We start from the raw sequence: 115343 nt of genomic DNA, 5'->3' as shown, positions 1-115343 counted from the left end.
TGAAAAACACCGCCGTCCTCGTCAACGCCTCACGCGGAGGGATCGTGGATGAAGATGCCCTATATGAAGCGCTGAAAAATGGAGGGATCTGGGCTGCAGGACTGGACGTTTTCGAAGGCGAGCCGATTGGTTCCGACCACAAGCTCCTCACCCTGCCGAACGTGACGGCACTCCCGCATATCGGTAGCGCAAGCGTCAAGACAAGGCTCGCCATGATGAGGATGAACGCAGAAGACATCGGAGCGGTTTTGTCAGGACGCGACCCGGAAAACAGGGTGGTGTAAAAAATGAAAAAGCTCATCGTGGCAGGTCTGATCACATTGGCCGGCGTTCTTCTCAAACCGAAGAAAGTGGAGTCGGGAAAGAATATCCGCTGAAACCTATCCTGTCCCCGGACCGTAAAAGGAAAGAAGAGGAGGGACCCCAAATGATCCAAACAAGACATATGATCGGCCTTATCGCAGCCACGCTGCTTCTGGTGGTCGCGCTTCTCCTGGCCGCCCAGCATTACTTCACCAAGAAAGAAATTAGCGTCCTGACCGATGGCTGCCTGGAAAATGACGGCACGGTGGAGCTGACGATCCATAACACGCTAACCAATTCATATGAATTCGCCTGTACACGCTGAAGATATGCATGTGAAGAACCGCCCGCTTTCCCAGATGGAGAAGCGGGCGGTTTCAATTATCGGTTGGCCGGCTGGCTGCCTTCTGCAAACCAGGCTCACTTCCACAAAAATCGGGTATGATAAATGAGGACAAATCAGAAAGCGGGGCGGTTTCCAGATGAAAGAATGTATCACACCTTATCTTACGTTCTACGGCCGGGCCAAGGAAGCGGCCGTATTTTATGCGGATCTGTTCGGTATGAAGAATCTCGGCATCCAGACATATGGAGATTCAGACTTTCCTACGCCAGAGGGTGCAGAAGACTATGTGATCCACTGTCACCTGAAGCGCGGTAATTTCCAGCTGATGCTGGCCGATTCGACCGAGCCGGCACCGGAAGTCCCGCGGCGTGGTATTTCTCTCCTGATTGACTGCGAATCAGAAGAAGAGATCCGCAGGCTTTATGATGCACTCCTCGATGAGGGCCGCCGCATCATGGAGCTCCAGGACACATTCTGGGGCGCCAGATACGCCAAGGTGGAGGACCGGTACGGATTCACATGGGACCTGAACTATTCAAAAGACCCCGATCAGGCATTCGATTGATGTTTACGGTGTCTGATGCGGCAAAGGCGGAGCTGGAAAAACGGTTTGAGGCCGCGGGTTTCCAATATGTCCGTCTCGGGATGCGGAAAAGCTGTTTGCTGAGCCTTAAATTGCCCCTGGTTGAGTCGGCGCAGCCCGGTGATCAGAAGTTTCCGGTGGCGGGCTTCCGCTTTCTCCTGAATGAAGGAGAACGTCATTACTTTAAGGGGAAGACACTTGATTATGTCCCGGACCGGACGGGCTTCAGACAGTTTGAATTGATTTAATACATGCAAGTGCCTGCTTTCGATCATCGAAGGCAGGTCTTTTTGTTGTTAGAAAAGTTTTCTTAATATTCATTGACATTGAACCTGCTTAGGGATTACGATAAACACATCATCAATAATCACGAACGGTGTTCGACAATGTCGAACAACAGAAGGGAAGGTTGATAGTGACCGGGAAAATCATTCAGTCGGTGGACCGTGCGATCGATATCCTGGAGCTGTTCATGGCTACGGGACCAGAACTCAGTATCAAGGAAATCAGCGGAAAGCTGGACTTATCGAAAAGCACCGTCCATGGCATCATCAAAACACTGGAACACCGAGGATACCTCCAGCAGGACCCGGAAAGCCTGAAATACCGGCTGGGCATCAAGCTGTTTGAACTGGGAAATGTCGTCGGCAGCAGCATGGACATCCGGAAAATCGCTTCACCGCTGATTCGGAGCTTGGTGGAGGAGCTCCACGAAACCGTCCACCTGGCCGTCATGGAAAGGGAAGAAGTCGTCTACGTGGAAAAGCTGGAAGGTCCGAGGACACTGACAATTTACTCGCATGTCGGAAAGCGCGCACCCGTCCACTGTACGGGAGTGGGCAAGGCGATCCTCGCTTATCAGAGTGAGGAGCAGATCGACAAAATGCTGACTACCGAAGACCTGGTCGCCCACACGCAGCACACCATGACGGACGAAGCCGCAGTCAAGGAACACTTGAAAATCATCCGGAATAGGGGATATGCCGTCGATGATGAAGAAATTGAGCTCGGCCTCAAGTGCGTCGCCGCACCGATCTTTGACCATCAGGGGAATGTAACCGCTTCAATCAGCTGCTCCGCCCCGAAAGTGAGAGCGGATGAAGAAAGCTTTGCAGAAATGGTCGGGAAAATCACGGCGGCGGCATCCGAAATATCAGCCGCACTGGGCTACCGCAGTCCGCAGACAGTCTAATCTTTGAAAACACGAATGGGTAGGGGGAGATTCATGTGTCAAAAGTAAAAGTGGCAATTCTCGGTTCCGGGAACATCGGGACCGACCTGATGATCAAGCTGGGGCGCTCTGACGTATTGGAACTAACTGCAGTAATCGGGATTGATCCGAATTCCGACGGCCTGCGCCGCGCGCGGGAACTCGGATATACGGCGATCGACAGTGGCGTCGACGGATTCCTTGAGCAATCGGAACTCGCGGACATCGTGTTCGATGCGACTTCCGCAAAAGCACATCTGTACAACGCAAAGGTATTGCAAGAAGCGGGCAAGAAAGTGATCGATATGACGCCGGCCGCCATTGGTCCGTATGTGTGCGCAGCCGTCAACATGGACGAGCACCTGGACAAGGACAACATCAACCTCATCACTTGCGGCGGCCAGGCGACCATTCCGATGGTCCACGCGGTCAACAGGGTCGCGCCAGTTGAATATGCAGAGATCGTCGCGACAATTTCGAGCCTGAGCGCAGGTCCTGGAACGCGCGCCAATATCGATGAATTTACGGAAACCACTTCACGGGCGATCGAAAAAGTCGGCGGCGCCAAAAAAGGCAAGGCAATCATCATCCTGAATCCGGCGGAACCGCCGATCCTCATGCGGGACACGATCTACACGCTCGTCGAGGAAGGCAAGATGGACGAACAGGCCATCCGAAAGTCGATCGGGGACATGACGGATGTCGTCCAGTCGTATGTTCCGGGCTACCGTCTCCGCACGGAACCGATTTTCGACGGGAACCAGGTCACGATCTTCGTCGAAGTGGAAGGCGCCGGGGACTACTTGCCTAAATACGCAGGCAACCTGGACATCATGACGGCTGCCGGTGTCAAAGTCGCTGAAGAATTCGCCAAGAACGTCCTGGCGAAACAAACGGTTTGAGGGGGAACGGACCATGACAAAACAAAGAGATATTCTTTTAACCGAAGTCGCCCTGCGGGACGGGAGCCACGCCATTTCCCACCAGTTCACGGTCGACCAGGTTCTTGACGTGACAAAAGCGCTGAATGACGCGAACGTGCCATACATCGAAGTGTCTCACGGGGACGGCCTTGCCGGCTCATCCCTCCAGTACGGCCTGTCCAGGACGAATGAAATGGAACTGATCGAGGCAGCGGCATCGGTCGCCGACAAATCCAAGATTGCGGTACTCCTCATTCCGGGCATCGGCACACTTCACGAACTCAAGGAAGCGGCGGGTCTCGGTGCGAAAATGGCACGGGTTGCCACGCATGTCACAGAAGCGGATGTGTCCCCGCAGCATATCGCCTATGCCAAAGAACTCGGCATGGAAACGGTCGGCTTCCTCATGATGGCGCATATGGCACCGGTTGAAAAACTCGTCGAGCAGGCCAAGCTCATGGAAAGTTACGGAGCGGACACCGTCTACGTCGTCGACTCCGCCGGCTACCTGCTTCCGGAGCAGGTCCGCGAACGCATCCGCGCACTGAAGCAGTCGATCGGCGTCAACGTCGGCTTCCACGCTCATAACAACCTGTCGCTTGCCATGGCCAACACGCTTGCGGCAATAGAAGAAGGCGCGACACGCATCGACGGAAGTGTCCGCTGCCTCGGCGCCGGAGCGGGCAACACCCAGACGGAAGTCCTCGTCGCCGTTCTGGAGCGGATGGGCATCGAAACAGGCGTCGACCTGTACAAAATGATGGACCTGGCTGAAGACATCGTAGCGCCGATTCTCCAGAGCCCTCAGGAAATCACGAAAGACAGCCTGACACTCGGCTACGCCGGCGTCTACTCCAGCTTCGCCTTGCATGCCAAGCGGGCCGCCAAAAAGTTCAACATCGACTCCCGCGACATCCTGATCGAACTCGGAAAGCGCAAAGTCGTCGGTGGCCAGGAAGACATGATCGTAGATGTGGCCGCGGAGATCGCTGCGAAGAAAGAGAAAGTGCTTAGCTAAATAGATAATGGAACCCGCTGACTTCCCCAATGGGAAGCGGCGGGTTTTTAAATGTGGGGAGGGAATGACGAGACTGGGGCGGTGAATGACGAGATTAAGGACCCGAATGACGAGATTTTAACAGTGAATGACGAAACCGTTCTGTGAATAGGGGCCAAATGTGGCTTCCTTAACTCGAGGAAATTCAATTTTAGGCCTCAGGGCTAATACAAATTTCAATAATGTCATCGGAATCTGCTTCAATTCGCAATCTCAACAGATTGTGTATCACGCTTTCTCAAGGCATGATATGGTCTCCTAAAGGAGGGAACGCTTTGGAGGAGCGGCCATATCCATTGGAATTATTGCAGTTGGAAAGCATGCTTCGCAGGCTGCACCGGAACCACCCGGAACGGGATTGGATTGCCGATCGGATTAAAAGAGTGGAAGCGGGATATAGCGGGGAACAGAAAGTCGATCAATACATGAAAAGCATGAGGCTGCCAGGCAACTGGTGGGTCCTTCGGGATATCCGGCTCAGGATCAATGAAGCCTATGCGGCACAGTTTGATACCTTGCTGGTGACAGACAACGGGATTGTCATCATCGAGGCAAAGATGATCAAGGGGACGCTTCACTATCTTGAGAACCCCCGTAGGCTGGAACGCACCGAAGAAGACGGTTCAGTTCTCACGTTCGACTGCCCGATGATTCAACTTGAGATCAGAAGGAAGGTCTCACCGATTGGCTTCGCCAAAGAGGCTTCACGAAAAAGATTAGCGGAGTGGTGGCATTCGCCGCGCGCAATACATGGATCGGACTGCCGGAGAACGCACCTTTCGTATCGGTAAAGGAATTGCCCTATATACTGAGGCGTGAAATTGCGTCAGCAGCCGATCCCGGCGGTACACCGGCAAACATGATTGTCAGCCGGATTCTTGCAGAAGAGCTTGGGCCCGAACGGATACAGATTGATCAACACTATGACGTCAATCCGCACGAGTTCAAAAGAGGTCTCCTGTGTGAAAAATGTGATGGTCAATTGAGATGGATGACAAGAAGAAAGCTGGAATGTCCCACCTGTGGCGTTCCAGCGGGTAATCCATACCAACAAGCCCTGCTCGATTACTTTTTGCTGATCAACCCGGTCATTTCCACACGGACATTCTGCGAGTTCACCGGAATACCTTCCATATCTACCGGACACCGCCACTTGAATAGTGTTGAACTGGACGTACTCGGCAGCACCAATAAACGGGCATTCAGATTCGATCCAATGAGGCACTTGAACAGAAACACATTGATTCAGAAACGATAGTCGGCGATGATTTCGTCATTCGCACGTCCAATCTCGTCATTCAGCTGAAAAGTTTCGTCATTCGCGTCCCGGGAGAGGTTGAATGACGAAGCTGCGGCCTCGAATGACGAGATTAAAGCTCCGAATGACGAAACCGCCGCCCCGAATGACGAAACCACCCCAAATCGAAAATCCCCCGCCACGGCCAAAGCCATAGCGGGGGATCTCATCAACCTAATTATTCACCTTTAGCCGCAAGTGCCCTTGCAAACTCATCCTGAATCTTCTTGAGCAGCAGCTCTTCCGTAAGCAGCCGGTATCCCGCCGCAGCCATCGCTTTGGCGCCGCGGATGAGGGCTTCGTCGCCGACCGGGGAGGCGGCGGCTTCGCGGAATTCATTGGTGTGCCCGATCAGGTCTTCCGGCCCGATCTTGATATGCGGGTGGGCGGTCGGAACAGCATAGCTGATGTTGCCGGCGTCGGTGGAGCCTTTGCCGGAACGCTTTTCATCGATGACGTGCTCGCCGACGGCCGACAGTTCCTGGCCGATCGTTTCATCGAGAACGCGGTTCAGGACAAAGTCACGGACTTCATTTTGGAACCGTTCGATCTTGACCGTGGCGCCGGTCGCGAGGGCTGCGCCTTCAGCGACGGCACGCACTTTTGCCGCGACTTCCTCGGTCCGGGACCAGGTTTCCGCACGGATATAGAAGCGGGCGGAGGCATAGTCCGGAATAATATTCGGTGCATCGCCGCCGTGCGTAATGATGCCGTGGATCCGGACATCTTTCGGCAGTTGCTGGCGGAGTGCGTTAATGCCGTTGAACAGGCCGATGACAGCATCCAGCGCATTGATGCCTTTTTCCGGAGAACCGGAGGCGTGCGCGGAGCGACCGTAGAAGTGGAAATCAAGCGGATCGACAGCAAGCGTCTCGCCGGTAGGAGCCGTCTTACCGCCCGGGTGGATCATCATGGCGACATCGACATCCTCCAGGAACCCGTGGCGGACAAAGCTTCCTTTCGCGCTGCCGTTCGGGCCGCCTTCTTCGGCCGGAGTGCCCAATACGACCACCCGTCCGCCGGTTTCATCTAATCGTTCCCCGAGGGCTATTCCTGCTGCGACACTCATCGTTCCGATGATGTTGTGTCCGCAGGCGTGTCCGAGTCCCGGAAGCGCATCGTATTCCGCCAGGTAAGCGACAGTCGGACCTTCTTTCCCGCTATCCTTCACGGCATGGAATGCCGTTTCGTGTCCGGCGACATTCCGCTTAACCGTGAATCCGGCTTCCTCAAGCAGCGCGGACAGCAGGCCGCTCGCGTACACTTCCTCATTTCCGATTTCCGGGCGGGCATGGATGTCATGGCTTACTCCGATATAGCGCTCTCGATTCTCTTCGATTGATCCCCAAATCTTCCCTCTCGCATCCTGTGCAACGGTCATTCCGGATCCCTCCACTCAAGATTACTTTTTCAGTTCTTCAAATGCCTTGTCCAGCTCTTCCTGGCTGAGTTCGACGAGGATGGATCCGTCATTCGTGTCTTCTTTAACAGCCTCGGCAATGTCTTCTTCCTGGTAAAGCTCTGCGATGCGCTTGTACGTTTCATTATCCTTGTCCTCACCGCGTGCCGCGATGATGTTGACGTAAGGGTGGACGTTTTCGTCGGTTTCATCTTCCACGAAGATGGCATCTTCCTTAGGGGAGAAGCCGGCCTGTCCGGCCACGCCGTTGTTGATGACCGAAGCGGCGACGTCAGGCAGGACGCGCGGCGTCTGCTGGGCAGTCATCGGCAAGATATCGAGGTTCAGTTTGTTATCCGCAATCTTGGACGGGTCACCGAACATGCCAAAGTCGTCAGCAAGTGTAATAAGTCCGGCGCTTTCAAGTAGAAGAAGTGCGCGTGCCTGGTTGGACGGGTCATCTGGGATGGCAATTTTGTCGCCTTCCTTCAGCTCGGAGACGTCAGAGATTTTCTCGGAATACAGACCCATCGGTGCGAACATCGTGGAGCCGATCGGAATGATGTCGTTGCCGCTTTCAGTGACATACTGGCCGAGGAACGCGATGTGCTGGAAGGCGTTCAGTTGGATGTCCCCTTGGGCAAGGGCGTTGTTCGGAAGCGTGTAGTCGGCGAACTCGATCAGTTTGATTTCGATGCCTTCTTTTGCTGCCTTTTCCTGCAGGATCGGCCATTGTGCGCCGTCCGCGCCGTTTACGCCGATCTTCACTTTGACGGTTTCGCCGTCCGCATTTTCTCCGCTTGCCCCGCCGCATGCCGCAAGGGTGAGGGAGGCAATCAGGGCGATTGCCAGAATCCAGATTTTTTTCATAATAGAGACTCCTTTTTGTTTTATACGTGCGGGGCGGCTTTTATCAGCGCCGCATGATTTTCCTGGAGAGCGTGTTCCCGAGCCACTGTGCCAGCTGCACGAGGACGATCAAAATCAGTACGGTGACGATCATGACGCTGGCGTCAAAGCGCTGGTAGCCGTAGGTCATCGCGATATGGCCGAGGCCTCCGCCGCCGACCGTTCCGGCAACGGCCGAGAAGTCGATCAGCGTGACCGTGACGAACGTCAGGCCGAGAACGAGTGGTCCGAGCGCTTCCGGGATCAGGACCGTGAAAATGATCCGGAGCGGGCTTGCGCCCATAGCCTGCGCGGCTTCGATGACGCCTGGGTCGATGCTGACGAGGTTGTTCTCGACGACCCTTGCGATTGTAAAGCTTGCGACGATCGTCATCGGGAAGATCGCGGCCGCCGTTCCAATCGTCGTGCCGACCACGAGGCGTGTCACCTGCGAGATGGCAACGAGGAAGATGATGAACGGCACCGGCCGGATGATATTGATTACGATATTCAATAGGTTAAAGAGGAATTTATTCTCCAGAATATTGTTCTGGCGGGTTACAAACAGGAGGAGCCCCATGATGATGCCGAGGATCGATCCGAAAATGAGTGTGGCGATGACCATAGTGATCGTCTGGCCGGTCGCTTCGACGATCCGCGGCCAGAAGGATGTCCAATCAACGTTCAATTTCCTGCACCTCCTCGATGTCTGTCAGGGTTGCAATTTCCTTGATGGCGGCTTCGACGTCCGCCGGATCGCCGAGGAACGAGACGATCAGATTTCCGAACAGCCGCTCCTCAAGCTCCCGGACGGATCCGTACACGATGTTGAACGTAATCCCGTGTTTTGCCGTAACCGTCGAAAGTACCGGCTCGTTCGCGACAGGCCCTTTGAACTGCAGGCGGTACAGCCTGCCGCCGCCGGCTTCCCGCCACTCGGCGAGGACATTCGGGGAAGGGAGGTCCTGCTGGACGGAATGAATGAACCGCTTGGTCGTCGTGTGTTGCGGATCCGTGAACACTTCGAACACGCCGCCCGACTCGATCACTTCACCATTCTCCATGACGGCAACTTTCGTGCAGACCGACTGGATCACTTCCATTTCGTGAGTGATCAGGAGGATCGTGATCCCGAACTCCCGGTTGACCTGTTTCAGGAGGCGCAGCACATCTGCCGTCGTATCCGGGTCAAGCGCGGATGTCGCCTCATCACAGATCAGGATGTCCGGGTTGGTTGCGAGCGCCCGCGCGATTCCGACGCGCTGCTTTTGCCCGCCCGACAGCTGATCCGGATAATCCTTCGCTTTGTCCGCAAGGCCGACGAAGCGGAGAAGCTCTTCCACACGGGTGTTGATCTCGTGCTTCGGGGTGCCGGCAAGCTTCAGCGGATACGCGATATTCCCGGCAACCGTCCGCGAATTGAACAGGTTGAAGTTCTGGAAGATCATCCCGATGTTCCTGCGTTGCTTTCTCAGCTCTTTGGCGGAGAGGGACGTGACATTCACGCCCTGGATTTCGATCGAGCCCTCACTCGGCCGCTCCAGCAGGTTCACCAGCCGCAGCAACGTACTTTTTCCGGCTCCGCTAAAGCCGATGATTCCGTAGATGTCGCCCTGCTCGACTTTCAGCGACACATCCTTTACCGCGTGTACTTCACGCTTTCCAAGCCGGAATGTCTTGGAGACTTGTTTAAATTCAATCATCCGGCGTACCTCCTGTTGTTGTCAGAAATGAAAAAATCCTCTTAATCTCATAAAGAGAAAAAGAGGACCGGGTAGGCCATCTTTTTCTCATCTTCCAGATGCACCAGGCATCTGCAGGAATTAGCACGGTGCCTCCACTGAGTGGGGTCCGCTGCCGAGACGTCCTAGGGCCTGTCCCTCGGTCTCTCTTGATAAGAAAAGATGTGCATATTCGATTAGTGCAAGAATTGAAACTAACTTTACTGGGATAAAGTAAGGAAGTCAATGACTTGCAAAAAGTATTTTTATTCTGATTAATTGTGAATATAATGGAAGCGTTTGCGACTCGTTGTGGCGTACGGGGAGTGGAGTTTGCAGGACCATTACGTGAAAAATAGAGGACGGCATATTTAGTGGGTGAAAAGCTTCCGGCATGGCGGAAGCTTTCAACTGGAAGTATAGAGCGGGAGGTTTCGTCATTCCCCGCTTAATTTCGTCATTCAGCATCTAAATCTCGTCATTTGCATCCTGGAAATTTGCGAATGACGAAATCGGAGGCGTGAATGACGAGATTGCCGTCCCGAATGACGAAACTTTCATCCCGAATGACGATATTGAGCCCCATAATAAAACCCCGGCACTCACATGCCGGGGCTTACACTCTATCAGTCCATCCGTCGTTTACGGTACACAATCACAGTCGCTGCGACTGACACTACAGCCCATACAGTGAGGATCAGGAACGATTCACTGGCGGCAGCACCGTTTTCCAATCCAACCCAGATGTTCATCAGCAATTCATTCGGGAGGTAATCCATCACGGTCAAAATCGCTTCATTCGTAATCATCGACTTGAACATCGAGGACATTCCGAAGATCAGCATGACGGGCATACCAATGATGCTTGTTTCCATGACTGTTCGGGACAGCAGTCCGAGCAGCGTGCCGATCGCGAGGAAGATGACGAGTGCGATGACAATGCTAAGCGCAAACAGGGGGAGGGAAGGGACACTGAATTCAGCAAGCCAGATGCATCCGGCCACGACAACCAGTGTCATGACCCCGCTCAGCAGGCTTTTCCCGATAAACACTTCTGCCACGCTTGCCGGAGACAGCAGCAACCCGCGCAATGTATTCTTTTCCTTTTCTTCCGCAACCATCGCGGCCTGGACAAAGGCACCGGCGATGACCAGGGCGAAGACAATCGGGAAGGAAATCATTTCTGCGCTGTCCGCGCCGATACGCCCGAGCCAGGCAGCGAAGAAGAGGGGCAGGGCCAGCGTGAACAGCACGTACGAGTTGCGCTGAAGGTCTTTCCAGTCTTTCACGAAAATTGCGTTGACACGCTTCATCGAAAATGTGGTCATCATAGGTTCCTCCCGGTCAGTTGTACGAACAGGTCGCCGAGTGTCGGCTCATTCGAGTGGATCGTCAGCAGGTTTCCGCTTGCCATGTAGCCGGCGATTGCAGCGGCTCCGGATTCATTTGGCTCTACGGTGACAGTTGTCTTGTCTTTTAGTAAAAGAGAAATTGTCGGGCTGCCGGACATCGTCCGCAGGTTCTGCGGGGTATCGAACAGCTTAATCTCCCCATCATGGAGGAAGGCGACCCGGTCGCACAGTGCTTCCGCTTCATCCATATCGTGTGTGGTCAAAAAGATCGTCGTGCCTTCCCGGTTCAGCTCGCGGAGCCCTTCATGGATATGCTTGGTCGTCGTCGGGTCAAGCGCTGACGTCGGCTCATCAAGGAACAGGAGGGCCGGCTTATGAAGGATGGCCCGGGCGAGTGTGACGCGCTGCTTCATCCCTTTGGAAAGCTTTTTGACAGGTGTCTTTTCTTCGCCGAGAAGGTTCACCATCTCCAGCACTTCGCGGATCCGCTCTTTTCCGACGTCGTACAGATCCGCATAAAGCGCCAGATTGTCCTGGACGGTCAGCCGGTCGTACAGGCCGCTGTTATCGGTCAGGATGCCGATCTTCTTCATGCGTGACGGGTCTTTCAATAAGTGGACAGGCTCTCCGAACACCCGAACATCGCCAGCCGTCGCCGCGAGCTGCGCGGTCAGGATTTTAATCGTCGTCGTCTTGCCTGATCCGCTCGGTCCGAGGAATCCGATTGTCTCTCCCTTGCGGACCCTGAAGTCCACATCTTTCAGTGCGAGTTTGTCTCCGAATGATTTGACGAGGCTGTTGACCTCAATGATGTGCTCCATCATGATCGCTCCTTTTCTGCCGTTCGTTTTCTTGACTCCACCTTACCGCGCCACTTTAAAGAACGCAGTAATATCAAGGTGAAAGGAGCTTCCGGCACGGTGAATGGAGCAAATAGCAGGTGAATGGAGCGCTAATATTAGTGCTGACAGAACGGTCAGATGCCGAGGAACGTCTTCAGTTCTGCGTACTTGCCCTTGGATAAGGGGACGGTGCTTTTATTGGGGTCCTCCAGAATCAGGCTGTAGCTGTTGCGTGTCCACGTGATGACTTCGCGCACACGCTGGAGGTTCACGATATAAGACCGGTGGCAGCGGAAAAACCCGAATGGCTGAAGCCGCGTTTCGAGGTCCGCCATCTTGATCGCGCATGGGAACGTCTCGCCCTGGACATGCAGCTGCGAGACGCCTTCCACGCTTTCCACGAATACGATCTCCGTCGGATCGAATAAAATCAGCTTTTCGTTTACCTTCGCGGGGATTTTGTTGAACTGGAGCTGCGGTGATGGAATGTCACCTTCAGTCTCCGGTACCGTTTCTTCGACAGGAACAGAATCCTCTAAAATCTCTTCCTCCTCCGCAACCTCAAACAATTTCAGTCCGCCTGCATTAAGCCGGTAGACGGTATCTCCCATCGTGACCGCATTTTCCAGATTGCTCGTCGTCAGCAGTACCGCGCCGCCGTCCGCCGTAAACTCCGCCAGCACCCGCTGCAGAATGATCCGGCTCTCGACGTCCAGGTTCTGTTCCGGCTCCTGCAAAATCAGAAGATCCGGTTTATGTACGAGCGCCCGTGCCAGTTGCACGCGGCGTTTTTCGGAATACGACAGCTTCGAAATCCGGGTCCGTCCGCGCTCTTCCAGACCGACCTGACGGAGCAAGTCTTCAACTGTCGCCCCGGTATTATGCAGGTTGCGGAACAGCCGCAGCTGCTCCGATGGGGTCAGTCTTTCATAAAGGGCATCATCCAGCAGCACCACCCCGATGCGCGAGGCCAGATTCCGGAACTGCCGGCCGACCAACTCTCCGGCAAACCGCACCTCCCCGTGGGAAGCGGGGGCCATCCCCGTCACCATCCCGATCAGCTGCAGCCCGGCCTCGTGCTCGCACTGCACAGCCGTCACGGCGCCCGACTCCACACTCAAATCAAAGCGGGGAAACACCACCTGATTCCCCGCCATTTTCTCCACCTGATGAAATTCCAAAATCCCCAAGATGCCTGCCTCCCGCTGTCTGACTGTTGTTAATCTTAGTGTAAAGAACACAAAGGCATCGGGCAATAGAGGTTCTGGATGTGAAGAGGTTAATATTAGCCCTCACCCCCCAGTCAGGGGATGAGTCACCGCATCCGGGGACTGTTTTTCTGGGACCTTTCTCCCTTATCATCAAGACACGAAGGCTAAGCGGCTATTCGGAATACGGTTCAAAAGGGGGCTTCAACATACCTGAACACGGTTTGATGCTGAATAAAGCAGAATTTTGTAAGCGCATACAACTTAAGCTTAATGATCAGGCTGCGAAACTCACTGGAAGGAAAGGGAGATGCCGATGAATCAGCAAGTCGATTTTGATGCGGTTGTGGTTGGTGCCGGGTTTTCAGGTTTGTACATGCTCCATTTGCTGAGGGAGGCGGGTTATTCGGCCCAGCTTTATGAGGCTGCGGGCGACGTGGGCGGAACGTGGTACTGGAACCAGTATCCGGGAGCCCGCTGCGATGTTCCTGCCGAGTTTTATAGCTATACATTTTCCGAGGAGATCCACCGGGACTGGAAATGGTCCGCCGTCTATCCGGAACAGGACGAGATCCTCTCGTATATCAAGTATGTCACCGACAAGTTGGATCTTCGGAAAGACATCCAGTTCAATACGCGCATCACGGATGCAAAATACGATACGGAGGCGCACACGTGGACGGTCAATGTCGGAGGCGGCCAGAATGTGACGTCCAAGTACTTTATCCCGGCGATCGGGAACGTCTCGGTTCCGCATGCGCCGGCCATTCCGGGGCTCGACAAGTTCCGGGGCCAGACGTACCACACGAGCCAATGGCCTCATGAGCCTGTGGACTTCAAGGGCAAGCGGGTCGCGGTGATCGGGACGGGCTCCAGCGGCGTTCAGGCGATCACCGCCATCTCCAAAGAAGCGGAACATCTGACCGTCTTCCAGCGGACACCGCAATACGTCATGCCGGTGGAGAATCCGAAAGTGGGCGAGGATGACCTCGAGAGGAGAAGGGCTGAATTCCCGACGCTCCGAAAGCGGGTCCGCGAACACATCGTCGGAATGCCGTGCTTTGACGTGAGGAAGCCGTATTCGGCGCTTGAGGACACCGAGGATGAACGGAACAGGCATTACGAAGCACTCTGGCAGGAAGCAAAGGGCTTCCAGATGCTCTATGCGTATACCGACCTTACGATCAATGACGAGGCGAATGCGACGATCGCCGAGTTCGTCCGCGGAAAAATCCGTGAAATCGTGAAGGATCCGGTAAAGACGGAGAACCTTATGCCGACTTACCTTCTCGGAGGCAAGCGGCCGGTTGTCGCGACCAACTACTATGAATCGTATAACCGAGAAAACGTCGACCTGGTGAACCTGAAAAAGACGCCGATTGCGGAATGCACCGAGAACGGCCTTGTCACTGCGGACGGGACGGAGCATGAACTGGATATCATCGTCTTCGCGAGCGGATTCGATGCGATGATCGGACCGCTTGCCGGAACGAAGATCCGGGGCAGGGAAGGCATCACGCTAAAAGAAAAATGGGATGACGGCCGAAATCTGAAAACTTATCTCGGGGTCTGCCATGTCGGGTTCCCGAATATGTTTACCATTACGGGTCCGCACTTCCCGCTTACCGCCAATGCACTCGCGGTAAACGAAGTCATCGCAGAGTGGGTGATCGACTGCATCGAGCACGCCGAAAAGCAGGGGCTGGCCGAAGTGGAAGCGACGCCTGAAGGGGAAGAAGATTGGACCGCTCATGTCAATGAAGTCGGCGAGCAGTCGATCTATGCGAGGACCGACAGCTGGTATACCGGTGCGAACATTGAAGGCAAACCGCGCGCCTTCTATGGCTACACGGGAGATTTCCAGACCTACCAGGACCGCTTCGAGAAGTCCAAGGACTACAAGACACTTGCCGTAAAGCCGCTCCAACAAGTTGAAACCACCTGACCAAAATAGGGAGGAATATTGAATGATAAACTACGATCCGCAGATTGTCGCAATGATTGAAATGATGAAGCAGGCAGGCGGCCCGCCGGTCCATACACTGCCGCCGGAACAGGCGAGAGAAGTCATGGCAGCCATGAACGCTGTGGAGCAGGTGGAGGAAGTCGGCAGCGTGGAAGACAGGAAAATACCTGGACCGGAATGCGAGATTCCGATCCGGATTTATAAGCCGAAAAACGCTGCGGCATCCGGTGTGCCGGTGCTCGTCTACTACCACGGGGGCGGCTGGGTGGTCGGCAGCGTCGAATCCTATGATCCGGTCTGCCGCAAGATCGTGAACCGCGCGGAGTGCATCGTCGTATCCGTCGATTACCGGCTTGCACCGGAGCACAAATTCCCTGCGGCCGTCATCGATTGTCAGGCTGCCTTCGAATGGGTCAAGAAAAATGCCGGTAAAATCGGCGGTGACCCGGATCGGGTGGCAGTCGGCGGCGACAGTGCGGGTGGAAACCTGGCGGCAGTCGTGTCGGCAAACCTGAAGGATTCCGAGGAACTGAAAGTCGCCTATCAGCTGCTCGTCTATCCGACCACCGGCACCGGCGGCAAATCCGAGTCGTACCAGAAATACGGCTCAACATGCCCGATCATCCCGACCGAAGTCATCTCCTACTTCTGGAACCACTACTGGAGAGACGCGAGCGACGGAAAGCACCCGGACTTCAGCGTCTACTCGCGTGAAGACGTGAGCGGCGTGGCACCGGCGACGATCATTGCGGCACAGTATGACCCGTCCCTCGACGACAGCAAGCTCTATGCACAAAAGCTTATTGCGGCCGGCGTCGATGTGGACTACAAGGAGTATCCGGGCATGATTCACGGATTCTTCACGATCGACGCGATTGACAAAGGCCTGGAAGCCATCGAGGACGCGTGCAGCACATTGAAGGCACAGTTCGAAAAACTCCAGCCAGCAGAAGCCGGAGTGGCGAAATAACAATCATTGGAAGGCGCTTTGCTCAGGCAAAGCGTCTTCTTTTTTATATCGGTGAAAGTAGATTCTAAGCTGTTGAAACTACACAATCGGGGCGGGGAATTACAAGTAACGCAGAAATTGTCGCAATCCATAAACTTTCATCGGAACATTCAAAATCATTTGACGAATCGTTATGGTCTCTTATAATGATATTCATAGCATAGCAATAGACAGCGGAAGAGGGGGAAAATCGGTGGCCACATTGGAAATGGACCAAATGATTTCAAGACTGCAGCATGTCCCGGGTCATGAGGATCAGATTATCGAGATGCTTGAAGGGTTTCTCGAGGTGTTTCCCATTTTGGATGTGGGGCTGTTCCGGTACTCCCCGATCGGTTATCTCACGGAAGGTGTCATGGCGATCGTTCCGGAAAATAACGGACTGACAGAACTGAGCCATATCCGCGATATCCGGGATGATATCCGTACCGTGCCTCCCGTAAAGGAAGCGGTCCGCGAAAGAAAAGCCGTACTGGTGAAGGGCGAGGAATTTATCAAGTACAACTTCAGGTACCGATTTTCCCAAAACACGAAGTTTTTGCTGTTCGTCCCGATCTGCTTCCGCAACACGGTGATCGGCGTGCTTTCCAGCACCCAATTTTCCGCAGGGGAAAAGGAGATTGAAGCTCTGCTTCCCGCCATTACCCGGTACGGGGTGGAAGTCGGCAGGATTTTCGAGCGTCCATATCTGAAAAGCGGCGACTCCGAGCTGCTGAATGCAAGGGAAATGGAAATCATGTATTTGCTGTCGCTCGGTGAAAGCACCAAGTCGATTGCGGAGAAAATCCACCTCAGTGAATTCACCGTCCAGGACTACATCAAGGCGTCCCTGAAAAAGCTGGGCGTCCGCAACCGCACACAAGCGGTTGCGGAGCTGCTGAGAAAAGGGATCCTGTGATAGGAGTGATTTCGTCATTCGATCGGGCAATCTCGTCGTTGAATCAGTTAATCTCGTAATTCGACGCGTTAATTTCGCCATTCACATCCAGGAAGAGGATGAATGACGAAACCGAGCGTTTGAATGACGAAACTGTAGCCCTGAATGACGAGATTGACCACTTAAACAAGAACAAGTGATGGAGTGACCAGGAAACTGAAATTGTAGATGGATATAGCTCTGTTTCTTCTGAGAACAGCAGGAAACCATTCTCCGTCATTCTGTTTAACCAACAATAATCTGTCTTTCGAGCTGAATATCACTATTTGAACCATGTTCAAATAATTCTTGGCCCTTGTTCTTGAGCAAGGGCCTTTTCCATATAAATAATTTGAACAATGTTCAAAAAAGTTCTTTACAACACATCCATGAGGCGTATAATAGGGATCAACTCCTAATAGTCTGATAATTTAATTGAGTTCAAAAACTCCTTGTTCCAAAGAGGGAGATTCCCAGATACCGGCTCATTTATGTAAGCCCTTACAAAATGACTGCCGGCGCTAACCGAGGTGATGGCCATGAGAAATGCGAGTCGCAAGCAACAGGAGAAGAGAGAGAAGATCATCATGTCCGCGATCGCGATTATGAACCGTGAGGGATTCAAGTACACAACGATGGAGCAGGTGGCCTCCGAGATGCAGATGACGAAGGGGTCCTTGTATTACTATTTCCGGAACAAGCAGGACCTGATGTTCCAGTGCCACGAGCTCGTGTTGGATCAGGCCATCGAGGACCAGCGCGAGGCATTCGAAGCGGAAGGGACTTATGAGGAGAAGCTCTGCAGAATGATTCATTGTCATATCGATTACGCAGTCAACCGCAAAGAGACGTTCAACATGATCATCCAGCCGGAGCAGGCGTTTGAGAAGGGGCAGCTGCCCTCGATCGTCGAGAAACGCGACGACTACGCCCGCCTGTTTGACCGGGCAGTGTCGGAAGGGATCGGCGCGGGCGAATTTCGGAACTCCGACGTGAAGATCATCCGAATGATCCTTCTCGGAGCGATGAACTGGGTCCAGACCTGGTACCGGAAGGACGGGCTGATCGGCCTGGATGAACTGAAAAATCTTTACGCGGAATACCTGATGAAGCTCCTGAAGTAAGGAACTTCACAAGGCCAACACATATAGAAACCTGGAGGAGATGGAGAAATGACTGAAGTTTATCTGATTGACGGCGCACGGACGGCATTTGGGGCATTCGGAGGATCATTCGCCAACACGCCTGCCGATGAGCTCGGGAAGACGACGGCAATCGAGGCGATGAAGCGCTCGAATGTCATCCCTGAAGACATCGACCATGTCATCTACGGGAATGTCATCCACACGTCGACGAACGCATCCTACCTGTCTCGGCACATCGGACTCAAGGCGGGTATCCCGCAGGAAGTGCCGGCGTTGAACGTGAACCGGCTTTGCGGTTCCGGAACGCAGTCGATCGTGTCCGGCACACAGATGATCAAGCTTGGTGACGCGGGAATCGTGCTTGCCGGCGGAGCGGAGAACATGTCGATGTCGCCGTACGCCAGCTTTAAGGCCCGGTTCAGCCAGCCGAAGATGGGCGGCATGCAGTTCGACGACATGCTGCTGTCGACGCTGACCGACGAATACACCGGAAACGGCATGGGGATGACGGCGGAAAAGCTGTCCGAAATCCACGGCATCAGACGGGAGGAGCAGGACGAGTTCGCCGTACTCAGCAACCAACGCGCGGCAGCCGCCCGAGAGTCCGGCCGATTCGCTGAAGAGATCATCGGCGTGGAAGTGAAGACGAGAAAAGGTTCGAACACAATCACCGAAGACGAACACATCAAGCCGGAAGCGAGCACCGAAACTCTCGCCAGGCTCCGCCCTTCTTTCAAAAAAGACGGGACGGTCACCGCGGGGAACGCGAGCGGCATCAACGACGGAGCGGCCAGTGTCGTCATTGCCGGAGAAGATGCGGTCAACAAGCACAACCTGCAGCCGACAGCCCGTATCGTCAGCTATGCCATTACGGGAGTCGACCCGACGATCATGGGAATCGGCCCGGTACCCGCGATCCGCGAGGCACTCCGACGCGCCAACCTGACGCTGGACCAGATGGACCTGGTCGAAGTCAACGAAGCGTTCGCAGCCCAGTATCTCGCGGTCGAGAAGGAACTCGGCCTGGAGCGGGAGCGGACGAATGTGAACGGCGGCGCCATCGCACTCGGCCACCCGGTCGGCGTCAGCGGCACCCGGATCGTCTTGTCGCTCGCCTACGAACTTAAAAAGCGCAACGGCCGATACGGCGTCGCGAGCCTCTGCATCGGAGGCGGCCAGGGGATTGCGTTAGTCATCGAATCAGTCTGATTAAAGGAGCTGAACGACCATGACCACGTTGACGATTTCAAAGATGACGCTGTTCGGACGGGACAATATCCGTGTTTACGGGGAGCGCCCATCCTCCATTGCGGAATTCATCCATCAGTCGGTGGAAAAACACCCGGACAAAACTGCTGTCTCGAGCGAGAAGGGCGACCTCACCTACAGAGAGTTAGAGAGATGCACGAAAAACCTGGCCGTCTATCTCCAGAACGAGCTGTACATCCGGAAAGGCGACCGGGTCGCCAGCCTGATCGGCAACAGCCTCGAATTCCCGATCGTCTGCTACGCCTGCGCGATGATCGGGGCCATCATGGTTCCCGTCAATACGAAGCTGTCCAAAGAAGAGATCGCCTACATCCTCAATCACTCGGGAGCCCGGACGGTCCTTCACCAGGAACCGCTCAAAGAAAAAATCACCGAGACACCTCACCTTGAATCACATCATGAAATCACCGAACTCATCCGAAAAGTCGCCAAGGCCAACCTGGTTAATCTCCGGGAGACCACCGTCGAAGAAACGGATCCCGCTTACATCCTGTACACATCCGGGACAACGGGGCGGCCAAAGGGCGCGGTCATCTCCCATATCAATGTCATCCACAGCATCTTGAATTATAAAAACATCCTGAACTCTGATGAAACCCTGTCGACCGTCATAGCTGTTCCGATGTTCCATGTCACCGGCCTGGTCGGGCAGCTGCTCCACCAGTTCTATAACGGCGGAACGGTGTACTCGATGGAACGCTATCAGAACGAAGCCTACATCGACCTGGTACAGAAGCACAAAATCAACTTCCTGTTCAATGTCCCGACTATCTTCATCATGATGTCGACCAGCCGGAAGTTCCTCGAGAACGACTTCAGCTTTGTACGGAAAGTGGCCTACGGCGGAGCACCGATCTACCGGCAGACGTACGACACGATGAAGCAGGCCTTCCCGAATGCCGAGCTGCACAATGCCTACGGATCCACCGAGACGACGTCTCCGGCGACGCTCATGCCGATCGCCTACGACGAAAGCAAAGTCCGCTCATGCGGCCGGCCGGTTCCGGTTGCCGACATCAGGATCGTGGACGAAAACGGCGAGGAACTGCCAGTCGGTCACACAGGTGAACTTTACATCCGGGGCCCGATGGTCGTGGAGGGTTACTGGGACAACGAAGAAGCCAACCTGAAAAACTTCACCGACGGTTACTGGCACTCCGGCGACCTCGGCACGGTCGACGAAGACGGATTCGTCTACATCCTCGACCGCAAAAAAGACATGATCAACCGCGGAGGCGAGAAGATTTTCTCCATCGAGGTGGAGGATGCCCTGAAAGCCCACCCCGAGATTAATGAGGCGGCCGTGGTCGGCGAGCCCGATACCGTCTTCGGCGAACGGGTCAAGGCATTCATCGTCTCCCCAACGCTGAACGAAACGGACATCGAAGCCATCCGCCAATTCTGCCTCGAGCGCCTCGCAAAATTCAAAGTACCCGAATCGATCGTATTCCTGGATGAACTGCCGCGGAACGCCTCAGGCAAAATTCTGAAGACTGCACTGAAAAACAAAGGAGGATCATCATGCTAAAAGACCTATCCCCGAAAGCGCAAAAAATCAAGGACCAGCTCATTCAATTCATGGACGAACACGTCTACAAAAATGAGGCTGTGTACGAACAACAGCTCAATGACGCGGAAAACCGCTGGGTCGTCCCGCCAGTCATCGAGGAACTCAAGGCGAAAGCCAAGGCGGAAGGCCTATGGAACCTGTTCATCGACAACGATGAATTCGGTCACGGACTGACGAACTATGAATACGCCCATCTGTGCGAGATTATGGGGCGTTCCCTGATCGCGCCGGAAGTCTTTAACTGTAACGCACCGGATACTGGCAACATGGAAGTGTTCATGAAATATGGCACCGAAGAGCAGAAGGAAAAGTGGCTCAAGCCGTTGCTTGAAGGCGAGATCCGCTCCGTCTTCTCGATGACCGAGATTGAAGTCGCTTCCTCGGATGCGACGAACATCCAGGCATCAATCACGCGTGACGGCGACGAATACGTCATCAACGGCAAGAAATGGTGGTCGTCGGGTGCGATGGATCCGCGCTGCAAAGTCGCGATCGTCATGGGCAAGTCCGATCCGGAAGCGGAAACGTACCGTCAGCAGTCGATGATCATCGTGCCATTCGATGCGCCGGGTGTCGAGGTTAAGAGATACCTGCCGGTGTTCGGATATGACCATGCCCCGCACGGCCATGCGGAAGTGCACTACAACAATGTCCGGGTCCCGGCTTCCAACATCCTTCTCGGCGAAGGCCGCGGGTTCGAAATCGCGCAGGGACGTCTCGGCCCTGGCCGTATCCACCACTGCATGCGGGCGATCGGTGCCGCGGAACGCGCGCTGGAACTCATGATCGAGCGTGCGGACGGCCGCGAGACGTTCGGCTCCCGCAACATCGACAAAGCGGTCATCCGCGAACAGATCGCGGAAAGCCGGATCGAAATCGATTCCGCCCGTCTCCTGACTTTGTCCGCAGCCCACAAGATGGACACCGAAGGCAACAAGGCAGCACGCAAGGAAATCTCGATGACGAAAATCGCGGCACCTCGCATGTGCCTGAACGTCATCGACCGTGCCATACAGCTGTTCGGCGGTGCCGGCGTCTCGGATGACACCGTTCTTGCGGCTCACTGGGCCAATGCCCGCACGCTCCGCATTGTCGACGGTCCGGACCAGGTCCACCTCCGTGACATCGCCAAGCTGGAAATTCGCGAGCAACTGAACGAACGGACGTCCAAGGAAAAGGAGCCCGTGCGATGAGGGCATGGCAGATCACAAAACTGGATGATCCTCAGGAAGCGCTCGAGCTGAATAAAGTGACACCGTCCGAGCTCAAGCCCGGCCAGGTCCGGATCGGCGTCCGGGCGGCGGCGATGAACTTCTTCGATATCCTCCAGTGCCAGGGCAAATACCAGGAAACCCACGATCTCCCGTTCACACCGGGTGCCGAAGTCAGCGGCGTCATCAAGGAAACGGCTTCCGGGTCTGGCATGAAGGCGGGGGAGCGGGTCATCGCCACACCGCTCCTGCCGAACGGCGGATTCGCGGAAGATCTGGTAATCGACGAGTCGCTCGTCTTCCCGATCCCTGATGAACTGAGCCATGAAAAAGCGGCATCGATGTTCATCACCTATCAGACGGCATACTTTGCCCTCCACAGAATGGGCGGGATCCGCGAAGGCCAGGTGCTCCTCGTCCACGCCGGTTCCGGCGGTGTCGGATCCGCTGCTATCCAGCTCGGAAAAGCGGCCGGTGCCACCGTCATCGCGACAGCCGGATCAGATGAAAAAACGGAGATCTGCCGCCAGATCGGGGCGGACTATGCGATCAACTACCGCTCCGAAGACTTCGTGAAGGAAGTCAAAGGGATCACGGAAGGTCGCGGGGCGGACCTGATTTTCGATCCGGTCGGCGGGGACGTCTTCGACAAGTCGAGAAAGTGCATCGCCTTCGAGGGCAAGATTCTCGTTATCGGATTTGCGGGCGGACGCATCGCGGATGCCCCGACCAACCACGTGCTCATCAAGAACTACTCCGTCGTCGGCGTGCACTGGGGCTACTTCCGGAAGCTCCACCCGGAAGAAGTGTCCAACTACCACGACGCGCTCATGGAGTTATATAAGGAAGAAAAAATCGATCCGCTCGTCTACGGGGCGTATCCGTTCGAACAATTGCCGGACGCACTCGGCAAACTTTCGAACCGGGAGACGTACGGGAAGTTGTTGCTGAAGGTCAACTAATCCATCCGATTCAGGGGGAGGGGGAGAAATTAATGAAACCAAAGTCAAAGTTGCTATCACTGACAGCTTCTTTGCTCGGCGCCGCCATGCTTCTCTCAGCATGCAGCGGAGGGGAAGCAGCCGGAGAAAATGATGAAAATGTCGTTCTCCGGGTCGCAACAGGTCTCAGTCCACAGCACGCTTTCTGGGAAGGCGGAATTGTACCGTGGATGGACCGTGTCGAGGAACTCACTGACGGGCAAGTGGAATTTGAATCGTTTACTTCGGGGGAACTGGTAGCCGTTCCCGATGAAGGTGAAGCTGTCCTAAATGGAACCGTGGATCTCGCAATCGTGCTCCCGGTCTATGAACCGGATCAGTATCCGATGGCAGAGATCACGATGCTGCCGCTTAACCATTCCGATACCGTCATCGGATCAAATGCCTGGAGAAGTCTTCTTGAGAGCGATGTTGAGCTGCAGGACGGCAAGACCTTCACGGAGCTTCAGTTCGGCGAGTTCAAGGTTTTCCCGATGCCGACAACTGCTGAGTATTCGATCTCTACTACTGGCAAGGAATTCACTTCTGCCAGTGACGTCATCGGAACTTCTCTTCGTACGCCTTCGAGGATCCATGAGATGTACTCAAAGGAAATCGGAGTCAACAGCATTACGATGCCGGGTGTGGAAATGTATGACGCGTTGAGCCGGGGAGCATTTGACGGCAGTTTCTACAGCATTGCGGACTGGACGGGGTACGGATTCCAGGACCTGTTCCGCTACACCGTAACAGGGGTCAACTTCGGTCACTTTAATGCCTTCCTCGGAATGGATCAAGACCGATTTGACTCACTCCCGGAGAATGTCCAGGAGGCAATGGAACAGGCAACCGACGAGTATTTCGCGGACGCCTCCCAGATCTGGATGGACCGCAGGGATGAAGTCATCGCTTTGAATAAAGAAGTAGGCGGGGAGTTTGTTGACTTCAGTACCCTGCCTCAGGATGTCCAGGACCATATCAATAAAGGCATGGAGAATACCTGGTCAAACTATGCGCAGCTTCTCGAGGACGATGGACTTCCAGGAAATGAACTAATCAGGCTTTGGAGAGATCTGATGGTCGAAGCAGGCGGGAAGGTCCCTCAAAACGTCATGGAAATGGAATAGCCAATAGAAAAGGAGTTGAACTAGATGAAGTGGACAAAAAAGACCAAATGGGTGGGGGCGGTCCTTCTTGGGGCTTCCATGATGCTCGCGGCATGCAGCGATGAAGCTGCCGAAGGCGAAGCTTCTGCAGAGGGCGAAAAGATCACGCTCCGCGCTGCGACGGGACTCAGCCCGCAGCATGCCTGGTGGGCAGGCGGCATGGAGCCCTGGATGGAGCGGGTCACCGAGCTGACGGACGGCCAGGTGGAGTTTGAGACGTTCACATCCGGCGAGCTTGTCGCGGTTCCGGACGAGGCCGAAGCGGTGGAAAATGGCACGGTCGACGTTGCCCTGGTCCTGCCGATCTACCAGCCGGACCAGTTCCCGATGGCGGAAGTGACGATGCTCCCGCTCAACCACTCCGATACGCTAATCGCATCGAACGCATGGAAAGCGCTTCTTGAGAGCGATGTCGAGCTGCAGGACGGCAAGACGTTCACCGAGCTCCAGTTCGACCAGTTCAAGGTGTTCCCGATTTCTACTACTCAGGAGTACTCCATCTCGACGACCGGCAAAGAGTTCGCTTCCGCCGGTGATGTGAAAGGTACATCGCTCCGTACACCGTCCCGGATCCATGAGATGTATTCCAAGCAAACGGAGCTCAACAGCATCACGATGCCTGCGGTTGAAATGTACGATGCATTAAGCCGGGGCGCCTTCGACGGCAGTTTTTACAGCATTGCGGACTGGACGGGCTACGGATTCCAGGACCTGTTCAAGTACACCGTGACCGGCATCAACTTCGGCCACTTCAATGCATTCATCGGCATGGATGAAACCAAGTTCGAGTCCTTGCCTGAGAATGTACAGGAAGCGATGGAACAGGCGACGGAAGAGTACTTTGAAGACTCCGCGCAGATCTGGATGGACCGCTCCGATGAAGTCATGAAGATGAACGAAGAGCAGGGCGGCCAGTTTGTCGACTTCGCGACGCTTCCTCAGGACGTACAGGACCACTTTAATGAAGGAATCGAAAACACATGGGGCGACTATGCCAAGCTTCTCGAAGATAACGGCCTTCCTGGCACCGAACTCGTCAAGCTCTGGAGAGACCTCATGATTGAACAGGGCGGCGAAGTGCCGCAGAAAGTCAAAGATATGTAATAGAAAAAATGAAAAGGCGATAATCCTGGCATTATCGCCTTTTTCTCAACCTAAATGGGGGTGAAACAACATGGACAGCTATTTGGTGGTCGCAATCATCATCTTTATGATGATCGTGTTCCTTCTGATGGGGATGTATATCCACGCCGTCCTGCTGGCAAGCGGCATCATCGGCCTGATTTTGCTCGAGGGCTTCTCGATCCTGCCGGGTCTGCTCGGAAATGAACCGTTCAACCGGGTGGCGAGCTACACGCTCACAACCATTCCGCTGTTTGTCCTGATGGCGCAGTTTATCTTGCACTCAGGCCTGGTCCAGGACATTTTCTACATCGTTCACAAAATCTCGCGCGGGCGTCGGAGCCTTCTCGGCACACTCACGCTCATCATCGGAGGGATGCTCGGGGCGGTATCCGGGTCCGGGACGGCCACGGCTGCATCGCTAGGTCAGGTTGCGGTACCGGAACTGAGGAAGCACGGCTACAGCGGCCCGCTTGCCGGTGCCATCGCATCGGCAGGGGGATCGTTGTCCGGCATCATCCCGCCGAGCATCATCCTGATTCTTTACGGGGTCGCGACGGAAACACCGGTCGGCGCGCTGTTCATCGGTGCGTTCATCCCCGGCGTGCTCGTTATGACAACATTTATCATCGCGATGCTGTTCTACTACCGGAGAGAAATGAGGCGGTCCCCGGCCACAGCGGAAGCTCAGGCTGAAGTCGCCGCCGCGGCAGAAGCGGAAGCAGCGGAGGAGAAAATCCCTGTGGCGAGGCTCGCCGTCTCCGTCATCATGGGCTTCCTGATCGTCGCCACGATCTTCGGCGGCATCTATTCCGGGATCTTCACGCCGACGGAAGCCGGCGCCATCGGATCTGTTGTCGGCTTGCTGACCGCACTTCTTCTCGGCAAGGTGAACCTGAATTTCTTCAAGGCATCCCTCACGGAGACGATCAAGCTGACGGGAATGGTCATGCTCATCATGATCGGCGCACAGATTTTCGGCCGGTTCGTGTCGCTCTCGCTGCTTCCGAGAAAACTGATCAATCTGCTGGAACCGCTGATGGCGACACCGGCACTTGTCCTGCTCCTGATTTCCGCAATCCTCTTTATCATGTTCATGTTCATCGAAGGGGCGGCGGTCATCCTCATGACGATCCCGGTATTCCTGCCGATCATTACGGCGCTTCAGGTTGATGTGCTCTGGTTCGGGGTGTTCATCTCCGTCATCTGTACGATCGGGCTGATCACGCCGCCTGTCGGACTCAGCGTTTATGCGGTATCCGGCGTGACGGGCATCAGCTCGGGCTCGATTTTCAAAATTGGCATGGGGTTTGCGGTCTTTTCGATGATCGTCGTCTGCGGTCTCATGATTGCCTTCCCTGAATTGGCGACATGGCTGCCGTCAATCAGCGGCGGAAAGGGGTGAGCGGAATGACGACCTTCTATAAACTTTACGGCTATTTCGGGGTCTTGAAGAAGATCGGTCTCGTAATCAGTGCCGTCGTCGCACTGATCATGATGTTTTTCATCACATACGACGTCGTGATGCGGAACGTGTTCTCCAGCTCAATTCGGGGCGGGTTTGAAATCATCCAGAACTACATGATGCCGCTTGTCGTGTTCCCGGGCCTGGCCTACGTGTATGCATCCGGCGTCCTCCCGAAGATGGAGCTGCTGTTTGCGAAGTTTTCCCCGCCGGTAAAGCGGATCCTGATCCTGCTCCTGATCGCGATCGAAGTGTTCATCCTTGTTCTGGTCGTCCAGTTCAGCTGGATGTATGCGATGGACGGCATGGAACGGAACACATCCTTCCCGGCAGCCGGAACACTGTATCAGCTTTGGCCGGTGTTCTTCACAATCCCTGTTGCATTTGCACTGATTGTCATCGAGAACATTTTCCTATTCATTAAAAACCTGATCGAGAAAGATCCGACCTTCGTCGTGGAGTACAATCCGTCCGAGGAAGAGCAGATCATCAATCAGGCCGTGAAATGAGGCATTCCATGAGAAAAATCCATGTGGTTCCGCAAAAGGAAACCATTGATCCCGAGAAAATTACCGATTGTGTGGCGGTGGTCTACGACGTGTTCCTGGCCACTTCCACGATCCTGTTTTTGCTGGAAAAGAATTATGGGCCGGTCACGGCGGTGGAGAATGAGGCGGCGGCGCGGGCATTCAGTGCTTCCGCCCATACGCCTGCCGTCATGATCGGAGAATCTGACGGAGATCCAATTGAGGATTTCCTTTATCCGGATCCCCAGCAGATCGGTCCTGCCGAAAGCGGCGAACGGGCAGTGTTCTGTTCGACAAACGGCACGAGGGCGCTTGAGAAGGCAAAAGCGGCAAAGGAGCTGCTGATCGGATCGCTCCTGAACGGACGCTCGCTCGCCGCCTATATTGCCGAACAGACGGAAAGCGACTCAATCGTCATCGTCGCTGCGGGCAACGCCGGACGGTTATCGGTTGAAGACATGGTCGGCGGAGGGCATCTGATCGATGAGCTGCTAAGACTTGGCGAATTTGAGCTTTCGGATGCGGCCGTAATTGCGCACCGGCTGTATGTGGAGTCGGCGAACGCGGATCATCGGGATCTCCTGGATGTCGAGACGTTCCACCTGCTTGAGGCAAAAGGCTTTCCCGATGCAGCGGAATACGTGATCCGCCACAAGGACCGGGTGCCGATGATTGCGAAGTATTCGGAAGAAGAAAGAGGGATCGTGAAACTACGAAAAGGGGTGTTTCCATGACCGTTCAAACATTCTATATCAACTGGGAGCCGCTGGAGCAGCTGTTGCGGGACAAGATCGACCTTCCGCCCGAGCCGCTCCGCTACGAGAAATTCTCCGAGGGCTACTCGAACATGACTTATCTCCTGAAAGTGGGGGACTGGGAAGGCGTCATGCGCCGTCCGCCGGGTGGTCCGCTTCCGCCGCGCGCTCACGACATGGAGCGGGAATTCACGCTGCTCCAGAAAATCAACCCGTTGTTCCACTACGCGCCGAAGCCGTACCTGCTCCATGAAGACGAAGCGATCATGGACAAACATTTTTATGTGATGGAGAAAAAGGAGGGAGTCGTCGTCGACGAGACCTTCCCGGAGCGATGGGGCAGCTCTGAAACGGTCGGACCCAAACTGTCGCGCAACCTGATCGGCACGCTCATCGAACTGCAGCAGGTGGACTATAAAAAGGCCGGTCTCGAAAAGATGGGCAAGCCGGAAGGGTTCATGGAGCGGCAGGTCAACGGCTGGATCCGGCGCTATGACGCCGCCAAAACAGAAGATATCCGCGGCATCGCCGAACTGGAGGACTGGCTCAAGCAGGCCGTCCCCCTTAACCCGGAAACGACGATCGTCCATAACGACTTTAAGCTGAACAACATCGTTATTGATGCGGATGATCCGTCAAAAACATCGGGTGTCCTCGACTGGGAACTCGCCACGATCGGCGACCCGCTCAGCGATGTCGGGTCGGCGCTTGCATACTGGGGAAGCGCCGAGGACCGGGACATGGGCATCAACGCCGTCTCGAGCCTGCCCGGATTTTATTCCAGAAGGGGATTCACGGAGGAATACGCGAAAAAGAGCGGCCGCGACATGACCCATATCGACTTCTACCTGGCGTTCGGCTTCTATAAGCTGGCGGTCATCCTCCAGCAGATCTACAAGCGTTGGGCGGACGGCACGGTAGAAGACGAGCGATTCGGCACGCTGAACGGAGCGGTCCGGAACCTGATCGAAATGGGGCACGACGCAAAGGCAGGAAAGCTGCTATGACCGCGGTCGGACTCCAATTTGACTACACACCGTTTGTTTTAGAGCAGGAGGTTGTCCGGACCTTCTCCGAAAGTGTCGGATACAGCGGTCCCGGATTGCCGCCGACGATCTACTCGGCCGCCCTCTACAAGGGCGAGCGGAATCTGTACACCTTCCTTGAAGAACTGGGGCTCGGCGAAGCGCATGTTCTCCATGTGGAGCAGCAGTTCGAAACGCTGCGTGAGCCGGCAACAGGAGAGACCCTCCACATGACTTCCCGGGTGGCGGGGGACGAACTGAAGAAGAAGTGGCGCATTCTAAAAGTAGAAACTTCGATCCGTACGGATGCGGAGGAGGTCGCCCGAGCCAATATGACCTATTTTTGCAGGGAAGGGGGCGATGCGGAATGACAGTCCAGCAATTAGCGATTCCCGTCACCGTCACCGCAGAGCAAATCGTGGATTACGGCCATGCAAGCGGTGACCTGAATCCAATCCATATGGACCCGAAAGCGGCAAGGGCGCATGGTTACCGTGACCGCATCGCCCACGGACTGCTCATGATGGGTATCTGTTCGTCAATGATCACGGAAGCGCTCGGCAAGAAACCGGAGCGGCTGTCCGCCAAGTTCAAGGACATCGTCTACCCGGATGATCAGCTCCAACTGGAACTGGAGATTGGAACGGACGGAGAAGGGACCGGCAGTCTGACCGGCCCGGACGGCACGCTAAAGATCGCACTTGAATTCGGACTCAAAGGAGGAAATCCATGAACCTGCCGGTAATCGTATCACCCATGTTTCTCGTCTCGACCCCGGCGATGGTCATCGAGGCATCCCGGAACGGACTGATCGGCTCGGTGCCGTTGCTGAATGCGCGGACCAAAGAAACGTGCGAAGAGTGGCTCCGGGAAATCAGTTCCGAACTGATCAACGGCGAGCTTTGGGCGGTGAACTACATTTCCCACAAGACGAACAAGCGGTTTGAAGAAGACCTGGAACTGATCAGGGAATACGAGCCGCCGATTGTCATCGCCTCACTCGGACATCCGGGACGCGTCGTCGAAGTTGTGAAGTCCTACGGCGGCAAAGTATACGCGGATGTCGCGACGATCAGACACGCGCGGAAATCAGCGGAAGCCGGAGTGGACGGCCTGATTCTAGTCTGTGCCGGAGCGGGCGGACATGCCGGCAAGCTGAACCCGTTCGCCTTCACACAGGCAGTCCGGGAATTCTGGGACGGCACGATCATTCTGGCAGGTGCCATCTCGAGTGGCCGTGACGTCCTCGCTGCCCAGACGATGGGTGCCGACTACGCCTATATGGGCACCCGGTTCATTGCGACCGCAGAAAGCAGCGCCCCTCAGGAATACAAAGAGATGCTTGTGGAGGCGGGACCCGAGGACATCATCTATACCGATTCCTTCAGCGGCGTCCATGCCAACTACCTCATTCCGAGTTTGCTGAAAAACAACATCGACCCGGCCTCGCTTAAACCGAGGGAAGAGGTGGACCTCGCCCATATGACAGACGCCAAGGCGTGGCGGGACATCTGGTCAGCCGGCCACGGCGTAACAGCCGTCAAGGAAATCCAGACGATGTCGGACGTGATCGGACAGCTAAAGCAGGAATACGAAGAAGCGCTTAAAGGGGTGACTCAGCTTGTATGAAACGATTTCCATAGAGACGAAAGACGGCATCCGGACCATCTTCCTCGACCGGCCGGAGGCGATGAATACATTCTCCGAGAAAATGATGGAAGAACTCATCGATGCCTATACGAAAGCGGGCGAGGATGACGACGTTCAGGTGATCATCGTGACGGGCAAAGGGCGTGCCTTCTGCGCGGGGATGGATCTATCGCAGGGGGACGACGTGTTCACATCGACCGAGTCCTTCGAAGACTTCCGGGACACCGGGGGCCGCGTCAGCCTGGCGGTTTACCGGCTCAACAAGCCGGTCATCGCTGCAATCAACGGCGCTGCCGTCGGGATCGGCATTACGATGACGCTGCCGATGGACATCCGAATTGCCGCACCTGCCGCCAAAGTCGGATTTGTCTTCGGCCAGCGCGGCATCGGGCCGGAAGCAGCAAGCGGCTATTTTCTCCCGCGGCTCGTCGGCCATGCGAAGGCGCTTGAATGGGTCTACACCGGCCGGATTTTCCGGGCGGAGGAGGAAACGAACAGCGGGCTGTTCCAGTACATCGATGCGGATCCATATGCGCGAGCTGTGCAGTTGGCAGAAGAAATGATCGGGAACACTTCTCCAATCTCCAGGGCGTTTTCGAGGCAGCTCTTCTATTCGATGCTTGGAAGCAGCCATCCGGAAGAATCCCATCTTGCCGAATCGAAATTCCTCCACTGGATTTCGGATTCCCCTGATGTGAAGGAAGGCATCGCTTCATTTAAAGAAAAGCGGCCGGCAGAATTCCCGATGAGTGCCGGTGAGCTTCCGGACTTCTTCAAGGAAAAGAAAGGAGCAGGCGTATGACGGTACAAATTGAGCAGGAGGGCGCGGTATTCACCCTCACCATCAGCAATCCCCCGATGAACACGCTGAACGCGGACGTTTTGCGAGAATTGGATGAAGCCATCAACAAGATTGCGGAGGACGAAACGGTCCGGGCATTGATTATCACCGGTGACGGCGACCGGGCGTTTGTCGCTGGGGCGGAAATCAGCGAATTTCTAGGACTGGATGAAGAAACCGCGCCGGCACTGCTCGGCAAGGGCAGCGGGATCTTTCGCAGGATCGAGCAGCTGGAGATTCCGGTCATCGCCGCGATCAACGGCTATGCCCTCGGCGGCGGACTGGAACTGGCACTTGCCTGCGACATTCGGGTGGCCGGAGCCAAGGTGAAAGTCGGCCTTCCGGAAGCAAAGCTCGGCATCGTTCCGGGATACGGCGGCACGCAGCGGCTCAGCCGGATCGCGGGCCCGGGAACAGCCAAGGAGCTCATCTTCACCGGCCGCATGATGGATGCAGAAGAAGCGCAACAACGCGGCATCATCGAAGTCATCGCAGACGGAGAAGCCCTGGACAAAGCCCGGGAAATCGCCGAGGCCATCACGAAAAACGGCCCGCTCGCAGTATCCGCGGCCAAGCGGGCGATCGACGAAGGCGCAGCACTTCCATTGGATGAGGCGCTCCAGCTTGAAACCGACATCTGCAGCCCGCTCTTTGGATCGGGGGACATGCGCGAAGGGGCCACGGCATTTCTTGAAAAGCGGCAACCACAATTTACTGGGAGGTAATGAGATGAAGGTAGGGGTAATCGGAGCAGGCACGATGGGGAATGGCATTGCGCAGGTGTTTGCGCAATATGACCATGAAGTGGTTTTGTGTGACCAGTCCGCAGAAGCGCTGGAAAGGGCTAAACAGACGATGGAAAACAGCCTGAAGCGCATCTACGGCAAACAGGGGAAGACGGAACAGGACGTGGCGGACACGATCGCACGGATTTCGTTCACGCTTGATATCGAAACGCTGCGCGACCGGGAACTCGTCGTCGAGGCGGTCGCAGAAAAGATGGATGTGAAGCTGGAGGTGTTCCGGAAGCTGGATGCCATCTGTCCGGATGAAACACTCCTCGCCACCAACACTTCGGGACTGAGCGTGACCGAGATCGCCGCCTCAACTGGGCGTCCGGACAAAGTGGTCGGCACCCACTTCTTTAACCCGCCGCCAATCATGAAACTCGTTGAAGTTGTCACAGGCGAGGAAACGTCCGAGGAAACGGTGAAGGCTGTCCGGGAAATTTGCGGTTCGATCGGGAAAGAAACGATCCAGACCGTCGACTCCCCGCTGTTCATCGTCAACCGGATCCTCGTCCCGATGGTCAATGAAGCGATGTTCGTCTATCAGGAAGGCCTCGCATCAAAAGAAGACATCGACAAGGCCATGAAGCTTGGCACGAGCCAGCCGATCGGACCGCTCGCATTGGCTGACCTGATCGGCTTGGATACGCTACTGTTCGTCTGCGAGACGCTCCTTGAAGAAACCGGTGACTCCAAATACCGCGTGCCGCAGATTCTCCGCAAGAAAGTCCGCGCCGGCCACCTCGGCAGGAAAACCGGTCGCGGCTTCTATGAATATGAGCCGGTGAAAGAAAAACAGCTGACGTAATCTGCGGAGGTGAGTGACATGTTCGACCTGACCGGAAAAACTGCCCTGATCACCGGCGGCAGCAAGGGGATCGGCCTCGCGATGGCCGAAGCGCTCGGCAAACAGGGTGCCAACATCGTCATTACGGGCCGTGGAGAAGAAGCCCTGTCTGCGGCGAAAGAACAGCTCGGGTTCTCAGGCATCCGGGCGGAAGCCGTCCAATCCGATGTCACGGACCGTGCCAGCATCGAGTCGGCAGTCGGGCAGACGGTGGAGCAGTTCGGCTCACTGGATATCCTCGTCAACAATGCGGGCATGAACATCCGGAAACCGCTTGTAGAAGTGGAAGAGGAAGACTGGGACCGGGTTATCGACACCAACCTGAAAGGCATCTTCCTTGCCGGACAGGCCGCCGCCCGTCAGATGATCAGCCAGAAGCGTGGGAAGATCATCAACATCTCCTCGATCTTCGGTCTGGTCGGCGGGCCCAACCAGACGAGTTACGCCGCAAGCAAAGGCGGCATCGTCCAGCTGACACGCGTCTGGGCGGAAGAACTCGCCGAACACGGCATCCACGTCAACGCCATCGCCCCCGGCTACATCCAGACCCCGATGACCGCCTCGTTTCTCGAAGACAAGGAACGCACCAGGAAAATCATCGGGAATACGATGCTCGGACGCCTCGGCGAACTGGACGACCTCGCCGGCCCCGTCGTCTTGCTTGCATCAGACGCATCCAACTACATCACAGGCCAGATCATCAGCGTCGACGGCGGATGGTCGGCAAGATAAGTAAGGATTAGAGAAGCTCCCGGCTGCGGCCGGGAGCTTTTGTCTGCGTTAAGATTAGGCTTTGTGAAGGTTAATGTTAGGGCGTTTATCACGACTATCGCAACGCGGGTTTCGTCATTCACCCATTCAGTTTCGTCATTCGCCCCTCCAATCTCGTCATTGGAGCAGAAAGTTTCGTCATTCGCCACCGGAAATCGCCCGAATGACGAAATTGGAACGCGGAATGACGAGACTAAGCCCGCGAATGACGAAACCGAACGTCAACCCCACCCGTAGCAGAAATACAAAACAGGGCCGCCCCAAGAGGCAGCCCTGTTTCCATTCTTATTCAGTTGAATACCGGATGCTTGTACACATGCTCCGGGAAATCGGTGATGATGCCGTCGACGCCGAGGTCGAACAGGCGGAGGGCCTGTTCCTGTGAGCGGGACGTGTACGGGAAGATCTTCATGTCCGCAGCGTGCACACCAGCCACCAGCTCATGCGTCACGATGTTCATGTTCGGGTTAAAGTAATCCGCGTATGTAGCAAATTCCGCCAGTTGCTCATCTGTCACATTCGCCCAGCTAGCACCGGCTAATACGCCGTGAGGGATATTCGGCAGGAGCTTCTTGGACGTCTGCATCGACTCGTGATTGAACGACTGTATGATAATTTTCGCGTTGTTCGGGCGGTGCATGTTGCGTTCGATCAACGCTTCTGCAACTTTCTCCTCGATTCCCGGGTACAGTTCCGGCGCTTTCAGCTCGATCAGCACGCCGGTCTTGCCGCGGAAGCCATCGAGGATCTCTTCGAATGTAGGCACTTTCTCGCCCGCGAACTCCGGACCGAACCAGCTGCCTGCATCCAGCTGGCGGATTTCTTCAAAGGTCAGTTCACCCACTGCGCCCGTGCCGTTTGTGGTGCGGTCAACGGTGGTGTCATGGATGGCAACAAGCTCGCCGTCTTTTGTCATCTGGACATCGATCTCGATGTAATCCGCCTTCATCTCGAATCCTTTATGGAACGCCGCCATCGTGTTTTCAGGTGCGTGTCCGGATGCCCCGCGGTGCGCCACGTTCACCATTTTCTGCTGCTCCTGCTTAGGAACGAGGCTGCTGAGATCAGCAGTCTCTGCCGCCGCCGTACCTGCGAAGACACTCATTGCGATTCCCATTCCTGCCAACATAGCTCCGATCCGCTTCATCCAACCACTCCTTGTCTGTTTGTCGCCTCCAGTATAGAAATCGAATATGAAGCAGACATGAATAGACTATTAATAAGTGATTGAGCTCAACAAAACGATTTTAATAGAGTCGCAACAATAAGCCCCCGGAACCAGCTGTCCGGGGGCTTATTTCCTATGTAATTGCGGCACTACCGGGCTCTCACCCCGGCCGGAGCGGCGCGTTTTTGTTTTCCACCTTCCGTCGAAAGTGCCCATGCGCGCAGGACAGGGCGGTGCCGCGGCCCTGTGATGAAATCAGTCTATGCCATTTATAAATAATTAATACACCAATCGGATAGGGATAAAGGTTCATTTACCTTTCGGATTTCAGAAAATATAAATTTCTATATTAGGTCATTTTTCCTTTCTATCTCGCATAAATATAGTTTTGTGCAGTAATTAAGGACTGGTATGAGAGAGGTCTGTGCATAGATTCGGATGGAAAGGAGGGAACCGTATGCGGAAATTGAGGGGGCTTTCAGTCATGCTCTGCGTGCTGTTGGCCCTGCAACTCGCCATGCCGTACTGGACCGGGGCTTCGGCGGGCCAGACGGACGATCCGGGGAGAGTACAGGCAGAGCTGATTGATCAGTCCCCGGAATCCGTGAAATGGCGGATCACTCTGAATGCAGCCGGTGGGGAACATGAAGAGATCCGGGCAGCGATTCGTTTAGGTGCAGGAATGACACCAGGAATAGTGACGGACGGCGGAAATGCCCATGTCAGCCAAACTGCGGATGGCTATGACGTCACAGCAGGGCCTGGCAGTGGAACCATTCGGTTGGACCTGACGGCCGCGATCACCGATCCGAGTCTGCTAATCCGTGAGATTCGCGTGACATCTTCCTATCCGGATGGGGACTTTATGGCGAGCCATCAGGCGGAAGCCATAAAGCCGGAAATACCTGAGCCAGAGCCGGAGGCTGCACCGGAAGAAACAGATGAGCCGGCGGAACTGCCTGCAGAAGAAGACTCAGGCGGCCAGCCGGAAGGTGAACAATCAGATGAGGAAGCCCCTCCTGCTGATAGCCCGGCCTTGCCGGATAAGCCTGCAACAGAAGAGCCATCAGAGGGGGCACCGGAGGAACAGGATGTTCCGGCCGAACAGCCTGAAGCCCCTGCAGATCCTTCAGGAAAGCCTGAAGCGCAGCCGGAAGAGGAAGTAGTTGAGGAACCAAAACCTGCTGCCCCTCCATCCGCGCCAGTGGTTATTGACGACAACTGGCCGCCAAAAGATGAAGAAGAGGCACCCGCAGACCAGCCGCAAGCTCCAGTTGTGATCGACGACACGACCGACTGGCCGGAGGAAACCGAGCCTGATGCTGTCGAGCCGGAATCGCCATCGGCACCTGTGGTTGTCGATGACTCAGTGGTCCCGGATGAGGCAGACGACACAGATGAACAGTTAGAAGAGGATTCACTCACCGAACTGCCGCCACCTAAAGCCGGTCTGTCCGCGGCTTCCGGAGTATATAGCCCTGATCCGAACGGGGTTGTCGTGAAGACCACGATGGAAGGCATCTCGACGAATGCCCACACGATACCGGTACTCCTTTGGGCAACCGGCAACACAGTCTATTCCGCGGTCAAATCCACCCATACGCTGGAATTTATGACGTTGGATGGACTGCTGGCGCACGATCGGGACACCTATGCCGCGGGAGTACAGATTAAGGTGGACAACACAAATTACAAGCCTGATGAAGGCCTGAACGGCAACACCAAAGACGCGCACTGGACGGTTTTCAAGTTCAATGCCTCGGACCTCTTCCTTGAAGACAAACAAAACTATCCGTTCTTTATTGATGGCATCGGAAATGGCCATGATGTCGGTGATAAGCTGGTCGTCACGATTCCCACCATGGACGTAACGGCCAACAAAGCCTGGGTAGGCGGAACGGAGCGACCGCCGATCGACCTGCAACTGATTGCGCAGGCAGATGGTGAAGCGCGGAGGATCCTGGAGACCCAGACAGTGAACGGAACAGAAACGGAAGCCTGGTCCCATACCTGGCTGCAGGTCCCCAAATATAACCCGTTCGGACGGCTATATGTGTTTACGGCGGATGAAGCAGAGGTCCCCGTGAACTATGTAAAGACGATTAACGGCCTGACCGTCACCAACACCTATGACCCGGTACAACGCATCATCCAGGTCGAAAAGCGGTGGGTCGGGCCGGCCGGGGAATCAGCTACGGTCCGGCTGACTAAAGATGGAGCGGACACCGATCAGACAGTCGTGTTGAATGAAGCCAACAACTGGACCGGATCGTTCACCGTAAACAAGCTGGATGACCGGACTGGAAACCCAATTGCCTATGACGTAGAAGAATTGGAATTGGACGGCTATTCATCAGTCAAGACCGGTTCCATGGAAGCAGGATTCATCTTCACGAACACGAGCACCTCGACCACACAGGTGGATGTCGTGAAAAAGTGGGTGGGTCCGAAAGCAGGTCCCGTTACCATCCAGCTGATCGCGGACAGGGAAGCGACAGAGCAAACCCTTACCCTGTCTGAGGAGACTAGCTGGGCGGCATCATTCACCGACCTCCCGAGGTACCATCCGGTGACAGGAGAAGAGATCGTTTACTCGGTTGAGGAACTTCAAGTTCCCGCGGAATACGAGGTCAGCTACAGCAGAGACGAACAGGGAGCGTTCATCGTCACGAACACGGCCCAGACCGCCATGCTCACTGTACTTAAAGTCGATGAAAGCGACCAGCCCCTTGCAGGCGCAACGTTTGAACTGCGCGATGCAGACGGAGAAACAGTCGGTACCGGAACATCCGGCACGGATGGAAAAATCATCTTCGGGGACCTCGAATGGGGCAACTACACACTGGTAGAAACGAAAGCGCCCGAAGGCTACCGCCTGTCGACTAAACCAATTGACGTAACAATCGGCGCCGACTTGCTGAATGTAGAGAAGAAAGTGGTCAACACCCGAATCGGCTGGGAACTGCCGAACACCGGGGGAATAGGCACAACGCTGTTTTACGGAGCCGGAGCGGTCCTGATGGCGACCGCCGGATTCATGCTGTTCAGAAGAAGAGATGAAGAAGAATGAGAGGGGAAATGAAAATGGGGGCTGCCCGGAAGAAATCATCCAGGCTGTTGTTTGTGTTCGTTCTGGTAACGTCGGTGTTTTTGCCACAGATGGTGTTTGCTTACGGACAAAATGGAAGTCCTGCCGACTATGAATTGGTGATTCATAAATTTGAGCAGGAACCGGGTGCAGAGACTGGAGATGAAGGTGACGGTTCACCGGAGCAACAGGTTGAAGGTACTCCCATCCAAGGCGTCGAGTTCACATTAAAGCAGACACATTCGTATGATCCGGTAGAGGATGAGTGGACGGAATTGGATGGCCCGACACTCAAAAAGTCTACAGGTGAGAACGGTATCGTCGTTTTCACATCGGACGATGGACTTGAACTGGGCCGGTATGCAGTCACAGAAACGGACGGTCCTGAACACGTTCTCCTCAACCCGAAAACATACTTCGTCGATATTCCGATGACAAGTCAAGATGGCTCGTCCCTGAACTACAACGTTCATATCTATCCGAAAAACGAGATCATTCGCTCCAATGTTACGCTGAAGAAAGTAAATGAGAACGGAGCCCCACTCTCAGGAGTCACGTTTGACCTTTACAAAGAGGGAGAAAGCACACCGATCCAAGAAAATTTAATAACGAATTCGGATGGAAACATCAATATTGAAAGCCTTGGTTCAGGCAGCTACTATTTCCAGGAAACAGCGGTGCCTGCGGGAATCGCGCTCAACAACACGCCAATCGAGTTCCAGATCAAGAAAACAGGGGAAAACGGCCAGACGATTGCTGTCGAGTGGACCAACGTTGAAGGGTTCGCAAATAACGGCACCGTGACAAACTACATCAGCCCTGAAATCGATAAAGACGCGGAAGGCGAAAAACAGCTGGACGTCGACCGCAATCAAGTGTTCAACTACAACATCACTATTACCGCGCCGAAGGATATCCATAAATATAAGACGCTCATCGTAACGGACAATTTGGACAGCCGCCTTCAGTATGCGGGTTCATGGGAAGTACATGGTGCTTCCGAGGATAATATTAAATTCACGGAAGTAGGCCAACTGCTGACTTGGTCCGTCAAGGATCCTACTAAGCTGACGCCTGGACAGCAAATCAAAATTACATTTGGAGCCAAGATCCGTCCGGATGCCAAGCTTGAACCTACTGAAACTGGAATTCCGAACACCGCGACACTTACATTTGACAATGACCGTGGCTGGTTCTCAGATGAAGAAGTGCCAGAAGAGCCGCCGGTGGTCACTCCGACGGATGGCGGTCTCGAAATTACCAAAGTGGATGCTTCTGATGGAACAAAGCTTGAAGGTGCAGTATTCAAGCTCACCGACATGGACGGGAATGTCATCAATACGACAGACACCGGCGGGGTGGTGACGCTTAACGGTACAGTAATCAACGGCGCACTCGACAACCTTGTTACTCGTGAAGACGGCACATTCATCATTAACGGCCTGACACCGGGTACCTACCAGCTACATGAAACAAAAGCACCGACGTATGAAGATGAAGAGGGCTTGAAATCATATCGCCTCCTCACTAAGCCGATCGAAGTAGTCGTCGAGAACAAAAAGGACGCGAAGTATACAGTCGAAAACTCCAAGTCCGGCTGGCTCCTCCCGACAACCGGCGGTATCGGAACAGTCCTCTTCTCCAGTGTGGGCCTGACGCTCATGGGTGCAGCATTGGTGCTTTACTACCGCCGCCGCAAGTCTGAAACGACCGCTTAACCCAACCAATGGGGGAGGTTACTCTCCCCCTGTTTTTATTTCTGTCTACAAAATTTTCTTATGATAGGGTGGGAATCTATGAAGAAAATCCTCATTATCCTGTTCCTGATCGGCCTGGCCATATTTTCCTACCCTATGATAAGCAATATTTTTTCGACGCAGGTCCACCGGTCTGTCGTACAGGAGTATTCGGAAACGGTTAAAAGGATGGATTCCAAGGAGATTGAAAGGGAAAGAGAAAAGGCCGTCCGGCACAATCAGGAGCTGGCCGGCGTAGAGATGGATTTTGACGATCCGTTCGCAGAAGGCGGCAGTGCGGGCGGGACGGGAGAGGACCGGAGCTACTATGATGCACTAAACATCGGACCCGCCATCGGCAGCGTGGAAATCCCGACAATCGGTGAGGAACTGCCAATCTACCACGGAACAAGCGAAGAAGTGCTGTCAAAAGGAGTTGGCCACCTGAAGCAGTCGTCGCTGCCTACGGGTGGGGCGGGAACGCATAGCGTGCTGACTGCCCATCGGGGACTGCCGTCATCAAAGCTTTTCCGGAATCTCGGGGATATGGAGCAAGGGGACCGGTTTTATATTGAGGTGCTCGGGGAGAAGATGGCCTATGAGGTGTCCAACATCAACGTCGTTCTCCCGCATGAGACCGATTGGCTCCGGATGGAGGAAAACGAAGACCTCGTAACGCTTCTGACATGCGACCCGTATATGATCAATACTCACCGTCTCCTTGTCACCGGAAAACGTGTCCCTTACGAAGCAGAAGATAAAAAAATGAGCGAAGAAATCAACAAGCAGCAGGAAGAGCACCGACTTTCCATTTACCTCGGAGCGGCAGTATTGGCCCTGTTGGGCGTCACATTGACTGTCTTATACCGTAAACGTAAGAAAAGGAAGGCTGAACAAGATGAAGCGTAAATGGAGCATTGTCCTGTTCGCCGCAGGCCTCCTCATCCTCCTCTACCCGCACATCGCCCAGTTCACCAACAACCAACTCCAACGCAGCCAGGTGGAAGAGTTCCGTACCGCCCTGGATGATCTGCCGGATGACGATGTGGAAAACCTGTTGGACCGTGCCCGGCAATATAATGAGGAAATTTCGAGGGACCTGGAGGGGCTGCGGGACCCATGGGGCGACCACCAGGAACTGATGACGACTTATCACGACCTTGGTTTCGACGACAAGAACATGTTCGGCGCCATTGAAATCCCGAAGTTGGATCTGTGGATCCCGATCTACCTGGGTTCATCGGAGGCGGTCCTCAGCAAGGGGGTCGGGCAGGTCGAAGGCTCCTCGCTGCCGCTCGGCGGAACGAGCACGCACACTGTCCTTGCCGGCCATCGCGGCATGAGCACGAAGGCGATGTTCCGCGATCTTGACCAGCTGTATCCCGGCGATGTTTTCTACATCCATACGATGGGGGAAACGCTCGAGTACCGGGTTACCGAACAGGAAGTGATCTATCCGAACGACACCGATTCACTGGAAATTCGCGAGGGGAAGGACCTGGCCACCTTGCTGACCTGCCACCCGTACCGCCACAATTACCAGCGGCTGCTGATCCACGGGGAGCGGGCGGAAAACCGATCCGCCCAGTCCCGACCCTGACAAACGCATAGGATGCACTTGATTCCCTATTAAAGGAGAGATCTTGTGGATCCGAGATTGGCTCAGCTTCTTCAAATGACGAGTCTGTATGGCACATTGGCGAAGTTTTACGAACACAGTGACCCGGAAAAGCATATTTATTTCTACAAGATGCACGTTCAGTATGAAATGCAGCTCGTGCAGATGTACTGGGCGCTGCACGGTCATGAACATGGCCAGCCGGAATCCCATTCTTGGGATAGCCACTATCATGGTTAATAGGACGTAATCATCTTGATGAGGGAGCCGGTATGGCTCCTTTTGTTGTTTTCGAGTCCTGTTGGCCATTTAACAGACGTCAGCGGAGAAGAACGGGTGAAGCGTTGCATACACTGTACGGAGGAGGGGGTGCGATGTGGAATGCCTTCTGGTCAGCCAGGCTGCGGCCCTTTTTGACACGGTACCTGCCGCACGGGATTTACTTTGCCGGGCTGCTGTTTTTGCTGGGGGTCATCTTCCGTAATGTGCTGGCCTTTGACGGAGTCAGGGAGTTCACAGAGGCGGAGCTGGAAAAACTCAGTTTATTTAAGTTGTCCCTTGTGGCGATTGGGGACTCTGCTGAGCTTCAGAAAATCTCGGTCAGCGCCTGCCTGATTCTGCTTTGGATCCTGTTTTTTGTCGTCGCCCGCCTCGGCATGAAGAATCTGCAGCGCCTGAAGGTCATGAACTTTGAGCTGGAAGCGGAAAGCCCCGAGAAGAGAATCGAAGTGCTGAAGGGGCAAGTGGAAGGGTCAATCCACCCCGCGAAGCTGATGAAGTTCTTTTCAGGGCAAGAGGTGTACGACTTTGTATTTGAGGTGCTGCTGGAGGAGAGCTTCCAGCCCGCGGACCGGATGCGGCCGATCGGTGAAGTGTACGAATCCCTATTGTCCGGATACCTGGAGCAGACGGCAGACCAGTACCTGAAGCATTACGGGCACAGCTTTGATTATAAAATCATCAGCGGAACAGAGACGGAATCGCTCTCCAAGCCCATGAAGCTCCTCGTGAACAAAGCCCGACACTCGGCTGATTCAGTTTTCGTCAACCGGGAGGCGGACATCTGGCCGAAGAAAAACACTTTTGTCCACCGCCATGTGTTCGAAGACGGGGAGTACTTCACGATCCTCACCAGCTATTCCTATGCATTCCGTACGAGCGACGACTTCCTGTTTTCCGTACTTCATAACATCCTCATCAGCAATATCGACCGCGCCCTCCACGTCATCACCCTTTCGCAATCAGGATTTCTATTAGAGGAAGGAGAATGAACATGAAAAACCGCCGCATCAATAAAGCCTTCATGGAAGCGGCTTCCCAAAGGGCGCAGCAGCAGATGAAGTCACACATGGACCGCCTGAAAGAACAGGGATCCGCCCGGACATGCCGGATCGATCCGAGAGCGGCTGAGAAAACCCGGCTGTCAGACAATGACGGAGCGGTGCTGGACATCAAAAGGAAATTTCGGAAAATCGACTGACGGGCATGCGCTGGAAAGCGTCATGCTTTTTAGATTGCAACGGACAAGCCCGTTCGGTATATTGAGGATTAATGGCGAAATATTTAGAAATAAATACGGAAAAGGGGTTTTAGCATGGATGTCAGATTCCCGATCGGCCAATTGGACGTTCCCGAAAAGGTCACGCTAAACGATGTGCAGGAATGGATGGATCAGATCAAAACGTACACGACCCGGCTAAGAGGAACGGTCGACTCCCTGAATGAAGAGGAGCTGGGGCGGAAATATCGTGAAGGCAGTTGGGACGTCCGGCAGCTCGTTCACCATATCGCGGACTCCCAACTGAACATGTATCAGCGCCTGCGGCTCGCACTGACAGACAACAGCCCGACCGTACCCGGCTTTGACCAGGACAAATGGGCGGTCCTGCCGGATAATGGGCTCCCGGTCGAACCTTCCATCAAGATGCTGGAGGGCATCAACGAGCGCATCGTCGCCCTCGGCCAAAGCATCACCGAGGACCAGCTGGACCGGTCATTCATCCACGAGGCAAACGGCGAGATCAAGGTCTCCACGAAGCTCAGAAAGCTCTCCTGGCATCAGGAGCACCACCTGGCGCACATCAAGATTGCATTGGAGAACCCCTCAAAATAATGTTCAGATAAAAAAGGCCGACCGGCATTCCGGTTGGCCTCTCTTTTATGGCTGCTCATCTGGAACGGTAGGGACGGAGGAAGATCCGGCCGTCTTCCGCTGAATCGACCTCATACCTGCCGCCGAAGGCAATATAGGTGCCATCTAGAGCGGTAAGGTTGGAGATGACAGTCTTGTCTGCCCGAAGAACCCGGAAATGATCGATCGTCGGCCCATCCGCGGTCCGGATATCCACGCCTTTGGAGGAATAGGCAATCGATCCTGTTACGGTCCGCTCCCATTTATCATGAGATAATCTCGTGAAGTTAATTGTTTCCAATAAATCACTCCTGAATATTGCACGATAATCGCTTTGAATTCAAACTTCCATTCCCTTTTTGACTGATCCGGCAAACTTATTACGTAAAAAGCGAAACCTTCCCTGATAATAAATAGAGTAATTTGAAAATAAATTAATAGGTTGATTTGGGTTGGATTTTCCAAAAACGGGTAATAAAAAATAACAGATATTGTTTCCTAGAAGGAGGGAGGGACCATGGAACAGAAAGAACGAACCCCTGAAGTGATGATGTTCTCTTATGAATTGTTGCGCCTGTACAGCGACCGGATCCGCTGCCGTGATAAAGATGTGCAGTCCAAAATTACCGATGATATTACACTGTTGAAACAGGCGTTAAAAGAATCAGTAGCTTAATCAAAATAGAGAAGCATGCGCTGTTTTGGCGCATGCTTCTTAATGTATAACGATTACTAGATGCAATACTTAAATCACTTATTCATCTCTGCTGGTTCGAGTGGTTCGATTATGACAATGTCATCCTTGGTGACCGTGACCGTTGCTGGGGCCACTACAGGATTTTTGTTTACAGAATCATCCGTGAGAACTAATGCCTCGTTGTCTTTCCCTTCCGGAACAACAGTAATTGTAGAGGTGTGGTTGATATCCATCTTTGGGAATTCAATATAAACTTGCCCGTTTTCTTCTACCCCTAGGCTAGTAATATTCACTTCTGTACCGTCCACGGTAAAGACCAGATCATCCTGCTTATGTCGAGTGTTATAACCCTCTAATATAATCAAGCTTACAATCAGGTCGTAGTCGTTCTCGTGGGTGAGGCCATTGCGGTTGTAATATAAAGGTGCCAGTTTTTCAGAGAATGTGAGCAGCATGGCATCAGTGGTTTCGGTATCCGAAGAGTAAACGACATACTTACCGGAGACGAGTGTCGGTGGGACATTATCGTGAAATTTTCCATTCACAGTAAAGTTAATGGGTTTTTCAGTACCGTTATTTGCCTCCTTGGCATTATTAACAAAAATGTCGCCGGATTTGGTCTTAACGTTTTTGGAGAATTCAATGGTATACTCGGTATCTTTAAAAATTTTCTCAGGTGCTTCAAGAGTGATCGTCATTCCACCGCTTTTAAGGAGTTCAATTGTCGTGCCGGAAGGCATGGGCCCGTCATTAAACGTATAATTGGAAAGATCCAGGGCGGACTCACTTAATTCTTCAGATTCAAATACGATGACATTGTTGTTGGCATCGACTGAGACAGGTTCAGTGTATGTAGGTTTCTTCACAACCACCTGAACAGACGCCGTCAGGTCCGTATCAGCCACATCACCTACAATGGTATAGGTACCGATTTCATCCGTCGCAAGATTGTTCGTGTTCCACTCCACGGCTTTGTTCGTTGTCACGCCGCTTTCAAGTGTCACGCCGACGGTTTCCGGAAGTTCAGGCGTATCACCAACCGTGATGGTGATGTCCTCTATATCGTGAACCGATTCAACCGGGAATGGGTATGGACTTTGCGGATCCAGTCCTTCTGCCACTTTGTAGGCACGGACCAGGAATGAGGCAAACTGCCCGCGGCTGGTTTTGTTAAGTGGATGATATGGATTGGCATTGGATACACCATTTTCATAAATGATCTCAATCGACTTGGCATAACCGGATTGTTCGGTATCCGAGATTTTCGGGTCGCCTTCCTGATCTTCGAAGTCGAATGCACGTACCAAGACTTCTGCAATCTGGTCGCGCGGCATCAGCTTGGAAGCATTGAGTTGGTTGTTGGCTCCTTTAAAGATACCCGCCTCTTTGACGATCTTCGAATAAGTGACCAATTCACTGTCAGCCCAGTCGTCAGGAACATCCGTAAAATTCTCTACCTCGGAGATGTTGTGCTCCACGACATATTCTTCGAGCGTCAACCCGCTCCTTGCGACTACATACTTGCCGAACGCTTTCGCGACGTTTCCGCGATTCAGCTTCTGATCCGGCTTGAACGTCGAATCACCGTAGCCGGTCATGATGCCGAGTGCTCGTGCTTCTAGGATCGTTTCATAATGCGAGCTCGACGTCGGTACGTCCGAGAACTTTTCTGGCGTTTCTGCCATAGCCGCCGCTACGGGCACAATCGCAGAACCCACCAATGCAGAAGCTGCAGCGAGCGCTGTGGCTCTTTTGTATGTCTTTGTTTTCAAGAATAACAACCCCCCTTTATGTAATTTGGAACCTGAATCCTACTACAGAAAATTATACCATCTTATTTGACGCGATTGAGATATATAAAAGACAACTCAAAAAGAAGAGCCGCCAAATAGGCAGCTCTCACACTCATTCAGCTTCTTCCTCTGGTTCCTCGGCTGGTTCGATTACCACAACATTATCTTTTGTAATCGTCTTGGTTGCCGGAGCGACTGCGGGATTTTTCGCTACAGAATCATCTGTAATAACTAACATCGCATTGTCTTCACCTTCCGGCACAATGGTGATTGTGGAAGTTTGGTCAATTTCCATAGGTGGAATCCATAAATAAACTTTTCCATCACTTACCCGGGGATTACCAGTATCGATTGTTTTACCATCTACTGTGAAAATCAGGTCATCTCCACTGTTGTAAGCAAGGGCGGAATTGTGGGCTTCCCAATATTCAAACCAAGGGTCCTCAGGATATTGGCTGACATACTCATAATACAAAGGTGCCATATCCTCAGAGAATGTCAGCTGAATGGTATTTGTAATCTCCGAATCCTCAGAAGGAACAACATAGTCCGCAGAGACTAATGTTGGCGGGACACTTTCAGCAAACGTCCCAGGGATCTTAATGTTGACCGGCTCTACCTCACCGTCTTCTCCGATAACGAGTTTTTCGATTAAATAACGACCGGATACAGTTTTAACATTTTGGATTTCTAATGTGTACTCAATATCCTCGGTAAATTCCTGATCCGATGCAAGTGTAATGAACAAATTGGCCTTTTCACCAATTTTAATGGTTGTCCCGGAAGGCAGAGGGCCGCCATTAAACTTGTAATTGGAAAAATCGAGGGCAGAATCGGTCAACGCTTCTGTATCAACGACAATTGTATTCACCTCATATGGATGAGGTCCGTATGTTACAGGGAAAGAGTAAGTTGGCTTCTTGACGACCACTTGAACAGATGCCGTCAGGTCCGTGTCGGCCACATCTCCAATGATTTTATATGTACCAATCTCGTCTGCAGCCAGGTTATTCGTGTTCCATTCCACCGCCTTGATCGTTGTCACGCCGCTTTCGAGTGTCACGCCGACAGTTTCCGGAAGGTCAGGCTTTTCACCTACTGTAATAGTAATGTCCTCTATATCGTGGACCGATTCAACAGGGAATGGGTACGGGCTTTGCGGATCCAGTTCTTCCGCCACTTTGTAGGCACGGACCAGGAATGATGCGAACTGCCCGCGGCTGGTTGATTCAAGTGGGCGGTAAGGGTTGGCGTTGGAAATGCCATTTTCATAAATGATCTCGATCGATTTGGCGTAGCCGGACTGATCCGTGTCTGAAATTCCCGGGTCACCTTCCTGATCTGAAAATCCAAATGCACGTACCAAGACTTCCGCAATTTGATCGCGTGGCATCAGTTTGGAGGCTTCGAGCTGATTATTGGATCCTTTAAAAATACCCGCTTCTTTGACGATCTTCGAGTAGGTAACCAGTTCTTTGTCGACCCAGTCGTCAGGAACATCTGTAAAATTCTCTACTTCGGAGATGTTGTGCTCCACCACATATTCTTCCAGCGTCAACCCGCTCTTAGCAACCACGTATTTGCCGAATGCTTTCGCGACGTTCCCGCGGTTCAGCTTCTGGTCCGGCTTGAACGTTGAATCGCCGTAGCCGGTCATGATGCCCAGCGCACGTGCTTCCAGAATTGTTTCATAATGCGAACTCGAAGTCGGAACGTCCGAGAACTTTTCTGGCGTTTCTGCCGGAGCCGCCGCTACGGGTACAATCGCCGAGCCCATCAACGCAGAAGCTGCAGCAAGCGCTGTGGCTCTTTTGTATGTCTTTGCTTTCAACAAAAACAACCCCTTTATGTAATATGGAACCGCAATCCCTCTAATGAAAATTATACCACTTCTCTATGAGAATTGAGGCAGGGGAAAGGACTCTGTCAAAAAAGAGAAGCCGCCCCAATGGCAGCTCTCACTTCATCTGCTCCAGCCAAACATCATATCCCTTCCCGTTCAAGTGCACGCCGTCCACCGTATACTGTTTATCCAGTTGCCCGTTGGCATCCAGGAAATGGGGATGGAGATCAACAAACTTCGCGCCATGATCCTCTGCGACTTGCAGGACAATCTCATTGAAACTGTTAATCTCCTCATCCTTGACCGCATTTCCGACCAAGTCATGGTTCACCGGCAGGATGGAGAACAGGGTCAATTCCGTTGTGCCAGGATCAAAGGCTTCCACAATCCCGCGAAGATTCTTCTCGTACGTCTCCGGTTTGACGCCCTTAATGATATCGTTGATCCCGACCATCAAGTACGCCTCCTTCGGCTCTCGCCCGGCCACTTCACCAATGCGGTTCAGCACAAGCTCGGACGTGTCGTCATAGACGCCCCGATTGATCACTCGCTCGTCCGGAAAGTACTCGCCAAACGCCCCGTAATCGGTCAGGCTGTCACCGACAAAGGCCTTGTCGACTGGAGCTGCAGGCGATTCTTTAAAAATAGAAGTTTTGGTCAGATAATATTCACTAAACGACTTGTCAGAGGTCATCGCCCGCCACTGGGCCTTGATGAACCGATCCCCGCCGTTCATATAGATAATCATTCCCGCTGCCCCGATCAGCAGCACATTCAACAATACCGAAACCACGAGCCATTTCTTCATGATGTCCACTCCAAGTCCTGATGCAGAATAAAAGATGTCTACCCGCTCAAGGAGGGATGCAATCAACTGAAGGGAAGGATTCCGTCCATGAAAAGCGAATGTAGAGCGTAACCACTCGACACCCAAGAGTAATCACCGGACTCCAAATGGAGGTAAATTCATGAACATCCTCATCGCCATCGATTCATTTAAAGGCAGCCTCACCTCAGCAGAAGCGGGAGAGGCTGCCTCAGCCGGCATTCGCGCGGCGAATCCCGCCGCGGAAATCGAAGTCGTCCCGCTCGCGGACGGCGGAGAGGGGACGGTCGAGGCGCTCGTTCAGGCGACGGGCGGGGAACTCATCCGAACACAGGTAACCGGTCCGCTGGGTGAGCCGGTCGACGCGACATATGGCCTGTTCGGCGACGGCACGACCGCCGTCATCGAAATCGCCGAGGCATGCGGACTGCCACTTATTTCAGAAGCCGAGCGCAATCCTCTAAAAGCCACGAGTTTCGGTGTCGGGGAACTGATTCTGGACGCCGTCTCCCGTGGGGCCCGTTCACTTATTGTCGGCCTCGGCGGCAGTGCGACGAACGACGCCGGGGTCGGCATGCTGCAGGCGCTCGGCTGCCGCTTTCTGGACGAGGCCGGGGAAGAGGTGCCGCGGGGCGGAGCGGCGCTCGGCGCCATTCGTTCAGCCGATATCTCAGCTCTGCACCCCGATATTAAAAATCTCGACATCCAGGTCGCCTGTGACGTGAACAATCCGCTGCACGGCAAGCAAGGAGCAGCCTATATCTACGGACCGCAGAAAGGCGCGACACCTGAGGTGGTAGAGGTACTGGACAGCGGTCTCCGCAACTTCGCGGAAGTGGTGAAGGCAGAACTCGGCAAGGACATCCAGGAGATTCCTGGCGCCGGAGCGGCCGGCGGACTCGGTGCGGCCTTCGCCGGGCTGCTGGATGCCGAACTCCGGAGCGGGATTGAGTTGATTCTGGATACAATTGGGCTGGAGGATAAGGTGAGAAATGCCGATATCGTCATTACAGGCGAAGGCCGCATGGATGCCCAGTCCTCCATGGGCAAGGCGGCAATGGGTGTCGCCGCACTCGCAGAAAAACACGCCGTGCCGGTCATTGCGCTTGCGGGGAGTGTATCGGAAGAAGCCGCTGAACTGAACCGGCTCGGCGTCACCGCCTATTTCCCCATCCTGCAGGAAGTCGTTTCGCTGGATGAGGCGATGAACCCTGATACCGCCAGGCGCAACCTTCGCATCACCGCCGAACAGATTTTCCGGCTGATCGGTTTTTCGACAAAACCATAAAAGGAAGGTCCCGAACCATTCCGGGACCTTCCTTTTTCGTAACCAGCCATAACTTCCTTGTATGGTGAATCATACAATAACGATATTTTATTTATTCTTCTATTCATCTTACGATAGATTCATCAAGAAATCGCAGGAGGAATAGATAATGACTAAGAATTACGACGTAATCGTTGTTGGAGCGGGGAACGCGGCACTTTGTTCAGCCATTGCGGCAAAGGAAAAGGGCGCAGAGGTCCTGGTCCTTGAGCGCGGGCCGAAAGAAAAGCGGGGCGGGAACTCCTTCTTCACGGACGGGGCGATCCGGGTTGCCTACGAAAACCTGGATGCCATCCGCAAAGTGATTCCGCTCACTGATGAAGAAGCGGAGAAAATCGAAATGCCCGAGTACACTCAGGAAGACTTCCATGCGGACCTGATGCGCGTCACGGAAGGCAAGAGCGATCCGAAGCTGGCCAACCAACTGATCTCCAAATCCTATGAGACTATCGCATGGATGGCGGAGCAGGGCGTCCAGTTCGAGCTGAACTTCGAGAACCAGTCGTTCGAAAAAGACGGCAAGCGCCATTTCTGGGGCGGCCTTCCGATCCGCACGAAGAATAAAGGAATTGGCCTGATCGATGACCTGATCAAGCGGTCCGAGGAACTGGGCATCGACATCTGGTACAACTCGCGTGCGACGGATCTCGTCATGGATCAGGGTCGTGTTACCGGTGTGGTGCTTGAGCAGGAAGGTGAACAGGTTACCGTCAGCGCACCAAGTGTGGTCCTTGCGTCCGGCAGCTTTGAAGCGAATAAGGAAATGAGAAGCAAGGAAATGGGCAAGGAGTGGGAAGCGGCGATCGTCCGCGGTACGGAATTCAATACAGGCGATGGCATCAAGATGGCACTCGCCGCAGGAGCTCAAAAGTACGGCCAGTGGGACGGTTGCCACTCGATCGGGACGGACTACAATGCACCAAAGGTAGGAGACTTCAACAAGCCGGGCGACATCTACAAAAAGTCCTCATTCCCGCTCGGACTCTTGGTCAACAAAGAAGGAAAGCGATTCGTGGACGAAGGCGCCGACTTCCGGAACTATACGTATGCCAAATATGGCCGCGAAGTGCTGAAGCAACCTGAACAAACGGCTTTCCAGCTGTTTGATGCACAGGTTCGTCCGATGCTGCGCAAGGAATACAATCTCGAGGAAGCCACAGTCCTCCAGGCAGACACCCTTGAGGAACTGGCTGACCTGATGAAGGTCGACAAAGAGCAATTTCTTGAGACGATCAAGGCATACAATGCGGCAGTCCAGGAAGGTGAGTACAATCCGACCGTTAAGGACGGCAAGGGCACAGTGGGCATCACACCGCCGAAAACCAACTGGGCGCTGAAGCTTAACCAGGCACCGTTTTACGCCTACCCGCTCACGTGCGGCATCACCTTCGCATTCGGCGGCGTACATGTAAGCCCTGAAGGCGAAGTGCTGGACGAGCAGGAAAACCCGATCGCCGGACTTTACGCAGCAGGCGAGATGGTCGGCGGCATCTTCTACCACAACTACCCGGGCGGCTCAGGCCTCATGTCCGGAGCGGTCTTCGGAAAACAAGCCGGCACCTCCGCTGCAAACTACTCGCAGGCAAAAGTCACAGTCTGATTTAAAAAGCACCGCTGAACAACAGCGGAACCTCAAGAAAGAAAAATACAGCCGCCGCTACATCCGTTCCTCGGAAGTAGCGGCGGCTTTTTGTACTACTGATCATTATGTGGAATGTTCGATGCCACATAAGGTTGGCTCACTACCAGAAAATTCATCATGCGGCTGATTGAAACGGAAGGCCCGAGACACCTGCGGGAAAAGCGTTAGCCGAAGACCCCGCAGAGCGCAGCTCGAGGAGGCTAAGGCAACGCCCGCGGTAAGCGAAGGGCCTGGAGTGGAAATCAGCCTTTTCTTTCCCGAGTTTATGCCCCCATTTCAATCCGTCAGCCATTCCATGGCATCCGATTCCTTCACAAAGTTGACGAACGCCTTCACGATATTGAGCTCCAGCGATTCCTCATGGTAAAGCATCCAGGTTTTGCGGACTATCGGATTGCCGTCGGCAGTATGGATGACATTCGAGTGGATTTCCTCGTTGCCCTTCAGGACCATTGAAGGCAGAATCCCATATCCGAGACCGTTCGCCACCAGTTTCTTGCAAGTGCCAGCCCTGTCCACCTCAATGCTGACCAGGGGCGGCTCGGAGAAGTTTTCATGCCACCAATTATCAATAGAATGCTTCAGGACCGGGTCAGTATGATAGTCGATGCGCGGCAGCTCAGGCAGCTTCCGGATATCGATCTCCCGGTCGGCAGCAATGCTCAGCGTATCTTCAAACAACAAATGCTTCTTTCCGTTCCAGGCATAGTCGCCGCGTACAATCGCGATATGGACTTCCTGGCTATAGATCAGATCCGCGATGTCGCTGCTGAAGCCGGTCGTGACCTTGAACTCGATGCCCGGGTACTGCTCCTTGAAAGCCTTCAACAGGCTGGGCATGACATAGTCGGTCGAGAAGTTAGAGACGGCGAGCCTTAGGGTGCCGGTGAGCCGGTCCTCGAAATTCAGCACATTCTCCTTGATCCGCTGAATAGCCATCAGCATTTCCGACGCGGCCTTTGCCAGGTACTCGCCCTGCGGCGTGAACTGGACCCCGCGCCTCCCTCTGTTGACGATCCTCACATTCAGTTTCCGCTCCAACTGATGAAGTCGGTTCGTCAGGGCCGGCTGTGAGATGTAGAGCATCTGCGCCGCCTTCGTGATGTTCTTTTCCTGATACAGCGTCTGGATTAGGACCCAATCCCGTTCATCCAATCTTACCCCCTCCTTTCCATAGACTTTCGGATCATCTTTTCGGTGTTCATTCTCCAGATACGATATGATAGAAGCAAAGGTTGTTCATGCCAAAAACGTGAGGATGATGACAGTGTTTTCGTTATTCGGGAATGATGAAAGACGCTTGGACTCCACCCCATTTTATCTGAAACCCAGCGGGGGAACAGAAGAAAAAGAGATTGAGGTCCTGTCCCTGACCATCGGAGAAATCATCAGGCAGGCTTCAGACGCCGGTCGGGAAGTGGTCTTTTTATGTATCGGATCGGACAGGTACGTCGGGGATTCCCTCGGTCCCCTGGTGGGATCGATGCTTGAAGACAGCCAGGTCCCATACAAGGTATACGGGACATTAAAAGACCCGGTCCACGCGTTCAATCTGAAAGGAACCATCAAGGAAATCAACCGGCAGTTCACAGAGCCGCTTATTTTCAGTATTGATGCGTCCCTCGGTACGAAGGAAGAAGCCGGATCTGTCATCTTTAAAGAGGGACCCCTGAAGCCGGGCAAGGGAATTGAAAAAGTCCTTCCGTCCGTCGGCGATTATCATTTTGCGGGTGTCGTGAATTACATCGATCCGCTCCCGACCTCCCAGTTCCTGAACGATACAAGGCTGTACACCGTCATGATGCTTGCGCAGGCGATCGTGAAAGTCATCACGGGGACACTGCCTGACGAAGGAAGAGTGTAAAACTTCAACGCACCCAAAAAGCCATCCAACTCCAGACTTCTCTGGTTGGATGGCTTTTGTTTTGATCAGATGACGCCTGTCAGTACAGCGACGATGATCATGAACACGGAGCAGAGGAAGGCCCATTTAAAGGCGAATTTCTGGATTTCCCCGAGATCGCGCTTGACCATACCGGTCAGAAGGAGCGTGGAAGCTACCAACGGACTGAGGAAATGTACCGGCTGTCCCAGTACGGAAGCCCGGGCGATTTCCATCGCACTCGCGCCATACGCTGTGCCGGCTTCTGCCAAGATTGGCAGGACACCAAAGTAGTAAGCGTCATTGGAAAGGACAAACGTGAATGGCATGCTCGTAATCGCGACAATCAGAGGGAAGAAGCCGCCGGCGGATTCCGGAATGATGGCGATCAATGCATTCGAGATGGCATCGACCATTCCTGTACCGGAGAAAATCCCCGAGAAAATCCCTGCTGCGAATACCAGCACAACAACCGTCAGTGCATTTCCTGCGTGTGCCTGAATCCGTTCCTTCTGCATGTCGATATTCGGGTAGTTGATGACACAGGCGAGGACGAATCCGATCAGGAACAGCACAGCTACCGGCATGACGCCCATGACCAGCAGTGACATGACAGTGACAACGAGAATCAGGTTGACGATTCGGAGTTTCGGGCGTTTCAGGCTTTCTTCTGCAGCGGCTGTAGCGGATACAGCCATTTCAGTCATTCCCAGGGAGACATTGGAATTGTCCTTTATTTCGACGACTCCGAGCCTGGCCCGCTCTTTCAGACCGAGGATATAAGCAATGAACAGGATGGAAGCCATTCCTCCAAGCAACGTTGGAATAATCGGGAGGAAGAATTCATCGGCGTCCAATCCCAATGAAGCGATGGCTCTTGTAGCAGGCCCGCCCCATGGCGTCAGTCCGCTCACGACACTGACAGCTAGCAAGGAGATCGTCGCAAGTATAAGAGGGTTCATGCCGATCCGGAGATACAGGGCAAACATCGCGGAAATGGTGATCATATGGGTCGTGGTACCATCACCGTCCAGTGCAGCAGTCATGGCAATAACGGCTGTACCCAATGCGATTTTAGCAGGGTCCCCCTGAACCAATCTTGTAATCGTATTGATCATCGGATCAAATAATCCAGCGTCAATCAAGATTCCGAAGAATAGAATGGCGAACAGCAACAGGGCGGCGGAAGGAGCGACTTCTTTTATGCCGTCCATCATCATGTCCCCAAGCTCTAACCTAAAGCCGGCAATCACTGCGAAAATAATCGGGATTGCGACAAGCGCAGTGACCGGTGATAATTTTTTGGTCATAATCAGGTATGTAAATGTAATGACCATCGCGATGCCCAAGAACGTAAGCATGGATGAATCCCTCCTCCAAAAAAAGTAATCGCTTTCATCGATGATAACAAAAAAAGCATCGAAAAAAAGTATTGTTTTTAGAATATTACAAGGAGAGGAATAAGTGAAATAGTTTTATTTTTGAGGTTTTATAAAAATTTATTTATAATCCAAAGCAAAATCGCCGCTTTTTCATACGGAAGCACGATTTTCAAGAAACTCCACAAAGCTTTTTACCGTCGGCAGCTTAAGCAAATCCTGGTCATACATCAGCCAAGTATGTCTGCTGACGGGCTTGCCATTCTTATAAGAGAGCTCATAGACATGCAGATTGTCTGAAGGCTGAAGGCAGATCTGCGGAACGACGGCGATTCCCAAATCATTCTTCACCATCTCTTTGCACGTTTCCAGGCGGTCCGTCTCCATGACGACACGCGGAGGCTCGGAAAACTGATCCTGCCACCATCCCATGATAAGTGCTTTCAGTGAATTATCGGTTTTGTAATTGACGAAGGGGAGGTCAGCCGAGTTTTCGATCGAAATTTCTTGGGCGGATATCAGACACAGGTTTTCGGTATGCAAAAGTTTCCGTTCCCCGTACCACTCGTAATCCCCGCGGAAAATCCCCACCTGAACCGTGGAGGAGTCCAGCAGGTCCATGATTTCGGTGCTCCATCCTGTATTGACGCTGAATTGGACTTGAGGATACTCAGTGGAAAACTCCTTCAGGATCTTCGGAAGTTTATATTGGGCAAAGTTACTGGAAACGCCCAGCCGCAAAGTTCCTTTTACCTCACCCTGCATATTCATCATATAGTCCTTGGTATGCTGCAGTTTTTTGATCATTTCATCCGCATATTCAGCCAGATGGGTGCCTTCCGGCGTGAATTCGATGCCGCCTTTGATCTTGAAAAAGATCTTCATCCCGAACTCGGTCTCCAGGTTTTTGAGCCTATAACTTAGTGCCGGCTGAGAGATGTACAAGCGCTCTGCCGCCCTGCTGATATTTTTTTCTTCATATAGGACCCTGATTGCAGTCCAATCTTTTTCATCCATTCTTGTATTCTCCCTTCATGGTTATAAGATTTTTTATAAGTTTAATAAACAAAATATCTATTTTACTTATGACATTAACTATCATACTCTAATTTTACAAGTAGGTGTTAAATGATTTAAAAAATTATGCAAAAGGTGGTTGGTGACATGAAAGTTCCTGTAGTGGTGATGCGAGGCGGAACGAGTAAGGGCGTATTCATCAATTTCGACGATATGCCGGCAGACCGGTCCCTGTGGGAGGAGTTTCTTCTGGATATTATGGGAAGCCCGGACCGCAGGCAGATTGACGGGCTTGGCGGAGCCAATTCACTGACGAGTAAAGTGGCGATCATCAAACAATCCAAACTGGCGGGAGTAGATGTGGAGTACACGTTTGCCCAAGTCAGCATCGAGCATCAGATGGTCGATTTCAAAGGAAACTGCGGGAACATCTCATCCGCGGTAGGGCCGTATGCCATCCAGCAGGGGCTCGTGGCAGCCGTTGAACCGGTGACCAAAGTGAGGATCTTCAATACGAACACGAACAAAATGATCGGCGCCGAAGTGGAAGTCGAGAACGGACAGGTGAAAACGGAAGGACTCTGCTCCATTCCGGGTGTCCCAGGTACCGGCTCGCCGATCTACCTGTCGTTCAAAGATTCAGAAGGTGCCGTCACAGGAAAAGTGCTGCCGACAGGAAAACCGGTCGAGCAGATCATGACGTCCAGCGGCACAGTGTCCATCTCGATCGTCGATGCCGCCAACCCGCTCGTGTTCGTCCGGGCCGAAGAAGTAGGCCTGACAGGCGCCGAACTCCCTCATGAGCTATCGCAGGAAAAACTCGACGAACTGGAGGAAATCCGCTCCATCGCAGCCGAACTGTGCGGATTCGCATCCAGGGAAGAGGCGACAGTGAAGTCCCCGGCAGTTCCCAAAATGACCGTCATCGCAGCTCCGCAGGACTACACGGATGTCACCGGTGTCTTCAGAAAAGCAGAAGACATGGACTGCACCATCCGGATGATGTCGATGCAAAAACCGCACCAGGCACTGGCCATCACAGGGGCCATCTGCTCGACGACGGCCATCTTCCTGAAAGACACGCTCCTGTATGACCTGGTCGAACCCAAGCAGGAAGTCATCCGTCTAGGCCACCCGGCGGGCATCATGGAAACCAAAGTCGACCTGATTGCCGGCAACATCAGCTCGATCAAAGTCGTCCGCACGGCGCGCACCATCCTGGAAGGAAGCGTCTATACCAAGAAAAATTATGAGTATGAATATAGCTTGGCATGATGAAGAAAAGCAGCGACTCCATCCGCGGAGTCGCTGCTTTCTGTTTGTGACGATTCAATTGAGGGAGGTCAAAGCTCAGGGAGTGAAGGTCATCACTCATGACCAGTGGGTAAACATTCGAGGGCTGACATCATAACGGATACAATTTATCGTTACCGAGCGCTTCCACTTCCTCGCGGTTATAATCAATCATCGCCAGGAAGTACTCTTCAAAACTCTCAAACCGCTCGATTTCCTCGCCGGCAAACCAGATGACAGTGCCCGGGGCGGGGGAGTCGCGAAGGGTGAGGACAAAGAGGTCCCGGTCATGCCTGCTCGCGGCAATCGGCAGCAGTTGCTCCCGTGAAAATTCGCTATCATCCAAGACGTCCGGCTCAATGGCACCCAGCAAGGCCAAGGCTTCAGCCATTAAAGGAGAGCCCATCAGCTCGCGTGTGCCGAGCAGGTAGACCGTCTGTAAAAACCCTTTCCAGCCGCCGGCATGCATCAGGAATTCGCAATACTGAGGATCCAGCGAGAAGCCCAATGCCTTCTCGGCTTCCTGCATCTGTTCTTCGGTCGCACCGACTTCCGGCAGGTGATGAGGCCACAACCGGTCCTTGTCCCGCTTCATCAGTTCCTGTTTAACCAGATGCATGACCGCTATATGGTCTTTCCAATCACTCAATGTCCAATCCTCCCGCCATTGATCATTGTTTGGTCAACCCAACCTTGGTGACGCCACTTAAAATCGTCAGGATCGGGCATAGCAGACAGAAAATCGCGAATGGGACGTATTCCATTGTCGGAACACCGAGTACGCTTGCGATAAATACACCGGCCACTCCCCATGGGACAAGTGGATTGATTACGGTGCCGGCATCCTCCAACGCTCTTGATAATGCTTTTTTATTGTAGCCCAGCTTGGTGTATTGCCCTTCAAACGCTTTTCCTGTGATCAGGATGGACAGATACTGCTCGCCGACGAAGAAATTCAGGCCGATTGCTGTAAAGGCGGTAGTGGAAATGAGGCGCGACGCGCTTGTTAATAGACCTGCAACTGCCTGCAGAATCGCCGGGATAATCCCCAACAGGAATAGGAGCCCGCCCATGCCGAGCGCAAGCAATACCAACGAAATGGAGAACATCATGCTTTCAATCCCGCCGCCGGAAAGCACGGCGTTTAATTGATCGACATTGCTTTCCATGACAAACCCGGAAAACAACATGTCCGCCATTTCCGTAAACGTGAGGGAACGATCGTGAATAAATGCAATCACGACACTGCTGATAATGCCGGCAGATAATGTAGGGATGGCAGAGACTTTCCTCATCGCAAGGACCGCGACGATAATAAACGGGATAAAAGCGACCCAGCTGATATGGCTAAATTCTTTGAGAGCCTGCAAAAAGGTTTCGATGTCGTTTGTTTTTTGACCTTTTTCCGGCGAAATGAGGACAAATACAACGGCAGAGATAATAAATGCCGGAACCGTCGTCCACAGCATGTTTTTGATATGTTCGAAGAGGGGGACCCCTACAGTTTCGGAAGCGAGGTTAGTCGTTTCCGAAAGGGGAGACATCTTGTCTCCCAAGAAGGCTCCGGACACAATGGCGCCCGCCGTAATTGCCAAGGAAGCATCCAGCGCCGTGGCCATCCCGATAAACGCCACCCCGATGGTCGCCGCTGTCGTAAAGGCACTGCCGATTGCCACGCCGACAACGGAGGTCACGACAAACACGGCAAAGTACAGCGGCAGATCCGAGAACAAGTGGAAACCATAGTACATGAGGCTCGGGATCGTCCCGCTCGCCATCCAACTGCTGACCAGCATCCCGATAAAGAAAAAGATGTAGACGGCACCAAGACCTGAGGCCGCGCCATTAATCATACCCTTTTCAATTTCATGAATGGGAAGGCCCTTGAACATCCCATAGACCATCAGAAAAATGATCGAAAAGATAATGGGCAAATGCGGATTCATGCCAAGCATGATGATCCCAATACTGATGGATGCGAATACCACCAGCAAAACCAACACCGCTTCCCAGACCGGTAACTTTAACTTCGACGACTGCAGCATAACATTCTCTCCCCGTAACATGATGAGCCTCAAAAAAGGGCACAAAAAAAGCCTTCTCCGTAATAGGGACGAAGAGGCTTCGCGGTACCACCCTAATTGACAAGACAAGCTTGCCCACTCAATTCGAAATCCGCCTGAAAGATGCAGGTGTAATTCACTTTGGTTCCGCTCGGATTTGCACCAACCATCCGATCTCTTTGTTCTGCGGGAAATCAAAGCTACTGTGTCTGCTGGCAGATGATCATGATTTTGTCGTGAAAAGTATATGGCTTAATTTACGGATGAACAGACCTTTTGTCAACTGGGGTGTGCGCACTGCTCCGCATCATCATTCCTCTGAATAACATCATCCAACTTGGCGTATGTTAAAGGGGACTCGTTAAAGTTCTTCCCCGTCAAATTCTATCATGATAGATTGGAATAATCTTAGCGACAGAAGGTAATCACTCAAGCCCGTCATGTAAGGACTCGCGGGCCGAAGATAAAGACACAGTCCCCCAAAATAGAAACTGGGCACCGACACAACCGTTTCATCACACCGTCATCGGTGGTATACTAATGGCAACAAGAACAAACGATAAAAGCCATCCGGCGGCAACCGGATGGCCCAGCGGTACGGTGCGGTTGAGACCTGCCCGACGCTACGATCGATCAAAAAATGACCTCACTATCGAGCGGCTATCTCAGATGGGGGTCATTTTTTGTGTTTCGCTTCCATAACGGTTGCGATCAGTGCTGCGAATGCAACTGCAAACATCAGTCCCTCATAAATGGACATCTAGCCTCACCCCCTCTCGGCGGGGAGTGGGCAGACCACCCTTCGCAAGCCGTACCGCTGTCCCATAATTATACCATTTAATGATAAAAAACTTACTAGGCTAAGAGTAGGGATTATTATTTTAAACAAAGGAATAAAGTAGCATTTTTGTATATGGATTGTTTCTTGTTTGATAGGCCGGGCTGCTGATTTCCCTATGGGAGAGTAAGGAAAGTCAGGTCGCTACTCGATTGGTGTCGAAATATGGAACCCAAAAGAAGGCGTCTTCTAAAGACACCTTCTTTTTCTGTTTCACAATGAACTCTATTATTGAGATAGTATTTTTAGGGCGAACGACTCTATCTTAAAGTATTTTAAATTGTTAAAATTTAATCACATCAAGAACCGGCTTCTTTTGAATCTCATAAGGGGAGGGAAAGAAATGAAGCATCATGTTCGCGTCATTCCTCACACGGTGATTCAGCAGGAAGAGTCAGTCAAGGAAGTGCCAAAGGGTGTTGAACTGATACAGGCACCAGAGATTTGGAAGGAAACCAAAGGAAAAGGGATGAAAGTTGCTGTCCTGGATACTGGTTGTGACACCAATCATCCGGATCTGAAGGAACGGGTGATCGGCGGCCGCAATTTCACGGATGATGATCAAAGCAACCCCGACATGTATACAGATTACAACGGTCACGGCACACATGTGGCCGGAACGATTGCAGCCCAGCAAAACGCTGCGGGTGTCATCGGGGTCGCCCCGGAAGCCGATCTCCTCATTGTGAAGGTGCTGAACAGAAACGGGTCCGGGCAATACGAGTGGATCATCAAGGGCATCCATTACGCCATCGAACAAAATGCCGACATCATCTCGATGTCCCTCGGCGGGCCGGTGGATGTTCCGGAACTCCATGACGCAGTCAGAGAGGCGGTCGGGAAGGGGATCCTCGTCGTTTGCGCCGCAGGGAATGAAGGCGACGGCGACCACTCGACGGATGAATTCGCCTATCCTGGCTGCTATAACGAAGTGATTAGCGTCGGGGCGGTCAACTTGGAACTGGACCCGTCCGAATTCACGAATTCCCACAACGAAGTGGATTGCGTGGCGCCGGGTGAAAGAATCCTCTCCACTTATCCGGATGGCAATTACGCCACCCTAAGCGGCACGTCGATGGCCGCCCCTCATGTCTCGGGTGCGCTGGCACTGATCAAGGTCTATGCCAACGAGCATTTTGGAAGAGGACTTACGGAACCCGAGCTGTATGCACAATTGATCAGGAGGACCGTTCCGCTCGGCAATTCGCCAAAGCTTGAAGGAAACGGACTCGTCTATCTGACCGTGCCTGAGCATCTGGCAGGCATCTTCGAACAGACTGTCAAAAACGTGGTTGCCATATGATCAACGCATCGGTTCAGGTTGAAACCTATTACGATCCGCAAAAGGATCAGGTTGCACAGGAGGAGTACTACAGCGAGGTGGATTTTGAAATAGGTTTACCAGAACAAATTCACGCATTGCTGGTAGGCACGCACACCCGCCCATTAAATTATTCGCCGCATCAATACGTCTATCCATGGGTGGATCTGCAGGAAAACGGCAGGCTGAAGAGCCTGTACTCGGGAGCCAGTCTAGACCCGATTGAAGCCATCAATCATGATCTGAAACTTTTGCAGATGAGCCGGCAAGAAGCTGCATCCACAAGCGAAAAACTGATGTTCAATACCGAGCATGTCGTGCCCCAATCCTGGTTTGACGAGAAAGAACCGATGAGAGGGGACCTTCATCATCTGTTTGCCTGCGAACCGGCCTGCAACAGCATGAGAAGCAACTATCCGTACCATGATTTCGAGTCGTATGTCCCTGAATTCCAGGCGGACAAGATCCGGAGCGGCTGCGGAATGGCGGAAGAATGGAAGTTCGAGCCCGAGTACGGCAAAGGAATCGCCGCGCGGGCCGTGTTCTATTTCGCGGTCAGATACAAAGAAGTGATCAGGATGGAAGAAAAAATGGATCTCGAGCTTTTGCTGAGGTGGCATCAGGAACATCCCGTGGGTGTCTATGAAAAGCACAGAAACGCCGCCATCCATGATCTCCAAGGGAACCGCAACCCGTTTATTGACTTTCCGGAGCAGGCCGGATACATGCTTGGTATATGAAGGAAAGCCGCCTGAAATCGGGCGGCTTTCCTCTGGAGTCTTTTTAGGATTAATCATATATTACATTTTTTCCTTCTTCAGTTAACTTTTTTAAAGACGCCAGCATATTATTGATCTCTTCGTCGGAGTGTCTTTCCCATAAACCTAATTCAGCTATTATTTTTAAAGGAGACTTTGACCTGTAAGAGCGTGTCGGATTTCCAGGAAATCTTTGGTCAGTTAAATTTGGGTCATTTTCAAAATCACCTAGTGGTTCTACAATATAAATTTTTTCCTTCGCCTTACCTTTTGCTAATTCAGCACCCCATTTGGCAGCCTCTAATGTCGCGGTAAAGTATATATGATTAGATTTTTTATCCTGGTAATTTGATAAATGTTGCGGTTCTAATAAATCACCAATATTTAATTCCACTTTAGTGCCATGAAAAAAAGGACCTTTATCCAAGACATCTTTTATTTCTTCCATTTTGATCCACCCCTATATTTTCAGATTGATATGTAAGTATAGTGCCCCCAAAAATAAAAAAACAGTCTGTAAATAAGTTGAAAATAAACATATAATGTTAGTAGGAGAGGTTTTGTGTTTAAAAAGAAGTATTAAGCAGATGGTTGAGCAACACGGGTAGAATTTATATACCAACAGTAAAAGTGTGAATTAGGTATCACACTTTATTTTTTATGACTTTTTACGGTTCAGGTCTTGGGGGTAAGGGAGATTTCGTCCAAAAAGAAGAGGAAGGCCGCGGCCTTCCTCTATTAAATGCGCTCAGAGTGCTCTCGAAAAATCCGGTGCATTTATGACGCTGGCCAGTTTGGAATATGGACGATCGACAGAAAATTGGAGGCTCTCTGACTCCCGGTTGCCCTCTGGATTCAAAAGAAAATCGGTCAATGCATCCTTGCTTTGATAAATACCGGCGATCTTTTTAATCCTCTCGAAGTCCTCGCCATCCTGATCCAGCATGACCGCGATGGACAACAGCCATAAGGATTGTATGTAGTAGTCGTAATCATGGTCCACGCCGGGGTCATAGGACCTTTCCATGATTTCAATCAGTTTGGGGAGAAGTTCTTTAATTTCAGCCAGGGGGTAGCCCGCTGAGTACATGGCAATGAATTTGTTGAAGTACAGCATGTTCAAGTAGGTGGCTATTGTGTGGGCGCCTTCGTCTTCAGGCCCCTTCTCTGGTATGAGTGCCTGGGAGGCCTGTTCAAACTTTGCAATCCGGGCATTGTGGTTTTCAATAAATCCTTTGAAATATTCCTTGTCTTTTAAGAAGTCTCTGACCAAGGTGGACAGCTCCTTTAATCCTTGTAGTGAGCCATGTTGTACGGATAATAGGGAACATCCTTCAGGCTCTCATCTTCAAGTCCAAGGATCTTCGCCACGGCTCCGCTCTCAAAACTCCAATATCCGCTATAAATTGGATCCGGGTGCTTGTGCGTGTCATGCCAACCGGAGTCCGCATGGCCGTCGTACCAATGGTCTTTGAGGTAGCTCCGCAACCGTTCCACTTGCTCGCTTCCGTCACTCTGGATGACTTCCATCAGTTTAACGTAAGGCGTCGGAAATCGAAGAGGCTCCGCTGGTTGCCCATGGATCAGAAACTCAATCAGACCATCACGGAGTTCGTACTTCCTGACGAGCTCCGTCAGACGGCTGAACTGCTCTTCTTCAATGTTGAGCATGACCCCTATGGAGAGAACTTGCAGCATCTGCTCGTAGTTCTCGCCGTTCCAGGATTTCTCCATCATCTCGATGACGCCGGAGAAGAGGCGGCTGATTTCGTCTAAGGGGTGTCCGGCTGAATACATCGCGATGATCCGGTCGAGGTAATGATTGGCGAGGAAAAGGTAACCATTCCTCGCGCCTTCGTCATGTGCCCCGCGCTGTGCGATGATGGTATGCAAGACTTCTTCAATCTGTTGGATTCTGGCGTTTTTCTTCTCGATATAGGTGTTGTAGTAACCTTCGCTGCACAATAAATCCCTCACCACCATTTTTCAGCACTCCTCTCAGCGGTATCCTGAACAGGCGAATCACGCTTTTCTTTCCGCTCGATCAGGTAAAAGATGACGATGAGAATGAGCGACAAACCCATGAAGAAGATGGTGAGGGGGACATCTCTGTAAACAACAGCGAAGAATGAGCCCAATAGTGCCAGGGATGTAGGAAGCATCCAGCGGGCTTTTTCTCCGGCCAGCCATTCGCCGAGCATTAAGATGATGCCACCGCCAATCAGAAAATAGGGAAGGGCAGATTCGTAATAATCTTCGTAGATCGCAAAGGCCGGGAGGACGACGGCTAAGAAAAATCCGATGATTTTCATGCCTTTCCCGAGTCGCACTTTAAACGATTTCTTTTCCATAACCATCCCCCCAGATCGTTAACGTTGCTCCAATTATACCATTCTTTCCCACCTCTGTTTTATAAGTATTAATCAGTGGGTGGTTAGGGGCCAAGTTTGGAAAATGAGCTAACGAGGGTTAATTTGGTTGGATATTTGTGTTTTACTAAAGAAAATGAGATTTTCGATTAGCAGTATTAGACTTTGGAGCTCTATACAATTCTTTGGCTGAAGGGATTGAGCTACAAATGAAAAGCAATCTTGGTGTGGGTGCTGCCTTTTGTATCGTCATCATCTTAAATATCGATAAAGTGATCAGCAGCTCATTTATTGCAAATGCGATTAAAGTGCTGTCTGTAATCGCGTGGGTAGCTTATGCCATTATAGTGATCAGAAAAAGAGGGAAGCACAGAGAGCGTGAAAAAGGCGATCGCGCTAAGTAACCGGATGACTTGGAGCGATCAGTGAAGCAGCGGATCCGGAGGCGATTCTCCGGATCCGCTTTTTAAGTTGGTAGGGATTCACTTCATATTCGTGGTAACTCAAAGGGGTCGAGGTAGGAACTCATACCCCCACAGGTAGGAACTCGTAGGGGATGAGGTGGGGATTCGCATTTTACAAACATTTAATAGTGCGTTGATACGGGTTCAATCCTGCCGGGCTACACTGGAAACCATCCAGGATAGAAAGAGGCGGGGAGAAGTGAGGGGAATTCATCAGGTAAAAAGTGAGACTACTCTTTCTGACGAGCCAACCGTGCACGAGACGGCTCAGGTGGCGAACAGCCAGGCGGGCGTGTATACGTCGATCGGGGCGTTCAATAAAATCGTGGAGTCCGAGATAGGAGACTACACATACACGATGGAAAACGTCACGATGAATTACACGGAGATCGGCAAGTACTGCTCTGTGGCGGCTCAGGTCTGCATCAATCCGGTAAATCATCCGATGGAGCGGGTCACCCAGCATCATATGACGTACCGGCGCCGCTCGTTTGGTTTTGCCGATACGGATGATGAGGAGATTTTCGATTGGCGGCGTTCCCACCGGGTGACGATCGGCCATGATGTGTGGATTGGCCACGGCGCGATCATCATGAAGGACGTCACGGTCGGGGACGGAGCGGTAATCGCATCGGGCGCGGTGGTGACGAAGGATGTGGAATCGTATACGATCGTCGGCGGGGTTCCGGCGAAGAAGATCAAGGACCGTTTTCCGAAGGAGATTGCCGACAAGCTCCGGCAGATTGCCTGGTGGGACTGGCCGAGGGAGAAGATTGAAGAGCGCTTTGGGGAACTGAATGACTTGGAGCGATTTTTGGAGAAGTATGGTCAGTAAAAGCAGCGGGTCTGGAGTCGATTCTCCGGACCCGCTGCTTTTGATTGGTAGGAATTCATGCCCAACTGGTTGTGATTCGAAGGGGTGGAGGTAGTAACTCGCACCCCTATAGGTGGTAATTCAGAGGGGGTGAGGTGGGAATTCACCCAGAAGCAAAAGGAAGGCCGCGGCCTTCCTCTGCTCGGGTAATCACTCGCACCTCCGGGGTAAACACTCATCCATGCTCCCTAAAGAATGCCTTAACACTCCATTCACTCACTCACGCCCATCGGGTCTTCCACAATCACGTTCACTTCAAGGGTGTGTCCGGTGTCGCCGACCGTGCCGGGCACCCAATATTCACCCGTGTTCATGGTATCCAATCCACTAAGATCCCAAAAGACAGGGGCTTCCGTCGTAACGCCATTCACCAGCGTGACATTTAGATGTGTTGGAGGCTCGGGATGCTCCCCGACGGCGAGGGTGATGGTATCTGGGAAATCGACGCTTTCAATCGCGTAGTTCACGACGCGCTCGTCATGTGCCCGCACGAGGAAGCTGGCGAACTGCGCCCTGGAGACGTGTTCTTTCGGGCGGTAGGTGTCGACCTTCGTGACGCGGTTTTCGGAGAGGATCAGGATGTGGTCCTGGAAGTAGGTGGCCGCCTGGCCGATGTCGCGGATCGACGCGATGCGGTTCGGGATGTCTTTCAGGCCGAACGCGCCGACGAGGACTTTGGCCATCTGTTCACGGGAGATGTGCGGAGCGGGATTAATATGATTGTTCGGGTCCCCGTCGAAGATGCCTGCATTTCTCACAATCAATGAGTACTTGTACAGCTCGCTGTCCGGATGGTTCGCCGGTACGTCATCGAACGGGCGGATGCCGCTGTAGTCATAGCTTTCCAATGTCTCGCCGGAGCGGTTCAGTTCCAGTTTGCCGAGCGCCTTGATCGTCTGGCCTCGGGTGAGCTTCATGTTCGGCTTGAACGTTCCGTCCGGGTAGCCGGTCATGACGCCCGCTTCCTGGGCGATGAAGATGTTCGTGCTGTGCTCCGCTTCAGGCGATACGTCCGAGTATCCCTTGGCAGCCGCAGTGCCCGGCACGAGTGCGCCAGCCGCAAGCACCGCAGCCACGCACCACTTTGCGAATCCTTTCATGTCAATCGACCCCTTCTTTATGTTGGTACTTTTTACATACCCGTCGGAAGGGGCGGGATAATCACGAATTCAAGCAAATACATGATAAAAGTCTAAGACACATAACTTTTACAAAAAGTAAAAGAATATTTGACTATCAATAAAAACCTACGTACCATTGCACTAACTTCCAATTCTCAGGAAAGGGATGATTTCATGCTATACGGCAATACACCATGTTTTCTCGATGCAAAGAACATTTCCAAGACAAAGGACACCACGGATATCGACGCGGTGGTTTACGGGGTGCCCTGGGAAGGTGCGGTGACGTGGGGGGATTACACGGGCTGTGAACTCGGTCCGAAGGTGATCCGCCTGGCGTCGGGGCGCTACAGCGGCTATCTTCCTGAACTTGACCATATCGATGTGTTCGAGCATATCCGTCTCGGGGATGCCGGGGACATCGATGTCGTGCCGGCGGACGTGGAAGAGACGATGGACCGGATCTCCGGATTCACGACGGACCTCTGGGAAAGCGGCAAGTTCCTGATTGGGCTCGGCGGCGATCACGGGATCACGTACCCGATCATCAAGTCACTCACCGAGACGACGGGCAAAAAGGTCGGCATCATCCACCTGGATGCACACTATGACAACATGCCGCATTACCACGGCGACAAGTACGCTCGCTCCACGCCGTTCGCACGGCTGTATGAACTCGAAGGCGTGCGTAATGAAAGCCTGATCCACACCGGCATCCACGGGCCAAGGAACAAACCGGACAGCGGAAAACTTGCGCGTGATGCGGGTGCGGTCACGCTGACGATCAACGACATCCGCAACCGCGACCTCAAGGAACTCGCAGATGAAATCTATGAAATGGCAAGCGAGGACGTCGACTGCGTGTACTTGAGCATCTGCAGCGATGTGCTCGACTTCGCCTTCAACCCGGGCGGCCCGGTCGATGGCAATGGCATCACATCTTACGAGCTCGTCACGCTTGTCCACGAGTTCACGAAAAAAGGCATCATCGGCATGGACTTCGTCGAAGTGTACCCGCAGCAGGACGCCAACCAGAACTCCGCGCACTTTGTGTCCACGGTCGTGCTGTATGCACTCGCAGGCCATGCGCTGCACCAACAAAGCAAGCAGGAAAGCAGCAGCCAGGAGACCGTCAGCTCCAGGAGCTAAATAAAACAGAACAGGTGAACATCTATGACAGCCAATGAACATCAGGACATATTCAACCGCTATATCCCGATCGCGGACATGATCGCGGCGACGTTCGGAAGCCGCTGCGAAGTGGTGATCCATAACCTGCGCGACCTCGAGTCCTCCCTCATCTACATTACCGGGAACGTCACGGGCCGGAAGATCGGCGCGCCGACGACCGAGGTGATTCTGAAGGAACTGGTGAACCGGGAGGACGGCATCAAAGATAGGCTCGGGCAGGTTACCCGGACGGAGGACGGCAAGTTCATCAGGACGTCCACATCGTTTATCCGCGATAGCGAGGGGAAGGTCATCGGCTTTATGGGCATCAACTTCGACATCTCGGCATTCGCGGAGATGGAGTCCGTCATCAGCGAGTTCACCGCGGGGATGAACGATGCAATCATCCCTCCAAAGGAGTCCTACGCCCAGACGGTCGGTGAGGTGTTCGAGAAGCTGATCGATGACGCCCTGAAAGAGGTCGGCGTCCCGATCGAAAAGATGAAGAAAAGCGACAAAGTACGGTTCGTGAAGAAGCTCGAGGAAAACGGGGTCTTCCTGATCCAGGGGGCCGCCGAACGCATCAGCGCGGTGCTCGGTGTTACGAAACAGTCGGTCTACAACTATTTGGATAAAGCACGGTGACGGCCTTTCAGGCCGCACCTTCTTTAACCAAGTTGAAAGCGCTTTAGGGGGAATTAATTAAAAGGGGTGGAAAGGATGGAAACAACGGTAAGCAAATCGGATGCGCCCAGAAGGGGACTGATGGAGCGGCTCAAATCCATCGGTCCGGGCATGGTCATCGTCGCAAGCTTTATCGGACCCGGAACCGTCACGACGGCGACCCGGGCAGGGGCATCATTCGGATATGCCCTTCTCTGGGCGGTCCTGTTCTCGATTCTCGCAACGATCATCCTGCAGGAAATGAGCGCACGGCTCGGCATCATCACGCAAAAGGGCCTGGGGGAGGCCATCGCCGAGCAGTTTTCCAATCCGATCATCAAATACGCCACGATGACCCTCGTCATCGTCGCCATCACCGTCGGGAGCACCGCCTACATCACGGGTGACCTGTTGGGCGGCTCTACCGGCTTGTCGATCATCACCGGGCTGCCGCAGAAAGTGATCGGTCCGGTGCTTGGAATCATCATTTTGTTCATGGCACTGAAAGGCTCCTACAAGATCGTTGAAAAATTCATGATCGGACTCGTGCTCGTCATGGGGATCACTTTTCTCACGACGATGATCGTCGTCAGGCCCAACATTGGAGAGGTGTTCCAGGGGGCCTTTCTGCCGTCAATTCCCGTGGGCTCGATCATCATGGTCATCGCACTGATCGGGACGACGGTCGTGCCGTATAACCTGTTCCTGCACGCCGCCACGGTGAACGAGCGCTGGAAGGGTCCTGAAGACCTGAAAGCTTCACGACGCGACAGCATGATCTCGATCCTGATTGGCGGGCTGATCACCGCGGCCATCCTGATCACCTCCGCCACGGTGATGAAGGGCATGAGCGTTGAAAGTGTCGCCGACCTGTCCATCCAGCTCGAGCCCGTGCTCGGCAGCTGGTCATCCGCCTTCATCGGCATCGGATTCTTCGCGGCAGGTTTGTCCTCCGCACTCGCCGGACCGCTCGGCGCCGCCTACACCATCTCCGGCCTCCTCGGCTGGAAAAGCGGCATGAAGGACAAACGATTCAAAGCGGTATTTGCCGGCATCACGGTATTCGGCATCTTTTCGACCCTCACCGGCTTCGAAGTCGTCTCGGTCATCATCTTCGCCCAGGCGATCAACGGGATCCTGCTGCCGTTCATCGCGTTCCTCCTGCTCGTCATCGTCAACAACAAAAAGCGCCTCGGCGGCTACGCCAACAACCTCACGCAGAACATCATCGGAGGGGTTGTGGTAATCATCTGTGCGGGACTCGGGATTTACAGCCTGGTCGATGCGATTGGGGCGTTTCTCGGATAAAAGCATAAAGGAAAGCCCGGACGATTCCCGTCCGGGCTTGATTGCGTTTGGTGGTGATTCAGGCAAGATTGGTAGGAATTCAGCAGGGGTGAGGTGGGAACTCGCACCCCCCTTCGTAGGGATTCACACCCCCATAGGTAGGAACTCGCGATTCCTTATGCCTCCGTTTCCTGCAATCTTCCTCTGAAATCCTCTTTTGTTTCCCTTTTCTTCTGCTGTAACCGAAGAAACAGATTGTTTAAAAGCAAGGACATGATAATGAAAACGGTGCCGATATAATCATAGGCTGTGACGCTTACACCTTGGGAAATTTGAATGGCCAGCGTTGTGACGGGCACAAAGTTAAGAAATAACAACCCATTCAACGGTGTGATGACACTTACGCCATAGTTCCACCCCACCAGTGCGATTACTCCCGGGAAGATGACCATAAATGCAAGATGCGGGCTTGTCATGGTCAATGTTTCAACGGTTGGAAACGAGACATAACCTGTAAGCGTTACACCAATCACGACAACAGCCGCAGTAGCCGTTCCGAGCAAACAGCTCAACGTTGAATAACGCAATGCAGACCAGCCGTCGTTACTGAATCGGGTTCCGCCCATCGTGTACACAACCCACCCAACGACTGCGATAAAGATCAATAAAGATGGAATGATCGCATTTGAAGCTGAGAAAAAGGCACCGAAATCGCCTTTTGTGACGACTAACGATGCGCCGACAAATCCAAGAACGACACAAAACATCGTAAATGCATGAGGTCGTTGCCTGATGAACAACCAAGCAATCACAATAGAAATCATAGGCATTAACGATTCCATAATCGAAGCAACCATCGTACCTGGATCACCCAATAAATCCTGTCCCCAGAAAATCAGCAAATTATAAACCGCAAAGGCCATGGTTCCAAAAAACCAGAGGAGCCGGCCCTTCCCTTCAAAACGGAAAGCTTCCTTCCCTTCCTTCCAAAACAGCCATACAAGTAAAATAATCGTCACAAAACCATACCGGAAAAGTGTGAAGTAAAATGGGTCTATATGTTGAAATGCATGATTCGCAACCGGAAACATGGCTCCCCAAGAAACTGCGGAAATCAGGCATAACATAGCGGCCCATACTACGGTGTTCTTCATGATGCTCTATCTCCTTCAACTCTGTTAACTCTATTAAATCATAGGTACGATATCTCTTAAAATGAACAATAACGATGCCAACCATCTCGTTTAGTGATATCATAAGAAAGAGTATATTGAAGGAGTAATCATATGGAATTTAAAGATTTAGAGATTTTTCAAATGGTTGCACAAAAAGGTACAGTTACCGATGCAGCAAAAGAATTAAGTTATGTCCAATCCAATATCACCTCAAGAATCAAAAAACTTGAGACTGAAATGAATACAGCTCTTTTTAACCGTCATAGCCGTGGAATGACATTAACGCCGGAAGGAAAAAAACTTCTTGTTTACTGCGAAAAGATTCTTGCGCTGACAAATGAAATGAAGAAAGTCGTTCAAAGTAAAACGGAACCGGCAGGCAAACTTGAAATCGGGACTGTCGAAACCGTTATGAAATTGCCGGTTATCCTGGCTTCTTATAACAAAAAGTATAAAAACGTAGACTTATCACTCTTCACTGGTGTGACTCATCAACTCCAAGATGATGTGCTGCACCACCGTTTGGACGGTGCGTTCGTGACAGAAATCGATCACCATCCTGAACTGGTTTCCCATGATGTTTTTCAAGAAGAGCTTGTCCTGATATCAGACAGTACGAAGACTTCTTTGGATCAATTAAAAGAAGAACCGATTCTTTGCTTTAGCGAAGGATGCGGCTACCGGGCACGACTGGCAAAGTGGTATAAAGATCAAAACATCACACCGCAAAAATTAATGGAGTTCGGGACGTTGGAAACGATTCTGGGGAGCGTAACGATGGGGCTGGGCATTACGTTCGTTCCCAAATCAGCCGTTGCCCATCTGGAAGAAAGAGGAATCGTACACTGCCATTACTTGCCTGAAAAATATAGTAAAGTCAATACAGTATTCATTAGACGGAAAGATGCCTATTTAACGTCCACACTCGAAAAGTTCATCGAAACATTTGAACGGGTCGAAGGAGTAATGGCCTACCCGCTTGCAAATAAAAAAGTCCTCAGTACTTGAAAAAGTATCTGAGGATTTTTTCAGTTATTACGACTCTTTATAGTATGCGATCGGGACGTTTCTTGGATAAAAGCGGATAAGGTGCCCGGACGATTTATCATCCGTGCTTGATTCATGTTGGTGGTGATTCACGACCGATTGGTAGCAACTCAGCAGGGGGTAGGTGGGAACTGGCCCCCCCTTGGTAGGGATTCTCACCCCCTTAGGTGGGAACTCACCATATTACGCACTAAAAAGGGGCTGTCCAATAAGTGTATTTCCAGCATAAAAAGCAAACAGCAGTGGCTCTGGTCACTTTCCGCGGGCGTTGCCTTAGCCGGCGCCAGTACGCAGACTGGCGTCTGTGCGCATCGCGAAGCGTTGCGCAACATCCGGGGTCTTCGGCTAACGCTATTCCCGCGGGAGTCTCCCGACGCCACTGCTGTTTGCCATAGATACAAGAATTTAATTACTTATTGGACAGCCCCCTTCAATAAGCATTATTCAACGGGCTCCGTCTCCATCCATTCATCCTCAGAATACACATAAATCATCCCCACAGCCGTCTCACCCGGGAATTCCTTCAGCGTCCCAGTGATTGTATATTCACCCGGCGTCGAGGTATCCAGCTCAGCCAAGTCCCACTCGACAGGGGTATAGAACATGGCGCCATTCTGGAGAAACACATACAGTCGATCCGGCAATTCCGGCTGTTCGCCCGGCAACAGATCCGCATAATACTCTTCGATGTATTCCACCGGGGAGTCGGTCATGATGTCATAGGAGCGAACGAGGAATGATGCAAACTGACCGCGAGTCGTCGTCGCAAGCGGCCGGTACTCCGAGGCATTGGTCACGCCAAAGTGAGACAGAATCAGGATATAGTCTTGGAAATACCACGCTGCCTGATCAAGGTCGGTAATCGAGGGCTCGTCTAGGTCACCCACTTGCCACAGCCCGAATGCATTCACCAGCACCTTTGCCATCTGCTGGCGGGTCATGAGCTTGTCCGGATTCACATTGCCGTTTGAGTCCCCTTCAAAGATACCGGCGTCACGGACGATGATCGAGTATTTGAACAGCTCCTTGTCCGGATGAGTCCGCGGGATGTCGCGGAACGGCCGCGTGGCGTAATACGGATATGGCTCCAGCGTCTCGCCGATCAGGCGCAGCTGCAGCTTACCGAGCGCCTTGATGACATTCGCCCGCTGGAGCGGCTTCGATGACAGGAACGTGCCGTCTGCATAGCCTGTCATAAGCCCGAGCTCCTGTGCGGTCAGGATATTTTCATAGTGCGCATCCTTCTCTGTAACGTCCGAGTACCCCTGCGCAAATGCCGCGGACGGAAGTAATGTCCCGACTGCGATCACCGCCGCCAGCCCCCATTTGATCAATGATTTCATGTGTGTAAATCCCCCCAATTCTCTGTGTGTTGAGATGAGTATAGTCGGCGGGTGGGGGCGAGTCCATAGCGGTTGATGTCGGAAGAAATATATAGTTTTAGAGGAATAAAACCGGTATCCGACATTGTTTGGGTGGGTCGTTTAGTCGAGGTGGTGTGACGTGGTAACTCACACCCATTAGGTAGGAACTCAGCAGGGGGGAGGTGTGAGCTCAAGCACCCCTTGGTGGGGACTTGTACCCCCTGAGGTGGGAACTCACCTCAATCCCGACTAAAAGGAGGAGTGCCCGCAGGCGCTCCTCCTTTCCCAATACATTATTTTTCTACAACCGGATCCGTATGCCGCACATCATCCACGACAACTTCAAGCTCCACGACCCAATCCGCGTCCCAGATTTCTCCGGTAATCGTATAGCGGCCGACTTCATCAAGGTTCCAACCGCTCGTATCCCAGTCGACATAGGTTTCTGCAATAATGCCGTTCGTCAATACCACTTCCACCGATTCCGGAAGCTCCGGTTCTACGCCGAGCATTGTCGTGACCGGCTCCGGCTGGATGACCGATTCGATCGGAGCGGCGAGCATGGCGTCAAACGAGCGCACGAGGAACGAGGCGAACTGCGCGCGCGAAGTGGTCTCTGTCGGGCGGAATTCTGTCACGTTCGTCACACCGTTCTCAGACAGGATCTTGATCTGGTCACGGAAGTAAGGCGCCGCTTTATCCAAGTCACGCACGTCCGCATCGACACCTTCCAGGTCCTCCAACCAGAACGCATTGACAAGCACTTTCGCCATCTGCTGGCGGGACATCAGGTTGGCAGGTTTGGCATCATTGTTCGGGTCGCCGTCAAAGATGCCCGCGGCCTTCACGACGAGGGACAGCTTGTACAGTTCCTGGTCCTTGGAGGACGAAGGAATATCCCTGAATGGCTTCACGCCGGTAACCGGATACGTCTCTATTGTTTCTTCCGCCATCGCAAGCTCAAACTTGCCGAGTGCCTTGATGACGTTCGCGCGCGTCAGCTTCTGGTTCGGGCGGAAGGTGCCGTCCGGATAGCCGCTCAGCATCCCGAGATCCTGCGCGATCAGGATATTGTCATAGTGTGTATCCGTTTCTTTCACATCTGTGTATCCTTCCGCAAATGCCGCGGAAGGAAGGAGTGTGCCGGCAGCGATGATCGCTGCCAGGCCCCATTTAATAATTGATTTCATCTGTTTTCCCCCAACTTCCCTCATTCTTCAGTTTCCATCCACTCGTCTTCCGAGTAGACATAGATAGTAGCCGTCGCCACTTCACCCGGGAACTCTTTCAGCGTCCCGGTGATGACGTATTCTCCCGGTGTATTCAAATCGACCCCGTTCAGGTCCCATTCAACAGGCGTGCTGAACATGTTGCCGTTCTCGAGGTAAACAAACACATGGTCCGGCAGCTCCGGCTGTTCACCAGGAAGCAGGTCCACATAGTACTCATCGATCGAATCGATCGGAGAATCAAACATCACGTCATACGAGCGCACGAGGAACGAAGCGAACTGGCCGCGTGTCGTTGTCGCGAGCGGACGATATTCCGTCACAGTCGTCACGCCAAAATGGGACAGCAGCAGGATGTAGTCCTGGAAGTACCAGGCTGCCTGATCGAGGTCCGTAATGACGGTGTCTTCCAGGTCCTCAGCGTCCCACAGACCGAACGCATTCACGAGCACCTTCGCCATCTGCTGGCGGGACATCAGCTTGCCGGGATTAACGTTGCCGTTCGGGTCCCCTTCGAAGATGCCGGCATCCTTGACGATGATCGAGTACTTAAATAGTTCCTTGTCCGCATGCGTCCGCGGGATGTCCCGGAACGGCCGCGTCCCGTAATACGGATACGACTCCAGAGTCTCGCCGGTCATGCGCAGCTGCAGCTTACCCAAAGCTTTGATGACATTCCCCCGCTGTAGCGGTTTCAACGACTGGAACGTGCCGTCGGCATAGCCGGTCATGAGCCCAAGCTCCTGCGCAGTCAGGATATTCTCATAGTGCGTGTCTTTCTCCGACACGTCGGAGTACCCCTGTGCAAACGCAGCGGACGGAAGAAAGGCGCCGGCAGTCAGCGTGACCGCCAGCCCCCATTTGATGAGTGATTTCATGTACTTGTTTTCCCTCTATTCTGTTGGTATTGAGAAGATTATAGTCGGCGGGCAGGGGCGTGTCTATAGGATTTGAGAGTAGTAGAAAAATATATTTTTGGAGGATAAAATCGGTGAACACTACTGTCCGGATTGGCCAGTCTTGCAGAGGGGAATGTAAGAAGAAAAGAGCGCAGAAGGAGTGAACTATATGGGCAAGAACATACATGTGGTACCGATGGATGACAGATGGGGCATTAAGGCAGAAGGGGAGTCGGAGCCGTCGCGAGTGGTGGATACCCAGGAAGAAGCGTTCGAGATCGGACGGGATCTCGCCAAGCAGGAGCAGTCGGAGCTGCTGATCCATGGGAAAGACGGACAGATCCGGGAGCGGAATACATACGGAAAGGATCCGTATCCGCCAAGAGGATAAGAGAAGATGTAAGGGACTGCCGGAGCGGCAGTCCCATTTTGATTCCTATCGAGCCGTCCTCCGGGGTTTGGAGAACTTTTTCACGCAGAACATCAGGAGGAAAAGGAAGATGAAAATGGCGACATACGACATGAGTAGAGCGCCGATCCCTATCCCGACGCCATCCGCGAACATCTCTGAGAAATAGGAGGGGTTATTAAGGATTTTGGTGATGCATTTAAGAACGAAGATGGCTGCCGCTGCAATCAGGGCTTCAAGTATTGTTTCCTTAATCATTTTCTGCACCTTCTTTTATAGATGATTTATGTATAGGGATATTAAATATCAATTTGCTGGAAATTGGAAGGCACCCCTGTGATCACTCACTGGCTCAGGGTAACCACTCATTCCCAAACACCAAAAAGAAACGCATATTGCCCTTCCGGCAAATGCGTCTCTTTATCGTGCATCAAAAGACCTTAAGGAAATCAATTTTGCTCCGCTTGATATGACTCATCATTAGCTCGCGTGCTGCATGTTCATCCCGATTGCGGAAAGCTTCCAGGATGTCCTGATGTTCAGAATGCGCCTTCCCCATCTGCTCTGTGACCATTTCTGCAAGGTGCGGAGGCAGACCGTTCCAGAGCTGATCTAAGAAAGACTGCAGACGCTCGCTATTCGATAGCTTCCAGATGGTTCTGTGGAAATGTTCGTTAGCGACAATATACTCATCCGTGTTTTTATCTCGTACAGCTCTTTCGATCTCTTTGTTGATTTCTTCAAGATCCTTCAGGTCATTTGCCAGAAGTGCGGCTTTGGCGGCTGCTTCTCCTTCCAGCATGGCGCGGATATCGTAGTGATCCTGGATATCTTCCGCAGTGACACCTTTTACGATAACCCTGCGGTTTTGTTGAGTGAGCAGCAAGCCTTCCCGTTCAAGGGCATAGAACGCTTCCCGGACAGGCATGCGGGACACATTCAGAATTTTTGCGATTTCTTCCTGGGTGATTTCTTCCCCATTCTTCAGATCACCATTGAATATCGCTTTTCTCAACGAGATAATCACTTGGTCGCGAGCAGATTTCTTTTCAATCGGTTTCATCTCGCGGGACCTCCTCTTCACAACTTACTATTGTATCCATAAGTATAAGCCATTCTATCTGTAGAAAGAAAAGAAAAAATACATTGACAATTGTGTGATCAAGTTGAATAATAACACAAAGGATTCTGTATCCAAAATCCAGAATCCCTTTTAAGGGGGTAAAATTAGTTGAGACCTTTGGAAGGTATTACAGTCGTTTCGTTGGAGCAGGCAGTCGCAGCGCCTTTTGCATCAAGGCAACTGGCAGACCTTGGAGCACGTGTCATCAAGATTGAACGTCCCGGGAGCGGAGATTTTGCGCGTCATTATGATGGAACAGTGAATGGCCAGTCCAGTCACTTCGTGTGGATCAACCGTTCGAAAGAGTCGCTCGAGTTGGATTTGAAGAGTGAGGAAGGCAAGGAGATTCTGCACCGATTATTGGCGAAGGCGGATGTATTCATTCAGAACCTTGCACCTGGAGCGGTGGACCGTCTCGGATTCGGCGCGGAAACACTTCAGGCACAATATAACGATCTGATCATCTGCGGGATTTCCGGTTATGGGACAGACGGTCCCTATCTCAGCAAGAAAGCGTATGATCTGCTGATTCAGTGTGAAGCTGGCCTTGTCTCAATCACCGGAACCCAAGACACGCCATCAAAAGCGGGGATTTCCGTTGCGGACATTGCGGCGGGCATGTATGCCTACTCGGGGATTTTGACCGCGATCATCCAACGTTCCAAAACCGGAAAGGGGAGCATTCTTGAAGTTTCTATGCTTGAAGCCCTCGGCGAATGGATGGGATACCCGCTTTACTACTCGAAATACGGCGGCAAAGAACCTGCCAGAACCGGTGCGAGCCATGCGACCATTTATCCCTATGGGCCGTTTCCGACGGGGGACGAAAAACAGGTATTCCTTTCGATCCAAAATGAACGCGAATGGCAACGGCTCTGCGAGAATGTGATCGGGGACGGCAGTTTGGCCACGGATGACAGGTTCCACTCGAATACCGTAAGAACCCAGAATAAGAGTGAACTTAAACCGATTATTGAAAACGCTTTTAAACAGTACACGGCGGAACAGCTGACCGAGTTGCTGGAAAAAGAAAAGATCGCTAACGCCCGTCTGAATACGATGGAGGAATTCGCGGATCATCCTCAATTAAAAGCGAGAAACCGCTGGCGGGATGTTGAGACCCCGGCAGGCCAGATTCAGGCTCTGCTGCCGCCTGCGACATTCGAAACGTTTGAAGCCAGGATGGACCCGATCCCGCATGTGGGAGAACACAATGAGAAAATTCTCGCTGAACTCGGATTCTCGGACTCGGAGATTGCACAGTACGGACAAGAGAAAGTGGCGGGTGGGAAGTGATGAAGTTGAAATCGTTGATGTTCGTAGCCGGAAACAGCGAAAAGCATTTGAAGAAGGCGGGCGGGGTAGATGCAGATGCGCTGATCATAGACCTGGAAGATGCCGTGGCTCCGGAAGATAAAGAAGAGGCCCGCCGATGTGCATCCGAATTCCTGGAAACGGGAAGCAAGCCCGCTTATCTGAGGGTGAATGCCATCGAAACGCCTTATTTCCTGGATGACTTGAGCCTGGTCTGGAATCTGGAAACTTCCTGCCTGAAAGGAATCATGCTTCCAAAGACCAATGACGAGCATGACCTGCTTCTCGTCGACCGTTTGCTGGATTCAAAGGGAATTGGTAAAGACTTTGAAGTGATCCCTCTCCTGGAAACAGCAGCAGGCATTCAGAATGTCAGCAGGATCGCTAAGGCAAGCAGTAGAGTCAAGCGCCTGGCATTCGGCTCCATCGATTTTGCCCTCGACATTGGAGCAGGGCAGTCGAAAAGCGGAACGGAACTGCTTTATGCCCGCTCATCAATCGTAATCGCGTCAAGAGCCGCGGGGCTGGAGCCACCGGTAGACACCGTGTATCCCGACTTTAAAAACCCGGAAGGATTGCGGGAAGAAACGGCCCGTGCAAAGACACTCGGTTTCGGAAGCAAGCTGGCCATTCATCCGGCTCAAATCACGGTGATCAATGAGACCTTCCGGCCGAGTCATGAAGTGGTTGAAGAGGCGAAAAGAATTCTTGAGTATGTGGAGAAAAACGGATCTTCAGTATTCAAACTGGATGGGAAGATGATCGATGAACCGATCATCAAGCAAGCAAGGCTAATCATGGACGCTGTCAATTAAGGGATTAGGGGGAAATGGTATGACATCAATTGAGCAACAACAGGAAATCGGTATTCCGGCTGCCGGTGTAAAGGGAAGGTTCAGCATCTTTAACTTGCCGGGGGGATGGTTCCTCGCCATCGCTGCCGTTGCCATCGGCAGTATGTATTTGGAGGTGTTGCCTCCAGGGCTGATCGGTTCACTGATCATCATGATTGTTCTGGGGGAACTGCTTGGATGGATTGGTGACCATACACCGATCATCAAATCGTTCCTTGGGGGCGGAGCAATCATCGCAATTTTCGGCTCTGCTTATCTTACATACGCCGGACTGATTCCCGAAGCCACAGTTACCGGGATATCAGATTTCATGCAGGGCGGAGATTTCCTGAACTTCTATATTGCTGCACTTATCACAGGAAGTATCTTGGGGATGAACAAGAAAGTCCTCACACAGGCTGGTCTTAAGTATGCTTTTCCTCTATTGGCCGGAGTAGTGGGGGCCATTGTTCTCGCTGCAGTGATTGGACTGCTTGTCGGATTCTCCATACAGGACTCCGTCTTGGTCATGACGTTGCCGATTATGGGAGGTGGACTTGGTGCCGGCGCTGTTCCGATGGCACAACTCTATTCCGAACTCCTGGGGAACGAGCCAAGCTATTATATGTCTATGCTGATTCCGGCGCTGGCACTTGGTAACGTATTTGCCATCATCTTTGCTGCAGCGCTCCATCAGGTGGGCAAAAAGTTTCCTTCGCTTACGGGTAACGGCCAACTGATCAAAGGGTTTAAATACGAGGAAAAGAAATTCACACCGGACGTCGCCAAGATGGGGATCGGCCTGCTTGCTGCCGTGACGTTCTATATGCTCGGCCAACTGCTGGGTGAAATCATCCCGATTCACCCATATGCCATCATGATTCTTTTGGTGGCCTTCGCAAAAATTGTGAACGTATTGCCGGCCATCGTTGAGGAAGGCGCGAGCCAGTGGTTCCAGTTCGTCGCGAAGAACTTCACGCTAGCTTTGCTGATTGGCGTAGGCGTTGTGTACACTGACCTGGAGGCTGTTCTGGGCGCATTGAGCTTCCAATATATCGCGGTCGTCATGGGCGTCGTATTGGGTGCCATTCTCGGTGCGGCATTTGTTGGGAAGCTGGTTGGCTTTTACCCGATCGAAGCGGCAATCACTGCAGGCCTGTGCATGGCCAATATGGGCGGAACAGGAGATGTCGCTGTGCTGTCTGCTGCACGACGCATGGAATTGATGCCGTTTGCACAAATCTCCTCCAGATTGGGTGGCGCGCTGATCATCCTGATCGCCGGTCTGCTCGTCAATGTATTCTTGTAACAACTGCTGGTGTAGGCTTTAAGTCTTGTTTGTCAGATAAGAAGGCGTGCTGCAAGGCAGAGGAGTTCTGCTGATGCAGCACGCCTTTTGGCGATATGTATAGAGGGTTAGATAGGGGTGAGTGGATTTGGGCATCTTCATAGACGTTGTTTTGCCCGTCATTCTGATATTCGCTGCAGGATATGTTCTGCAATGGTTCAAGTTGCTCGAGGTTAAGTCCGTCTCGGCAGTGTGTATTTATTTGTTCGTCCCTTGCCTTGTTTTCACGAATATCTACGAGGCCAGTTTTGATGAACGCTTCTACATGATCATCTTGTTTGCCGGGGTACTGTTCGTTGCTTTGATCGCCATCAATAAACTGTGTGCCAAGTTGTTCAAGCTAGGGCCTTCCACTGAAAGTGCACTCATTTTATCGACGGCATTCATGAATGCCGGGAATTTTGGAGTGCCGATCATGCTGTTCAGCCTTGGGGAAAGCATCCTGCCCTACGCTGTCTTTTTCATGGTGGTCCAGAACGTGATTATGAATACGGCAGGCGTCTACTTCGCATCACGGAGCGGCGCGGGAGCCGGGACAGCCATCAAGTCCATGTTCAGGCTGCCCGCCATTTACGCAGTGGTAGCAGCGCTGCTCTTAAAGTTTGCAGGACTCAGCGTGCCCGGCCAATTCTATCAGAGTCTTGAGTTTGTCGGGCAAGGGGCCATCCCGCTCCTGATGATCGTACTGGGAATGCAACTGGCCAACATCCGGACATTCCGCCTGAACTGGCCAATGATCGGATTGGGCTCAGTGATTAGGTTGGGCATCTCCCCACTGATCGCATTGCTGTTTATCCAGATCTTCGAGTTGGATTCGATGATCAGCATGCTGTTCATCGTCATCGCATCGATGCCAAGCGCAGCGACAACAACGCTGCTTGCGGTGGAATATGACGCGGAGCCGGGACTAGTATCGAGCATTACATTGGTTACCACGCTATTGAGTATTGTTACGTTGTCTATTTTGTTGAATGTGGGGATATAGGGACCAAATGAGAGAAGGGCTGCCGATGTGGCAGTCCTTTTTGACTTGAATTGTAATCACTCACTGACTCTAGGTAACCACTCATCACCAAACTCCCGAATTTCAATTTTGAATTGGTGTGAATCGGCTCCAATAAAGGCTTCCCCGTCCGTGCCTTCTTCGCAAAAACCTATTTTGGCACAAAAAGCCCCTCCAAAATTGAAAAACACCGATTCGCCGGCCACCCTTTACCTTGCTATGGTGATTCCGAGGGGAGGGGGCTTCATGAAAGTCACTCGGAAGTATCCAATCTATCTCCACGCTTTGGAACGGGCGATGGAGCGATTGAAAGAGGGGATGCCGGAGAGGGAGCAGGTGAGGGAGGAGCTGCTTCGGCAAGAGGCCGGTTATTTCGGTGAGATTGCTTCGGATAGGTATGTGCGCAGAAGCCGGATTCCCGGGGTGGTGCTTACGGACATACAGATTGAGATTGAGCCGGGGGAAGTCGTCCAGATTGATACGCTCATCCTGACCCGGAGGGGCATCTGGCTGATTGAGGCGAAGAAATACAAGGGTACACTCCAATATCACCTGTCTCCCAGAAGGATTGAGCGGAGGGAGCGGGGCGGGACGGTTATCGTGTTCCCCTGCCCAATCGTGCAGTTGGAGAGCCAGATTCATGCGCTTGAAGGGTGGCTGGAAAAACGGAACATCAAGTTACCGGTCTTTGGAACCGTTGTGTTCGCATCGCACAATGTATGGGAAGGGTTACCGGATGACGTAGCGATTCTCCCGGTGAGGGAGATTCCGCTTTACCTGGAGACCGGCTATAGGCAGTTGCCGGAACAACTGAGCATAGAATCGTTCGATGAACTCACTGTTCTTCTTGACCAAGAGCGTCATCATTTGCAATGGATCCCCATCTGCAAGAAGTTCAGCATCAATCCGAATCACCTGAAGCGTGGCTTCCTGTGTAAGGACTGCAGCAGATCGCTTACCCGTGAAAGTGAGCGGACGCTTCACTGCAAGGCATGTGATAAGAAAAGTAAAGCGGACTATGTCCAACTGATCCTCGATTGGTTCCTGCTTGTGCATCCGACACTGAACAATGCACAGCTCCGTGCTTTCGCTAAGATTAAGAGAAAACAGACGGCAAGCCGGATTCTCCGACGGTATGATCTTTCGGAATCAGGAAAATCAGTTGGAACGACCTATTCAGTAAATCTTTACACAGATCTGGATGGGCTGTTGCTAAGGAGGAAAGGGTAACCACTCGCTCGCCCAAGGTAACCACTCACTCCGTCTTTAAGGTTTTCGGCAATTTGCCGAAAACCGACCTCCTTGTTCGCCCCTATCATTTCCGCCTCTATCATCTATAATTAATAAACAATTCCGTTTTTTTACGATAGGAGGGAAGTAGGGTGATTCCGCGACCCATGCCCGACAAAGTAACCAAATTGCTGGAGCTGAATAAGATTCTTACCCGGTCTCTTCAACTGGAAGAGGTTCTGGAAAACCTGGTGCATGCGGCTAAGGAACTGGTTGAGGTGGCAGATGTCTTTATTATTTATTTGTACAGTGAGGATGCCGACATGCTGTACTTTGCTGAAGGCGCTGGGGTGAATAAAGACTCCCTGAAAAATCTGGCTTTCCGGCCAGGGGAGTCAATCACCGGAAAAGTCTTTCAGCAAAAGACTCCAAAGCTGTTCACATCAGAAAAAGAGATTGATGAGTACATGGAGAACATGTCAGCAGACAATTATCGGTATTACTTTGAAGGCGTGGGGCGCCGGAAAATCAAGAGTGCATTTTGTGTGCCGATCGTAAATTAAATAAAGAAACATGCCTCGGGATTGTGGCGGTCAACAATTTTAACCAAAATGGCGTATTCACAGCGGACGATATGCAGGTCATAGAGATGCTGACGGATCAGAGTGCGATTGCAATTGATAACTCCAACGTGTACCAAGCGTTAAAGGAGAAAAATGAGCTACTAAAACAGTCATTCGCTATTCACAACAGGTTTTATAAGACCCTCCTTGATGGTCTCGGTGTTGAAGAAGTGCTTTCTCTTCTAGAGGGGATGATTGCGTCAAAAGTTATCTTTCATCGAAACCCACATGGGAGAAAGGATGAATTCCTGTTTCCTGTCGGGCAGGACAACGATTTACTTGGCCAATTAGAACTGGAGAAACCCGTCAGCACATTTTCAGAAATTGAGCGGACCGCCATCGAGCGGGCAAGCCTTGTCATCGCTTTGGAGGTGATCAAGGAAAATGCCCTTCATTCCAAGGAAATTCACTTCCGGGAAGAGGTTTTCAATCAGTTGCTGGACGGAGACCTGCATCAGGCGCTGCAATACATCCAGTGGGATCCCGAGTGGAACGTTCAATGCCTGATTATGGAAGGAAAAGAAGCGCCACTATGGAACACCGATCGGCTGGTCGAAAAAGAATCCTTTGTGAAGTCCGTCGAGCATCTTGCTACGTCCATTTGCCCGGACAGCCTCATCTTTACTAAGGCCTTTCAGGTGATCATGATTATTCCGGTGTTCAGAGCATCCGCAGTTCCGGAGATGATTGAAGGGATCCGATCTTTATGGAGACACCAAAAAGAGTTTCACTTTGGCATCGGACGCCTGACCCCGGTTGACGAGTTGTCCATTTCTTATAAAGAAGCCGTACGATCCGTGAAATACGCCAAGTTACATGACTTGGACACCGTGGAGTACACGATGCTCGGGATTGAAAGACTGCTATACGAAGTCAATCCGGAAATCCTCGCGATGTTCGCAAAAGACAAGCTTGGCAAATTGAAGGAAATGGACCCGGACTATTTGGACACGCTGGGGTGCCTGATCGAGACGGACAAAAATCATAAGCAAACAGCGGAGCGCCTTCATATCCACCCCAATACGCTCTATTACCGGCTGAAGAAAATTGAAGAGGCGTTGCAGATTAATTTGAACCATGGCCAGGAATGGATGGACTTGGTCATTGCATTCAGGCTCCTTGTGACGGGCAATAAAAAAGAGCGATAAAATTCGTGTCTCCCCACATTCTTTTTTCGTCTTATTAGAACTATCATCCTAATAAGCGCAGAAAAGAGAGGAGACGGCACAATGACCGAAGTTTACTATAACTACATCAACGGCAAATGGTCGCCATCCGTTACAGGAGAAACATACGAAAGCATCAATCCAGCTAATAAACACGAGGTTTTAGGACTTTTCCAGTATTCAAATGAGGAAGATGTGGAAATTGCCATCGCCTCTTCGGAAAGCGCTTTCAAATCTTGGGCACACACTGCGGCTCCGGAGAGGGGAGACGTTCTATTCCGTCTGATCCGCCTGCTTGAAGAGCAACAAGAAGAGCTGGCCAGGATCATCACACTTGAAGTCGGAAAATCATTCCGCGAAGCAAAAGGCGAAGTTAAAAAGACGATTGAAGCGATGAAGCAGTTTAGCGGAGAAGCTACTCGAATGACTGGAGAGACCGTACCGTCGCATAACCCGGACATCTTTGCCTATACGATCCGTGAACCCCTCGGCGTGGTCGGCGTGATCGCTCCATACAACTTCCCGCTTGGAATCGGAATCTGGAAGATTGCCCCGGCTATCATTGCAGGGAATACGGTGATCTTCAAACCTGCGAGCAACACGTCCCTTATCAGCGTGAAAATCATGGAACTCTTTGAGGAAGCGGGTGTTCCAGCGGGAGTCATCAATATGGTCACAGGACCGGGTGGCGTGATCGGCAATGCGATTGGCAACCATCCGAAGATCAAAGCAGTATCTTTCACCGGGTCGACAGGTGTCGGAATGGCGCTGGGCCAGGCAGTAGGCGGCAGAGGCGCGAAGATGCAGGCGGAAATGGGCGGCAAAAACCCATCCATCATTCTTGAAGATGCTGATCTGGATGAAGTGGTGGAAAACCTCGTCATCAGCAGCTTTCTGGACAACGGACAGCGTTGCACAGGGACCAGCCGGATTATCGCACTGCGGCCAATCGCTGAAGAACTGACGGAGAAACTGGCTGCACGGGCCAAGAAGCTGGTGATCGGCAATGGATTTGAAGAAGGAGTAGACAATGGCCCCGTCATCGACGAAGGACAACTGAACACATACCTCCATTATGTCGGCTCGGCGAAGGAAGAAGGAGCCGAGCTGGTATTCGGCGGCAGGCAGATCACAGAGAACGGACTGGATCAGGGTTATTTTGTAGAACCGACCATTTTCAGCGGCGTGACAAAGGACATGACGATTTTCAAAGAAGAGATCTTCGGCCCTGTCGTCGGCATCACAGTTGTGGATACCTATGAGGAAGCGCTAGAGCTGGCGAATGACAGTGACTTCGGACTGTCATCAACTGTCTACACGAACAACCTGAAGAAAGCCATGCACTTCGTCAAACATATCGAATCCGGCGTCACACACGTGAACATACCGTCCAACTATTTCGAGAACCAATACCCGTTTGGCGGGAAAAAGGAATCCAGCATCGGACCACGCGAACAGGGTTCTTCCACTCTCGATTTCTGGACAGATTACAAGACGGTATACATTAAAGCGTGATTCGGGGAGGCGAAGGACATGGAGAAGATCGGGGTAGTGGGCTGTGGCCTGATGGGGTCTGGACTCGTGAAAAACTTGCTCAAACATCATTACCAAGTTCATGTATTTGATGTGAATGAAGAAGCGGTCAGGCGCACGGCTGATATGGGAGCATCCGCATGCGGGACGATTCCGGAACTGGCCGGAAAGGTCGACTGTATGATCCTTTCCCTTCCGACTCCTGAACTGGTTGAGCAAACCCTCTCAAAGGCTTTTCCGGCAATGGCTGAAGGAACGTTCATCTTGGATATGAGCACCAATAATGTTGTGCTGACCCGGAAACTGGCCGAGAAAGCCAAAGAAAGCAAGCTGACTTTCTATGATTGCCCGCTAAGTGGGGGACCGGTCGGAGCCGAATCCGGGACACTGACGATCATGGTAGGCGGCGAAGAACAAAAACTGCCGAACATCGATCCGGTCCTACGGGCAGTCGGCTCCCATATTGAATATGTCGGGGAAAGCGGAGCCGGACAGATTGCCAAGCTTTGTCACAATATGGTCGTAGGGGGAGTGATCTCGCTTCTGAGTGAAGCCTTGATGACCGGTGAAAAGGCAGGCGTTCCGAAGGAAAAGGTGGCCGCTGTTTTACAGAAAGGCTCGGGCCAGACACGGGTCATGGACGTGTTCGGGCCGAATCTGCTGAAGGAAAGCTTTGGAGAAGTGATTTTTTCACTCGGGAATATGAGAAAAGACATGACACTATACCGGAGCCTGGCCGAGAGTGCTGGCATTCCAACGGTATCCAGCGAGGCTTCCAGGCAGCTTTTCGACATCGCCGCGTATCAGCAAAAAGAACGAAAGGACGCAACGGCTGTCTATGAAGTCATTGAGCAGTTGGCCGGCGGGAAAGAACAGGGGAGCCGGCTGATTACAAAATAGAATAGAAATGGGGGATGGTCATGAATGAGAACACCAATCAGGTGCATGGCCTTTGGAAAGACTGGCGCCTGCATGTACTTGTACTGCTGACTGTCATCATTACTGAAGCCATCGGTACGTTCAGGATACCGGTTGGACCAGGTGTGATACTTCTTCTGCCGATGCTCTATGCGCTGATTATCGGATTGTTGCTTTACTTTACACCGGCCGTTAAGGAGAAACAGTCCAAAAACGCAGAACCGATTATCGTACTTGGCGTGGCACTTCTATTGGCAAAAATAGGGGTCATTATCGGCCCGTCCCTTCCCGATGTCATCGCCGCCGGGCCGGCATTGCTATTGCAGGAGTTGGGGAACCTCGGAACCATTTTCTTGGCATTGCCGGTGGCCGTATGGCTGGGGATGAAGCGGGAAGCCATTGGTATGACCCACTCAATCGGCCGTGAGCCGAACGTCGGCCTGATCATGGATAAATACGGTATCAGTTCTCCGGAGGGCCGCGGTGTCATGGCCATGTACATTTTCGGAACCGTATTCGGGGCAGTCTTTCTTGGGTTGATCTCAGGCTTTCTCGCAACGATTACACCTTTGAGCCCTTTGTCGTTCGCCATGGCATCCGGCGTAGGCAGCGGAAGCATGATGGCAGCCGCCAGCGGCTCTCTTGTTGCAGCATTTCCTGATATGGAAACCCAAATCATTGCGTTTGCAGGAGCGAGTAACCTCCTCTCCCTTTCAACTGGACTATGGGTATCCATCTTCATTGGGCTTCCGCTAACTGAAAAACTGTATGCCATCATGACCCGGAAGAGGGGTGAGCAATGATGCTAAAGAACATTCAGGAATGGACATTGCTTCTAGCTGTGTTCGGCGTCATATCCATCATCGGAAACTGGGTCGGCTACGATATCCTGCCTATCAGCGCATTGCCAGGCATGATTGTTCTGGTCCTGATCTGCCTTGCAGGGTTCATTTTACGGGACCTCATTCCAATCAACTTCCCGAGCATCGCCTATATCTCCATCATCGGCGTTCTCGTCTCCATGCCATGGATGCCAGGTTCGGAGAAAGTGGTAGAGTGGACAAGTCAGGTAGAACTCCTTGCCCTGGCCACACCGATTCTGGCCTATGCCGGCATCGCCATCGGCCGGTCGTGGACGGACTTCACCAAACTGGGCTGGAAGACAATCATCGTGGCAACCCTCGTCATGATCGGTACTTTTATTGGTTCTGCGCTGATTGCGGAAGTGATTCTGCGTTTCCAGGGGATTATTTGAATAAGCTATGTGTCTCCAGAACAGTGTGTTTTGGAGGCATTTCTAATTGCTTCGCGTAAGGTCAAGACGGGTAACCACTCGTTCTCCCCAGGTAATCACTCAGCCCATCCTTCCGGTTTTCGGCGAACAGCCGAAAACCTAGCTCTCACTTGAACACGAAAAAGGCTGCCCCGACCCGGGACAGCCTTTTTCAATACCTATTTACTTCAACGTATTCTTCAATACACCTAGTCCCGTAATCTCCAGTTCCACTTCATCCCCAGGCTTCAGCCAAGGATGTACCTCCGGACCGTGTTCAAGTAAGCAGCCGGTGCCAACGGTTCCGGAGCCGATGATGTCTCCGGGGTAGAGAGTGGAGTTGGCGGAGGCGCGCTCGATCATGTCGCCGAAGGAGTGGTGGATGTCTTTGAAGTTTCCTTCGGAGATTTGTTTCCCATTGATCTTTGCCGTCATCTTGAGGTCATAGCGGGCGCCGTCCCGGTATGGTTCCAGTTCGTCTTTTGTGACGATGTACGGACCGATGGAGGTGGCGGCGTCTTTGCCTTTGGCGGGGCCGAGGCCGACTGGCATTTCTTCCATCTGCAGGTCACGGGCGGACCAGTCGTTAAAGATCGTGTAGCCGAGGATGTAGTCATCGGCTTCCTCAGCTTTGATGTTACGGCCTTGTTTGCCAATGATCACTGCAATCTCAAGCTCATAGTCGAACTTCTCGCTATTGGCTGGGATCTCGACTGATTGACCCGGTCCGTGAATCGACTGGTGATTGGAGAAGTAGAATACTGGAATCTCATACCACTTAGGGTGAACCTGCAGTCCTGCTCTCTTGGAAGCATTAAGCAGATGCTGCTCAAAGGCCATGAAATCCCGGACACTGGCGGGATTCGGGAGCGGGGCGAGCAGTTCGACCTCATTCAGGCTGTACCCTTCATCCTTCGGCTGTTGTGCCAGTTGCGGAAGGATCTCTTCGCTATGTCTGATCACTTCAAGCATCGTCGAAATCTCTGAACCTCCAACTTCAACGGAAATTGGATAGACCTTCTTATCCTCGATCCAGCCGGCGACAGCTTTTCCTTCTGGGTTTCTAAATGTTACAAGTTTCATCGTACGTCATCCCCCTGCAGGTGTTTGTTGGAGTTCAGGTTTGATCGGGTCGGAAGAGAAGTTGTATTTCTCGAGCACTTCTTTTCCTTGAGGGCTGAGCGTGACATGGCGTCTCCATAAGCCCTTCTCAGCCAGATAGCCTTGTTTGATTAACTTGGAAAGGATTGCGGAGGCATGTAGTGAGTCGAACTCCTTTTCCTTCACATAGTTGTTCAAGGCATCCATACCACCCCGAAGCTTTTCGAGGAAGGTAAAGTCATCTTCGGTGAGTTGGTCTTCGGCATATCGGTGCACGCCCTCTGGCAGGTAAGCATCTGGTTCAATGCCCTCCCGGATGTGGAACGTGTAGAAGCCGGGTCCGGAATACTTTTTGCGCCCGATCACATGGCGCTGGTCCAGGTCTTCGATAATCCGGTTGCTGACAGAAGAGTCGACGCCCAGCATGTCGCTGATTTCAGCCATGGTGTCATAGCCGTAATGGATAAAGGTCAGGACACGTTTTTCATCATCAGAGAACGAGTTCGTCATGTCTGTTGCTCCTTCAAAGCTTTCCCTTGCGTAGTAATCCGGCTGGGTCATCAGACTGACGATGACTGTAGTCAGTACGGTTGCGACAAGGCCAACTACCCCGACGTGCGTGTAAGTTCCAAGAGGGAAGACACCAGTCAGGTCAAGCACCGTGAATACGGCAGTTGCAGAAATCCCGACGACTGCCCCGTAGAAAGCACCCGTTTTAGTGGTCCGCTTCCACCACATGCCGAGGAACACGAGAATCGACGGTGCACCGAGCCAGGCTGTCGAGAAGGCGAACAGGTAAAGCGGACCGCCCGGATAGAAGCAGAGAAGCCAGACAACCAGTCCGAGAATCATTGTGATGACCTTGGAAGGAACCTTCAGCTCTTTCGATGTAGCATTTGGCCGTACATAGCGCTGATACAAGTCACGCACCGCTGTACTGGAAGCCCCGATGAGTGCAGTTGTCGAAGTCGAAATCGATGCGGCAAGCGCGCCGAGAAGGGCAAATGCTGCGATAACAATTGGAAGCGTTCTCAAAACAACGCCGAAAGCGGCGGTTGGATCGACGGTTCCGTATGGAAGGAATTGATCCCCCATAACGGACCCTGCATACAGGCCGGTGAACGCGAGCACCGTGATCGGGACAAGTACGAGGAGCAGGGCACCGAACACAAAGGAAAGCTTGGCTGTACGTTCACTTCGTGTGGATGAAACCCGCAACCAGTAGTAGTTGTTGCCCCATACAAGGAAACAGGCGAAGAGGATGGAGAACGTCAGGACACTCGGATACTGCAGAGAAAGAATAGGAAGCTCGCCCCCGGCAATCCCGCTGGTCCAGTAACTGCCAGGACCCGGCCATCCGGAAGTCGCAGTGGACAGGCCGCCGAATTTCGAAATGATGGCAATGAGCATAACCGGTAAGGCGATCAGGCCGATGACCATCTGCATAAAGTCAGTGAGCGTAACCGCCCAGAATCCGCCGATGTATGTGAACAACAGAAACATCGCAAAGATCGCGGACAGGGTGGCAAGGAGCGGCCAGCCGGTGAAGCTCGTCGTAACGATCGCCATCGACATGACGTTGTTCGCCATGATGCCGAGAAGACCGAGAATCGTCGCAACGGTGACCAGTGTTCTCGTCCGCTTATCAAAGCGCATCTCCAGCCACTCAGACAGCGTATGCGCGCCGGAGCGGCGGATGTAAGGGGCGAAGATCAAACCATATAGAGCGAGACCACCGATTCCGTAAATGAGACCGAATCCGAAGGACCCCCAGAACCCGGTCATGATGGCGAGGCCGGGGCCGAGCGTAATGATCGTTCCGGCAAAGCCGATGGCCGCTACGCCGAAGATATTCACAAGCAGTCCGACTTCACGTCCGGCTATAAAGTAATCGTTGGAGCCGGTCACCCACTTGCGGGTGATCCATCCTCCTGCAACCAGGAGGGCGACAAAGGCGACGAAGAAGAGCAGAAATACACTGTTAAAGCTCACATAGATCCCCCTTTAATCGATGATTGCAACAGGTCTGGCCCAACCGGCGCTGCCTCCCTTGATGTTGACCGGGAAAGCGGCTACTTTGAAACCGTGGTTCTTCGGCAACTGATCCAAGTTTGCTAGCTTTTCAATCTGGCAATACTCCGCTTCTTTGCCTACGTAATGTGCCGCCCACAAAATACCGTCTTGCGGGTTTTCTCGATATTGCTGTGCCTGGAGCGGGAGCGGGATGTCCCATCCCCATGCATCGATTCCCATCACCTTGATCCCCTTATCAATCAGCCATCTGGTTGCTTCAGCAGACACCCCCGCATGACTGAATGCATAATCCTCGTCGTAGAACTTCTTGTCGGCATCCGTCCGGACCAGAACGATGTCATACGGCTTCAGCTCATAGCTCATTGAAGTAAGCTTTTCTTCAAAGTCCGCCACCCCAAGCTCATAGCCGGTCGGCTTATCACTGAAGTCGAAGAGCACCCCGTCACCGTAAAACCAGTCGATCGGCAGTTCATCAATCGTCCTGGACCGTTCCCCAGCGGTCTTGTCAGCGTAATGCCAAGGTGCATCGACGTGGGTGCCCGTATGAGTCGTCAGCGTGAGCGTCTCAACAGCCCAGGCTTTGCTGTCCGGAAAGTCCTCTTTCTTCAACCCGAGAATACCCGCCGCTTGCGCCGCACCTTCCTCATGAGCCATATACTCAATGCTTGGCGGAAACGGCTCCTTGGCATTAACATCCATTGGCACGCTCAGATCAATGACACGTGTACGATTTTCCCCCATTAGTAATCCCCCTTAAAGATTGTTGAGCGAAACGAAAACTGCCCTCCTTGTCCCAGAGTTATATTGGATGAATCATCAATCCCGTTTAGAATCGGTCGAGCAGCTTTTCAAACTGCTCGCCGTACTTCGCTGCCAGCTCCTCATGGAAGTCTGACACAACCTGATTCACGTAAATATCATGCCGAATATAGTTGACCGTCGTACGAACAAGTGCCGCATGACTGGAAATGACGGAGTGGGACTCTCCGGTCGCGGAATGGAGAATAAAGACCCGTGCATCATCGATCGCACAAGAAAGTTCTCCGACATGACGCCGGTCAGAGAAAGGTCCCTCATGGTGCTTGTAGTGATGCCATGGGACCGGGGCAGGGATCGGATCAAACGAGATCGACACGATCTTGACACCCCGCGCGTGTGCTTCCCGCAACTCTCCCTCAAGCTGTGAAAGCTCTGCTGTCCATCCGCTGATGTAGATGTTGGAATCCGCCCCGGCAATCAGTTCACGCAGGGTATCCAGGGAGGCGGCATAGCCGGTGATATGGTACAGCTCCGACCAATCCACATCCAGATTCGTGGAGAGACTCTGAAAGTAGCCATTCAGAAGTGCGGTATCTTCCTCGAATTCGGCTTCCATGACACTCAGCAGTTCCTCATAGGGGAGTGGACTGTACAATTTCTTGTTGCTTGAAGAACCATCGGAGACGGAAAACACCACCGTCCGTTCGTTCATCCGTTTCAATGTTTCGTATACTTTTGGGCTCGGCACTCCGGACTGCTTCGCAATTTCATTGCCGTTCATCGGATGCCGCTGAAGCAAGGCCAGGTAAATCTTTGCTTCATACTCGGTAAAGCCGTATTTCTTCAACGTTGCCAATACATTTGCTGTCATTAGTCATCACCTAACTGAAATGTACTACCTAGGTAGTAATAAGTCAATAAGCAATTAAAATATTCTGTTAAATATATAATGGTAACTACTCACGGGACGAGGGTAACCACTCAATCCGGTTTTGGGGTTTTCGGCGATCAGCCGAAAACCTGCCGTCTTGGTTTTGCCCTTACGGGCTTGGTAACTACTCACCATGGCAAGGTAATCACTCAGTGCCTATTTGTCTCTGACGTATATTGAACGGGTCTATTGGACAAGCTCTCTCTAAGTAATAAAGAAGGAGGGATATTTATGGAGCGGAGTGTGTTGGAGATTACGCCGTCGCAGTATTATTTTCTTGCGGTGGGTTGGATGGATATGTTCAATACCAGACGTCAAGAGGATGTGGAGGCCAGTAACAGGGAGCGGTTTGCGAGTATGGCGACGGAGAATTTGGTGGCGTTGCAGGAGCGGGTGGGACCGCAGGGGCTGAAGGATCTGATTGAGGCAGAGCTTACAATACGGGGACGTTAAAAGGCTTCCGGGCGCATCCGGAAGCCTTTTAACGTTTATTGAGCTACGAAGTAATTGATGAGTGTGTTTGCCCAGGCGTCGAGGCCTTGTTCGGTTGGGCGGTGGCTTTCGTCGAGGTACTCGCTTGGATCTTCCGGCCAGTTGGTCCAGTGGTCAATCAGCGGGATGCTTTGTTGCTGGGCGTAGTCTTTGAGTGATTGTATCTGGGTCTGGTAGTAGCCCGCGTTAGGAATCGGCTGAGGAGGTGTCAGCAGGAATGCCACGTCTGGGACGGCTTCCATCGCACGTTCTTCGACTTGGGCGATATGGGCCCGTTCGTCCTCGATCGTGACGACCCCGTTGTTGTTAAGCGTAAATGGTTCGTAAACGACGATGTCGTACTCGTTTGTCCACGCCAGGTGTTGCATGCCGTTGTTGACGAACTCTGTGCTTGTGCCGTCGTAGGCGAAGGCATCGACTGTGAGGAATTCTCCGTATTCCTCGTTAACGGCATTGGCAAGTCTGTCGGCAACGCCTTGGATGTCAGCAGATCCGATGACGACCATTTGTGCGGTTTCGCCGGCGTCCAGACGGGCTTTCAAAACGTCTATTACCTTTTGATCGGCATTCGCCGTAAATGCTGCAAGTTCTTCGGCTGTTAAATAAGGTTCGCCGATATCAGTTGTTGGTTGTTCATCAGTTTGTTCACTGCCGGTACCGGTTTCCGGTTCCGGGTTGCTCGCCTGGTTGAGCTTTTCCTGGTAGCTCATATAGCTAAACACGAGGATGGCTCCGCAGAGCAGAGTGAGTAATGCGACCAATAGTCCTTTCCGCACAGTTCCGGCTCCTTCCAAATATATAGATGGGAGGGCCCATCCGATCATTCTTCAATCTGGGTATTAGTTTACCATATCTTCATGCAGAAATTGTCACATTTTGAAATGAAAATGTGCTATACTCGGAGAATAATTGGAAATTATGACATATCAATATCCGAAAGTTCAAAAAGGGGCCGCATCATGGAAGAAACTATCAGTCTACAAGACCTGTTCAAGACGCTGAAAAAGCGTCTGGCGCTCATTTTGACGTGTATGATTCTAGCTATCACCTTCGCAGGTGTTGTAAGTTATCTCGTTATGACGCCTACCTACCAGTCAACTACCCAGATTCTAGTCAACCAGACGCAGCAAGAACAGGGTGAATTCACGAAGCAAGAGATTGATACCAACCTACAGCTCATTAATACATACAACGTCATCATCAAGAGTCCTAGGATTCTTGACCTCGTGATTGAACGGTTGACGCTTGATATGACACCTTCACAGCTCACCCAAAAAATTTCTGTGAACAGTGAGCAGAATTCCCAGGTCGTGACTGTCTCAGTCCAAGATCCGGAACCACACCGGGCCGCAGATATCGCCAATACCACGGCGGAAGTGTTTGAGGAAGAAATTCCGAAGCTGATGAATGTCGACAACGTCAACATTCTGTCGCCTGCAGTAGTCGGGGACAACCCGCAACCGGTTGATCCGAATCCGCCACTTAACATGGCAATTGGAGCAGTCATCGGTCTCATGATCGGTGTAGGTATCGCGTTCCTTCTTGAGTATCTGGATACATCAATCAAAGCGGAGCGCGATGTGGAAGAAATTCTTGACTTGCCAATTCTCGGTCTTATCAGCCCAATCCCTGAATCAGATGTCAACCTCGACAGCGTCGTCAGAACCCGAAGGAAGAGGAGGTGACCCACATGGCTATCCGAACGAAAAAACGCGGCAAGAAGCAACAACTTGAACAACGTGCCCGTAAGCTCGTTGTACACTCAAGTCCTAAGTCGATCGTGTCCGAGCAGTTCCGGACACTTCGGACAAACATCAACTTCTCAGTGCCTCAAGGCGACCTGAAGACGATACTCTTCACGTCTTCCTCTCCAGGGGAGGGCAAGTCGACTGTGTCTGCGAACATGGCGATGCTGTTTGCGCAGGATGGCCTCCGGGTGCTCCTCGTCGACGGGGACATGCGGAAGCCGACGGTTCACTACACATTCCATCTGTCGAACACGCAGGGGCTGTCTAACGTGCTGACCCGGCAAGAGACATCTGAAACGGTCATCCGTGAGACGGAATTTTCACCGAACCTATACGTCATGACGAGCGGCCCGATCCCGCCAAACCCGGCGGAACTGCTTGGGTCCCAGATGATGGATCAGTTCATCGACTCAGTAAAATCCCGCTATGACTTGGTCATCTTTGATGCGCCACCGGTGCTGTCGGTGACCGACTCACAAATCCTCGCCAACAAATGCGATGGAACCGTTTTTGTCGTCAACACAGGTGAAACGGAAAAAGATAATGCCGAAAAGGCAAAAGAACTACTTGAAGCGTCGAAGTCACGGATTCTCGGCGCGGTCCTGAACAACTTCAAGCTGGGCAAGGACCATTACTACTACCATTACTACGGCTCGGGAGAGTAAGGGGACTTTTGGCCCTCTTACTCTCTTCCTGTTTATATTGGACTAGGGAGGGGTTTTGGGATGATCGACACACATGCACATATTCTTTATGACTTGGATGATGGCCCGGCAGCATTGGAGGATGCACTACTGATGCTCCGGCAAGCGGAATCGGAGGGGATTACCGACATCACGGCGACTTCCCATGCACTCCATCCGCAATTTCACGCACAAAAACATGCCGTTTTCCAGCGTCTCCTCAAACTGCAGCAAGAGACAGACCGGTCAGGCATCAAAATCAAGCTTCATCAAGGGCATGAAGTCAGAATCACGGATCACATCATCGAGCGCTTTGACAACGGAGAACTGCTCACACTGGGAGACTCGAAATACTTGCTTCTCGAACTGCCCTCGTCAGGCATCCCGGGGAACACGACATCGGTCATCGGTGAGCTGCTCTCGCGGGATATCATCCCTGTCATTGCACACCCAGAGCGGAACCGTGCCATTTTGGACAAACCACAAAGGCTGGCCAAACTCGTTAACCACGGTGCGCTTGCACAAGTTACAGCCGGCAGCTTGGTCGGCAAGTTCGGCAGTGACGTCCGGGACCGGGCCGTGCAGCTGATAGACTCAAACCTCATTCACCTATTCGGCTCTGACGCCCATGATCTGAAGAAACGGAACTTCTACTTCGACAAGGCACTCACGTTCCTCGAAAAGCGCGGACACGCAGACGCCGTCGACATCTTTCTTGAGAATAATGCACGGGTCGTTGAAAACCGGGACCCGATTATTCTGGAACCTGTCGAAGCTGCACCGAAGAAAAAGTGGTTCATCTTCGGATAATCAGGATATTTTAGGAAGAAATATTTCTTCCAATATACAGGTAATCTAAAGTATAATAGTCACGTGCTTTAGGTCTAGTAGAATAGGCTTATAAAAACTGCGGAGATCTAACGAGTGGTCCATAAAACGATGCATGCTGTCAAACGCTCTGTTAACGCCATATTAAATTTTGACAACATTTCCCGTAATATGACTTCCATACAGTAGAAATCCGTTATACTTTTCTTGCCGAATCTACCAGTATTAACCGAACTATTATTTTGAAAGGAGTTGGAGAAATGGCGCATCCGAAACGCTTGCTCTTACTCGCGGTCATCGACTCCTGTATTGTCTTTTTCTCCATCTATGTCAGTTTCCTCATCTTGCATCCGGCTGCGGATGTCCTGGAATCTAAAACCCTTCTCCTCAGTGCGCTGACGATCTTCATCGCACACCATTTGACCTCGGCCTATTACGGGCTGTACCGGAAGGCTTGGGCATATGCGTCAGTCGGTGAACTCAAGGCAATCTTCAAGGCGGTGACAATCTCCATCGCAACAATTGCTGCTGTTCAGTTTGTCGGCCTGCAAGATGTATATGTACGTGTTCTTGCTATCACGTGGATGTTGCACTTGATTTTGATCGGAGGCTCCCGCTTTACATGGCGCGTTTATCGTGACTCAACTACAAAACGCCTGAAGCTAGGTGGCCGTCGTACGCTAGTTGTAGGTGCAGGACAGGCTGGCACAATGGTCGTCCGCCAGATGAAGCAAAACCCTCAAAATGGTATCATGCCTGTGCTGTTCGTTGATGACGACCAGACGAAGCAGCATCTTGACATCTACGGGGTGAACGTTGCCGGTGGATCAAAGGACATCCCGCATCTCGTCAAAGCCCATAACATCGAGAACATCGTCATCGCTATTCCATCCATGTCCAAAACGGAAATGGCGGACCTCACCAAGGTTTGTGTCGACACCGGAGCCCGTACTCAAACGATTCCGCGAATTGAAGATGTCATGACAGGGAAAGTGTCTGTGAATGACATCCGAGACGTGAAGATCGAAGACCTCCTCGGCCGAGAGGAAGTCGAACTCGATATGAAAGCCATCGCCAATAAGCTCGAAAACAAAACAATTTTGGTCACAGGAGCAGGTGGTTCCATTGGTTCGGAAATTTGCCGACAGGTTATGAAATTCAAACCAGAGAAATTATTGCTTCTCGGACACGGGGAGAACTCCATTTATCTAATTGACCGAGAACTAAGAGGGTTGAAACAATCGGAAACAAGAATTGTTTCTATTATTGCTGATGTACAGGACCGGGAACGGATCTTTGATACAGTCGCTGAACACGCACCGGACGTTATTTACCACGCGGCGGCTCACAAACATGTACCGCTTATGGAAGCAAATCCATTTGAAGCGGTGAAGAATAATATCTTTGGAACAAAGAATGTTGCAGAAGCAGCCGATACGTTTGGCGTTGGGCACTTTGTCCTCGTCTCGACAGATAAAGCAGTCAATCCACCGAACGTCATGGGTGCAACCAAGCGCTTTGCAGAGATGATTATTCAGAATCTTGCTAAGACAAGTGGGACAAAATTTGCAGCAGTAAGATTTGGTAACGTCCTTGGATCTAGAGGGTCTGTCGTTCCGCTTTTCAAAAAGCAGATTGCAGCTGGCGGCCCTGTGACAGTCACTGATGAACGCATGACCCGTTACTTTATGACGATTCCAGAAGCCTCCCGTTTGGTCATCCAAGCCGGCACACTCGCCAACGGAGGAGAAGTATTCGTCCTTGATATGGGAGATCCTGTGAGGATTGTCGATCTGGCCAAAAACCTCATCAAGCTGTCTGGCTATGAGGTCGAAGAAATCGGCATCACCTATTCAGGCATGAGGCCGGGGGAGAAGCTCTATGAGGAACTCCTTGACCCATCGGAAATTCAGAAAGAACAAGTCTTCCCAAAAATTCATATAGGGCGAGCTACGCCAATTGGCACTTCGGAGCAACAATACATTTTGGACAAGCTCCTTGATATGAGAGAGGACGAACTAAGAAGAACTTTAGTTTCCCTTGCAAACCGGAAAGTTCCGGAATCACCTAAATCACTCACAACAGCTTAAAATGCGCCGAAGTATAACTGACAGACGTGTCAGCCACTAACCCAATCTAGCTAATAATCGTTATGTTTTGAAGAAAACGGTTCGATAATTAGGATAAATTAGTAAACACTTTAGAATAAATAGGCAGTTAGTGAACAATGCGGGAAGAAAAACAGCCAAGAAGGTTAGTTTTAAAGAATACCAATATAGTCACCCGAATTTCAGATGTCCAGGAAAGGGCATTTTTTTAAAGTTAAAGGTAGGTAGTTTGTTTAGTTTATTTATAAATGCCTGTAAGTGGATGAATCAATAGAAAGTAATAAATTTTTACGAGATAGTTATTTTAGATAACAATACTACTGGAGTGGTAGTTATACGGAAAAATAAATTCCAAGTAAGGCCCAATGTATTGGGGGGATAATTAAAGGAGTGTTGCCGGATGTATATAAAGGTGAAAAGATTAATAGATATCATTCTTTCTGTAATAGGACTTATTGTCTTATCACCTATTTTTCTCATTTTAATTATAGCTATTAAGATCGACTCAAGGGGACCGGTTCTGTTCAAGCAAAAGCGTATTGGTATCAACAAGACACATTTTGATATTTTAAAATTCCGTACCATGAGTATAGATACGCCTAAAGACACTCCAACTCATTTATTAAATAATCCAGAACAATATATCACAAAGATGGGGAAATTCCTGAGAAAAACTTCACTCGATGAACTCCCCCAGATTTGGAATATTTTCATGGGACAAATGAGTGTTATTGGTCCAAGACCTGCCCTATGGAATCAATATGACTTAATAGCTGAGCGAGATAAGTACAGAGCGAATGATGTTCCACCAGGGCTAACTGGCTGGGCGCAGATCAACGGACGTGATGAGCTACCGATTGAGGTCAAGGCCAAGTTAGATGGGGAATACGTAAAAAGGATTAGTCTTTGGATGGATGCAAAGTGCTTCTTTGGGACCATTGTCAGTGTTGTGAAAAGCGACGGTGTTGTTGAAGGTGGTACTGGAGCAACAAGTGAAAAAGAGTTTGCTGCTACTAAGAATCGAACTAATTAACAAAATTAAAGGTGGATAAGGTGCTTATCAGATGGATAACAAAGTCACATTATTAATAAACACAGTAAAGTATCTCAAGCCTTCGCAAATATATTATAGAGTGTCTAACAGGTTTAAACGCGAACTCTATAAAAGGAAATTATTTACTGTGAAAGCGTCTAACACAAATAAAGTTAGAGAGGACTGCGATTACATTATACCTGAAATAGACTTTAATAATGAATATTTGGATAGGTTTGATATTCACAGCATTTTTAAGGATGAATTTACATTTATTAATCTAACGAATCAAATCGATTTGTCAAATGCATGGAATGACAAAGAATTACAACATTTGTGGAGATACAATCTTCATTATTTTGAGTACTTATTCAAAATAGCTTATGAGTCTTCAAACAGGTCCGACAACGCTAATTACTATGAAAAGTATAAAAGTATGATCACGAATTGGATTGATAATAATCCCTATGCATTTGGTGACGGATGGCATCCATATACCATTTCTCTAAGAATAACGAATTGGATTGCGACGTATGAAATATTTGAAAAAGTTATCAAGTTGGATAGTGAGTTTAATAAAAAGTTTATAGATTCTATATTCATGCAATACCAATATTTAATGAAAAATTTAGAAAAAGATGTCTTAGGAAATCATTACTTTGAAAATATTAAAGCACTAATTATTGGAAGTATCTTTTTTGGTGATACAAAGGTCAAAGAGAGGTTTAAAAAAGAATTATTAAAGCAGCTAAAGGAACAAATTTTAGAAGATGGAATGCATTTTGAATTAAGTCCTATGTATCACAAAATAATTTTAGAAGATTTAATTAAAATTACATATTGGCTTAAGGATGAAAAGGAATATGACGAACTCATTTCCTATCTTCAGAAGATGATAGATGTGACTTATAGCTTTGAAAAAGACTTTGGTAAGACACCTGCTTTTAATGACAGTGCTGATGGAGTTAGTAAGCAGTATGAACCTCTTCTAGAAGCATGTAACAAATATTTTGGATTAAGCCCAATAATCAAAACTAGCTTTGAAGAAAGTGGATTTTATATTATAAAGGATTCAAATATGAAGCTTATTTTTGATACAGGAGAAATATGTCCAACTTATCTGCCAGCCCACGGTCATTGTGACGCCTTGAGCTTTGAACTCGCAATTAATGGGGATCCCTTCATTGTTAATTCTGGAACATATCAATACGAGGGGGGCCAATGGAGGGATTACTTCAGAAGTACTAAAGCTCACAACACTATTGTTGTATCAAAACAAGAACAATCACAATTTTGGGGAAGCTTTAGAGTGGCTAAACGTATAAAGAAAGTAAAAAGAAATCAATTTATTTACAATGGTATCCAATTTTATGCTGGTTCCTATGTTTCTTATAGTGGTGCAGTACATAAAAGGTATATTGGTTATTTAGATGCAAATAGAATGATCGTTTTAGACTACGTAAATTCAAATTTGAATGATTGCACTCAAAGTTATTTACATTTTGTTCCTGAAGTAAGTTTGAAGATTAGCAACTATATTGTCCATGCTGTTAAAGGGAGTAAAGCTATAAATCTTACTCCACTAGGGATAAGTGATGTAGCGATAGAGCAAGGTTGGTATTCAAGAGAATTTAATATCAAAAAGAAGAATAAACATATAGTATTTCAAAAGAAAAAAGATCGATATTATTTTGGTTATTTAATAAATCTTAGTTTCGATAACTACCAAGTCAATGAATTTGATAATGGAATTCAAATAATTGGAGATAAAGAACTGATTATTTACTATGATGAATTGGGTGCTATGTTATGAAGATTGTTGTTATCAGCCACTATTTCCCGCCAGAGATAGGAGCACCATCTGCGAGGTTATACGAAATGGCTAGACATTGGGCTAAACTAGGTAACGAAGTACATGTGGTTACCTGTTTTCCTAACCATCCTACAGGAATAATACCTGATAAATACAAAGGCTTGAGATACAAGTATGAAGAATTGGATGGCATACATGTGCATAGGAATTATGTCTATGCTACACCAAACAAGGGTTTTATTAAAAAGACATTAGGTCATATTTCTTTCATGTTTTCTTCCGTTTTTTTCTCTATGAATAAAATAAAAAAACCAGATGTAATAATAACAAGTTCGCCAACTTTCTTTTCTATATTCTCTGGATATTGGTACAGCTTAAGAAAAAAAGCTTCATTTGTGCTTGAAATTAGAGACTTATGGCCAGCAGCGATGATCGAATTGGGTGTTATGAAAAAGGGGTTCATCACAAATATATTAGAAAAGATGGAAATGTTTTTTTATAGGAAAAGTAAGAGTTTAATTATGGTGACGAAATCGTTCAAAGAGAATGTTGTGAATAGAGGAATTGATAGTAGTAAAGTTCATGTTGTTACTAATGGAGTTGACCAAGATTTATTTTACCCGAAAGAGAAAAACAAGGAACTAATCAACAAATACAAATTGGATGGGAAATTTGTCATTTCATATGTAGGAGCTCATGGTATATCCCAAAATCTAAGTACAATCTTAAATGTTGCTAAGGTTCTAAAAGAAGAGAAAGATATTCAATTCTTATTCATAGGAGAGGGTGCCGAAAAAAATAAACTAAAGAAGATTGTTAATGAACAGGAAATTAATAATGTTAAATTTATTGATTCACAGTCTAAAGAAATGATACCCGAATTTTATAGCATCTCGGATATATCATTAATTCCATTAAAGAATATAGAATTATTTAAGACTTTTATTCCATCGAAAATATTTGAAATAATGGCTTGTGGTGTCCCAATAGTTGCAAGTTTAGAAGGGGAAGCTGCAGACATTTTAAATAAATCACAAGCCGCAGAGGTTGTTAAACCTGATAATTCCGAAGAGATAAGGCAGGCAATCATTAAACTCAAGAAAAATAAAGAATTACTTGAAAAGTTTAAGGCAAGTGGTCCTGCTTTTGTTGAACAGAATTATTCTAGAAGGAAGCTTGCAGAAGAATATTTGAAAATTATAAGTGAAATATAGAAGGAGATTTATATGATTTTACTAACAGGGGCTACAGGTTTTCTAGGAGAGCACGTTCTTGAACTGCTTGTACAAAGAGGCCATGAGGTTACTTGTTTTGTTAGAAAAACTAGTAATCTAAATAGGATTAAACAATTAAATGTTAAATATGTGTATGGGGAATTAGATGACTATAAATCAATTTGTGAGGCATTAAAGGGGAAAGAGGCTTTAATCAATATCGCTTCTCTTGGATTCGGTCATGCTCCTAACATAGTAAATGCTTGTGATGAAATGGGAGTGAAACGATCCATTTTTATTAGTACTACTGGAATATTTACTAAGTTAAATCCTGATAGTAAAGGTATTAGATTATCAGCTGAGAAACTTATTAGGGAAAGTAACTTAGATTATACAATTATTCGACCTACCATGATTTATGGTACACCTAAAGATCGCAACATGTGGAGATTAGTTAAGTATTTGGAGAAAGTACCTGTACTCCCTATATTAGGAACTGGTACATATTTACAACAACCAGTATTTGTGAAAGATTTAGCAAAAGCAATTGTTAGTGCATATGAAAAAAACACAAGTATTAAAAAGTCATATAATATCTCTGGTGCTGAAGCCCTTACCTACAATGAAGTGGTAGATATAACGGGTAAGATTTTAGGGAAAAAGGTGTTGAAAATTCATATACCAATGAACCTAAGCTACAACTTATTAAAGGTTTACGAAAAAATATCAAAAAAACCAAAACTGAAGGCTGAACAGGTATTAAGACTTAATGAAAATAAAGACTTTTCTTTTGAAGAGGCCAAAATTGATTTAGGGTATAAACCGATGAGTTTTGAAGAAGGAATTAAACTTGAAATTGAAAAGAGATAACTAACCGAAGGAAGGGTTTTATATGATTAATGTTATTGGGTTGGGATACATTGGGCTGCCAACAGCTCTCATGTTTGCAAAGTCTGGGATTAAGGTAGTGGGAACTGATTTTAATGAAAAATTAGTTAACTCTCTGCGTCAAGGTGAACTTACATTTGAAGAAGAAGGATTAGAAGAACTTTTCAAAGCAGCTATTAAGAATGGGATCGAGTTTACAACTGAGTATCAGAAGACCCGTACTTACATTGTTGCAGTGCCAACGCCATTTCTTAAAGATAGTAAAAAACTCGACCCGAAGTATGTTACTACGGCTGTGAATAGTGTTCTTGACGTTTGTGAAAGGGGAGCAGTAATAATCATTGAGTCTACAGTATCCCCGGGAACAATCGATAAATATGTTCGGCCGGAGATTGAAAAAAGAGGCTTTATTATTGGGGAAGATGTTCATTTGTTACATGCTCCAGAAAGAATTATTCCAGGAAATATGATTTATGAACTTGAATTTAATTCAAGAACGATTGGGGCTGATAATCTTGAAATAGGTGAAAAGATTAAAGGTTTATATGCTAATTTTTGCAAGGCGGAAATTGTTGTAACTGATATAAGATCAGCAGAAATGTCTAAAGTTGTGGAAAATACTTTTAGGGACATTAATATTGCCTTTGCTAATGAATTAGCGAAAATTTGTCATACAGACAATATGGATGTTTACGAGATTATTAAAATTGCAAATATGCACCCAAGAGTAAATATTATGCAACCTGGTCCTGGCGTTGGAGGACATTGTATTTCTGTTGATCCATGGTTCTTAGTTGGAGATTATCCGGATTTAACCAATCTAATTTTAACCGCCCGTAAAATTAATGATTCTATGCCTAGACATGTACTTGGTAGAATCAGGGATATAATGAGAGAGCATGATATTAAGGATATTTCAAAAGTTGGTCTTTACGGCTTAGCTTACAAAGAAAACGTAGATGATACGAGAGAAAGTCCAACACTTCAATTATTAGAAAGAATGGATGAGCATTTAGCCTTTGGAGTGAAAGTTTTCGATCCTCTCGTGAAAGAAAGAATTGTAGAACATCAATTTATGAACTTTGAAGACTTTATAAATGAAATAGAAATAATTGTGATTATGGTGGGGCATGATCACATTAAGAACAATATCGATCTTGTAAAGGAAAAGTATGTGCTTGATACAAAAAATATCTGTGTGTTCGAAGGGACATATAAACTATAATGTAAAGTTGGTATTAAGATGAATAAAAAAGTAATGGTAGTATTTGGGACACGGCCAGAAGCTATAAAAATGTGTCCCTTAGTTAAAGAATTAAAAACAAGGGATAAGTTGGACACTGTTGTTTGTGTAACAGGACAGCACAGACAAATGCTAGATCAAGTTTTAGATGCCTTTAGTGTTGTGCCGGATTTTGATTTATCCATAATGAAAGAAAGGCAGACACTATTTGATGTGAATATAGGTATCTTAGAAAAAATCAGAAGAGTTTTAGAAGAAGTAAAACCGGATGTAGTTTTGGTCCATGGCGATACTTCTACAACCTTTGCTACTGCCTTAGCTTGTTTCTATATGCAAATTCCTGTCGGTCATGTGGAGGCGGGGCTGAGAACTTATAACATCTACTCACCATATCCAGAAGAGTTTAATCGTCAAGCTGTAGGTATTATAGCGAAGTATAATTTTGCGCCGACTGATATGTCTAAAGATAATCTTATAAAAGAGGGAAAAGATAACTCTACGATTTTTGTGACAGGCAACACTGCCATTGATGCACTGAAAACTACGGTTAGAAATGATTATTCACATGAGCACCTAGAGTGGGCTGAAAATAGTAGACTTATAATGATTACTGCTCATAGAAGAGAGAATCTTGGGGAACCTATGAAAAATATGTTTAAAGCTATTAAAAGAATCATTGATGAGTATCCAGATATAAAGGCGGTATATCCAATTCATATGAATCCTGTAGTTAGAGAGACAGCAAATGAAATTCTTGGGACCTGCGATAGGATACGAATCATAGAGCCCCTAGAAGTTTTGGATTTTCATAACTTTCTTTCAAATTCATACTTAATATTGACTGATAGTGGTGGCATTCAGGAAGAGGCTCCAAGTTTAGGGAAACCGGTATTAGTTATGCGCGATACAACAGAGCGTCCTGAAGGAATAGCAGCAGGAACATTGAAACTGGTAGGTACTGATGAGAATGCAATTTATCAATCGTTTAAAATGTTGCTTGAAGATAAGGAAGAATATAAAAAAATGAGTCAAGCACGTAATCCATATGGAGATGGATTTGCAAGTAAAAGAATAGTGGATGTTTTGGAACGTCATCAATTTTAAGCTAAATGATAAAAGAAAGAGGATATCTATATGAAACAACTATTTCTGATGGTAAATGACGGATCCGTAAAGTTAGTTGATACTCCTCCACCCACGGTGAAGGATAATTATGTACTGGTTGAAACGCTTTACTCAATTGTTAGTGCTGGAACTGAGAGAGGGCTTACTTCCTTTGGAGGTAAAAATCTAATCCAGAAAGCATTGGAACGACCTGATCAGGTTAAAAAGGTTACAGAAAAAATGTCAACTGATGGAGTACTAACTACAATCGACTCAGCATTTAATCGTCTTAAAGAACCAATGCCTATGGGTTATTCAGGTGTAGGTAAAGTTATAGCTTGTGGAAGAGGTGTATCAGAAGTTGAGGTAGGTGATTTAGTTGCAATGGCTGGTCAAGCCTACCATAGTGAAGTAAATCGTGTGAATAAAAACTTAATAGTTAAAATACCTAATGAATTGAAGGACTTCCGTCAGGGAGCATTATGCGCTTTAGGTGGAATAGCCTTACAAGGTATACATCAGGCACAAGTTGTTCCGGGGGAGACAGTTGCTGTAGTTGGACTTGGTCTATTAGGTCACATCACAGCTCGTATTTTAAATGCTTATGGGTGTGATGTTATTGGTTATGATATCATTGATAAATCGCTTCCAGGAACAAATCTAAAAGCTTTTGTAAATTCTAATGATGAAAATGCAGAAGATATAACTAAGTCTCTTACAAAAGGAAGAGGAGTAGATAAAGTCATCATAACAGCCGCCGCAAATAACAATGCCCCTATGGATTTAGCGGCAGCCATTGCTCGCGACCGTGGAACTATATGTATGATAGGTGTAACTCAAATGAATATAGATAGACGACCCTATTACGAGAAAGAACTAACATTTACAATAGCTCGCTCGTATGGTCCTGGTAGATATGATCCGAATTATGAAGAAAAAGGATTTGATTATCCAATAGGGCATGTTCGTTTTACTGAAGGTCGTAATATTGAAGAGTTTATCAGGTTGATTGCTGAGAAAAGAGCTGACTTTGCTGATTTAATTACACATGAAATTGATTTTGACGATGCTGAAAGTGCTTATGAAATAATCACTACTAATAAGCGAAGAGAAAAATACATCGGAATATTACTTAAATATTCTCCGAATAAAAGTAAATGGGAAAGTGTAGTTCAAAATACAAAGAAGATAACAATAGATAAGAAGCAAATTACAGTAGGGTTGATTGGTGCAGGAAACTTTTCAAAAAACACACTGCTACCAATAATGAACGATACGGGCTTATATCATTTAAAAGCTCTAGCTACTACTGGAGGAGTAGGCGCAGCTCAAGCAAAAGAAGTGTTTCCATTTAACTATGTAACTAATGATTATACAAAATTATTGGGAGATAAAGAAATAGACTTAATAGTTATCTCTACTCAACACAATAGTCATGCAAAATTTATTATAGAAGCGCTTGAAGCCGGAAAACATGTATATTGTGAAAAGCCACTATGTTTAACTTTAGAAGAACTTGATAGAATTGAGAAGGCTTACAGAAAAAATGAAGGAGAATTATTCTGTGGAATGAATCGGAGACACGCTCCATTAGTCCAGCAGATAAAAAGTAATCTTGCTACAGATAAAATTCCGGCTGTATATGACTATATCGCCAATGCTGGTTTTATTCCTGAAGATCATTGGACCCAAAATGAAAAAGTTGGTGGAGGAAGGGTTATTGGTGAAGCATGTCACTTTGTTGATGTAATTCAATATTTGGACGGTAGTGAGTTGTTATCTATAAATGTAACTTTTGCTCAAAATGAATCATACCCGAAAAAGGACAATGCAATTATTACACTGTTTTTTAAATCAGGAGCAATTGGAAATATTATTTACACTTCAATGGGATCAAAGAAATATCCTAAAGAACAGCTTAGAGTCTTCTCAAACGGTATAGTTTGTGAAATGGATAATTACATTAAAATGAATCAGTATGGAAGCGTTAAGAAATCTAAACTTAAATTGCGTCAAGATAAAGGTATCTACAACGAATATAAATACATCTATAATGTACTAAAGGGTCAAGAAAAGAATACTGTAATTGAGGATGCGTTTATTAATCATCGTTTACTAATAAAGGGGATTAATAAATGATATTTGTTGGATGTAGTTTGGCCTAAAGAACTCTCTCGGTGATAAAACTTATGTAGTATGTGGGGAATTTAACACTTGGATAATTTAAAAGAGGACGTTAATTAAATTACGGGATATAATTACTGCGAAAAAATATATCTACTGATTCTAGTATTGAGTCATTAGAGGCATTAATTTATAAGTTGTCTTCTAGTCACTAAAAAAGAGGGCAAAGTTAGGGGGTACATAATTTGAATAAGATGGATTTATACTATAAATTACCCGTATTCTTGCAAAATCTTGCTTGCTACTACGAAGGGAAAAAAATTGATAAGGCAAGATATAACAAGTTTTTCTGGGCTTATTTAAAAGAATATGAAGCAAGAAATAATTGGTCATACGAACAATTGGCTACATATCGTGATAAAAAGTTACAGAAAATGATTAAACACTGTTATGAAACAGTACCTTATTACAAAAAACAATTTGACTATATTGGGTTAGATTATCGAACAATTAAATCTAAAAGTGACTTAAAGTTATTGCCGATTCTTACAAAAGATGAAATTAAAAAAGAACCTAGTGCTTTTATGTCTTCTGCAATTCCTAGAAGAAAGCTAAAGATTCATTATACAGGTGGAACAACAGGCAGTGGGTTAGCGTTTTATACAACTGACAAAGAAGAAGCAGAGCAATGGGCTGTTTGGTGGAGATATCGGAGAAACTTGGGCATTGACTTTAATATGTGGTGTGGAAACTTTGGAGGCAAGACCATAGTTCCTGTCAATAACAAAAAGCCACCATTTTGGAGATATAATTCACCAGGAAAGCAGGTGTTTTTTAGTGGGTATCATATAAATGAAAAAACTGCAAAGTATTATGTTGAAGAAATTAAAAGAAGGAAATTACAATGGTTGCATGGATATCCTTCTAACTTGGCAAATTTGGCATCATATATGCTTACACAGGGAATAAAACTTGATGTGAAATTTGTAACTATTGGCTCAGAAAACCTCTATGAATACCAATCCGATTTAATAAAAAGAGCTTTTAACACAAAACCGATTCAACATTATGGATTAACTGAGGGAGTTGCGAATTTTTCGCAGAATATTGATGGTGAAATATATGTGGATGAGGATTTTAGTGTAGTAGAATTTTTACCTACTGATATTGCTTCCTCTTCTATTATTGGAACATCACTTTCAAATTGGGCAATGCCTCTTCTAAGGTATGACACGGGTGATCAAGCAATCGTTAATATAGACATGAAAAATAATCAATTCGGTGGCCGAATTGTTGATAAAATAAGTGGAAGAACTAATGAGTTTGTAGTTTTAAAGAACGGTTCTCAGGTATCCTCTGCTGCATTAAGTTTGGTTTTTAAAGAAATTGTTGAGATTAGAGATGCACAGATTGTTCAAAAGAGTAAAGACTTGATTTTAGTAAGAATTGTACTAACTGATGCAGATTTCGATCAAAGTAAAATTACTAGAGCTTTAAAAGAGCGCTTAGGGAATAAAATGAATATATCCTATGAAATTGTTGAAAATATCCCTCGCACCTCAAGAGGAAAAAAAAGACTTGTAATATCTGAAATACAATAAGGAGTACTTTATGAGAAATAAAAAGATATGTATCATAACACTTAGAAATCTTTATGCGATAACAAGCCTTCCTAAATATAAAAAGAGTTTTGATAATAAAAAATTTGATATAATTTATTGGGATCGACATGATATCGATGAAGATTGTGGAGCAGACAAACACTATCCAATGAAATACAAGGTACCTAATTCAAAATTAAGTAAACTAACAGGTTATTTAAAATTTATTAGTCATACCAAAAAGATCCTAAAGAAAAATAAATACGAAAAAATAATTCTGCTTCCTACACAATCGGCAGTAATATTATATCCTTTTATAAAAAAAGAGTACAAAAAAAGATATATTCTCGATATAAGAGACTATACAGCTGAAGAGAATTTTTTATTTTATTATATCCAAAAACAAATAATAAAAAACTCTGGTTTAGTTGTAATCACTTCTCCAGGGTTTAAGAAATTTCTTCCTAAACATGATTATGTAGTATCACATAATGTTACTAAAATTCCTGAAAGTTTTATTTCACAACATAAATTACGAGATAATAAAGAGAAAATTGTAATTTCTTGCATTGGTGGCATAAGGTTTCACGATCAATTTAAAAAAGTTATAAAAGTGTTTAAAAATGATAATAGGTATTTATTAAGATTTATTGGAAACGGTTCAGAGGGATTACGGGAATTTTGTATTGAAAACAGTATTAATAACGTTGAGTTAATTGGTCGATTTACGCCTGATAAAACATTAAATTATTACATGGAAACCGATATAATTATGAATTTATATGGTAATAATGACCCTTTATTAGATTATGCATTATCAAACAAATTATATTATGCTGCGATAATGGGGATTCCTATTTTAGTCTCGCCGGATACATATATGGAAGAAATAGCGGTAAAAAAAGGAGGATTTGGCTTCACTTTCGATTTAAATAATAATACCTACAGTTTAGATGAATTATACGATTACTATACCAATATAAATTGGAAGGACTTCAACAAAAAATGTTCGGATTTTATGAGCGTTGTTAGAGAAGAGGAGTTAATATTTCAACAAAAAGTAAAGGAGTTTGTGACTACATAGCACATATGTGATTTTTATGTTGAATAGATTAAAACAAAGTTCTTTTTTAAAATCAATAGTTACTCTAGCCTCTGGTTCGCTTGTTGCTCAAATTATTGTATTAGCAATATCTCCGATTTTGACAAGGCTTTATACTCCTGAAGAATTAGGAGTGTTTACTTTTGTAATTACAATAACTACAATGTTTGGAGGTATAATATGCGGGCGCTATGATATGTCTATTGTAATAGAAGAAAACGAAAAAAATACTCATTCACTTATAAAATTGTGTGTCATAATATGTTTGTTAATGAGTTTTTTGGTGAGTGTTGGGTATTACATTTATATAAGTTTAATAAATAATGATTATAATCGTTTTGATTATACCGTAATATTCGTATTTGTAATCTTGATAACCAAAGGAATAACTCAAATTCTAACAGCTTACAATAATCGAAACAGAGACTACACCCTGATAACTAAAGTCTATCTTATTAGAACTACTTCACAAAATGTGGGAATGGCATTTCTAGGATTAATGAAAAGTGGAGTCCTTGGATTGCTTTTCTCATATACCGCTGGAATGTTGTTTGGTATAAGAACTCAAATGAAATCTATAAAGCCTATTATAGCCGATGTTAAAAGAACTAAAATTTCAGAAGTTCTCAAAGTTGCAAGCTTCCATTCAAAGCAACCATTTCTTTCTGTACCGGCTCTTTTTGCTAATAATTTTTCTTATTCTTCTATTAATATTTTTATCCAAATGTTATATGGCACAGCTGCTTTGGGGATATATTCAATTTCATTTCGTGCTTTAGGTCTACCCTTAAATGTTGTAAGTGGCAACGTAGCAAAAGTTTTTTTAGAACAGGCATCTAAGGAATTTAATGAAACTGGACAATTTTTAAAGGCCTTTACGAAAACAACATTGTTTTTATCGACTTTAGCAATCCCGATGGTTATATTTATGATTTATTTTGCCCCCCCCCTCTTTGGCATAATATTCGGTGAAGGTTGGGAATTGGCTGGTGAATTCGTTAAGTTATTAGCTCCTATGTTTGGAGTAAGATTTGTGGTAACATCGTTGACACCAGGACTTCAAATTGTTAAAAAACAAGAATATGATTTGTATTTACAATCATTGTTTATAGTAATGTCTATTTCGGGATTTGTTATTTCACACTTAATGAACTTAACAATAAATAACTTCCTGATATTCATAAATATATCATTTACTTTTGTTTATTTGATTTTTTTTGTCGTTATTTTCAAATTTTCGATAAAGAAATGAATATAGGGGATGAAATAATGCGCTTTGAGGATAAATATGTTTAGAGCTAAGGATTTCATTTTTATTTTTCTAGTTAGTATAGTTTGTATTTGGTGCGCTCTTTATTTCAATCTAATGAATCAATATGAAATGTATGAAAACTTGGCGTTTTTTCCACTTGTATTTTTAGTTGTTTTTGTATTCTTTTTATATCCTATGATAGTTAAACATAAATCAATTACTATAGTGATTTTTTCAATATGTTCTGCCTTGAGATATATTTTACTTCCATTTGTCTATGCCACTAACCCTGCATTAGGCTTTTCTGGTTTTAGCACTACCAATTCAGTAATCATGGATAAAGCTATATATCTAATGATTTATGAACTTTTAGCTACTGGTTTTTTTATATTTATTATATATAGCTTAGAGGCAAATAAAAGGACCACAATTAAAGATGATGTAAGTTTTGTTGATGGGAAATTTATTTATAAAATATTTGTTCTTTTTTCTATTGCAGTTGTATCGTTATTTCCTTCAGTTTTAAATAAAATTAGTTTTTTTGTGATAGGGGCAAATACGGGAACTAGATTATCAGTTTTAGAATCTAATAACACCTTCGATAATGTAATCCTGCAAGTTTTCTTGATAGGTATATATACGGCCTTTATTTTGCTGGTTAATAACTTTAAAGATAAATTTAAGAATAATGGAAATACAGGTTATGTACTCCTAGCTGTTTTAGCAGCAATGTTGTGTATTAGCCTGATCGTAGAAGAAAGTCGATCAACTCAGGTTTATGTTGCTTTTGCTTCAATATATCTTTTGATAAGATGCTTTCCAAAATACAGAAGATTGGTAGCCGGTGTTTTAATTTTTACACTGGTAATTGTATTTTCTTTAATGACTGCTTATAGAGTTTTGGGGATTTACAAGCATGATTCTTATACATCGGCATTAGAAAATGAAAATATAAGTGAAGATTTTCTTACTAAAAATATTGAACTTTACTTATTGGGGCCGCAGAGTATTGCATCTTCTTTTATTCTAAAAGATACCATGTATGATTCGTTTACCTATGATAGAGCAATCTTTGATATATTAAGATCTTTCTTAGGAACAAATTTTTTAGTTAAAGATTCAGAAATGAAAACCACAAGTAACATATACAATTCTTTTATATATGGTGAGAATGCTGAATCTGGATATTTTCTCCAAATAACTGCCCAAGGATATCTATATTTCGGTTGGATATTTTCTCCAGTTTTACTGTGTATATTTATTTTAATTTCAAAGTTCATAGAAAATAAATTAATTAATACAAAGTCAATCTATATTGTATTTTTCGCGTCTTATATTTTAATAAGAACATCTAGCTCTATGATAGGTGGAACTTATAACGGATACATCGGAGCTATTTCTAGAATTTTAGTTCCTGTGGGTTTATTAATACTAATCCAAAAATTAGTGAATGCTTATTTCGAAAGGAAAAGGATCATTAGTACTTAAATAGGATAAATAAATCTATAACTATTCACTTATAAGTAACTAATGCTACTCGAGACGAAAAATTCTATTTCGGTTCTCAGATTGCTTAAATAGACATTACTACCATAGAGAATATTATAAACAGCTGCATGGGGGCAAGCTGTTTATAATAGCCGTTTTCTCGCAGCCTGATAAACTCTAAAAGACAATGCTAATTATGACAAAAGATCCTGCAGAATTGTGGTAACCGTATTAATGGCGTCTTACATTTCCGTATGTTTGACCGTGCTGAAGTCGGTTTCTGCTTGGTCCAGGTTGTCTATGAGTGTGCTCTGTGCTGGTTAACTCTCTGCGGTGTGGAGCACCATGAGGCTACGGTATTGTATTTAAAGGAATTTCACTTTTCATGCCGAATAATTAGGGGAGGGGGAGGGATAGCAATTGAGGTCTTTTAAGTTCAGACGCCTTGCCTTCGATGACTGGGAAAGGGTTGCCCGGGGAGTCATCGAGGAGTGCGAATATTGTCTAGAAATAAGGACGGAAAATACGGCTATAAAGCAGTATCTAAAACACCATATAGATCACCAAGTCACGATCTCTAACCCGGTCTCTTGGACTGAAAATGACTACCTTGTTCACTTAGGGGACTATAAAGCCATTTATATGGATGATGAAGGTATTATGCTGAGAAAGCTAAAAGCAAGGGAAAAGAGTGCTAAATGTGGGCGTTCTTAATGCTATAAGAATCTTTTTTGGGGAGAGCTGAAATAGTTCTATTACATTGTTGAAGAGGCTGGGGGGATCATTTTCC

At 49.8% G+C, this 115343-nt stretch carries 113 protein-coding genes and 1 riboswitch (1 of these 114 only partly in view); of the genes, 79 read left to right on the top strand and 34 right to left on the bottom strand.

The features are described from left to right. The 8 genes from AC6CHQ_RS02630 to AC6CHQ_RS02595 all read left to right on the top strand — a co-directional run. Nucleotides 1–284, top strand: partial view of a 2-hydroxyacid dehydrogenase gene (locus AC6CHQ_RS02630; RefSeq protein WP_498080810.1) — the 3' end only. It extends 676 nt beyond the left edge of the window; 284 of the gene's 960 nt are visible here — the last part of the coding sequence; its start codon lies beyond the left edge, outside the window; its stop codon occupies nucleotides 282–284. 143 nt (nucleotides 285–427) lie between these two features. Continuing rightward, on the top strand, nucleotides 428–628 hold the full coding sequence (locus AC6CHQ_RS02625; RefSeq protein WP_498080809.1) for a hypothetical protein: 201 nt from the start codon (nucleotides 428–430) through the stop codon (nucleotides 626–628). A gap of 157 nt (nucleotides 629–785) precedes the next feature. Next, nucleotides 786–1214: a VOC family protein gene (locus AC6CHQ_RS02620; RefSeq protein WP_498080808.1), complete on the top strand. Its 429-nt coding sequence runs from the start codon at nucleotides 786–788 to the stop codon at nucleotides 1212–1214. Further along, nucleotides 1214–1480, top strand: a complete 267-nt coding sequence (locus tag AC6CHQ_RS02615; RefSeq protein WP_498080807.1) for an iron-sulfur cluster biosynthesis — start codon at nucleotides 1214–1216, stop codon at nucleotides 1478–1480. Before AC6CHQ_RS02620 ends, AC6CHQ_RS02615 begins: the two co-directional genes overlap by 1 nt. Nucleotides 1481–1647: 167 nt before the next feature. Next, entirely contained in the window at nucleotides 1648–2424 is a 777-nt protein-coding gene (locus AC6CHQ_RS02610; protein WP_498080806.1) for an IclR family transcriptional regulator, read from the top strand. 35 nt (nucleotides 2425–2459) lie between these two features. Continuing rightward, entirely contained in the window at nucleotides 2460–3344 is an 885-nt protein-coding gene (locus tag AC6CHQ_RS02605) for an acetaldehyde dehydrogenase (acetylating) (protein WP_498080805.1), read from the top strand. 13 nt (nucleotides 3345–3357) lie between these two features. Next, on the top strand, nucleotides 3358–4383 hold the full coding sequence (dmpG, locus tag AC6CHQ_RS02600; RefSeq protein WP_498080804.1) for a 4-hydroxy-2-oxovalerate aldolase: 1026 nt from the start codon (nucleotides 3358–3360) through the stop codon (nucleotides 4381–4383). 314 nt (nucleotides 4384–4697) lie between these two features. After that, nucleotides 4698–5213 carry a nuclease-related domain-containing protein gene (locus tag AC6CHQ_RS02595; protein WP_498080803.1) on the top strand — a complete coding sequence of 172 codons (516 nt, stop codon included), beginning with the start codon at nucleotides 4698–4700 and terminating at the stop codon, nucleotides 5211–5213. 454 nt (nucleotides 5214–5667) lie between these two features. Here the strand turns inward: AC6CHQ_RS02595 and AC6CHQ_RS02590 are convergent, their stop codons facing one another. The 8 genes from AC6CHQ_RS02590 to AC6CHQ_RS02555 all read right to left on the bottom strand — a co-directional run bounded on the left by AC6CHQ_RS02590 (nucleotide 5668) and on the right by AC6CHQ_RS02555 (nucleotide 13111). Then, on the bottom strand, nucleotides 5668–5874 hold the full coding sequence (locus AC6CHQ_RS02590) for a hypothetical protein (RefSeq protein ID WP_498080802.1): 207 nt from the start codon (nucleotides 5872–5874) through the stop codon (nucleotides 5668–5670). Between the two features lie 23 nt (nucleotides 5875–5897). Next, nucleotides 5898–7100, bottom strand: coding sequence for a M20 family metallopeptidase (locus AC6CHQ_RS02585; protein WP_498080801.1), 1203 nt, complete (start codon nucleotides 7098–7100; stop codon nucleotides 5898–5900). 21 nt (nucleotides 7101–7121) lie between these two features. Further along, nucleotides 7122–7988, bottom strand: coding sequence for a MetQ/NlpA family ABC transporter substrate-binding protein (locus AC6CHQ_RS02580; RefSeq protein ID WP_498080800.1), 867 nt, complete (start codon nucleotides 7986–7988; stop codon nucleotides 7122–7124). Nucleotides 7989–8031: 43 nt separating this feature from the next. After that, entirely contained in the window at nucleotides 8032–8694 is a 663-nt protein-coding gene (locus AC6CHQ_RS02575; protein ID WP_092050296.1) for a methionine ABC transporter permease, read from the bottom strand. Continuing rightward, complete coding sequence (locus tag AC6CHQ_RS02570; protein ID WP_498080799.1) at nucleotides 8684–9709, bottom strand: methionine ABC transporter ATP-binding protein; 1026 nt, start codon at nucleotides 9707–9709, stop codon at nucleotides 8684–8686. The genes AC6CHQ_RS02575 and AC6CHQ_RS02570 overlap by 11 nt, the downstream gene beginning before the upstream one ends. A gap of 84 nt (nucleotides 9710–9793) precedes the next feature. Then, a riboswitch (SAM riboswitch) is annotated at nucleotides 9794–9907 on the bottom strand. 446 nt (nucleotides 9908–10353) lie between these two features. Next, entirely contained in the window at nucleotides 10354–11055 is a 702-nt protein-coding gene (locus AC6CHQ_RS02565) for an ABC transporter permease (RefSeq protein ID WP_498080798.1), read from the bottom strand. Next, nucleotides 11055–11900, bottom strand: coding sequence for an ABC transporter ATP-binding protein (locus tag AC6CHQ_RS02560; RefSeq protein WP_498080797.1), 846 nt, complete (start codon nucleotides 11898–11900; stop codon nucleotides 11055–11057). The genes AC6CHQ_RS02565 and AC6CHQ_RS02560 overlap by 1 nt, the downstream gene beginning before the upstream one ends. A gap of 155 nt (nucleotides 11901–12055) precedes the next feature. After that, complete coding sequence (locus AC6CHQ_RS02555) at nucleotides 12056–13111, bottom strand: LytTR family transcriptional regulator DNA-binding domain-containing protein (RefSeq protein WP_498080796.1); 1056 nt, start codon at nucleotides 13109–13111, stop codon at nucleotides 12056–12058. Nucleotides 13112–13445: 334 nt separating this feature from the next. Here AC6CHQ_RS02555 and AC6CHQ_RS02550 point away from each other — a divergent pair, with 334 nt between their 5' ends. The 21 genes from AC6CHQ_RS02550 (at nucleotide 13446) to AC6CHQ_RS02450 (ending at nucleotide 34113) form a co-directional block, all read left to right on the top strand. Further along, complete coding sequence (locus AC6CHQ_RS02550) at nucleotides 13446–15074, top strand: flavin-containing monooxygenase (RefSeq protein ID WP_498080795.1); 1629 nt, start codon at nucleotides 13446–13448, stop codon at nucleotides 15072–15074. Between the two features lie 22 nt (nucleotides 15075–15096). Continuing rightward, nucleotides 15097–16065, top strand: coding sequence for a LipP1 family hormone-sensitive lipase (gene lipP1, locus AC6CHQ_RS02545; RefSeq protein ID WP_498080794.1), 969 nt, complete (start codon nucleotides 15097–15099; stop codon nucleotides 16063–16065). Between the two features lie 232 nt (nucleotides 16066–16297). Further along, nucleotides 16298–17002, top strand: a complete 705-nt coding sequence (locus AC6CHQ_RS02540; RefSeq protein WP_498080793.1) for a response regulator transcription factor — start codon at nucleotides 16298–16300, stop codon at nucleotides 17000–17002. Between the two features lie 557 nt (nucleotides 17003–17559). Continuing rightward, nucleotides 17560–18144: a TetR-type transcription factor C-terminal domain-containing protein gene (locus tag AC6CHQ_RS02535; RefSeq protein ID WP_498080792.1), complete on the top strand. Its 585-nt coding sequence runs from the start codon at nucleotides 17560–17562 to the stop codon at nucleotides 18142–18144. Nucleotides 18145–18192: 48 nt separating this feature from the next. Next, the gene (locus tag AC6CHQ_RS02530) at nucleotides 18193–19374 is read left to right on the top strand and encodes an acetyl-CoA C-acetyltransferase (protein WP_498080791.1); all 1182 of its coding nucleotides are present in this window, start codon (nucleotides 18193–18195) and stop codon (nucleotides 19372–19374) included. Nucleotides 19375–19393: 19 nt separating this feature from the next. Continuing rightward, entirely contained in the window at nucleotides 19394–20962 is a 1569-nt protein-coding gene (locus tag AC6CHQ_RS02525) for a class I adenylate-forming enzyme family protein (protein ID WP_498080790.1), read from the top strand. Beyond that, nucleotides 20956–22197, top strand: coding sequence for an acyl-CoA dehydrogenase family protein (locus AC6CHQ_RS02520; RefSeq protein WP_251239567.1), 1242 nt, complete (start codon nucleotides 20956–20958; stop codon nucleotides 22195–22197). Before AC6CHQ_RS02525 ends, AC6CHQ_RS02520 begins: the two co-directional genes overlap by 7 nt. Beyond that, nucleotides 22194–23177, top strand: coding sequence for an NADPH:quinone oxidoreductase family protein (locus tag AC6CHQ_RS02515; RefSeq protein WP_498080789.1), 984 nt, complete (start codon nucleotides 22194–22196; stop codon nucleotides 23175–23177). The genes AC6CHQ_RS02520 and AC6CHQ_RS02515 overlap by 4 nt, the downstream gene beginning before the upstream one ends. Before the next feature lie 32 nt (nucleotides 23178–23209). Then, nucleotides 23210–24322: a type 2 periplasmic-binding domain-containing protein gene (locus AC6CHQ_RS02510; RefSeq protein ID WP_498080788.1), complete on the top strand. Its 1113-nt coding sequence runs from the start codon at nucleotides 23210–23212 to the stop codon at nucleotides 24320–24322. Nucleotides 24323–24346: 24 nt separating this feature from the next. Beyond that, entirely contained in the window at nucleotides 24347–25465 is a 1119-nt protein-coding gene (dctP, locus tag AC6CHQ_RS02505; protein WP_498080787.1) for a TRAP transporter substrate-binding protein DctP, read from the top strand. Between the two features lie 70 nt (nucleotides 25466–25535). Continuing rightward, on the top strand, nucleotides 25536–26888 hold the full coding sequence (locus tag AC6CHQ_RS02500; protein ID WP_498080786.1) for a TRAP transporter large permease: 1353 nt from the start codon (nucleotides 25536–25538) through the stop codon (nucleotides 26886–26888). A gap of 5 nt (nucleotides 26889–26893) precedes the next feature. After that, nucleotides 26894–27457, top strand: a complete 564-nt coding sequence (locus AC6CHQ_RS02495; RefSeq protein WP_498080785.1) for a TRAP transporter small permease — start codon at nucleotides 26894–26896, stop codon at nucleotides 27455–27457. An 8-nt stretch (nucleotides 27458–27465) separates the two neighbouring features. Then, complete coding sequence (locus tag AC6CHQ_RS02490) at nucleotides 27466–28209, top strand: 2-phosphosulfolactate phosphatase (RefSeq protein WP_498080784.1); 744 nt, start codon at nucleotides 27466–27468, stop codon at nucleotides 28207–28209. Continuing rightward, on the top strand, nucleotides 28206–29237 hold the full coding sequence (locus AC6CHQ_RS02485) for a phosphotransferase family protein (RefSeq protein WP_498080783.1): 1032 nt from the start codon (nucleotides 28206–28208) through the stop codon (nucleotides 29235–29237). Before AC6CHQ_RS02490 ends, AC6CHQ_RS02485 begins: the two co-directional genes overlap by 4 nt. Further along, a complete protein-coding gene (locus tag AC6CHQ_RS02480; protein WP_498080782.1) occupies nucleotides 29234–29626 on the top strand; it encodes an FAS1-like dehydratase domain-containing protein in 393 nt (130 codons plus the stop codon). The genes AC6CHQ_RS02485 and AC6CHQ_RS02480 overlap by 4 nt, the downstream gene beginning before the upstream one ends. After that, the gene (locus tag AC6CHQ_RS02475) at nucleotides 29623–29988 is read left to right on the top strand and encodes a MaoC family dehydratase (RefSeq protein WP_498080781.1); all 366 of its coding nucleotides are present in this window, start codon (nucleotides 29623–29625) and stop codon (nucleotides 29986–29988) included. The genes AC6CHQ_RS02480 and AC6CHQ_RS02475 overlap by 4 nt, the downstream gene beginning before the upstream one ends. Further along, nucleotides 29985–30884, top strand: a complete 900-nt coding sequence (locus AC6CHQ_RS02470; RefSeq protein WP_498080780.1) for an NAD(P)H-dependent flavin oxidoreductase — start codon at nucleotides 29985–29987, stop codon at nucleotides 30882–30884. The genes AC6CHQ_RS02475 and AC6CHQ_RS02470 overlap by 4 nt, the downstream gene beginning before the upstream one ends. Next, nucleotides 30877–31707 (top strand): enoyl-CoA hydratase-related protein, encoded by an 831-nt coding sequence (locus tag AC6CHQ_RS02465; RefSeq protein WP_498080779.1) that lies wholly within the window; start codon nucleotides 30877–30879, stop codon nucleotides 31705–31707. The genes AC6CHQ_RS02470 and AC6CHQ_RS02465 overlap by 8 nt, the downstream gene beginning before the upstream one ends. Beyond that, complete coding sequence (locus AC6CHQ_RS02460; RefSeq protein ID WP_498080778.1) at nucleotides 31704–32471, top strand: enoyl-CoA hydratase/isomerase family protein; 768 nt, start codon at nucleotides 31704–31706, stop codon at nucleotides 32469–32471. Before AC6CHQ_RS02465 ends, AC6CHQ_RS02460 begins: the two co-directional genes overlap by 4 nt. Before the next feature lie 4 nt (nucleotides 32472–32475). Next, nucleotides 32476–33342: a 3-hydroxyacyl-CoA dehydrogenase family protein gene (locus tag AC6CHQ_RS02455; RefSeq protein ID WP_498080777.1), complete on the top strand. Its 867-nt coding sequence runs from the start codon at nucleotides 32476–32478 to the stop codon at nucleotides 33340–33342. Nucleotides 33343–33360: 18 nt separating this feature from the next. Then, nucleotides 33361–34113, top strand: a complete 753-nt coding sequence (locus AC6CHQ_RS02450; RefSeq protein ID WP_498080776.1) for an SDR family NAD(P)-dependent oxidoreductase — start codon at nucleotides 33361–33363, stop codon at nucleotides 34111–34113. Between the two features lie 328 nt (nucleotides 34114–34441). Here the strand turns inward: AC6CHQ_RS02450 and AC6CHQ_RS02445 are convergent, their stop codons facing one another. Further along, nucleotides 34442–35299: a glycerophosphodiester phosphodiesterase gene (locus AC6CHQ_RS02445; protein WP_498080775.1), complete on the bottom strand. Its 858-nt coding sequence runs from the start codon at nucleotides 35297–35299 to the stop codon at nucleotides 34442–34444. Between the two features lie 478 nt (nucleotides 35300–35777). Here AC6CHQ_RS02445 and AC6CHQ_RS02440 point away from each other — a divergent pair, with 478 nt between their 5' ends. From AC6CHQ_RS02440 to AC6CHQ_RS02405, 8 genes are all read left to right on the top strand, one after another. Then, nucleotides 35778–38390, top strand: a complete 2613-nt coding sequence (locus AC6CHQ_RS02440) for a Cna B-type domain-containing protein (RefSeq protein WP_498080774.1) — start codon at nucleotides 35778–35780, stop codon at nucleotides 38388–38390. Nucleotides 38391–38404: 14 nt separating this feature from the next. Then, on the top strand, nucleotides 38405–40126 hold the full coding sequence (locus AC6CHQ_RS02435) for a SpaA isopeptide-forming pilin-related protein (RefSeq protein WP_498080773.1): 1722 nt from the start codon (nucleotides 38405–38407) through the stop codon (nucleotides 40124–40126). Between the two features lie 78 nt (nucleotides 40127–40204). Next, entirely contained in the window at nucleotides 40205–41053 is an 849-nt protein-coding gene (locus tag AC6CHQ_RS02430) for a class C sortase (RefSeq protein WP_498080772.1), read from the top strand. Then, complete coding sequence (locus AC6CHQ_RS02425; protein WP_498080771.1) at nucleotides 41043–41744, top strand: class C sortase; 702 nt, start codon at nucleotides 41043–41045, stop codon at nucleotides 41742–41744. Before AC6CHQ_RS02430 ends, AC6CHQ_RS02425 begins: the two co-directional genes overlap by 11 nt. A 45-nt stretch (nucleotides 41745–41789) precedes the next feature. Then, the gene (locus AC6CHQ_RS02420) at nucleotides 41790–42002 is read left to right on the top strand and encodes a hypothetical protein (protein WP_092050268.1); all 213 of its coding nucleotides are present in this window, start codon (nucleotides 41790–41792) and stop codon (nucleotides 42000–42002) included. Between the two features lie 134 nt (nucleotides 42003–42136). Next, nucleotides 42137–43033, top strand: coding sequence for a hypothetical protein (locus tag AC6CHQ_RS02415; RefSeq protein WP_498080770.1), 897 nt, complete (start codon nucleotides 42137–42139; stop codon nucleotides 43031–43033). Beyond that, the gene (locus AC6CHQ_RS02410; protein ID WP_424236973.1) at nucleotides 43030–43242 is read left to right on the top strand and encodes a hypothetical protein; all 213 of its coding nucleotides are present in this window, start codon (nucleotides 43030–43032) and stop codon (nucleotides 43240–43242) included. Before AC6CHQ_RS02415 ends, AC6CHQ_RS02410 begins: the two co-directional genes overlap by 4 nt. Before the next feature lie 114 nt (nucleotides 43243–43356). Next, nucleotides 43357–43875: a YfiT family bacillithiol transferase gene (locus AC6CHQ_RS02405; RefSeq protein WP_498080769.1), complete on the top strand. Its 519-nt coding sequence runs from the start codon at nucleotides 43357–43359 to the stop codon at nucleotides 43873–43875. A gap of 55 nt (nucleotides 43876–43930) precedes the next feature. Here AC6CHQ_RS02405 and AC6CHQ_RS02400 read toward each other — a convergent pair whose 3' ends face one another. Then, entirely contained in the window at nucleotides 43931–44194 is a 264-nt protein-coding gene (locus AC6CHQ_RS02400; protein ID WP_498080768.1) for a hypothetical protein, read from the bottom strand. 216 nt (nucleotides 44195–44410) lie between these two features. Here AC6CHQ_RS02400 and AC6CHQ_RS02395 point away from each other — a divergent pair, with 216 nt between their 5' ends. After that, the gene (locus tag AC6CHQ_RS02395; RefSeq protein WP_251239586.1) at nucleotides 44411–44569 is read left to right on the top strand and encodes a hypothetical protein; all 159 of its coding nucleotides are present in this window, start codon (nucleotides 44411–44413) and stop codon (nucleotides 44567–44569) included. Between the two features lie 74 nt (nucleotides 44570–44643). Here the strand turns inward: AC6CHQ_RS02395 and AC6CHQ_RS02390 are convergent, their stop codons facing one another. The 3 genes from AC6CHQ_RS02390 to AC6CHQ_RS02380 all read right to left on the bottom strand — a co-directional run bounded on the left by AC6CHQ_RS02390 (nucleotide 44644) and on the right by AC6CHQ_RS02380 (nucleotide 49034). Further along, nucleotides 44644–46362, bottom strand: a complete 1719-nt coding sequence (locus tag AC6CHQ_RS02390; protein ID WP_498080767.1) for an S-layer homology domain-containing protein — start codon at nucleotides 46360–46362, stop codon at nucleotides 44644–44646. 133 nt (nucleotides 46363–46495) lie between these two features. After that, entirely contained in the window at nucleotides 46496–48214 is a 1719-nt protein-coding gene (locus AC6CHQ_RS02385; protein WP_498080766.1) for an S-layer homology domain-containing protein, read from the bottom strand. Between the two features lie 127 nt (nucleotides 48215–48341). Beyond that, nucleotides 48342–49034, bottom strand: a complete 693-nt coding sequence (locus AC6CHQ_RS02380; RefSeq protein ID WP_498080765.1) for a GDSL-type esterase/lipase family protein — start codon at nucleotides 49032–49034, stop codon at nucleotides 48342–48344. 160 nt (nucleotides 49035–49194) lie between these two features. Between AC6CHQ_RS02380 and AC6CHQ_RS02375 the strand changes: the two genes are divergently transcribed. Together AC6CHQ_RS02375 and tcuA are read left to right on the top strand one after the other, a co-directional pair. Beyond that, entirely contained in the window at nucleotides 49195–50340 is a 1146-nt protein-coding gene (locus tag AC6CHQ_RS02375) for a glycerate kinase family protein (protein WP_498080764.1), read from the top strand. Between the two features lie 148 nt (nucleotides 50341–50488). Next, complete coding sequence (tcuA, locus tag AC6CHQ_RS02370) at nucleotides 50489–51979, top strand: FAD-dependent tricarballylate dehydrogenase TcuA (protein WP_498080763.1); 1491 nt, start codon at nucleotides 50489–50491, stop codon at nucleotides 51977–51979. Nucleotides 51980–52297: 318 nt separating this feature from the next. Here tcuA and AC6CHQ_RS02365 read toward each other — a convergent pair whose 3' ends face one another. Continuing rightward, the gene (locus AC6CHQ_RS02365; protein WP_498080762.1) at nucleotides 52298–53176 is read right to left on the bottom strand and encodes a LysR family transcriptional regulator; all 879 of its coding nucleotides are present in this window, start codon (nucleotides 53174–53176) and stop codon (nucleotides 52298–52300) included. A gap of 112 nt (nucleotides 53177–53288) precedes the next feature. Between AC6CHQ_RS02365 and yyaC the strand changes: the two genes are divergently transcribed. Next, entirely contained in the window at nucleotides 53289–53885 is a 597-nt protein-coding gene (gene yyaC, locus AC6CHQ_RS02360; RefSeq protein WP_498080761.1) for a spore protease YyaC, read from the top strand. Between the two features lie 65 nt (nucleotides 53886–53950). Here yyaC and AC6CHQ_RS02355 read toward each other — a convergent pair whose 3' ends face one another. Both AC6CHQ_RS02355 and AC6CHQ_RS02350 read right to left on the bottom strand, forming a co-directional pair. After that, nucleotides 53951–55264: a CitMHS family transporter gene (locus tag AC6CHQ_RS02355; protein WP_251239596.1), complete on the bottom strand. Its 1314-nt coding sequence runs from the start codon at nucleotides 55262–55264 to the stop codon at nucleotides 53951–53953. A gap of 171 nt (nucleotides 55265–55435) precedes the next feature. Next, complete coding sequence (locus AC6CHQ_RS02350; RefSeq protein WP_498080760.1) at nucleotides 55436–56299, bottom strand: LysR family transcriptional regulator; 864 nt, start codon at nucleotides 56297–56299, stop codon at nucleotides 55436–55438. A gap of 147 nt (nucleotides 56300–56446) precedes the next feature. Between AC6CHQ_RS02350 and AC6CHQ_RS02345 the strand changes: the two genes are divergently transcribed. Beyond that, nucleotides 56447–57574, top strand: a complete 1128-nt coding sequence (locus tag AC6CHQ_RS02345; protein WP_498080759.1) for a 2-methylaconitate cis-trans isomerase PrpF family protein — start codon at nucleotides 56447–56449, stop codon at nucleotides 57572–57574. A 130-nt stretch (nucleotides 57575–57704) separates the two neighbouring features. Here the strand turns inward: AC6CHQ_RS02345 and AC6CHQ_RS02340 are convergent, their stop codons facing one another. Together AC6CHQ_RS02340 and nhaC are read right to left on the bottom strand one after the other, a co-directional pair. Then, a complete protein-coding gene (locus tag AC6CHQ_RS02340) occupies nucleotides 57705–58241 on the bottom strand; it encodes an SMI1/KNR4 family protein (protein ID WP_498080758.1) in 537 nt (178 codons plus the stop codon). A 22-nt stretch (nucleotides 58242–58263) separates the two neighbouring features. Next, the gene (nhaC, locus tag AC6CHQ_RS02335; RefSeq protein ID WP_498080757.1) at nucleotides 58264–59637 is read right to left on the bottom strand and encodes a Na+/H+ antiporter NhaC; all 1374 of its coding nucleotides are present in this window, start codon (nucleotides 59635–59637) and stop codon (nucleotides 58264–58266) included. 1199 nt (nucleotides 59638–60836) lie between these two features. On the opposite strand from nhaC, the gene AC6CHQ_RS02330 reads away from it, so the two are divergent. Both AC6CHQ_RS02330 and AC6CHQ_RS02325 read left to right on the top strand, forming a co-directional pair. After that, on the top strand, nucleotides 60837–61796 hold the full coding sequence (locus AC6CHQ_RS02330) for a S8 family peptidase (protein WP_498080756.1): 960 nt from the start codon (nucleotides 60837–60839) through the stop codon (nucleotides 61794–61796). After that, complete coding sequence (locus AC6CHQ_RS02325; RefSeq protein WP_424236961.1) at nucleotides 61793–62554, top strand: endonuclease I family protein; 762 nt, start codon at nucleotides 61793–61795, stop codon at nucleotides 62552–62554. Before AC6CHQ_RS02330 ends, AC6CHQ_RS02325 begins: the two co-directional genes overlap by 4 nt. 49 nt (nucleotides 62555–62603) lie before the next feature. Here the strand turns inward: AC6CHQ_RS02325 and arr are convergent, their stop codons facing one another. From arr to AC6CHQ_RS02305, 4 genes are all read right to left on the bottom strand, one after another. Further along, nucleotides 62604–63020, bottom strand: a complete 417-nt coding sequence (gene arr / locus AC6CHQ_RS02320) for an NAD(+)--rifampin ADP-ribosyltransferase (RefSeq protein ID WP_498080755.1) — start codon at nucleotides 63018–63020, stop codon at nucleotides 62604–62606. A 300-nt stretch (nucleotides 63021–63320) separates the two neighbouring features. After that, nucleotides 63321–63845: a PoNe immunity protein domain-containing protein gene (locus AC6CHQ_RS02315; RefSeq protein WP_498080754.1), complete on the bottom strand. Its 525-nt coding sequence runs from the start codon at nucleotides 63843–63845 to the stop codon at nucleotides 63321–63323. A 14-nt stretch (nucleotides 63846–63859) separates the two neighbouring features. Next, nucleotides 63860–64555, bottom strand: coding sequence for a PoNi-like cognate immunity protein (locus tag AC6CHQ_RS02310; protein ID WP_498080753.1), 696 nt, complete (start codon nucleotides 64553–64555; stop codon nucleotides 63860–63862). After that, complete coding sequence (locus tag AC6CHQ_RS02305) at nucleotides 64546–64923, bottom strand: hypothetical protein (RefSeq protein WP_424236956.1); 378 nt, start codon at nucleotides 64921–64923, stop codon at nucleotides 64546–64548. Before AC6CHQ_RS02305 ends, AC6CHQ_RS02310 begins: the two co-directional genes overlap by 10 nt. 227 nt (nucleotides 64924–65150) lie before the next feature. On the opposite strand from AC6CHQ_RS02305, the gene AC6CHQ_RS02300 reads away from it, so the two are divergent. Continuing rightward, nucleotides 65151–65345 carry a hypothetical protein gene (locus AC6CHQ_RS02300; protein WP_424236955.1) on the top strand — a complete coding sequence of 65 codons (195 nt, stop codon included), beginning with the start codon at nucleotides 65151–65153 and terminating at the stop codon, nucleotides 65343–65345. A 259-nt stretch (nucleotides 65346–65604) separates the two neighbouring features. Beyond that, entirely contained in the window at nucleotides 65605–66240 is a 636-nt protein-coding gene (locus tag AC6CHQ_RS02295) for an LbetaH domain-containing protein (RefSeq protein WP_498080752.1), read from the top strand. 251 nt (nucleotides 66241–66491) lie between these two features. Here the strand turns inward: AC6CHQ_RS02295 and AC6CHQ_RS02290 are convergent, their stop codons facing one another. Beyond that, nucleotides 66492–67379 carry an S-layer homology domain-containing protein gene (locus AC6CHQ_RS02290; protein ID WP_498080751.1) on the bottom strand — a complete coding sequence of 296 codons (888 nt, stop codon included), beginning with the start codon at nucleotides 67377–67379 and terminating at the stop codon, nucleotides 66492–66494. Between the two features lie 195 nt (nucleotides 67380–67574). Between AC6CHQ_RS02290 and AC6CHQ_RS02285 the strand changes: the two genes are divergently transcribed. The 3 genes from AC6CHQ_RS02285 (at nucleotide 67575) to AC6CHQ_RS02275 (ending at nucleotide 70541) form a co-directional block, all read left to right on the top strand. Continuing rightward, on the top strand, nucleotides 67575–68549 hold the full coding sequence (locus AC6CHQ_RS02285; protein WP_498080750.1) for an agmatinase family protein: 975 nt from the start codon (nucleotides 67575–67577) through the stop codon (nucleotides 68547–68549). 24 nt (nucleotides 68550–68573) lie between these two features. Continuing rightward, complete coding sequence (locus AC6CHQ_RS02280) at nucleotides 68574–69215, top strand: helix-turn-helix transcriptional regulator (RefSeq protein WP_498080749.1); 642 nt, start codon at nucleotides 68574–68576, stop codon at nucleotides 69213–69215. Between the two features lie 75 nt (nucleotides 69216–69290). Then, a complete protein-coding gene (locus tag AC6CHQ_RS02275) occupies nucleotides 69291–70541 on the top strand; it encodes an Nramp family divalent metal transporter (RefSeq protein WP_498080748.1) in 1251 nt (416 codons plus the stop codon). 155 nt (nucleotides 70542–70696) lie between these two features. On the opposite strand, the gene AC6CHQ_RS02270 is transcribed toward AC6CHQ_RS02275, so the two are convergent. Then, nucleotides 70697–71674: a DMT family transporter gene (locus tag AC6CHQ_RS02270; RefSeq protein ID WP_498080747.1), complete on the bottom strand. Its 978-nt coding sequence runs from the start codon at nucleotides 71672–71674 to the stop codon at nucleotides 70697–70699. Between the two features lie 132 nt (nucleotides 71675–71806). On the opposite strand from AC6CHQ_RS02270, the gene AC6CHQ_RS02265 reads away from it, so the two are divergent. Further along, nucleotides 71807–72703, top strand: a complete 897-nt coding sequence (locus tag AC6CHQ_RS02265) for a LysR family transcriptional regulator (RefSeq protein WP_498080746.1) — start codon at nucleotides 71807–71809, stop codon at nucleotides 72701–72703. A gap of 479 nt (nucleotides 72704–73182) precedes the next feature. Here AC6CHQ_RS02265 and AC6CHQ_RS02260 read toward each other — a convergent pair whose 3' ends face one another. From AC6CHQ_RS02260 to AC6CHQ_RS02250, 3 genes are all read right to left on the bottom strand, one after another. Next, nucleotides 73183–74085: an S-layer homology domain-containing protein gene (locus tag AC6CHQ_RS02260; RefSeq protein ID WP_498080745.1), complete on the bottom strand. Its 903-nt coding sequence runs from the start codon at nucleotides 74083–74085 to the stop codon at nucleotides 73183–73185. A gap of 314 nt (nucleotides 74086–74399) precedes the next feature. After that, nucleotides 74400–75296: an S-layer homology domain-containing protein gene (locus AC6CHQ_RS02255; RefSeq protein WP_498080744.1), complete on the bottom strand. Its 897-nt coding sequence runs from the start codon at nucleotides 75294–75296 to the stop codon at nucleotides 74400–74402. Between the two features lie 20 nt (nucleotides 75297–75316). Next, nucleotides 75317–76213, bottom strand: a complete 897-nt coding sequence (locus tag AC6CHQ_RS02250) for an S-layer homology domain-containing protein (protein WP_498080743.1) — start codon at nucleotides 76211–76213, stop codon at nucleotides 75317–75319. Nucleotides 76214–76403: 190 nt separating this feature from the next. Between AC6CHQ_RS02250 and AC6CHQ_RS02245 the strand changes: the two genes are divergently transcribed. Next, a complete protein-coding gene (locus AC6CHQ_RS02245; RefSeq protein ID WP_498080742.1) occupies nucleotides 76404–76625 on the top strand; it encodes a DUF2188 domain-containing protein in 222 nt (73 codons plus the stop codon). A gap of 45 nt (nucleotides 76626–76670) precedes the next feature. On the opposite strand, the gene AC6CHQ_RS02240 is transcribed toward AC6CHQ_RS02245, so the two are convergent. Together AC6CHQ_RS02240 and AC6CHQ_RS02235 are read right to left on the bottom strand one after the other, a co-directional pair. Continuing rightward, nucleotides 76671–76901 carry a hypothetical protein gene (locus AC6CHQ_RS02240; RefSeq protein WP_498080741.1) on the bottom strand — a complete coding sequence of 77 codons (231 nt, stop codon included), beginning with the start codon at nucleotides 76899–76901 and terminating at the stop codon, nucleotides 76671–76673. A gap of 172 nt (nucleotides 76902–77073) precedes the next feature. Next, nucleotides 77074–77706, bottom strand: coding sequence for a GntR family transcriptional regulator (locus AC6CHQ_RS02235; protein WP_498080740.1), 633 nt, complete (start codon nucleotides 77704–77706; stop codon nucleotides 77074–77076). 168 nt (nucleotides 77707–77874) lie between these two features. Here AC6CHQ_RS02235 and AC6CHQ_RS02230 point away from each other — a divergent pair, with 168 nt between their 5' ends. From AC6CHQ_RS02230 to AC6CHQ_RS02180, 11 genes are all read left to right on the top strand, one after another. After that, on the top strand, nucleotides 77875–79062 hold the full coding sequence (locus tag AC6CHQ_RS02230; RefSeq protein WP_498080739.1) for a CaiB/BaiF CoA transferase family protein: 1188 nt from the start codon (nucleotides 77875–77877) through the stop codon (nucleotides 79060–79062). After that, the gene (locus tag AC6CHQ_RS02225; RefSeq protein WP_498080738.1) at nucleotides 79062–79895 is read left to right on the top strand and encodes an HpcH/HpaI aldolase/citrate lyase family protein; all 834 of its coding nucleotides are present in this window, start codon (nucleotides 79062–79064) and stop codon (nucleotides 79893–79895) included. The genes AC6CHQ_RS02230 and AC6CHQ_RS02225 overlap by 1 nt, the downstream gene beginning before the upstream one ends. Nucleotides 79896–79914: 19 nt before the next feature. After that, a complete protein-coding gene (locus tag AC6CHQ_RS02220; RefSeq protein WP_498080737.1) occupies nucleotides 79915–81222 on the top strand; it encodes a 2-hydroxycarboxylate transporter family protein in 1308 nt (435 codons plus the stop codon). A gap of 127 nt (nucleotides 81223–81349) precedes the next feature. Then, nucleotides 81350–82246 carry an AEC family transporter gene (locus tag AC6CHQ_RS02215; RefSeq protein ID WP_498080736.1) on the top strand — a complete coding sequence of 299 codons (897 nt, stop codon included), beginning with the start codon at nucleotides 81350–81352 and terminating at the stop codon, nucleotides 82244–82246. 264 nt (nucleotides 82247–82510) lie between these two features. Further along, nucleotides 82511–83494 (top strand): nuclease-related domain-containing protein, encoded by a 984-nt coding sequence (locus AC6CHQ_RS02210; protein WP_498080735.1) that lies wholly within the window; start codon nucleotides 82511–82513, stop codon nucleotides 83492–83494. 152 nt (nucleotides 83495–83646) lie between these two features. Next, nucleotides 83647–84057, top strand: a complete 411-nt coding sequence (locus AC6CHQ_RS02205; RefSeq protein WP_498080734.1) for a hypothetical protein — start codon at nucleotides 83647–83649, stop codon at nucleotides 84055–84057. A gap of 86 nt (nucleotides 84058–84143) precedes the next feature. Beyond that, the gene (locus tag AC6CHQ_RS02200) at nucleotides 84144–85265 is read left to right on the top strand and encodes a PucR family transcriptional regulator (protein WP_498080733.1); all 1122 of its coding nucleotides are present in this window, start codon (nucleotides 84144–84146) and stop codon (nucleotides 85263–85265) included. 81 nt (nucleotides 85266–85346) lie between these two features. Continuing rightward, nucleotides 85347–86798, top strand: a complete 1452-nt coding sequence (locus AC6CHQ_RS02195; RefSeq protein WP_498080732.1) for an aldehyde dehydrogenase family protein — start codon at nucleotides 85347–85349, stop codon at nucleotides 86796–86798. A gap of 18 nt (nucleotides 86799–86816) precedes the next feature. Next, nucleotides 86817–87716, top strand: coding sequence for an NAD(P)-dependent oxidoreductase (locus AC6CHQ_RS02190; protein WP_498080731.1), 900 nt, complete (start codon nucleotides 86817–86819; stop codon nucleotides 87714–87716). Nucleotides 87717–87736: 20 nt separating this feature from the next. Continuing rightward, complete coding sequence (locus tag AC6CHQ_RS02185; protein WP_498080730.1) at nucleotides 87737–88537, top strand: DUF3100 domain-containing protein; 801 nt, start codon at nucleotides 87737–87739, stop codon at nucleotides 88535–88537. After that, nucleotides 88537–88989, top strand: a complete 453-nt coding sequence (locus AC6CHQ_RS02180) for a hypothetical protein (RefSeq protein ID WP_498080729.1) — start codon at nucleotides 88537–88539, stop codon at nucleotides 88987–88989. Before AC6CHQ_RS02185 ends, AC6CHQ_RS02180 begins: the two co-directional genes overlap by 1 nt. A 201-nt stretch (nucleotides 88990–89190) precedes the next feature. Here AC6CHQ_RS02180 and AC6CHQ_RS02175 read toward each other — a convergent pair whose 3' ends face one another. The 4 genes from AC6CHQ_RS02175 to AC6CHQ_RS02160 all read right to left on the bottom strand — a co-directional run bounded on the left by AC6CHQ_RS02175 (nucleotide 89191) and on the right by AC6CHQ_RS02160 (nucleotide 93772). Beyond that, nucleotides 89191–90090 (bottom strand): fumarylacetoacetate hydrolase family protein, encoded by a 900-nt coding sequence (locus tag AC6CHQ_RS02175; protein WP_498080728.1) that lies wholly within the window; start codon nucleotides 90088–90090, stop codon nucleotides 89191–89193. Between the two features lie 6 nt (nucleotides 90091–90096). Beyond that, entirely contained in the window at nucleotides 90097–92100 is a 2004-nt protein-coding gene (locus tag AC6CHQ_RS02170; protein ID WP_498080727.1) for a sodium:solute symporter family protein, read from the bottom strand. A gap of 12 nt (nucleotides 92101–92112) precedes the next feature. Next, nucleotides 92113–92883, bottom strand: a complete 771-nt coding sequence (locus AC6CHQ_RS02165; RefSeq protein ID WP_424236940.1) for a cyclase family protein — start codon at nucleotides 92881–92883, stop codon at nucleotides 92113–92115. Nucleotides 92884–92968: 85 nt separating this feature from the next. After that, the gene (locus AC6CHQ_RS02160) at nucleotides 92969–93772 is read right to left on the bottom strand and encodes a TrmB family transcriptional regulator (RefSeq protein ID WP_498080726.1); all 804 of its coding nucleotides are present in this window, start codon (nucleotides 93770–93772) and stop codon (nucleotides 92969–92971) included. A gap of 291 nt (nucleotides 93773–94063) precedes the next feature. Here AC6CHQ_RS02160 and AC6CHQ_RS02155 point away from each other — a divergent pair, with 291 nt between their 5' ends. After that, the gene (locus tag AC6CHQ_RS02155) at nucleotides 94064–94285 is read left to right on the top strand and encodes a hypothetical protein (protein ID WP_424236938.1); all 222 of its coding nucleotides are present in this window, start codon (nucleotides 94064–94066) and stop codon (nucleotides 94283–94285) included. A 35-nt stretch (nucleotides 94286–94320) separates the two neighbouring features. On the opposite strand, the gene AC6CHQ_RS02150 is transcribed toward AC6CHQ_RS02155, so the two are convergent. Beyond that, the gene (locus tag AC6CHQ_RS02150) at nucleotides 94321–95100 is read right to left on the bottom strand and encodes a hypothetical protein (protein ID WP_498080725.1); all 780 of its coding nucleotides are present in this window, start codon (nucleotides 95098–95100) and stop codon (nucleotides 94321–94323) included. A 183-nt stretch (nucleotides 95101–95283) separates the two neighbouring features. Here AC6CHQ_RS02150 and AC6CHQ_RS02145 point away from each other — a divergent pair, with 183 nt between their 5' ends. From AC6CHQ_RS02145 to AC6CHQ_RS02070, 16 genes are all read left to right on the top strand, one after another. Further along, nucleotides 95284–96009, top strand: a complete 726-nt coding sequence (locus tag AC6CHQ_RS02145; RefSeq protein ID WP_498080724.1) for a YveK family protein — start codon at nucleotides 95284–95286, stop codon at nucleotides 96007–96009. A 5-nt stretch (nucleotides 96010–96014) separates the two neighbouring features. Further along, on the top strand, nucleotides 96015–96737 hold the full coding sequence (locus AC6CHQ_RS02140) for a CpsD/CapB family tyrosine-protein kinase (protein WP_498080723.1): 723 nt from the start codon (nucleotides 96015–96017) through the stop codon (nucleotides 96735–96737). 60 nt (nucleotides 96738–96797) lie between these two features. After that, nucleotides 96798–97565 carry a tyrosine-protein phosphatase gene (locus AC6CHQ_RS02135; RefSeq protein ID WP_498080722.1) on the top strand — a complete coding sequence of 256 codons (768 nt, stop codon included), beginning with the start codon at nucleotides 96798–96800 and terminating at the stop codon, nucleotides 97563–97565. A 278-nt stretch (nucleotides 97566–97843) separates the two neighbouring features. Continuing rightward, nucleotides 97844–99673 (top strand): polysaccharide biosynthesis protein, encoded by a 1830-nt coding sequence (locus AC6CHQ_RS02130; protein ID WP_498080721.1) that lies wholly within the window; start codon nucleotides 97844–97846, stop codon nucleotides 99671–99673. A gap of 418 nt (nucleotides 99674–100091) precedes the next feature. Beyond that, on the top strand, nucleotides 100092–100724 hold the full coding sequence (locus AC6CHQ_RS02125) for a sugar transferase (RefSeq protein ID WP_498080720.1): 633 nt from the start codon (nucleotides 100092–100094) through the stop codon (nucleotides 100722–100724). Nucleotides 100725–100755: 31 nt separating this feature from the next. Beyond that, a complete protein-coding gene (locus tag AC6CHQ_RS02120) occupies nucleotides 100756–102537 on the top strand; it encodes a heparinase II/III domain-containing protein (protein WP_498080719.1) in 1782 nt (593 codons plus the stop codon). Further along, nucleotides 102534–103751 (top strand): glycosyltransferase family 4 protein, encoded by a 1218-nt coding sequence (locus AC6CHQ_RS02115; protein WP_498080718.1) that lies wholly within the window; start codon nucleotides 102534–102536, stop codon nucleotides 103749–103751. The genes AC6CHQ_RS02120 and AC6CHQ_RS02115 overlap by 4 nt, the downstream gene beginning before the upstream one ends. A 12-nt stretch (nucleotides 103752–103763) precedes the next feature. Then, entirely contained in the window at nucleotides 103764–104621 is an 858-nt protein-coding gene (locus AC6CHQ_RS02110; RefSeq protein WP_498080717.1) for an NAD-dependent epimerase/dehydratase family protein, read from the top strand. A 22-nt stretch (nucleotides 104622–104643) separates the two neighbouring features. Continuing rightward, nucleotides 104644–105864, top strand: coding sequence for a nucleotide sugar dehydrogenase (locus AC6CHQ_RS02105; protein WP_498080716.1), 1221 nt, complete (start codon nucleotides 104644–104646; stop codon nucleotides 105862–105864). A gap of 18 nt (nucleotides 105865–105882) precedes the next feature. Next, nucleotides 105883–106986 carry a non-hydrolyzing UDP-N-acetylglucosamine 2-epimerase gene (gene wecB / locus AC6CHQ_RS02100; RefSeq protein ID WP_498080715.1) on the top strand — a complete coding sequence of 368 codons (1104 nt, stop codon included), beginning with the start codon at nucleotides 105883–105885 and terminating at the stop codon, nucleotides 106984–106986. A 30-nt stretch (nucleotides 106987–107016) separates the two neighbouring features. Next, nucleotides 107017–109125 carry a bi-domain-containing oxidoreductase gene (locus AC6CHQ_RS02095; RefSeq protein WP_498080714.1) on the top strand — a complete coding sequence of 703 codons (2109 nt, stop codon included), beginning with the start codon at nucleotides 107017–107019 and terminating at the stop codon, nucleotides 109123–109125. Nucleotides 109126–109364: 239 nt separating this feature from the next. Continuing rightward, nucleotides 109365–110711 carry a phenylacetate--CoA ligase family protein gene (locus AC6CHQ_RS02090; RefSeq protein WP_498080898.1) on the top strand — a complete coding sequence of 449 codons (1347 nt, stop codon included), beginning with the start codon at nucleotides 109365–109367 and terminating at the stop codon, nucleotides 110709–110711. 10 nt (nucleotides 110712–110721) lie between these two features. Then, a complete protein-coding gene (locus AC6CHQ_RS02085) occupies nucleotides 110722–111795 on the top strand; it encodes a glycosyltransferase family protein (protein ID WP_498080713.1) in 1074 nt (357 codons plus the stop codon). Between the two features lie 19 nt (nucleotides 111796–111814). Then, the gene (locus AC6CHQ_RS02080) at nucleotides 111815–113065 is read left to right on the top strand and encodes a lipopolysaccharide biosynthesis protein (RefSeq protein WP_498080712.1); all 1251 of its coding nucleotides are present in this window, start codon (nucleotides 111815–111817) and stop codon (nucleotides 113063–113065) included. Nucleotides 113066–113101: 36 nt separating this feature from the next. After that, on the top strand, nucleotides 113102–114553 hold the full coding sequence (locus AC6CHQ_RS02075; RefSeq protein ID WP_498080711.1) for a hypothetical protein: 1452 nt from the start codon (nucleotides 113102–113104) through the stop codon (nucleotides 114551–114553). 420 nt (nucleotides 114554–114973) lie between these two features. Then, nucleotides 114974–115267 carry a hypothetical protein gene (locus AC6CHQ_RS02070; protein ID WP_498080710.1) on the top strand — a complete coding sequence of 98 codons (294 nt, stop codon included), beginning with the start codon at nucleotides 114974–114976 and terminating at the stop codon, nucleotides 115265–115267. Nucleotides 115268–115343: the final 76 nt, after the last annotated feature.

It is taken from the genome of Bhargavaea sp. GQ12, assembly GCF_059758705.1.
The sequence above is the reverse complement of the archived record's forward strand: the minus strand, read 5'-3'. Positions and strand labels throughout refer to the sequence as shown.

What these genes read in the sequence shown, in the direction of transcription:
- AC6CHQ_RS02625 (WP_498080809.1), top strand. Translation starts at nt 428, where the DNA reads ATGATCCAAACAAGACATATGATCGGCCTTATCGCAGCCACGCTGCTT.
- AC6CHQ_RS02620 (WP_498080808.1), top strand. Translation starts at nt 786, where the DNA reads ATGAAAGAATGTATCACACCTTATCTTACGTTCTACGGCCGGGCCAAG.
- AC6CHQ_RS02615 (WP_498080807.1), top strand. Translation starts at nt 1,214, where the DNA reads ATGTTTACGGTGTCTGATGCGGCAAAGGCGGAGCTGGAAAAACGGTTT.
- dmpG (WP_498080804.1), top strand. Translation starts at nt 3,358, where the DNA reads ATGACAAAACAAAGAGATATTCTTTTAACCGAAGTCGCCCTGCGGGAC.
- AC6CHQ_RS02590 (WP_498080802.1), bottom strand. Translation starts at nt 5,874, where the DNA reads ATGGCTTTGGCCGTGGCGGGGGATTTTCGATTTGGGGTGGTTTCGTCA.
- AC6CHQ_RS02585 (WP_498080801.1), bottom strand. Translation starts at nt 7,100, where the DNA reads ATGACCGTTGCACAGGATGCGAGAGGGAAGATTTGGGGATCAATCGAA.
- AC6CHQ_RS02580 (WP_498080800.1), bottom strand. Translation starts at nt 7,988, where the DNA reads ATGAAAAAAATCTGGATTCTGGCAATCGCCCTGATTGCCTCCCTCACC.
- AC6CHQ_RS02570 (WP_498080799.1), bottom strand. Translation starts at nt 9,709, where the DNA reads ATGATTGAATTTAAACAAGTCTCCAAGACATTCCGGCTTGGAAAGCGT.
- AC6CHQ_RS02565 (WP_498080798.1), bottom strand. Translation starts at nt 11,055, where the DNA reads ATGACCACATTTTCGATGAAGCGTGTCAACGCAATTTTCGTGAAAGAC.
- AC6CHQ_RS02560 (WP_498080797.1), bottom strand. Translation starts at nt 11,900, where the DNA reads ATGGAGCACATCATTGAGGTCAACAGCCTCGTCAAATCATTCGGAGAC.
- AC6CHQ_RS02550 (WP_498080795.1), top strand. Translation starts at nt 13,446, where the DNA reads ATGAATCAGCAAGTCGATTTTGATGCGGTTGTGGTTGGTGCCGGGTTT.
- lipP1 (WP_498080794.1), top strand. Translation starts at nt 15,097, where the DNA reads ATGATAAACTACGATCCGCAGATTGTCGCAATGATTGAAATGATGAAG.
- AC6CHQ_RS02535 (WP_498080792.1), top strand. Translation starts at nt 17,560, where the DNA reads ATGAGAAATGCGAGTCGCAAGCAACAGGAGAAGAGAGAGAAGATCATC.
- AC6CHQ_RS02530 (WP_498080791.1), top strand. Translation starts at nt 18,193, where the DNA reads ATGACTGAAGTTTATCTGATTGACGGCGCACGGACGGCATTTGGGGCA.
- AC6CHQ_RS02525 (WP_498080790.1), top strand. Translation starts at nt 19,394, where the DNA reads ATGACCACGTTGACGATTTCAAAGATGACGCTGTTCGGACGGGACAAT.
- AC6CHQ_RS02520 (WP_251239567.1), top strand. Translation starts at nt 20,956, where the DNA reads ATGCTAAAAGACCTATCCCCGAAAGCGCAAAAAATCAAGGACCAGCTC.
- AC6CHQ_RS02515 (WP_498080789.1), top strand. Translation starts at nt 22,194, where the DNA reads ATGAGGGCATGGCAGATCACAAAACTGGATGATCCTCAGGAAGCGCTC.
- AC6CHQ_RS02510 (WP_498080788.1), top strand. Translation starts at nt 23,210, where the DNA reads ATGAAACCAAAGTCAAAGTTGCTATCACTGACAGCTTCTTTGCTCGGC.
- dctP (WP_498080787.1), top strand. Translation starts at nt 24,347, where the DNA reads ATGAAGTGGACAAAAAAGACCAAATGGGTGGGGGCGGTCCTTCTTGGG.
- AC6CHQ_RS02500 (WP_498080786.1), top strand. Translation starts at nt 25,536, where the DNA reads ATGGACAGCTATTTGGTGGTCGCAATCATCATCTTTATGATGATCGTG.
- AC6CHQ_RS02495 (WP_498080785.1), top strand. Translation starts at nt 26,894, where the DNA reads ATGACGACCTTCTATAAACTTTACGGCTATTTCGGGGTCTTGAAGAAG.
- AC6CHQ_RS02490 (WP_498080784.1), top strand. Translation starts at nt 27,466, where the DNA reads ATGAGAAAAATCCATGTGGTTCCGCAAAAGGAAACCATTGATCCCGAG.
- AC6CHQ_RS02485 (WP_498080783.1), top strand. Translation starts at nt 28,206, where the DNA reads ATGACCGTTCAAACATTCTATATCAACTGGGAGCCGCTGGAGCAGCTG.
- AC6CHQ_RS02480 (WP_498080782.1), top strand. Translation starts at nt 29,234, where the DNA reads ATGACCGCGGTCGGACTCCAATTTGACTACACACCGTTTGTTTTAGAG.
- AC6CHQ_RS02475 (WP_498080781.1), top strand. Translation starts at nt 29,623, where the DNA reads ATGACAGTCCAGCAATTAGCGATTCCCGTCACCGTCACCGCAGAGCAA.
- AC6CHQ_RS02470 (WP_498080780.1), top strand. Translation starts at nt 29,985, where the DNA reads ATGAACCTGCCGGTAATCGTATCACCCATGTTTCTCGTCTCGACCCCG.
- AC6CHQ_RS02460 (WP_498080778.1), top strand. Translation starts at nt 31,704, where the DNA reads ATGACGGTACAAATTGAGCAGGAGGGCGCGGTATTCACCCTCACCATC.
- AC6CHQ_RS02455 (WP_498080777.1), top strand. Translation starts at nt 32,476, where the DNA reads ATGAAGGTAGGGGTAATCGGAGCAGGCACGATGGGGAATGGCATTGCG.
- AC6CHQ_RS02450 (WP_498080776.1), top strand. Translation starts at nt 33,361, where the DNA reads ATGTTCGACCTGACCGGAAAAACTGCCCTGATCACCGGCGGCAGCAAG.
- AC6CHQ_RS02445 (WP_498080775.1), bottom strand. Translation starts at nt 35,299, where the DNA reads ATGAAGCGGATCGGAGCTATGTTGGCAGGAATGGGAATCGCAATGAGT.
- AC6CHQ_RS02440 (WP_498080774.1), top strand. Translation starts at nt 35,778, where the DNA reads ATGCGGAAATTGAGGGGGCTTTCAGTCATGCTCTGCGTGCTGTTGGCC.
- AC6CHQ_RS02435 (WP_498080773.1), top strand. Translation starts at nt 38,405, where the DNA reads ATGGGGGCTGCCCGGAAGAAATCATCCAGGCTGTTGTTTGTGTTCGTT.
- AC6CHQ_RS02430 (WP_498080772.1), top strand. Translation starts at nt 40,205, where the DNA reads ATGAAGAAAATCCTCATTATCCTGTTCCTGATCGGCCTGGCCATATTT.
- AC6CHQ_RS02425 (WP_498080771.1), top strand. Translation starts at nt 41,043, where the DNA reads ATGAAGCGTAAATGGAGCATTGTCCTGTTCGCCGCAGGCCTCCTCATC.
- AC6CHQ_RS02415 (WP_498080770.1), top strand. Translation starts at nt 42,137, where the DNA reads ATGTGGAATGCCTTCTGGTCAGCCAGGCTGCGGCCCTTTTTGACACGG.
- AC6CHQ_RS02410 (WP_424236973.1), top strand. Translation starts at nt 43,030, where the DNA reads ATGAACATGAAAAACCGCCGCATCAATAAAGCCTTCATGGAAGCGGCT.
- AC6CHQ_RS02405 (WP_498080769.1), top strand. Translation starts at nt 43,357, where the DNA reads ATGGATGTCAGATTCCCGATCGGCCAATTGGACGTTCCCGAAAAGGTC.
- AC6CHQ_RS02395 (WP_251239586.1), top strand. Translation starts at nt 44,411, where the DNA reads ATGGAACAGAAAGAACGAACCCCTGAAGTGATGATGTTCTCTTATGAA.
- AC6CHQ_RS02380 (WP_498080765.1), bottom strand. Translation starts at nt 49,034, where the DNA reads ATGAAGAAATGGCTCGTGGTTTCGGTATTGTTGAATGTGCTGCTGATC.
- AC6CHQ_RS02375 (WP_498080764.1), top strand. Translation starts at nt 49,195, where the DNA reads ATGAACATCCTCATCGCCATCGATTCATTTAAAGGCAGCCTCACCTCA.
- tcuA (WP_498080763.1), top strand. Translation starts at nt 50,489, where the DNA reads ATGACTAAGAATTACGACGTAATCGTTGTTGGAGCGGGGAACGCGGCA.
- AC6CHQ_RS02355 (WP_251239596.1), bottom strand. Translation starts at nt 55,264, where the DNA reads ATGCTTACGTTCTTGGGCATCGCGATGGTCATTACATTTACATACCTG.
- AC6CHQ_RS02350 (WP_498080760.1), bottom strand. Translation starts at nt 56,299, where the DNA reads ATGGATGAAAAAGATTGGACTGCAATCAGGGTCCTATATGAAGAAAAA.
- AC6CHQ_RS02345 (WP_498080759.1), top strand. Translation starts at nt 56,447, where the DNA reads ATGAAAGTTCCTGTAGTGGTGATGCGAGGCGGAACGAGTAAGGGCGTA.
- nhaC (WP_498080757.1), bottom strand. Translation starts at nt 59,637, where the DNA reads ATGCTGCAGTCGTCGAAGTTAAAGTTACCGGTCTGGGAAGCGGTGTTG.
- AC6CHQ_RS02330 (WP_498080756.1), top strand. Translation starts at nt 60,837, where the DNA reads ATGAAGCATCATGTTCGCGTCATTCCTCACACGGTGATTCAGCAGGAA.
- AC6CHQ_RS02325 (WP_424236961.1), top strand. Translation starts at nt 61,793, where the DNA reads ATGATCAACGCATCGGTTCAGGTTGAAACCTATTACGATCCGCAAAAG.
- arr (WP_498080755.1), bottom strand. Translation starts at nt 63,020, where the DNA reads ATGGAAGAAATAAAAGATGTCTTGGATAAAGGTCCTTTTTTTCATGGC.
- AC6CHQ_RS02310 (WP_498080753.1), bottom strand. Translation starts at nt 64,555, where the DNA reads ATGGTGGTGAGGGATTTATTGTGCAGCGAAGGTTACTACAACACCTAT.
- AC6CHQ_RS02305 (WP_424236956.1), bottom strand. Translation starts at nt 64,923, where the DNA reads ATGGAAAAGAAATCGTTTAAAGTGCGACTCGGGAAAGGCATGAAAATC.
- AC6CHQ_RS02300 (WP_424236955.1), top strand. Translation starts at nt 65,151, where the DNA reads ATGAAAAGCAATCTTGGTGTGGGTGCTGCCTTTTGTATCGTCATCATC.
- AC6CHQ_RS02290 (WP_498080751.1), bottom strand. Translation starts at nt 67,379, where the DNA reads ATGAAAGGATTCGCAAAGTGGTGCGTGGCTGCGGTGCTTGCGGCTGGC.
- AC6CHQ_RS02285 (WP_498080750.1), top strand. Translation starts at nt 67,575, where the DNA reads ATGCTATACGGCAATACACCATGTTTTCTCGATGCAAAGAACATTTCC.
- AC6CHQ_RS02280 (WP_498080749.1), top strand. Translation starts at nt 68,574, where the DNA reads ATGACAGCCAATGAACATCAGGACATATTCAACCGCTATATCCCGATC.
- AC6CHQ_RS02275 (WP_498080748.1), top strand. Translation starts at nt 69,291, where the DNA reads ATGGAAACAACGGTAAGCAAATCGGATGCGCCCAGAAGGGGACTGATG.
- AC6CHQ_RS02270 (WP_498080747.1), bottom strand. Translation starts at nt 71,674, where the DNA reads ATGAAGAACACCGTAGTATGGGCCGCTATGTTATGCCTGATTTCCGCA.
- AC6CHQ_RS02265 (WP_498080746.1), top strand. Translation starts at nt 71,807, where the DNA reads ATGGAATTTAAAGATTTAGAGATTTTTCAAATGGTTGCACAAAAAGGT.
- AC6CHQ_RS02260 (WP_498080745.1), bottom strand. Translation starts at nt 74,085, where the DNA reads ATGAAATCATTGATCAAATGGGGGCTGGCGGCGGTGATCGCAGTCGGG.
- AC6CHQ_RS02255 (WP_498080744.1), bottom strand. Translation starts at nt 75,296, where the DNA reads ATGAAATCAATTATTAAATGGGGCCTGGCAGCGATCATCGCTGCCGGC.
- AC6CHQ_RS02250 (WP_498080743.1), bottom strand. Translation starts at nt 76,213, where the DNA reads ATGAAATCACTCATCAAATGGGGGCTGGCGGTCACGCTGACTGCCGGC.
- AC6CHQ_RS02245 (WP_498080742.1), top strand. Translation starts at nt 76,404, where the DNA reads ATGGGCAAGAACATACATGTGGTACCGATGGATGACAGATGGGGCATT.
- AC6CHQ_RS02240 (WP_498080741.1), bottom strand. Translation starts at nt 76,901, where the DNA reads ATGATTAAGGAAACAATACTTGAAGCCCTGATTGCAGCGGCAGCCATC.
- AC6CHQ_RS02235 (WP_498080740.1), bottom strand. Translation starts at nt 77,706, where the DNA reads ATGAAACCGATTGAAAAGAAATCTGCTCGCGACCAAGTGATTATCTCG.
- AC6CHQ_RS02225 (WP_498080738.1), top strand. Translation starts at nt 79,062, where the DNA reads ATGAAGTTGAAATCGTTGATGTTCGTAGCCGGAAACAGCGAAAAGCAT.
- AC6CHQ_RS02220 (WP_498080737.1), top strand. Translation starts at nt 79,915, where the DNA reads ATGACATCAATTGAGCAACAACAGGAAATCGGTATTCCGGCTGCCGGT.
- AC6CHQ_RS02210 (WP_498080735.1), top strand. Translation starts at nt 82,511, where the DNA reads ATGAAAGTCACTCGGAAGTATCCAATCTATCTCCACGCTTTGGAACGG.
- AC6CHQ_RS02200 (WP_498080733.1), top strand. Translation starts at nt 84,144, where the DNA reads ATGCTGACGGATCAGAGTGCGATTGCAATTGATAACTCCAACGTGTAC.
- AC6CHQ_RS02195 (WP_498080732.1), top strand. Translation starts at nt 85,347, where the DNA reads ATGACCGAAGTTTACTATAACTACATCAACGGCAAATGGTCGCCATCC.
- AC6CHQ_RS02190 (WP_498080731.1), top strand. Translation starts at nt 86,817, where the DNA reads ATGGAGAAGATCGGGGTAGTGGGCTGTGGCCTGATGGGGTCTGGACTC.
- AC6CHQ_RS02185 (WP_498080730.1), top strand. Translation starts at nt 87,737, where the DNA reads ATGAATGAGAACACCAATCAGGTGCATGGCCTTTGGAAAGACTGGCGC.
- AC6CHQ_RS02180 (WP_498080729.1), top strand. Translation starts at nt 88,537, where the DNA reads ATGCTAAAGAACATTCAGGAATGGACATTGCTTCTAGCTGTGTTCGGC.
- AC6CHQ_RS02175 (WP_498080728.1), bottom strand. Translation starts at nt 90,090, where the DNA reads ATGAAACTTGTAACATTTAGAAACCCAGAAGGAAAAGCTGTCGCCGGC.
- AC6CHQ_RS02165 (WP_424236940.1), bottom strand. Translation starts at nt 92,883, where the DNA reads ATGGGGGAAAATCGTACACGTGTCATTGATCTGAGCGTGCCAATGGAT.
- AC6CHQ_RS02160 (WP_498080726.1), bottom strand. Translation starts at nt 93,772, where the DNA reads ATGACAGCAAATGTATTGGCAACGTTGAAGAAATACGGCTTTACCGAG.
- AC6CHQ_RS02155 (WP_424236938.1), top strand. Translation starts at nt 94,064, where the DNA reads ATGGAGCGGAGTGTGTTGGAGATTACGCCGTCGCAGTATTATTTTCTT.
- AC6CHQ_RS02145 (WP_498080724.1), top strand. Translation starts at nt 95,284, where the DNA reads ATGGAAGAAACTATCAGTCTACAAGACCTGTTCAAGACGCTGAAAAAG.
- AC6CHQ_RS02140 (WP_498080723.1), top strand. Translation starts at nt 96,015, where the DNA reads ATGGCTATCCGAACGAAAAAACGCGGCAAGAAGCAACAACTTGAACAA.
- AC6CHQ_RS02135 (WP_498080722.1), top strand. Translation starts at nt 96,798, where the DNA reads ATGATCGACACACATGCACATATTCTTTATGACTTGGATGATGGCCCG.
- AC6CHQ_RS02130 (WP_498080721.1), top strand. Translation starts at nt 97,844, where the DNA reads ATGGCGCATCCGAAACGCTTGCTCTTACTCGCGGTCATCGACTCCTGT.
- AC6CHQ_RS02125 (WP_498080720.1), top strand. Translation starts at nt 100,092, where the DNA reads ATGTATATAAAGGTGAAAAGATTAATAGATATCATTCTTTCTGTAATA.
- AC6CHQ_RS02120 (WP_498080719.1), top strand. Translation starts at nt 100,756, where the DNA reads ATGGATAACAAAGTCACATTATTAATAAACACAGTAAAGTATCTCAAG.
- AC6CHQ_RS02115 (WP_498080718.1), top strand. Translation starts at nt 102,534, where the DNA reads ATGAAGATTGTTGTTATCAGCCACTATTTCCCGCCAGAGATAGGAGCA.
- AC6CHQ_RS02110 (WP_498080717.1), top strand. Translation starts at nt 103,764, where the DNA reads ATGATTTTACTAACAGGGGCTACAGGTTTTCTAGGAGAGCACGTTCTT.
- AC6CHQ_RS02105 (WP_498080716.1), top strand. Translation starts at nt 104,644, where the DNA reads ATGATTAATGTTATTGGGTTGGGATACATTGGGCTGCCAACAGCTCTC.
- wecB (WP_498080715.1), top strand. Translation starts at nt 105,883, where the DNA reads ATGAATAAAAAAGTAATGGTAGTATTTGGGACACGGCCAGAAGCTATA.
- AC6CHQ_RS02095 (WP_498080714.1), top strand. Translation starts at nt 107,017, where the DNA reads ATGAAACAACTATTTCTGATGGTAAATGACGGATCCGTAAAGTTAGTT.
- AC6CHQ_RS02090 (WP_498080898.1), top strand. Translation starts at nt 109,365, where the DNA reads ATGGATTTATACTATAAATTACCCGTATTCTTGCAAAATCTTGCTTGC.
- AC6CHQ_RS02085 (WP_498080713.1), top strand. Translation starts at nt 110,722, where the DNA reads ATGAGAAATAAAAAGATATGTATCATAACACTTAGAAATCTTTATGCG.
- AC6CHQ_RS02075 (WP_498080711.1), top strand. Translation starts at nt 113,102, where the DNA reads ATGTTTAGAGCTAAGGATTTCATTTTTATTTTTCTAGTTAGTATAGTT.